At 38.8% G+C, this 90236-nt stretch carries 76 protein-coding genes and 10 tRNA genes; 35 read left to right on the top strand and 51 right to left on the bottom strand.

The genetic code is table 11. The annotated features are described in order from the left end of the window. Positions 1-328 precede the first annotated feature (328 nt). Positions 329-1345 carry a nucleoid-associated protein YejK gene (gene yejK, locus GQR47_RS14750; protein WP_002961473.1) on the bottom strand — a complete coding sequence of 339 codons (1017 nt, stop codon included), beginning with the start codon at positions 1343-1345 and terminating at the stop codon, positions 329-331. A 62-nt stretch (positions 1346-1407) separates the two neighbouring features. On the opposite strand from yejK, the gene GQR47_RS14745 reads away from it, so the two are divergent. From GQR47_RS14745 to GQR47_RS14715, 7 genes are all read left to right on the top strand, one after another. Then, positions 1408-1620 carry a DUF1414 domain-containing protein gene (locus GQR47_RS14745; RefSeq protein WP_002961475.1) on the top strand — a complete coding sequence of 71 codons (213 nt, stop codon included), beginning with the start codon at positions 1408-1410 and terminating at the stop codon, positions 1618-1620. A gap of 5 nt (positions 1621-1625) precedes the next feature. Continuing rightward, the gene (locus GQR47_RS14740) at positions 1626-3122 is read left to right on the top strand and encodes a DUF3413 domain-containing protein (RefSeq protein ID WP_024596962.1); all 1497 of its coding nucleotides are present in this window, start codon (positions 1626-1628) and stop codon (positions 3120-3122) included. Positions 3123-3208: 86 nt separating this feature from the next. Next, complete coding sequence (locus tag GQR47_RS14735) at positions 3209-3688, top strand: DUF4124 domain-containing protein (protein WP_024596961.1); 480 nt, start codon at positions 3209-3211, stop codon at positions 3686-3688. A gap of 103 nt (positions 3689-3791) precedes the next feature. Then, positions 3792-5510: a bifunctional isocitrate dehydrogenase kinase/phosphatase gene (gene aceK, locus GQR47_RS14730; RefSeq protein ID WP_024596960.1), complete on the top strand. Its 1719-nt coding sequence runs from the start codon at positions 3792-3794 to the stop codon at positions 5508-5510. Positions 5511-5527: 17 nt separating this feature from the next. Continuing rightward, complete coding sequence (locus tag GQR47_RS14725; RefSeq protein WP_002961484.1) at positions 5528-6466, top strand: LysR family transcriptional regulator; 939 nt, start codon at positions 5528-5530, stop codon at positions 6464-6466. Between the two features lie 177 nt (positions 6467-6643). Further along, on the top strand, positions 6644-7087 hold the full coding sequence (locus tag GQR47_RS14720) for a PA2169 family four-helix-bundle protein (RefSeq protein ID WP_002961486.1): 444 nt from the start codon (positions 6644-6646) through the stop codon (positions 7085-7087). 314 nt (positions 7088-7401) lie between these two features. Beyond that, positions 7402-7797: a biopolymer transporter ExbD gene (locus GQR47_RS14715; RefSeq protein WP_024596959.1), complete on the top strand. Its 396-nt coding sequence runs from the start codon at positions 7402-7404 to the stop codon at positions 7795-7797. Between the two features lie 73 nt (positions 7798-7870). Here the strand turns inward: GQR47_RS14715 and GQR47_RS14710 are convergent, their stop codons facing one another. From GQR47_RS14710 to GQR47_RS14700, 3 genes are read right to left on the bottom strand one after another with little or no spacing between them, the layout of a single operon-like run. Next, positions 7871-10906 (bottom strand): TonB-dependent receptor, encoded by a 3036-nt coding sequence (locus tag GQR47_RS14710; protein ID WP_024596958.1) that lies wholly within the window; start codon positions 10904-10906, stop codon positions 7871-7873. Positions 10907-10915: 9 nt separating this feature from the next. Further along, a complete protein-coding gene (locus GQR47_RS14705) occupies positions 10916-11995 on the bottom strand; it encodes a FecR domain-containing protein (RefSeq protein ID WP_165723946.1) in 1080 nt (359 codons plus the stop codon). Further along, positions 11992-12558 (bottom strand): RNA polymerase sigma factor, encoded by a 567-nt coding sequence (locus GQR47_RS14700; protein ID WP_024597233.1) that lies wholly within the window; start codon positions 12556-12558, stop codon positions 11992-11994. The genes GQR47_RS14705 and GQR47_RS14700 overlap by 4 nt, the downstream gene beginning before the upstream one ends. Positions 12559-12830: 272 nt before the next feature. Here GQR47_RS14700 and GQR47_RS14695 point away from each other — a divergent pair, with 272 nt between their 5' ends. Next, positions 12831-13346: a DUF2937 family protein gene (locus GQR47_RS14695; RefSeq protein WP_165723945.1), complete on the top strand. Its 516-nt coding sequence runs from the start codon at positions 12831-12833 to the stop codon at positions 13344-13346. Here GQR47_RS14695 and GQR47_RS14690 read toward each other — a convergent pair. Further along, complete coding sequence (locus GQR47_RS14690; protein WP_165723944.1) at positions 13326-14213, bottom strand: LysR family transcriptional regulator; 888 nt, start codon at positions 14211-14213, stop codon at positions 13326-13328. The genes GQR47_RS14695 and GQR47_RS14690 overlap by 21 nt on opposite strands. Before the next feature lie 122 nt (positions 14214-14335). Here GQR47_RS14690 and GQR47_RS14685 point away from each other — a divergent pair, with 122 nt between their 5' ends. From GQR47_RS14685 to GQR47_RS14650, 8 genes are all read left to right on the top strand, one after another. Next, positions 14336-14986, top strand: coding sequence for a peroxiredoxin-like family protein (locus GQR47_RS14685; RefSeq protein ID WP_024597236.1), 651 nt, complete (start codon positions 14336-14338; stop codon positions 14984-14986). Continuing rightward, positions 14986-15753, top strand: a complete 768-nt coding sequence (locus GQR47_RS14680; RefSeq protein ID WP_165723943.1) for a haloacid dehalogenase type II — start codon at positions 14986-14988, stop codon at positions 15751-15753. Before GQR47_RS14685 ends, GQR47_RS14680 begins: the two co-directional genes overlap by 1 nt. A 220-nt stretch (positions 15754-15973) precedes the next feature. After that, positions 15974-16582, top strand: a complete 609-nt coding sequence (locus GQR47_RS14675) for a PilZ domain-containing protein (protein ID WP_165723942.1) — start codon at positions 15974-15976, stop codon at positions 16580-16582. A 57-nt stretch (positions 16583-16639) separates the two neighbouring features. Then, positions 16640-17695: an agmatine deiminase family protein gene (locus GQR47_RS14670; RefSeq protein ID WP_165723941.1), complete on the top strand. Its 1056-nt coding sequence runs from the start codon at positions 16640-16642 to the stop codon at positions 17693-17695. Then, the gene (locus GQR47_RS14665; protein ID WP_024597239.1) at positions 17692-18585 is read left to right on the top strand and encodes a carbon-nitrogen hydrolase; all 894 of its coding nucleotides are present in this window, start codon (positions 17692-17694) and stop codon (positions 18583-18585) included. Before GQR47_RS14670 ends, GQR47_RS14665 begins: the two co-directional genes overlap by 4 nt. 59 nt (positions 18586-18644) lie before the next feature. Next, positions 18645-22118, top strand: a complete 3474-nt coding sequence (mfd, locus tag GQR47_RS14660) for a transcription-repair coupling factor (protein WP_165723940.1) — start codon at positions 18645-18647, stop codon at positions 22116-22118. Next, complete coding sequence (locus tag GQR47_RS14655) at positions 22118-22954, top strand: peptidoglycan binding protein CsiV (protein ID WP_165723939.1); 837 nt, start codon at positions 22118-22120, stop codon at positions 22952-22954. The genes mfd and GQR47_RS14655 overlap by 1 nt, the downstream gene beginning before the upstream one ends. Before the next feature lie 19 nt (positions 22955-22973). Next, entirely contained in the window at positions 22974-23228 is a 255-nt protein-coding gene (locus GQR47_RS14650) for a lipoprotein (RefSeq protein WP_024597375.1), read from the top strand. 54 nt (positions 23229-23282) lie between these two features. On the opposite strand, the gene GQR47_RS14645 is transcribed toward GQR47_RS14650, so the two are convergent. From GQR47_RS14645 to GQR47_RS14635, 3 genes are all read right to left on the bottom strand, one after another. Next, a complete protein-coding gene (locus tag GQR47_RS14645; RefSeq protein WP_002961512.1) occupies positions 23283-24635 on the bottom strand; it encodes a hypothetical protein in 1353 nt (450 codons plus the stop codon). A gap of 104 nt (positions 24636-24739) precedes the next feature. Next, the gene (locus GQR47_RS14640) at positions 24740-27190 is read right to left on the bottom strand and encodes a TonB-dependent receptor (RefSeq protein ID WP_165723938.1); all 2451 of its coding nucleotides are present in this window, start codon (positions 27188-27190) and stop codon (positions 24740-24742) included. 622 nt (positions 27191-27812) lie between these two features. Beyond that, positions 27813-28238 carry a hypothetical protein gene (locus GQR47_RS14635; RefSeq protein ID WP_039490088.1) on the bottom strand — a complete coding sequence of 142 codons (426 nt, stop codon included), beginning with the start codon at positions 28236-28238 and terminating at the stop codon, positions 27813-27815. Between the two features lie 339 nt (positions 28239-28577). Between GQR47_RS14635 and ccoN the strand changes: the two genes are divergently transcribed. From ccoN to ttcA, 11 genes are all read left to right on the top strand, one after another. Then, positions 28578-30011: a cytochrome-c oxidase, cbb3-type subunit I gene (ccoN, locus tag GQR47_RS14630; protein ID WP_002961515.1), complete on the top strand. Its 1434-nt coding sequence runs from the start codon at positions 28578-28580 to the stop codon at positions 30009-30011. Between the two features lie 12 nt (positions 30012-30023). Continuing rightward, on the top strand, positions 30024-30698 hold the full coding sequence (gene ccoO / locus GQR47_RS14625; protein WP_165723947.1) for a cytochrome-c oxidase, cbb3-type subunit II: 675 nt from the start codon (positions 30024-30026) through the stop codon (positions 30696-30698). Between the two features lie 6 nt (positions 30699-30704). Further along, positions 30705-30890, top strand: coding sequence for a CcoQ/FixQ family Cbb3-type cytochrome c oxidase assembly chaperone (locus tag GQR47_RS14620; protein WP_024597380.1), 186 nt, complete (start codon positions 30705-30707; stop codon positions 30888-30890). After that, positions 30887-31921, top strand: a complete 1035-nt coding sequence (gene ccoP, locus GQR47_RS14615; RefSeq protein WP_138488889.1) for a cytochrome-c oxidase, cbb3-type subunit III — start codon at positions 30887-30889, stop codon at positions 31919-31921. The genes GQR47_RS14620 and ccoP overlap by 4 nt, the downstream gene beginning before the upstream one ends. A 149-nt stretch (positions 31922-32070) precedes the next feature. Further along, the gene (locus GQR47_RS14610; protein WP_002963075.1) at positions 32071-32562 is read left to right on the top strand and encodes a FixH family protein; all 492 of its coding nucleotides are present in this window, start codon (positions 32071-32073) and stop codon (positions 32560-32562) included. An 8-nt stretch (positions 32563-32570) separates the two neighbouring features. Continuing rightward, entirely contained in the window at positions 32571-34946 is a 2376-nt protein-coding gene (locus GQR47_RS14605; protein WP_165723937.1) for a heavy metal translocating P-type ATPase, read from the top strand. After that, a complete protein-coding gene (gene ccoS, locus GQR47_RS14600) occupies positions 34943-35110 on the top strand; it encodes a cbb3-type cytochrome oxidase assembly protein CcoS (RefSeq protein WP_002963071.1) in 168 nt (55 codons plus the stop codon). The genes GQR47_RS14605 and ccoS overlap by 4 nt, the downstream gene beginning before the upstream one ends. Continuing rightward, entirely contained in the window at positions 35103-35774 is a 672-nt protein-coding gene (locus tag GQR47_RS14595) for a sulfite exporter TauE/SafE family protein (RefSeq protein WP_039490095.1), read from the top strand. Before ccoS ends, GQR47_RS14595 begins: the two co-directional genes overlap by 8 nt. Before the next feature lie 70 nt (positions 35775-35844). Next, positions 35845-36582: an FNR family transcription factor gene (locus tag GQR47_RS14590; protein WP_002963069.1), complete on the top strand. Its 738-nt coding sequence runs from the start codon at positions 35845-35847 to the stop codon at positions 36580-36582. Positions 36583-36685: 103 nt separating this feature from the next. Next, on the top strand, positions 36686-37618 hold the full coding sequence (uspE, locus tag GQR47_RS14585; RefSeq protein ID WP_165723936.1) for a universal stress protein UspE: 933 nt from the start codon (positions 36686-36688) through the stop codon (positions 37616-37618). A gap of 153 nt (positions 37619-37771) precedes the next feature. After that, positions 37772-38686 carry a tRNA 2-thiocytidine(32) synthetase TtcA gene (gene ttcA, locus GQR47_RS14580; RefSeq protein WP_002963067.1) on the top strand — a complete coding sequence of 305 codons (915 nt, stop codon included), beginning with the start codon at positions 37772-37774 and terminating at the stop codon, positions 38684-38686. Between the two features lie 82 nt (positions 38687-38768). Here the strand turns inward: ttcA and GQR47_RS14575 are convergent, their stop codons facing one another. From GQR47_RS14575 to GQR47_RS14530, 10 genes are all read right to left on the bottom strand, one after another. Then, a complete protein-coding gene (locus tag GQR47_RS14575) occupies positions 38769-39830 on the bottom strand; it encodes a hypothetical protein (protein ID WP_165723935.1) in 1062 nt (353 codons plus the stop codon). A gap of 264 nt (positions 39831-40094) precedes the next feature. Further along, the gene (locus GQR47_RS14570) at positions 40095-41165 is read right to left on the bottom strand and encodes a hypothetical protein (protein WP_165723934.1); all 1071 of its coding nucleotides are present in this window, start codon (positions 41163-41165) and stop codon (positions 40095-40097) included. A gap of 286 nt (positions 41166-41451) precedes the next feature. Further along, complete coding sequence (locus GQR47_RS14565; protein ID WP_149602861.1) at positions 41452-42777, bottom strand: PAS domain-containing methyl-accepting chemotaxis protein; 1326 nt, start codon at positions 42775-42777, stop codon at positions 41452-41454. Positions 42778-43256: 479 nt separating this feature from the next. Beyond that, a complete protein-coding gene (recD, locus tag GQR47_RS14560) occupies positions 43257-45305 on the bottom strand; it encodes an exodeoxyribonuclease V subunit alpha (RefSeq protein WP_165723933.1) in 2049 nt (682 codons plus the stop codon). Continuing rightward, complete coding sequence (gene recB / locus GQR47_RS14555) at positions 45302-48880, bottom strand: exodeoxyribonuclease V subunit beta (RefSeq protein ID WP_165723932.1); 3579 nt, start codon at positions 48878-48880, stop codon at positions 45302-45304. Before recB ends, recD begins: the two co-directional genes overlap by 4 nt. Then, a complete protein-coding gene (gene recC / locus GQR47_RS14550) occupies positions 48867-52166 on the bottom strand; it encodes an exodeoxyribonuclease V subunit gamma (protein WP_165723931.1) in 3300 nt (1099 codons plus the stop codon). The genes recB and recC overlap by 14 nt, the downstream gene beginning before the upstream one ends. 160 nt (positions 52167-52326) lie before the next feature. Then, positions 52327-53388 (bottom strand): alkaline phosphatase D family protein, encoded by a 1062-nt coding sequence (locus GQR47_RS14545; RefSeq protein ID WP_165723930.1) that lies wholly within the window; start codon positions 53386-53388, stop codon positions 52327-52329. Then, positions 53385-54512 (bottom strand): alkaline phosphatase family protein, encoded by a 1128-nt coding sequence (locus GQR47_RS14540; RefSeq protein ID WP_165723929.1) that lies wholly within the window; start codon positions 54510-54512, stop codon positions 53385-53387. Before GQR47_RS14540 ends, GQR47_RS14545 begins: the two co-directional genes overlap by 4 nt. A 74-nt stretch (positions 54513-54586) precedes the next feature. Beyond that, positions 54587-56956: a TonB-dependent receptor gene (locus tag GQR47_RS14535; RefSeq protein ID WP_165723928.1), complete on the bottom strand. Its 2370-nt coding sequence runs from the start codon at positions 56954-56956 to the stop codon at positions 54587-54589. Positions 56957-57158: 202 nt separating this feature from the next. After that, positions 57159-58202, bottom strand: a complete 1044-nt coding sequence (locus tag GQR47_RS14530; RefSeq protein WP_165723927.1) for an alkene reductase — start codon at positions 58200-58202, stop codon at positions 57159-57161. 224 nt (positions 58203-58426) lie between these two features. Between GQR47_RS14530 and GQR47_RS14525 the strand changes: the two genes are divergently transcribed. Further along, positions 58427-58816 carry a DUF2750 domain-containing protein gene (locus tag GQR47_RS14525; RefSeq protein ID WP_165723926.1) on the top strand — a complete coding sequence of 130 codons (390 nt, stop codon included), beginning with the start codon at positions 58427-58429 and terminating at the stop codon, positions 58814-58816. A 66-nt stretch (positions 58817-58882) separates the two neighbouring features. Here the strand turns inward: GQR47_RS14525 and GQR47_RS14520 are convergent, their stop codons facing one another. Continuing rightward, a complete protein-coding gene (locus GQR47_RS14520) occupies positions 58883-59752 on the bottom strand; it encodes an alpha/beta hydrolase (protein WP_165723925.1) in 870 nt (289 codons plus the stop codon). Positions 59753-59858: 106 nt separating this feature from the next. Next, positions 59859-61184 carry an OprD family outer membrane porin gene (locus GQR47_RS14515; RefSeq protein WP_024595955.1) on the bottom strand — a complete coding sequence of 442 codons (1326 nt, stop codon included), beginning with the start codon at positions 61182-61184 and terminating at the stop codon, positions 59859-59861. A 622-nt stretch (positions 61185-61806) separates the two neighbouring features. On the opposite strand from GQR47_RS14515, the gene GQR47_RS14510 reads away from it, so the two are divergent. Beyond that, the gene (locus tag GQR47_RS14510; protein ID WP_024595954.1) at positions 61807-64485 is read left to right on the top strand and encodes a CHASE domain-containing protein; all 2679 of its coding nucleotides are present in this window, start codon (positions 61807-61809) and stop codon (positions 64483-64485) included. A gap of 70 nt (positions 64486-64555) precedes the next feature. On the opposite strand, the gene GQR47_RS14505 is transcribed toward GQR47_RS14510, so the two are convergent. From GQR47_RS14505 to GQR47_RS14405, 21 genes are all read right to left on the bottom strand, one after another. Next, positions 64556-64645: transfer RNA gene (locus GQR47_RS14505), tRNA-Ser, on the bottom strand. Positions 64646-64821: 176 nt separating this feature from the next. Further along, positions 64822-65862 carry a quinolinate synthase NadA gene (nadA, locus tag GQR47_RS14500; protein ID WP_002962419.1) on the bottom strand — a complete coding sequence of 347 codons (1041 nt, stop codon included), beginning with the start codon at positions 65860-65862 and terminating at the stop codon, positions 64822-64824. Between the two features lie 141 nt (positions 65863-66003). Then, positions 66004-66079: transfer RNA gene (locus tag GQR47_RS14495), tRNA-Lys, on the bottom strand. A 63-nt stretch (positions 66080-66142) separates the two neighbouring features. After that, positions 66143-66218: transfer RNA gene (locus tag GQR47_RS14490), tRNA-Lys, on the bottom strand. Positions 66219-66302: 84 nt separating this feature from the next. Continuing rightward, positions 66303-66378, bottom strand: a tRNA-Lys gene (locus GQR47_RS14485). 24 nt (positions 66379-66402) lie between these two features. Next, positions 66403-66478: transfer RNA gene (locus tag GQR47_RS14480), tRNA-Lys, on the bottom strand. Between the two features lie 83 nt (positions 66479-66561). Further along, positions 66562-66637 (bottom strand) — tRNA-Lys (locus GQR47_RS14475). 85 nt (positions 66638-66722) lie between these two features. After that, positions 66723-66798: transfer RNA gene (locus tag GQR47_RS14470), tRNA-Lys, on the bottom strand. An 84-nt stretch (positions 66799-66882) separates the two neighbouring features. Next, a tRNA-Lys gene (locus GQR47_RS14465) sits at positions 66883-66958 on the bottom strand. Between the two features lie 70 nt (positions 66959-67028). After that, a tRNA-Lys gene (locus GQR47_RS14460) sits at positions 67029-67104 on the bottom strand. A gap of 226 nt (positions 67105-67330) precedes the next feature. Continuing rightward, positions 67331-68080: a tol-pal system protein YbgF gene (ybgF, locus tag GQR47_RS14455; protein WP_033021320.1), complete on the bottom strand. Its 750-nt coding sequence runs from the start codon at positions 68078-68080 to the stop codon at positions 67331-67333. Positions 68081-68093: 13 nt separating this feature from the next. Continuing rightward, positions 68094-68636 carry a peptidoglycan-associated lipoprotein Pal gene (pal, locus tag GQR47_RS14450; protein WP_002960636.1) on the bottom strand — a complete coding sequence of 181 codons (543 nt, stop codon included), beginning with the start codon at positions 68634-68636 and terminating at the stop codon, positions 68094-68096. Positions 68637-68670: 34 nt separating this feature from the next. Then, positions 68671-70029, bottom strand: coding sequence for a Tol-Pal system beta propeller repeat protein TolB (gene tolB / locus GQR47_RS14445; RefSeq protein ID WP_154903884.1), 1359 nt, complete (start codon positions 70027-70029; stop codon positions 68671-68673). Positions 70030-70038: 9 nt separating this feature from the next. Then, entirely contained in the window at positions 70039-70965 is a 927-nt protein-coding gene (gene tolA / locus GQR47_RS14440) for a cell envelope integrity protein TolA (RefSeq protein ID WP_002960639.1), read from the bottom strand. A 4-nt stretch (positions 70966-70969) separates the two neighbouring features. Next, on the bottom strand, positions 70970-71398 hold the full coding sequence (gene tolR, locus GQR47_RS14435; protein WP_002960641.1) for a protein TolR: 429 nt from the start codon (positions 71396-71398) through the stop codon (positions 70970-70972). Next, positions 71385-72089: a protein TolQ gene (tolQ, locus tag GQR47_RS14430; RefSeq protein ID WP_002960643.1), complete on the bottom strand. Its 705-nt coding sequence runs from the start codon at positions 72087-72089 to the stop codon at positions 71385-71387. The genes tolR and tolQ overlap by 14 nt, the downstream gene beginning before the upstream one ends. 963 nt (positions 72090-73052) lie before the next feature. Further along, positions 73053-74060, bottom strand: a complete 1008-nt coding sequence (gene ruvB / locus GQR47_RS14425) for a Holliday junction branch migration DNA helicase RuvB (RefSeq protein ID WP_007580382.1) — start codon at positions 74058-74060, stop codon at positions 73053-73055. Positions 74061-74067: 7 nt separating this feature from the next. Further along, complete coding sequence (gene ruvA / locus GQR47_RS14420) at positions 74068-74685, bottom strand: Holliday junction branch migration protein RuvA (RefSeq protein ID WP_002960647.1); 618 nt, start codon at positions 74683-74685, stop codon at positions 74068-74070. 2 nt (positions 74686-74687) lie between these two features. After that, positions 74688-75212, bottom strand: a complete 525-nt coding sequence (ruvC, locus tag GQR47_RS14415) for a crossover junction endodeoxyribonuclease RuvC (protein ID WP_165723924.1) — start codon at positions 75210-75212, stop codon at positions 74688-74690. A 130-nt stretch (positions 75213-75342) separates the two neighbouring features. Continuing rightward, positions 75343-77844, bottom strand: a complete 2502-nt coding sequence (locus tag GQR47_RS14410; RefSeq protein ID WP_165723923.1) for an FtsX-like permease family protein — start codon at positions 77842-77844, stop codon at positions 75343-75345. Then, positions 77834-78547: an ABC transporter ATP-binding protein gene (locus GQR47_RS14405; protein ID WP_154903889.1), complete on the bottom strand. Its 714-nt coding sequence runs from the start codon at positions 78545-78547 to the stop codon at positions 77834-77836. The genes GQR47_RS14410 and GQR47_RS14405 overlap by 11 nt, the downstream gene beginning before the upstream one ends. Here GQR47_RS14405 and GQR47_RS14400 point away from each other — a divergent pair, their 5' ends adjacent. After that, complete coding sequence (locus GQR47_RS14400; protein WP_165723922.1) at positions 78548-79171, top strand: arylesterase; 624 nt, start codon at positions 78548-78550, stop codon at positions 79169-79171. A gap of 111 nt (positions 79172-79282) precedes the next feature. Further along, a tRNA-Pro gene (locus tag GQR47_RS14395) sits at positions 79283-79359 on the top strand. 208 nt (positions 79360-79567) lie between these two features. On the opposite strand, the gene GQR47_RS14390 is transcribed toward GQR47_RS14395, so the two are convergent. From GQR47_RS14390 to GQR47_RS14370, 5 genes are all read right to left on the bottom strand, one after another. Further along, on the bottom strand, positions 79568-80632 hold the full coding sequence (locus GQR47_RS14390) for a replication initiation protein (protein ID WP_165723921.1): 1065 nt from the start codon (positions 80630-80632) through the stop codon (positions 79568-79570). Positions 80633-80709: 77 nt separating this feature from the next. Next, on the bottom strand, positions 80710-80928 hold the full coding sequence (locus GQR47_RS14385; RefSeq protein ID WP_008137059.1) for a helix-turn-helix domain-containing protein: 219 nt from the start codon (positions 80926-80928) through the stop codon (positions 80710-80712). A gap of 287 nt (positions 80929-81215) precedes the next feature. Then, positions 81216-81695, bottom strand: coding sequence for a dual specificity protein phosphatase family protein (locus tag GQR47_RS14380; protein ID WP_165723920.1), 480 nt, complete (start codon positions 81693-81695; stop codon positions 81216-81218). 31 nt (positions 81696-81726) lie between these two features. Then, positions 81727-82095, bottom strand: coding sequence for a hypothetical protein (locus tag GQR47_RS14375; protein ID WP_165723919.1), 369 nt, complete (start codon positions 82093-82095; stop codon positions 81727-81729). 88 nt (positions 82096-82183) lie between these two features. Then, positions 82184-82375 carry a hypothetical protein gene (locus GQR47_RS14370; protein WP_096793371.1) on the bottom strand — a complete coding sequence of 64 codons (192 nt, stop codon included), beginning with the start codon at positions 82373-82375 and terminating at the stop codon, positions 82184-82186. A gap of 92 nt (positions 82376-82467) precedes the next feature. On the opposite strand from GQR47_RS14370, the gene GQR47_RS14365 reads away from it, so the two are divergent. The 4 genes from GQR47_RS14365 to GQR47_RS14350 all read left to right on the top strand — a co-directional run bounded on the left by GQR47_RS14365 (position 82468) and on the right by GQR47_RS14350 (position 84865). Beyond that, on the top strand, positions 82468-82731 hold the full coding sequence (locus tag GQR47_RS14365; RefSeq protein WP_165723918.1) for a helix-turn-helix transcriptional regulator: 264 nt from the start codon (positions 82468-82470) through the stop codon (positions 82729-82731). Positions 82732-82750: 19 nt separating this feature from the next. Further along, positions 82751-83266 carry a hypothetical protein gene (locus tag GQR47_RS14360; protein WP_008136220.1) on the top strand — a complete coding sequence of 172 codons (516 nt, stop codon included), beginning with the start codon at positions 82751-82753 and terminating at the stop codon, positions 83264-83266. 503 nt (positions 83267-83769) lie between these two features. Next, positions 83770-83991 (top strand): hypothetical protein, encoded by a 222-nt coding sequence (locus GQR47_RS14355; protein WP_165723917.1) that lies wholly within the window; start codon positions 83770-83772, stop codon positions 83989-83991. Then, complete coding sequence (locus GQR47_RS14350; protein ID WP_165723916.1) at positions 83984-84865, top strand: site-specific integrase; 882 nt, start codon at positions 83984-83986, stop codon at positions 84863-84865. Before GQR47_RS14355 ends, GQR47_RS14350 begins: the two co-directional genes overlap by 8 nt. A gap of 39 nt (positions 84866-84904) precedes the next feature. On the opposite strand, the gene GQR47_RS14345 is transcribed toward GQR47_RS14350, so the two are convergent. The 5 genes from GQR47_RS14345 to GQR47_RS14325 all read right to left on the bottom strand — a co-directional run. Further along, entirely contained in the window at positions 84905-85426 is a 522-nt protein-coding gene (locus GQR47_RS14345) for a hypothetical protein (RefSeq protein WP_165723915.1), read from the bottom strand. A gap of 2 nt (positions 85427-85428) precedes the next feature. Then, the gene (locus tag GQR47_RS14340) at positions 85429-86100 is read right to left on the bottom strand and encodes a hypothetical protein (RefSeq protein WP_165723914.1); all 672 of its coding nucleotides are present in this window, start codon (positions 86098-86100) and stop codon (positions 85429-85431) included. Between the two features lie 4 nt (positions 86101-86104). Then, positions 86105-86833, bottom strand: coding sequence for a hypothetical protein (locus GQR47_RS14335; protein WP_165723913.1), 729 nt, complete (start codon positions 86831-86833; stop codon positions 86105-86107). Positions 86834-86982: 149 nt separating this feature from the next. Beyond that, positions 86983-88257, bottom strand: coding sequence for a tyrosine-type recombinase/integrase (locus GQR47_RS14330; RefSeq protein WP_165723912.1), 1275 nt, complete (start codon positions 88255-88257; stop codon positions 86983-86985). A 1172-nt stretch (positions 88258-89429) separates the two neighbouring features. Further along, a partial coding sequence (locus GQR47_RS14325; protein ID WP_165723911.1) for a heavy metal sensor histidine kinase occupies positions 89430-90236 on the bottom strand: 807 nt, incomplete at its 5' end.

Here is a 90236-nt window from a genome sequence, read left to right as displayed (position 1 = left end):
CTTGAACTTTAAATTCTTGTGTAAATCGACGTCTCATTTTATCTGCCTCTATTAAAAGTTAGAGGCGACAACTATCCTGACACAGGGGGGTTAGCAAAGAAATTAAATAAACAGAAGCGTTGCTTCTCGCATAAGCAAGCTTTACGCCTACAGCCGAAATTTAACACCGTGAATAAGATTAGCTTGTGTTTCTCATTTACTCCTCTTTCACTTCTCTTTGTGCAATAAATCTTTAAGGTTTTTTTTCCGATGCAACGAATTTATATACCGATACAAAAAAGCGCGATATAAATACCGCGCTCTTAAATCAGCTTTTTACTTGTGAAATTTACTCGCTTTCACTTTCCATAAAACGTTGTAACTGATCTTTTAAGTTTGGCGGAATACCTTTAATTACAAGCGTGTCCGTTGCCTCGTTGTAAGTTACGCGCTCACCTAAGTGTTTACGTTCAAAGCTTACACTCACACCACCACCAAGACCTGAGAACTTAACCATGCTGGTTACGGTTTTCTTATCAACAGGGAAAGTTTCTTCTAAGTCATAGCTTTGTTCTTTACAAAAACTATCAAACGGGCTGTCATCGCCTTTTGTAAGCGTTGCAGATAGCTCGCTTACGCTGGCATCTTCACCAGTTGTCACACAGTCATTACAGTAGTCAAAAACTTGTTTACGTAAATCGTCTTTTTCTGATTTATCAAATTGTTGCTCAGATAAATAATCCTCTACTGCGCTAAGCATTACTTGGCTTTGCTGTTTTGAATCAATACCCTCTTCACAACCTAAAAAGTCTAAGAAAAAGTCGGCAACTTTGCGTCCAGCTCGCCCTTTGATAAATGAAATATAACGGTTGTCGTCAGCTTGTGTATCCCACGCTGTTAAATCGATACGAGCAGCAAGTTGCATGCGTGATATGTCTAAATGACGAGAAGCGGCTAAATCAAGCTCTGAGGTCATAGAATAATGCTCTTTGATGTTAATCATCGCAATTAGCATGTAATCAGTTGCAACGTACTGGTAATGACAAAATACTAAATAGCCTGTTTCACTAAATGCATATTTATCAAGTTCTTCTTTTAAAACCGTTGAGGCTTGCTCGGTCATATGCCAAAAGCCTAACTCATCGTTACGGTAACTTTGCATTGCAGATGCTACAACACTGTTTTTGTCACCACTGAAAGCACAATAACCTTTACCAGGTTTACCATTGTATGCATGATGTAATTGTTCGATAAAAACAGCTACTTTATCGTTAATTACCATCTCATCATTTCGAAGGTGAATTTGCGTATCGTCGTCTTTTTTGTCTACATAGTGAACGACTAATTTTTTAACGTCTGTTGTCATCTTTGTTTTTCACGCCTCTAGTGTTAAAATACGAGAATATAACTATTTTATTGAACCAACTAATGCCAATCTTATCAAAATACTCTAATGAAGAAGTAGAACAAATCGTCGATCAGCTTATTGATGTGCTAACTAAACACAATGCGCCGGTTGATTTAAGTCTTATGTGTTTAGGAAATTCTATCACGCATATCTTAAAAGAGCATGTACCAACAGGGAAAAGACAAGCTGTAACCGAGAACTTTGCAAAAGCGCTCGCGCAGTCGGTTAAATAAAATTTATGAATTTATCGCAGCACAATCAATTTTCATCAAAAGCGAGTCAGCTGCTAAGTTGGGGGCATTGGTTTACCTTTGCCAATATCGGCTTAGCCCTGCTTATTAGCTTAAGCTATTTATTTGCAGACTCGCCACCTACAAGCTTTTTAGGCATTACCTATATGCTAGTTACTTGGCTAAGCCACACTAGTTTTATAGCCTTTTTAGCGTTTGTGCTGACGGTATTTCCGCTTAGTTTAATATTCCCCTACCCACGACACATTCGTGGCATGGCCGCTGTTATAGCCACTGTAGGCGCATCATTGCTTACTCTTGATGCTTATGTGTATGTTAATTTAGGTTATCACCTAAGTATATCTGCCTTACCTGAGATCATTTCATTGTTGTGGCATCGTTTAACAAGCTCTCCTGCTTTAACAACCATTTTAGCCAGTGGTATTGTTGTTGTTATTTTAGGCTTTCAGCTACTTGTTAGTAATTACACATGGCACCACCTTGAGCGTTTAAAGCAATATAAATTTGCACGTTACGCAATTTCTTTTTTAATCGTGTGTTTTTCGCTTAGCCACAGTATTCATATTTGGGCTGACGCCAATTTAAACTTTGATGTAACAAAACAAGATAATGTTTTGCCACTTTCATACCCTACTACTGCTAAAAGCTTGTTAGCTAAAAATGATCTGCTAGATATAGAAAGCTACGAGCAAGCACACAACGTAAAAATTAATAACCAAAATATTAGTTATCAAATGCCAAGCCCGCTTGAAAAATGCGAGGACTACACACAAGCCAATGTAGATATATTTGTATTTGAAACTCAACAACAACTCGAAAAGTTTGTTGCCGAGAATAAAAACATGCACAAAACAGAGCAGTTTTTACAGCCAACAAATCATGACGATACGTTATTTAGCTTAGTGTATGGTTTACCCGCTTTTTATAAAGCAGCAATTTTAACCGAGCAGACACTCCCAGTTTGGCAAAGCCAGCGCCGTAGCATTGAAGTAACTGGCATTGAAGAACTAAGCTTTATTAATGATCAAGCACATAGCTCTAGTGCTATTCGAGTAATTAAAGCGAGTGATACCCCTACTGTTCGAGATGATGAAACACAGGTTTTTGCTTTTAGTCTTGCCAATAACAAGCAAGAAGTAGTAACCACCTCAACTTTATACAGCTCTGACAAACGTATTTCTAAGGTAGATGGGCTAATTCAACCTAGCGATTTAATTGCAACAAGCGTTGGGCAATATTTAAATTGCAAAGCTATTGCCAAGCAAACAATGCTAGGCGTTAATCTATACAAGAAAAAAGACGATATGGGCGTGAACTACTCTCAGGGTGTTGTTATAGCCTATAAAAAAGATAGGATTACCTTAATAGATTCAGATGGTAACTTTAAAAACATTTCCGCCGCTGAAGGTTTTTCTATTGAACAAGGTTTAGATATACCATTTTTAGTACAGAGTATTAAAAAGCTCAAAACCTTTACCCAATAACAGTTATCCTAACCTAGCTTGATATACCACCAAGCTAGGTTATAGTTTTATATTGTTGTTAGATATAAAAACCAAGGATGACATGTATGTTTAAAACTTCTCGTTATATTCTCCATTCTAGCTTTTTACTTATCAGTTTTTTTAGCTTTAGCGATACCACTTACTACAAATGTGTAACAGAAAAAGGCACTGTCTTTTCTCAACTCCCCTGTGACGACGAAGCAACGACTTATAAAGTTAACACAACGGGTAATCAGTATTCTGGTCCTAAGGTTGACTACACTAAACAACTAAACGAACTTGAGCGTGAAAGGCTTCTATCTGGCTTACAGGCAGAGCTTCGCAGTAATAACCATAAACTAACAATACTTGATCGTAATAAAGAGCGTGCTGAATACAAACAACAAGAGCGGTTAAATCATATCTTAGCCATTGATGATAAAAAGCGTATTACTAAAGACATTACTAAAAAACTAAAAATAATTAATAAAACATATAAGAAAAACGTATCGGCTGTGACTAAACAAATTAAAATTCTCGAAAAAAAGATAGCTCAATTCCAATAAGTTACTCTTAGTTAGTAAGTAACATTTATCTTGGTTTTAAACTTAAAATAACATACCCTTAACACAATAGAGTATAAACTCTAGGGACTTTTAAGGAGTGCAAATGCAACCTCGCCATATTGCTGAATTAATTTTAACGGGTTTTAAAAGGCACTATCAGTTATTTCAAAAAACAACAGCCAAAGCCCCTCTTGCCTTTGCAAAAAAAGATTGGCAAGCAATTAATGATATCAGCCGTTTGCGTATCAGCTATTATGATGATCGTGTTAACGAAACCACGCAAGCGCTAAAAAAAGAAACCCCAACCGAACAACTCGATGAAAGCCTATGGCTTGAAGTTAAAAAGATATACCAGCATTTTTTATGTTTTCATCCCCAAGCAGAGCTCGCCGAAACTTTTTATAACTCTGTATTTTGCCGGCTGTACCATAGGCGCTATTTTCATAATGACTTTATATTTGTAGAAGCAACCTTAAAAGATGCTCCTTCAGTGCCTGTAGAAGCAGAATATAGAACATACTTTCCTGTAGTTGATGGCCTCAAACCAACAATAAAACGCATTATTAATCATTTTGATTTTAAAGCCCCATTTGTAAATTTAGAGCGTGATATCCGCCTCCTTGTTAAAGCTTTTTATAAACAAGCCCCCGATACACATCACCAACCTTGGCAAATGCGCTTTGATATTTTACACACACCTTTTTATCGTAATAAAGCAGCCTATATTGTTGGTCGTGTTGTTTCAAAAAGTGGGGTTCAGCCCTTTATAATCGCTGTATTACACGATGAAGATAACGGATTATATTTAGATGCACTTTTAACTAAGTCATCTCAAATGCGTGTTATTTTTGGCTTTGCCCGCGCCTACTTTATGGTAGAGACTCACGCACCTTCAGCACTTGTTCGGTTTTTAAATCAACTTATGCCAAACAAAACACTTGCTGAGCTCTATAACGCAGTGGGTTTTCATAAGCAGGGTAAAACTGAGTTTTACCGAGAGTTTTTAAATCATTTATCTCACTCTAGTGATGAGTTTACAATTGCACCGGGGACTCCCGGTATGGTGATGATGGTATTTACCCTCCCCTCATTTGGCTATGTTTTTAAAGTAATAAAAGACAAATTTGGTGAGAGTAAACCCTTTGGCCGTGATACCGTATTAAAGCGTTATCAACTGGTAAAAAATCATGATCGCGTTGGCAGAATGGCCGATACCATCGAGTATTCTAACGTCGTATTTCCTTTAGCGCGTTTTGATAGTAATTTACTTGCGCAATTACATAAAACAATTGGCTCATCAATGGTAATTGAGGGCGAGTGGTTGATCATCAAGCACTTGTATATTGAACGGCGAATGACACCTCTTAACTTGTTTTTAGAAAATGCTGATGAAGAAAGTGTCGCCGACGCGATTGAAGAATATGGGCAAGCCCTAAAAGAAATGATTGCTGTTAATATATTCCCTGGTGATATGCTCTTAAAAAACTTTGGTGTAAGCAAGCACAAACGTATTATTTTTTACGATTACGATGAAGTTCAATATCTAACCGATATGAACTTTAGAGCATTACCAAAAGCAAAGAGCTATGACGACTATTTAATGGATGAACAAAGTTACTCTGTTGCACCACAGGACGTATTTCCTGAGCAACTTTGTACATTTGTAATGCCAAACCCTATGTATAAAAAGTTTTTACTCAGTACTCATCCAGAGCTTATAGATGTTAGCTTTTGGAAGCAGGCACAACAAAATATAAAAAATGGTCAGGTAAGTCATATTTACCCATACCCGACAGCACAGCGCTTTATTCACCACTGGTAAGCGCTAAAGGACACACAATGAATATAAGTAAAATAGATTTAAATTTACTCGTTTACCTCGATACATTGCTTCGAGAATGCAACGTAACACGCGCTGCTAATCAATTGAGTATAACGCAACCTGCAATGAGTAATGGCCTTAAACGTCTTCGTAACTTATTTAACGACCCTATTTTAGTTCGTACCAGCGATGGTATGGTACCTACCGAGCGTGCTTTGGAGTTACAACCCGTTATTCGTGGCATTTTAATGACCCTTGAAGAAACTCTAGCACCTAATCGAGAATTTGAGGCAAGCCAAAGTAAGCGTGTGTTTAGAATAATGGCCAGTGATTACGCTGCAAGTACATTAGCACCAAAGCTTTTAAGTAAATTGCACGAAGAAGCCCCCGATACTACTTTAGATATACTCACACCAAGTGATGTCACCTTTCATGATGTAGAAAACGGTAAAGTAGATATGGCAATCAACCGTTTTGAAAACTTACCGCAGTCTTTTCATCATAAACGTATTTGGAAAGATAGTTTTTGCTGCTTAGTAAAAGCCGATAATCCTATAATTGAAAACTTTAGCCTCGACAGCTATTTAAAAGCGCGCCATATATGGGTGAGTAAAACAGGTTTTGGTGTAGGTGTAGGCATGGACCCTAAAGATGTTCAAAAACTTGGCTGGGTTGACGAAGCACTTGCTCACTTTGGTAAGCATCGTAATATTGCCACTTTTACGCGTAACTACCATGTAGCTATTCATTTAGCTAAAGAGAAAAATTTGATTGCGACCCTTCCTTCAAAAGCCGCAAATATATATTTGGATGATCCGGGGCTTAAAATTTTAGAGCCACCATTTCCAATTCCTCCTTTTGAGCTTGATATGATTTGGAGCCCACTGTTACATCGCGATGCGAGTCACATTTGGTTACGTCAAAAAGTAGCTGAAGTAGCTGAAGAGCTAAAATAACTTTATTACACAATATAATGTAAAAATTGCTAGGTTAACTTTTTGCCTGTTAACTTAGCATCTTACTAGATCAAAATTAAACCAATAAAATCAAATAACTACATAATAATTAAAACGTGGAACATACATTGCTTTTATTTAATTGAACTATACATTCATTTAATTAAAGAGGTCATTATGAACACCCATCAAGGATCAGAAGTAAATCATATTACTGACATCATTCAAGTTATGAACAGCGGCATCGATTTTTATCAAAAAGCACAGGAAAAAGTTGAAGACCCTGCTATTGGTGCACTTTTTCAGCGTATGATAGATGCCCGAAAAGTGAGTGTTGAGCGCTTGCAGCCATATGCAATTAATGAAAAAGGCGAACGCGAAGATGGCTCATCTTTCGCAGTTGAAGCACGACGTGCGTACACAGCCCTATTGACTACTTTCACCTCACACAACGACAGCACGTATGTAAAAGAGCTTGAAGAGGTAGAAGATAAAACCCTTGAAGAAATTAAAGCAGCAATGGATAAACCGCAACCAGCTGACTGCGAAGCTGCACTGGCTAAAACATTATTAACAATGCAAAGCTGCCATGCAGAAATGAGCCGTATGCAAAAGCATTAAGCTGACATAGCGCATAACTAGAACCCAGCCTCGAGCTGGGTTTTTTATTGCCTCTAATACCAATCTACATAGTTTTTTAAGCAATTTAACAAATTGCATTACATTATAACGATGCTAAATAGACCCCATATATAAGCAGAACGGTATAAACACCGCCTTATTTCACCACATTTTAAATACATAATTAGTACAAATATTTAATATTATTAGAATATTTATTTAACCACGCTTTATTTTTGCTGTGCTAATTTTGTTAATAGGTACCTAAAACCTTGCTGTGGCGCCGCAGCATTTAATTAAAAATAAGGTCCAATATGAAAAGTAAACTAACCAAACTACAAAATAATGCTGATGTAGATATGACCCCGATGTTAGACATAGTGTTCATATTACTAATTTTCTTTATTGTAACTACATCTTTTGTAAAACCTGTGGCTATTGAATTAAACCGACCACTCGACAGCCCTCAAATAGATAAGCCTGTTAAAAATGCTTTATTTAGAATTGATGAAAGTAACGGAGTATATTTTTCTGGGAGGTTAATTGATTTAGAGCAAGTTGCGACTAACTTAGCTATGTTCGCGGCTAAATATGAAATAAGTTCGGTACTTATAACCGCAGACGAAAACAGTACACATAATACTTTAATGAATGTAATGAATAATATTAAGCAATACGATGATTATCCAATAAGTTTGATTTCTAAATAAAATCAGCCCAAGCTAAAACCAAAAAAAGGGCCTTACGGCCCTTAGAGTTAAATAACAAAAGGGAGGTTATTAATTAAAAACGGTATTCTGCACCTACGTAGTAGTAAGCACCGTTAAATCCAAACGGAGCCGAACGACGTGAGTAGTCAAACACACCTGAGCTACTTATTACTGTGTTGCCACTAGCATCCACAATAGTACCTGAGCGAGAGTTACCTATTTCATTTTTATCTGGGTAAACATCGAACAAGTTATTTGCACCAATATTTACTGATAAATCTTCAGTAACGAAGTAGTTAACTTTAACGTCAGTTAAAATTTCTGCGCCATACGTTTGACGACCGCCATCTTCTACTGTGTATTCACCAAAACGATTAAGTGACAGGTTAACAGTCCAATCATCACGTTGATAAAGCGCACTTAAGTTAATACGGTCCTCTGGTTGCCACTCTTCTATAATAGAGATGTCTTCAGCTGAGAATATATCATCTACTTTTACTGTCTCAAGGCTTGAGCCAGCAGGAGAGAACAACGATACAACATCTGTTTTGGTAAAGTTAGCTGCAAGTGTAAAATCAAGCGTGCCGCCTAAACCTTCAGTGTTCCACGTTGCTACAAAATCAACACCACGAGTTTCTGTATCAGCACCATTTAAGAAAAACTGCCCTACGCCAGCACCTGCACTATTTAGTGCTGCATCAAGGCTTGTAGATAACCCTTTACCTAAGCGATCACTAATTACAATACGGTCGTCAATATCAATCGAGTAGTAATCAACGGTTACATTAATATTATCGGTAACGTTATACACAATACCTAAACTACGGTTTTGTGATTTTTCTTCTTTAAGTTTTGGAATACCTAAACTTTGCGCAAGTGTTGAATCATTTCTAAATGTACCAACTTCTTCTGCAACTAAATTCCCATTAGTATCAACAACAAATTGTGTGCTTACGTTATTAAAGTAAAGCTGCTGCATTGAAGGCGCTCTAAATCCTGAGCTTAATGCACCACGTAATGAAATATCGTCGGTAATAGACCAGTTACCAGCAAGTTTAAAGTTTACTGTATCGCCAAAACCTTTGTAGTTATCGTAGCGAAGTGCTCCAGATAAAATCACATCTTCAATTACATAAGATTCTGCATCTACGTAAAATGAAATTACATCACGTGACTCATCCACTGAAGACGCAGGTGATGAACCACCAAAACCTTGTGAACCACCCGATGCATCTTCAGAGCCAACACCGCCACTTAAACCGCTGTAAATACTTACACCATTTAATGTGTCGTAATCGCGGTACGCATATTCATTACCTTCTAAAATACGGTATTCGTCAGTACGTATTTCAGCACCCATCGCTAACGAATAATCATCAAAGTTTTGTGTAAAATCAATATTGATTGTTTGCAATGATAATTCCATGCCGTAAGCGTACGCTTCACGTGGAATAGTTGTACGAATATCAGCTGCACTTAAACCTTGGTCATAACGTAAAAAGTTAGCGTATGAGGCATTGATAGTGTCACTTGTAGTGTAATCAATACTGTTCTCGCCATAGGTGTAAGATAAATCAAGGCTTGCATCGTTATCAAATTCAGTTTTATAACCAAAGTTGTACGAGATATCATCGATAGTTGTGTTGATTTTTGGTAAGAAACCTAGCGGAATCGTCGCATCGTTATCTTGTAGTACTGGGTTACCACCTGCATTTGCATTATGACGGAAAAATGCAGCCGACTCATTTTCACGTGTTGAGTAAGTAATAAAGCCGTAAAGCTCGCCATCACCTAACTCGTAACCGGTATTAATTGTTAAACCAAACTGCTGAGAGTCAGCATCACCAATTCTAAAGGTATCACGATCGGCTGTCAGCTCACGCGGATCGCCAGCAAGTAAAGTGCCGTCACTTAGTTCTGTACAACCATAAAACTGACAAGAGCCATGTAAACCGGCACGGTTAGTCGGTGCACGGTCACGGTAATTGATAGTTGTATTTAAATAACCGTCATCACCTAGCGCAAAGCCTTTATTAAAATCAAGGTTAATGGTTTCGCCATCGCCTTCAGAATATTGACCGTAGTTAATAGCCGCTTTACCACCTTCGCTACCATCTTTGAGCACAATATTAATAACACCTGCAATTGCATCAGAACCATACTGAGCAGCAGCGCCATCACGTAATACTTCAATGCGTTTAATTGCAGAAGCTGGAATTGCATTCATGTCAGTACCTGCGGTACCACGCCCAACAGAGCCATTAATATGAATAATACTTGCTTGGTGACGACGTTTGCCGTTAATTAACACCAATGTTTGATCGGGGCCCAAACCGCGAAGTGTCGCAGGTCTTAAAGCATCTGTACCATCACTAATTGCAGAGCTTGAAAAGTTAAATGAAGGGGCGATAGACTGTAGCATACGACCAACTTCTGTTTGGCCCGTATTTTCAAGCGCTTCTGCACTTAGGATATCTACTGGAACGGGTAAATCTTCAACTGAACGCCCTGCTACTCGGCTACCGACAATAGCAATTTTTTCAATTTTTTCTTGAGCGACTTCTTCTGCTGCGTATACACCTTGCGAATTTACTGCAAGTAAAGCTGGTAATACTGCTGCACTGACCGCTGAAAGCTTCATCATGTTGTTATCATTCCTGTTGATTTGTTTGAGTTTTATACTCAGTAAACCATTTTGATCAACAACCGCATCGAGCTCAGTCCCACCTAATAATGCCTCTAGAGCATCTAGCTGAGTGTAAAATCCATAAACTGAATTTGCATCATACTGCTTTGCCAACTCATAAGAAAACACCACAGTTTGCTCTGTTTGTTTAGCATATTCAATTAAGGCTTTGTCTGCTCGCTGCGCTTTTATATCAAATTGCACCATTTGCCCAGTGGTTTGTGTTGCTGCTTGTACACTTAAACTAAAAATAGCCGGTGCAAGCACACTAAATCCACTCAATAAATGCGTTTGGTTACTGCGCAACTTATATAAACAGCTGACAAACAAAAATCCTCTATGGTTTTGTTTCTTTTTTTTAATGTTTTTTTTACGTTCAATCTTTATTGATGTAACTTTACCTAACATTAGTTTGATTTGCATAACGTCTACTTATGATTCTGTATGGTGTTTTAGCGTTACTACATGCTCACCTAAACGCTCATGATCAATCGAAAAGTTAGTTTGTAAACTTTCTAGTAAACCTTCAACGTCACCGGCTTTAAATACTCCAGCCACTTTAATACTGGCAAGCTCAGCTGATGAAAGCTCAAAACGTGTGGCTGTATAGCGGCTTACTTCATTTAAAGCATCGCTTAGCTCTTCTCCATTAAAAATAAGCATCCCGTTTTGCCATGCCAAATCGCGTTGTACGTCGTTCATTGAAAGCTGCGTAATTGGTTTTGTAACACTTTGCTCAATAACTGCTTTTTCGCCTGAGGTAACAATATTGGCATTAATTTGACGAATTTTTTTCGTGCTATTATCTGCAAGTTGATAATCTTTAAAGTCATTTGCATCAACCGCTACACTTGGATCAGTGATCATCACTTTGCCTTCAGTAACCACCAGTTCTAAATCTGATGAAGTATTGCGTTGTACATTAAATACCGTGCCTAACGCGGTAAAACTTTTATCACCAGCCATAACACTAAACGGACGCGTGGCATCTTTTGCTACATTAAAGCGCCCTTCTCCACGACTAAGTAATAACTGCCTGCGGCCTTTACTATAAGCAACTTCTAGTAAGCTATTAGTATTAAGCTGCACTATGGTGCCGTCTGGCAATACATACGTTGCTTGCTCGCCTACTTTTGTTTTGTAAATTTTAGTGTAATTAACTTTTGCAAGCTCTTGGTTGTAGCCATTTTCTAAGTTAATTAATAAGTAGCTGCATACCATTAACGCTGCAAACAAACTCGCTGCAATTGAATAAGAAAACATCCACTTGTTTTTTGATGTTTTAGTATTGTTGCGCTGAGGAAATAAATGACTTAATTCGTTTAATACTGAAAGCTCATCCCAAAGCTGAGCAAGCTCGTATATAGAGTCTTGATGTGCAGTGCTTTGCATCATCCATAATTTAAATTGCTCTTTTTCATCATAAGTTAAACCACGATCAATCGCGCTTATCCAATCACATGACTTTTCTAAGATTAAATCTTTTGAATTAAATTGATGAACATTACTCATTCTGCGACCCTCTTAACTGATATAGGATGTGCTTGAGCTTTAAGGTTCGTTTGAGGGCTTTGCTCATGTTCACGCATGTATAACATGGTTTGTAACAATCCTTTGGCAATGTGTTTTTCAACAGTGCTTTGGCTTAACTGCATTTGGTCTGCTATCTCTTTTTGGCTCATACCGTAAACTTTTTTTAATATAAAGCATTTACGAATCGATGAGCTTAGTTGCTCAGTAGCTCTACAAAAAAGTAAAAAACGCTCTTTAGATGTGTATTCGTCTTCGAGCTTCATTGATTTGAGTAATACGGGTAATTCGTTATCGTTTTCTAACGAATCATTAAATTTATTGTCCCACTTAGCTATATGGTTGAGTGCTAGATGTTTTGCTGTTTTTAGCATATAACTACGGGTAAACTGGATGTCTTGTTTTAAATCAGCTTCATAGCTTTTTACAAAAGTTTCTTGCACAATATCTTCTACATCGTCGGGTTGAACAATGCGCGATACAAAACGTTTGAGCTGTTTAGAAATATCAACAAATGTTGACGTGAACTTTACTTTTTTCGTCATCCTTAACATCCACCTGTTGTTATTTTTATTATTAGGGCGTGTTGGCCTTTCGTGGTTGAATTTGCAGCAGTACGTTTGGTATTTAGGCAAGGCAGAGCCTATGTAGTGTGGTTACTCCCCATAAATAGGTGATAACGCAGCATAAATACCATACATGCACTGCCCTTTGGGTTCAATCCACAAGGTTAACACGCCCCAATAGATTACGAGTTTTTGACATAAAAACAAGCTCAAATGTTAATTCTGGGTTATTTAAATGCATAGGAAGATAAATGAGTAAACTTTTAGATTATATACGACTTAGTTTCTTTGCATTCGGTTTACTACTTGGAGTGCAAATACCTGCATTTGTAAGTGACTTTGGCCAAGCATTATCAGCCCAGTTAATTGAAGCTAATAATGCCGTTGCGCCTTTTAAAAGCGATGCAGCTAAGTATTTCAATAATGATTTAACTAAGCTAATAAAACACTATCAAAATATTGATGATGAAATTGTGAACAAAGGGGCAAGTAATATCAGTACTCTTTACGAGCGACAGCAAGATTTACAGATAGCCGTAAATAGGTTTGAGAAATCTCCGTATATATTTACTATGATCAGTGGCATGAGCGATATAAAGCAACAAGTATGGCAACGCTTTGAAGGTCAAATCATTTTGAAAAAAGACTCTATTATAGCCGCCATTGTTGCAGCCATAATTGTTGCCTTGCTTGCAGAGCTTACTGGTTATTTGTTTTTAATTGGAGTAAAACGCTCATTTAAACGCTTATTCGCAGCTCAAAAATAGTGATTTCATAAAATCATAAAATACATCGGTTTTGCGGGTTGTTAAACTATTTTGCGGACGTAAAAACCAAACCGGTGCATCATCTTGTGCCATTACCCCTGGCATAACTTCAACCAAAATACCGTTTTTAAGATCTTCATTAATCGCTATTTTTGATTTAATAGCAATACCATGACCTGCAATAGCAGCTTGTGTCATATTATCGGAGTTTGAAATAGTAAAACGGGTTTTAGCATTAAAGGTATGTATTTTTTTGTGTTCGTCATAAAGCTTTAACTGGCGTTGCCACGGCAGGCAAACCCAATAATGCTCACTCAATTGCGTTAAATTTTCAGGCATGCCGTACTTTTCTATATAGCTAGGGGCTGCACAAAGTATGCGACTATTGTTTACGATTTTACGAGAAAGTAATCCTGAGTCATTTAACTTTCCCACCCTAATTGCAACATCTTGCGCGTCATCAACTACATTTACAAAATGATCCGTTATTAAAAAATCAAGCTTTAGTTCAGGGTAAGCTTGCTCAAACTCATTGAGTTTAGGCATTACGTATTTTGAAAAAACCCAAGGCGGCATGGTCACGCGTAGTAAACCACTCACCGATGAGCTACGCGCGCCAATACTATGTTCAGCATCGTGTAGAGCTTCTATTATAGCCCCCACACGCGTATAAAATATTTCACCTGCGGGAGATAACCGTACTCGCCTGCTATCTCTAAAAACAAGTACTGTAGCAAGCTCACGCTCTAGTTTACTTAAGCGATGGCTCACCGTTGCAGGCGATAAACGCTGCTCGCGGGCAGCAGCAAGCACGCCCTTATTTTCAACAACAGCTATAAATGTTTCTAGGTCGCTTAAATTATACATAAAGATGCCATTGTGCACTTTTCAATGTTTAATATTTTCGAATGAAGCTTTCAGTATTGCAATATTTATTTAAATATATAAAACACTATAATTGCAAATAGTCTAATTATTGAGGTTCAATCATGAGTTTAAAAGCGCAAATAGATGCCTATAACGTACAAAAAGATGCCAAATTGCCAGCTGACGTTTTGGCACTAATGAACACTACAAACGAAGAGCTAATTGCACAGCATATTAAAGACAATGCATTGCAAATTGGTCAAAAAGTAGAAAACTTTAGCTTAGCCAACCATAACGGCGAAAACATTGAGCTTGCAGATTTACTAAAAAAAGGCCCGGTAATTATTAGCTTTTATCGTGGTGGCTGGTGTCCATATTGTAATTTAGAACTAAAAGCACTTAACGACTACTTACCACAATTTAAAACTCAAAGTGCTCAGTTAATCGCAATATCACCACAACTACCTGATGAAACTCTCTCAACTGCACAAAAAAACGACCTTGAATTTGACGTGCTTTGCGATGTGAGCAATAAAGTAGCTGAGCAATTTGGTTTATTGTTTACACTTGATGAGCGTATTCAAGCGTTATATACACAATTTGGTATTGATTTTGAACACTACTACGGCGATAAAAGCTTTAAATTACCGCTACCGGCCACCTATGTGATAAACCAAGAAGGTGTTATTACATACGCATTTTTAAGCGAAGATTACACCCTACGCGCAGAACCTATTGATGTTATGACAGCACTTGAATCGGAGAATAATTAATGTCTATTTTAAAATCGTTAAAAACACTTACTCTTTCACTACTTGTGGGCACAAGCCTTGTATCTGGTTATGCAGTCGCTGATGAACCAAATGAACAAGCAAAACCTAAAGTGCTTATTTTTGATGTAAACGAAACCCTACTTGATTTAACGTCAATGCGTACCTCTATTGGTAAAGCGCTAGGCGGACGTGAAGATTTATTACCACTGTGGTTTTCAACCATGCTGCATCATTCATTAGTAGATACAGTAAGCGGTAGTTATCACGACTTTGGGCAAATCGGTGTGGCGTCACTTCTTATGGTTGCTCAAAACAACAACATTGATATTACAAGTGAACAAGCTAAAACAGCTATTGTTACGCCTCTTTTAACGCTTCCGCCACACAGCGATGTTAAAGAAGGACTGGCAAAACTCAAAGCACAGGGCTATAAGTTAGTAAGCCTTACAAACTCTTCAAACAAAGGTGTAAAGGCACAGTTTGAAAGCGCTGGTTTAATGTCTTACTTTGATGCGCGTTACAGCATTGAAGATATTAAAATTTACAAACCAGACTTACGTGCGTATGAGTGGGTACTTAAAAAGCTAAACGTAGCACCAAATGAAGCAATGATGGTTGCAGCCCATGGCTGGGATGTTGCTGGTGCAAAAGAAGCAGGCTTACAAACCACTTTTATAGCACGCCCAGGTAAAGCACTTTACCCATTAGCTAAAAAACCAGATCACGTTGTGAAAGATTTACATGAATTAGCCGATCTACTTAAATAAGTACACGCTGATGAATCAATACCCAAGCGGCCAATGTTAGGATGACATTGGCCGCTTTTTTGTAACTACCCCTAAATATCTCTTAGTGTATTTATTATCATAATTAGTATGTTAAAAATCGAATGTAAACAAAGCATTTAGACCGCTATGCGTTATTTTATCTGCTAGCAATTTAGTACTCACAACGCTACTATTAAATAAATACGTGGTGGAGAACATAATGAATAGTGAAAGATTAGGTGAGTTTGAGCAGTACTTTCAAATTAATGAAAGTATAAGAGTAAATTTATTCCCCGTATCAAACGGACAAGTTCCTAAATCGCAGCTTGAACTTGAAGACGACATTCCCCCACTATTTAGATTAGCAAATGAAGTAAGTGAGCTTGAACAAAGCTCGTTACGCCCACTGCGTAACTTAGGCGATATAGCACAAGAGCTAGCTACATTTTTACAAGCCCAGTCACGTAAAATAGATTTAATAATGAGCCATATTTTGGCCTCAGAACAAGCCCAAGATAACGCAATACAATGTGATAGCTACGGCGGTGGCGGTATTCGTTTTACATCACCTGAAGTACACTCAATTGGCCAAGCATTTAGAACCAAACTGTTTTTGCACCACGAGGCCTCTGCGGTTTATTGTTACACCGAAGTTGTAGCAGTAGAAAAACAAGATAGCGAACACTACCAATACACTATGCTCTTTACCGCAATTAGAACTACTGACCAAGAACTTATTGTTAGAGCGAGTTTACATGCTCAAACCCGCCAACTTAAAAAACGTCAAGAACTTGATCAAAACCGAGGCGACCTAAACAGTGATAATTAGCTGACATCTTTATGTAAAATGCTAAACTAGCGCCATCTTAATTAGTATATAAAATTCATGAACTTTAGACTTTTACCAGAATGGGCCGAGCAAGACGCTGTTATGCTTACATGGCCTCACAAAGACACCGATTGGGCCGACAACTTAGCGCGTGTAGAACCTGTATATATTGAACTTGCTAAACACATAACAACGCAGCAACAGCTTGTTATTGTGGCGCATAACAGTGCCTTAAAAGTGCATATTACAGCATTACTAAATAGTGCTAACGTCTCTCTTAATCGTGTTCATTTTGTAGTAACCCCTACTAACGATACCTGGGCGCGCGATCATGGTCCGCTTACTTGCGCCGCTATTGATTCAACAGAACAATTAAAAGTATATGATTTTACTTTTAATGGTTGGGGCAATAAGTTTGAAAGCGCATTAGACAATCAAATTAATCGCACTTTGGTAAAAGAGCTAAGTAGTACAAACAACCAATATCAAGCGCTCGATATGGTACTTGAAGGTGGCGGTATTGAAATAAACGAGCACGGTGTGTTGCTAACAACCAGCGAATGTTTGCTTAATAAAAACCGTAACCCTGATTTAAACCCAAATGATATTGAAGCACTTTTAAAAGAGCACTTAGGCGCGACGAGTTTTTTATGGGTTGAACATGGCTATTTAGCGGGCGATGACACCGACAGCCACATTGATACCTTAGTGCGTTTTGCACCAAATAATACCCTTGTATATGTGCAGTGTGACGATAAAACTGATGAGCATTTTAGCGCACTTGATGCGATGGAAAAACAACTAAAAACCTTTAAAACTGCCGATAACACCCCATATAACTTAATTGAGTTACCGTGGCCAAAAGCCGCTTATGACGATGAGCAAACACGCTTACCGGCTACCTACGCTAACTACTTAATTATTAATAATGCTGTGCTTGTGCCAACGTATAATGATGCCAATGATGAACGTGCTCTTGCGCAAGTTCAAAAAGCATACCCACAACACACTATTATTGGCGTAAATTGCCAACCAATTATTGAACAATTTGGCAGCCTGCACTGTATTACAATGCAATTACCTCGTGGATTTTTAGCTGGAGCAGCACAATGACAAGCCCTGCAAAATTAACCGTTGCGTTAGTGCAACAAAGCAATACCGATAACGCAAAGGACAATATGGCAAAATCAATAAGTGCCATTCGTGAAGCCGCTCAAAAAGGTGCAAAACTGGTTGTACTCCAAGAGCTGCACCGAAGCCTCTATTTTTGCCAAACCGAAAATGTTGACGTATTTGATTTAGCCGAAACCATTCCAGGCCCTAGCAGTAATGCCTTAGGTGAGCTTGCTAAAGAGCTAAGCATTGTTATTGTCGCGTCTTTATTTGAAAAACGCGCTACGGGCCTTTATCACAATACTGCAGTTGTATTAGAGCAAGACGGCAGTATTGCAGGTAAATACCGCAAAATGCATATTCCTGATGATCCAGGTTTTTACGAAAAATTTTACTTTACCCCAGGTGATATCGGTTTTGAGCCTATTCAAACCTCGGTGGGTAAATTAGGCGTGCTAGTATGTTGGGATCAATGGTTTCCTGAAGCTGCACGTTTGATGGCAATGGCTGGCGCTGAGGTATTAATTTACCCAACCGCTATCGGTTGGGATCCTAACGACGACATTGCTGAGCAAACTCGTCAAAAAGATGCGTGGGTTATTAGCCAGCGTGCCCATGCTGTTGCCAATGGCGTGCCGGTAATTAGCTGTAACCGCGTTGGCCATGAAAGTGACCCTAGTGCGCAAAGCGATGGTATTTCGTTTTGGGGCAATTCGTTTATTGCAGGCCCACAAGGTGAACTATTAGCAGAGGCTAATAATACTGATGAGCAAATTTTAGTAGTAGAAATTGATCAAAAACGCTCAGAAAACGTAAGACGTATTTGGCCTTTCTTACGTGATAGACGAATTGATCACTATAAAGACCTAACAAAAATATACCGAGACTAAGTAACCTTAACTCAAGATGGCTCTTACTTGCTAAGAGCCAACTATAAATGGAGTAATAAATGGCGTTTGAGCAATGGGCAGCCTTGCCTTGGGTAAAATCTCATAAAGATAAAATTCAATGGGGCCAGCTAAGCGGAAGTGGTTTAAGTATTGCTATTGCTGAAGGCGTTAAACAACAAGATAACTTAGTCTTAATTGTTACGCCTGATACACCAAGTGCACTGCGCCTTGAAACAGAATTAGAATATTTATTACCCGATAACCCAGTCATGGTATTTCCTGATTGGGAAACTCTGCCATACGATCATTTTTCTCCCCATCAAGATATTATTTCAGCCCGTTTGGCCACTTTAAACACCTTAAAAAAAGAACAACAAAGTGTGTTAATTGTGCCTGTATCTACTTTAATGTTGCGCACAGCCCCGGCCTCATTTATTTACGGTTCAACAATAAACTTTAAAGTAGGCGACAAACTAGACACTCATAACTTTCGTGACAATTTAGAGCAAGCCGGTTATTTAAATGTTCAACAAGTAATGGAGCACGGCGAATACGCTATACGCGGCTCTATCGTTGACTTATACCCAATGGGTAGCCCGCACCCATTTAGACTCGACTTTTTTGATAACGAACTCGATACCATTCGCTTATTTGATGTAGAAACACAGCGCTCTGATGAAAAAGTAGATAAAATTGAGCTACTTCCAGCGCATGAATTTCCTACTAACGACGCTGATATTGAACGCTTTAGAATAAGCTACCGTGAAAAATTTGGCGCAAGCTCGCAGCAAGATTCAGTATACATGCAAGTAAGCAAAGGTAACTGGCCTGCAGGTATTGAATACTACATGCCGTTGTTTTTTGAAAAGCTCGCGACTATTTTTGACTACCTGCCAGATACAACAACCGTTATGCAGCTGGGTGATTTAGAGCACGCGGCAGATAACTTTTGGCACGATGTAAATGTACGCTATGAAAACCGCAGAGTTGACCCACTTCGTCCATTACTAGAACCCAATGCGCTTTATCAGCCAATTGAAGAGCTGTTTTCTAATTTAGGCAATTTTGCACGTATTAGATTATCCCTTGCAAAGCTTGGCACTAAAGCAGGTAATAAAAACTTAAGCGTTAGCGAGCTGCCAGCCATTCGAATTGATCATAAACAGCATGAACCTTATGGCGCGTTTATAAATTATGTAGCAGAGCAAAAAAAGAAAAAAGGCCGCATATTACTCAGTGTTGAATCGGACGGTCGTCGCGAATCATTGCTGAGCATTTTAAAACCAAGCGGTTTAAAATTTAAAGAATTTGAAACACTCGAACAATTTATAAAAAGTGCAAGTGACGTAGGCTTAATAGTAAGTCCGCTCGAGCAAAGTGTAGTACTTGGCACTAAACCAAGCCTTTCTATTATTACCGAGCAAGAACTGCTTGGCATAAAAGTATCTCAGCGCAGACGCCGCAAGCACAAGTACGAAGCCAGCCAAGATGCGCTAATTCGTAATTTAGCCGAGCTTAAAGAAGGTCAACCTGTTGTGCATCTTGATCACGGTGTTGGCCGTTATCAGGGGTTGCAAACAATTGATGCTGCAGGTGTAGTTACTGAATTTGTAACAATTACTTACGCAAGTGAAGCTAAATTGTACGTGCCAGTATCTGCATTGCATATGCTTAGTCGTTACTCTGGCGGTGAAGAAGCCAGCGCCCCGCTGCATAAGCTTGGCTCAGATGCGTGGGAAAAAGCAAAAAAACGTGCGGCTGAAAAAGTTCGCGATGTAGCCGCAGAATTACTCGACATTTATGCTCAGCGCCAAGCAAAACCTGGTAATAAATTTACCCTAGACGCCCCTGCATATCGCCAATTTAGCGATAGCTTTCCGTTTGAAGAAACTGACGATCAGCGCAACGCCATAGAAGCCGTATTAGGTGATATGCAATCAAAACAAGCGATGGATCGTTTAGTGTGTGGTGACGTAGGCTTTGGTAAAACAGAAGTGGCCATGCGCGCTGCTTTTGTAGCAGTTAACGATGATAAGCAGGTAGCCATTTTAGTGCCCACCACCTTGCTCGCTCAACAACACTATGAAAACTTTAAAGACCGTTTTGCTGATTTTCCTATTGAAGTAGGTGTGCTTTCGCGCTTTAACTCCACTAAAGAGCAAAAAGACACACTTGAAAAAATGGCCAATGGTAAGCTCGATATAGTTATTGGCACGCATAAACTTATTCAACAAGACATTAAATTTAACGATTTAGGCTTGTTAATTGTTGATGAAGAGCATCGCTTTGGTGTTCGCCAAAAAGAGAAAATTAAAGCACTGCGCGCCGATGTAGACATACTCACACTGACTGCAACGCCAATACCTCGTACACTCAACATGGCCATGAGCGGCATGCGCGATTTATCGATAATCGCAACGCCACCGGCTAAACGTTTAGCGGTAAAAACCTTTGTACGCCAACGCGATGTAGAACTAATACGCGAAGCGGTACTGCGAGAAATTAAACGCGGTGGCCAAGTTTACTTTTTACATAACAACGTAGAAACTATCGAGCGTGTTGCACAAGAAATTAGTGAATGGGTACCTGAAGCCAGTGTGACTACAGCCCATGGCCAAATGCGCGAGCAAGAGCTTGAGCAAATAATGACTGACTTTTACCATCAAAAATACAACGTGCTGGTATGTACCACGATTATCGAAACCGGTATTGATGTGCCTACGGCTAATACCATTATCATGGACAGAGCAGATAAACTCGGCCTTGCCCAGTTACACCAATTACGTGGACGAGTTGGTCGAAGCCACCATCAAGCGTATGCCTACCTACTAACAGGTGACCCTAAAGCCCTTTCTAAAGATGCGAGTAAACGCTTACAAGCAATTGAATCATTAGAGGATTTAGGTGCAGGTTTTGCCCTCGCTACACACGATTTAGAAATTCGTGGTGCGGGTGAGCTACTTGGCGATGATCAATCAGGCCAAATGCAAACCATTGGCTTTAGTTTGTATATGGAAATGCTCGAACAAGCCGTAAATGCGCTGCGCGAAGGTAAAGAGCCAACGCTTGAAAACCTACTTCAAAAACAAACCGAAGTAGATTTAAAGCTGGCTGCATTATTACCTGATGACTACATACACGATGTTAATGCACGCTTGGGTATGTATAAGCGAATTGCAAGTTGTGCTAACCTTGATGATATGGATGAGCTACAGGTGGAACTAATAGACCGCTTTGGTTTACTACCTGATGCTGCTAAAAACCTATTTAGCCTACAATTATTAAAAATGAAAGCTAGTAGTTTAGGTATAACTAAAATTGAGGCAAACCCAAAAGGTGGTTACTTTGAGTTTAGCCAAGATACCAAGGTTAACCCTAGCTTCATCATTGGCTTGATACAAAGTGCACCTAAGGTGTACAAAATGGATGGCGCAAATAAACTGCGCTTTGCAATTAGTGAGGCAAATGCCCGCGAACGCTTAAAAATGGTCACTGCAATGATTGCAGATTTCGAAAAAAAGGTTAGCCATTAATGTTGCTAAAAAAATCGCTTATTGTTTTATGCTGCTTATTTAGCAGCACTGCATTTGCAGAACGCTGGTTTGAGGTTGAGGTGCTTGTATTTAAACAGCGCCCTGCCCCGTATTTACAAGAAGACTTTAGCCTTAAGCACAAAGCTATTGAAGATAAAAATACGCTAGACTTACTGACCCCTCTTTACACTGAACAAGCAATGCAGGCCTGCATAGATGGCGATGAGCGTTTTCAAAAACGCACTTTTACTGATTCATTAGTTAATTCAAACCCGCAATCAGGTGTATGTGACAACAGTATTGACTACCTACAAAGCTACGATGAGCTACCTGTAACGCCTTTAGCACCCGCTAAAGATGATATGCAGCAAACCTATTTATTAGCGCCGCAACAGCTGCAATTTAAAGCGCAATACAGGCAACTGGACCGCAAAGGCTTAACACCTATTCTACATACTGGCTGGCGCTTTGAAGGTGCAAGCAAGTCACGCGCCCCAAGCATGCATTTAATGGCGGGTAAGCATCTTAAAAATGAACCCAATGTAACACCTAGCTATTCAAACCCTGATTTTGTAAGTTTATTAAATTCACAACCGGCACTATTTAACGACCCAGATCAATCAAAAGCAGAGTGGGAACTAGACGGTTTATTTAAAATACATTTACGACATTATTTATACATTACAGCTAATTTTGATATTAGCCAAAAGCTAGAAAACGGCGATATAGAGTCAGCCCGTTTCTCTCAGTTTAGACGTGTAATTAGTGGTGAAGTACATTACTTTGACCATCCACGAATGGGCATGATTGTCCAGATCAGAAAATTCAAACATTAATATTAAGTAGGATATAACAATGAAAAAACTCCTTATCATCGCAGCTACATTAAGCCTTGCGGCTTGTTCTAAGGTAAGTCTTGAAAATTATGAAAAAATTAAAGTAGGCATGGATAAGACTGAAGTTGAAACTATTTTAGGCAGTGCTGATAACTGTGTTGAAAAAACACTACATACTAACTGTGTATGGGGCGATGAAGCAAAAAATATCGAGATCACGCTAGTATCAGACAAAGTAACTTTATATAGCAAACATGGCTTAGCTAATAAATAAAGTGATCAAATATTAGGGGCTGATTGTATCAGCCCCTTTTAAAATTAATTAAACTCATTTTTTGGAGTAGATAAGCTCAATATTAACGATTTTACTGCGATTTAACGTTATTTTATAGCGTTGATAAAGTATTTTATCTTCCTCAGTTAGCACAAGTACCATGTTTAATTGATAACGCCTTTCTACAGCCTGCTTAGAAATTTTATTACTGTCTAAATGATATAGCTTCCCTTCACCACGTTTTAAATAACGTGCAAATGGTGCAAGATTAAATTGTAGCGTGTGCTGTAGTGTATCGTAGCCGGGCAAAAATTCTTTCGCACTAACACGTGTCTCACTTGCAAAGTGTAACCACTGCGCAGCTTGTTTATTTTGTTGACGACGTTTTGAAAAAATAGATTTCACTTCTTTAGGTATTTTTTTAAAGCGCATGTATTCAAGCCAAATTAACTGACTCGCTACTTTGTCTTTGGTAATACTATTTTTAAAACTAAATCGCCACTTAGGTCGCCCTTGTACAATGGCTCGCCAAATCATACGTGTAATATCTTCTTTAAATATTTCACGTAGCCCGTATATAACACCTAAAATTAAAATAAGTGTCGCGGTGACTTCAGTAAACGTTGAGCGAGCATTGAGTATTACAACCATCACAAATGCCATGATAACGGCTGTAACAGTGCCTTTAACTAATCGCTTAAGGTAGCTGTTAAGAAACCGCGTTTGACGCTGTAATATTACGCCGTGCTCAATTAAGCGTTGTAACAAGCGCATTTTATTTGTTATTCGATTTGCGTCTTGCATGGTTGTTTCAGAGTTGTAGCTTTTCTCTGCTCGATACGTATTTTCGCTTTTACAAAACTGCAGTAAATCGTTACGCTCTTTTGCATAATCGCTACTACGTGGGCCTTCATCTAAAAGCTTTAAAAAAGATTGCTCAACATGCCAACTTAAATAGTTATCAGCATTGGTAAAAAATGGCAGTAGTTTTTCGTCATCTGGTGTGTAGCGACGCAGCTTTTTTAAAAGTCCTTCGCTTTGCTCATATACCTCGTTAGCACGTTTATAAAAATCTTCTGCCTCATCAATTTTTAACGCGTCTTTTATATCGGCATCAAGGGCTAAACGTACTTGGTAACAAAATAAATTAAGATTTTGCCGGTAATCTTGTTGCTCACCTTTGTTTTTACTAACAAAACGGCTTCGCACTAAAGGCAAGTGTATATTGTTAGCGTTATACGCTAAGTGCGATTTAAAGTGGTTATTAAAGTAAGATTCTTCGGTAAGTGTTTGCGGATTAATCCCCATTTCATTAGGGATAGAAAAATACAGATCTATGCGCTGTTCAGAACGAGGAGTTAGTTCTGGTTCAATGACAAAAGATAAGTTTTCATCTTGTTTTAACAATCAGTTCTCCTTCTAAAATATCGTTTTAGTGTACTTGTCTCCTTTATTTTGTTCAATAAAAAAGGCTCAGTAAATACTGAGCCTTAATAAGATTAATGTGCTAGTTAAAACTTGTAGTTTACACTTGCAAACACGCGAGAACCAACTACATCGTAAATTTCTGGAACAGTGCCCATATCATTGCCGCCTAGAACTTCTTCTGGCTCTTTATCAAAGATATTGTTCATACCACCGGTAACACGAAGTGCATCATTGATGTTATAGCTCATAGAAATATCATGGTAAATAACGTTATCTGTGCTAAACGACTCACCGTAGTAATCGCCGTCCATACCACGTAGAAAACGTGCATTATAAAGCACATTAAATGCATCAGTTATATCGTAGCTTACAGATAGATTAGATTTAATTTTAGAGTATCCACCGATGTTGCCATCAATAGTGCCAGTGTAATTAATGTCATCTTCTTCAAACTTGATTAAATAAGTTGTATCAAGGTTTATACGATAGTTATCTGCAGAGTAGCTAATATTCCAATCAACACCTGATGTTTCTTGAGAACCTACGTTAGTTAGTGCTGAACTTAGGTTAGATAAGTCACCAGATTGTGTGATGTTTACTGATGAACATGATTCTGAGTCACCTGCAAAACAGCTATTCATTTCGTTTTGAACATCTAAGCGAGTAATCGCATTAGTAATATCAAACTTCCAGTAATCTAGAGTTGTTGATAAGCCGTCAGCTACTTCCCAAACCATACCAAAAGTGAAAGAGCGACTTTCTTCGGCTTTAAGATCGTTATCACTTGTGTAGTTTACAAGTATTTGAGCATCTTGTTCGTTGCCCCATGGATCAGCTAGGTAATCGTACGAACCTGAGTTACCACCAAACAGTTCTGATACGTTTGGTGCTCTAAAGCCAGTAGCTAATACAGAACGAACCATAAACTCTTCAGTTACATTCCACGTTGCACCAAGTTTCCACGTTGTTTCGCCACCAAAGGTAGAGTAGTTATCGTAGCGAGCAGCACCTTCAAGGGTAACAGTCTCTAATACCGGCATAGATGTTTCAAAGTAGATAGACTGTACTGAGAAATCACCTTCAGTTGGATCTTGTTGTGCAGCTGTGCTCTCACCAAGCTGAGTAATTAGATCTGGTGTGTAGTAACCACTTTCAAAGCGGTTTTCTACACCGATTGCGTAACCAATATCACTTTCTGTTACTGCACTATAACCAGCTGAAAGAATAAATTGCTCGTTACCACCTTCGTTTGACTCAGTATAAATTGAATCGTTAGATGTTAATAAGCTACGATCTAAAGCATCACCGCTAAACCAAAGAGCTTGGTTTGCATAAATGCTTTCTTCAACTCGACTTGCATTAATTGAGTTTTGAACTTTATCTTTTGAGTCATTACGACCGTAAGTTGCACTTACATCCCAGCTTGCATCGTTATCTAATAAACCTTGTAAAGCAACAGATACACGGTAAGTGTCAGTTTCTTGCTCATAAATACGAGGACCAGCATCAACCATTCTTCTTCTGTACTCTAAAGAGTCAGCAAGATCGCCTGTATCTGCGTCACGGAAGCTATCTGTGTAAGTTGAATCCAAGCTAGAAGTACTTAAATCAATACTTGCTGGTTGTGGTGCAAGTTGTTGGTTAGATTCACGACGTGTATACATCAAATCAACATTAAATGTAGTGTCTGAGTCTAGCTCTTTGTCAAAACTAGTAAATAAGCTGTATAGCTCATTAGGTGTTTGAGCATAGCTTGATGTTGTGAAATCGTATGAAGTAGTTCTATCTGCAAAAACACCATTACCCTGGTAAGTTCTGCCGCCCAGTGTTCCTTCAGGGATAAATGAAGACTCGCCAGGCTCTACAAAACGACGATCCGACTGAATTACTTCACCACGGTTTGAGTATTGAGCACCAACAACTAAGTTGCCATCGGCAATATTCATTCCGTGTAATAAACTAACACCGTAATTATTGCCATCACCTTTTGTAGTGCGGCTGCCTTCAACGTTAAGCTCTGAACCTTCAAAATCTTTCTTTGTTATGATGTTAACAACACCAGCAATAGCATCAGAGCCATATACTGCAGACGCGCCGTCTTTTAAGATTTCTATAGATTTGATCATTGCTACAGGAATGGTATTTAAATCAACAGAAGAATCTGCGCCGGTTCCTGAAGAAACCATACGACGACCATTTAATAATACCAGTGTACGTTGCGAGCCCATACCACGTAGGTTGACTGTCGCAGAACCACCTGAACCATTATTACTTGAAGCGCCTAAGCTAATACCAGCAGCTGATGGCTGAGTAGAAAGTATGTCAGCAACCGATGTGAAACCACTTTTTGCAATGAAGTCATCACCGATAACTGTGATTGGGCTTGATGTTTCCATATCAGTACGATTAATGCGAGAGCCAGTTACCTGAATTTTTTCAATTGATGTAGCTGCTTCGTCAGCCGCTAAAACTTGCACACTTGAGAACATTGGTATTGCTGCGATTACAGCTAAACCAAGAGTTGATTTTTTCATGAAAGAACCCTACTTGTTGGAAATTTACCTTTATTGGTAATGCTCACTTTTTATTAGAATAGTGAGTCAGGTGGGCAACTTAGGCGCCTTTAACTGAACGAAAACTTAATGACAGCTCAATTTATATCAAGAAATAAAATGAAATAACCATAGTAGGTACATAGGTTACATTATGTTTCAGTGTTAATTAATAAATACACTTTAAAAACAATGCCTTGAAAAGACAAGGAAACATTAGAAACACACCTGAAACCAAAGTGATTCACTTTGTAATCAAATGTAATTAACTGAGCTACGTACCAAAAACAGACAAATTAACAACTTAATCACAGCACATTATTAAAACCGCAAAACTAAATGTTAATTAATAACCATATTTATGCATACTTGATGCTTAAATAGTCTTATTTAGCCTCTTTGGAAGGTTTTTTGATTAGATTTTTTTATTCAGTCGTAATTAAAGTTGAACTTTTTGAGAGCACTTATTCACTATTGAAGTTTTGTCAGTATTAAAACCTAAAAAGGCAATTTTATTGATCTTGTCACTCAAATAATCGTATGTATAAGAAAACGAACTCACATCAAAAATGTAAGCTGTATACAAGAGTTTGTAGTCGCAACTTTAATACGTTACGTAAAAAGAGTAATTGAGTGTTTGTATTACAGAGGTGGCATTATCTTTAACGGTTAGTTCTAAATTCCAAAGCATATTTTGCTCTGAACAAATACCAACCATAGTATTACTTTGCCAAAGATCATTATGTTTTTTAAATTTTTGGGGAATGTAACCCATGTACATAGTGATGCCTTTAAGCTTGGCATCTTCAATTGTAACGTTTGCAGGTAAGTCACTAAAGATAGTAAATGGGGTTTCGGGGGAAAGGGTTTTCTCGCTTAACCATACTTTAACATCATTTGAAAAAGTACAAGGCAAATTGGCTTCGCACTGGGCATTTTTAAGAAATTTTTCATCTGTATTTTTAGAAAAATCACACGCTGTTAATAAAAAAAACACCACAGTGAATAAACTTAACCTATATATAAGCATAACAATTTCGCACTAAAGAAAAGCAAATACTAATAATCGTGACTGTAAATAACAAGTGCGAGTGTTACTATTAGGCCAAATTAGGCACAAACTGTATCAAAAAATAAACAACAAGCTCACAAAGTTTGATTGATGTCATAATTTTATGTAATTGACCTATCTTTTTTAGGCCAAAAAATTTATCATTTCACCCGCAAAAAATAAGGGTTTCTCAAGTTTTTTTCTGAAGTTTTCATGTATTGAAAGTTTTAGGTAACACGCTTGAGAAAAATAGTAGGCCCCACTTTTAATAGTGGGTAATTCATTTCTAAACGCATTTATTGCAGCGGAAGCCAGAAAATGAGCCAAACAGTAGCATCACAAACTGAGTATAACTATAAGGTTGTACGCCAATTCGCTATTATGACAGTGATTTGGGGCATCGTTGGCATGAGTATTGGGGTTCTGATTGCTGCCCAATTAGCTTGGCCAGCACTTAACTTTGATACACCATGGTTAACTTACTCTCGACTACGTCCGTTACACACGAACGCAGTAATTTTCGCATTTGGTACTAGTGCACTGTTTGCGACGTCTTATTACGTCGTACAACGTACTTGCCAAACGCGTCTTTTCTCAGACAAACTCGCCGCCTTTTCATTTTGGGGCTGGCAGCTAGTTATTGTATTAGCAGTAATTACATTACCACTTGGTATTACTAGCTCAAAAGAATACGCAGAACTTGAATGGCCAATCGATATTTTAATCGCTGTGGTTTGGATTGTTTACGCTATTGTATTCTTTGGTACTTTAATCAAGCGTAAAGTGTCGCACATTTATGTTGCTAACTGGTTCTATGCTGGCTTTATTATTACTGTTGCAGTACTACACATTGTAAACAGCATGGCAGTGCCTGTGTCGTTAACTAAATCATACTCAATCTACGCAGGTGCGGTAGATGCTATGGTTCAGTGGTGGTACGGTCATAACGCTGTAGGTTTCCTATTAACTGCTGGTTTCTTGGGTATGATGTATTACTTTGTACCAAAACAAGCAGGTCGCCCAGTTTACTCATACCGTTTATCGGTAGTTCACTTTTGGGCATTAATTTCATTATACATCTGGGCAGGTCCTCACCACCTTCACTACACTGCGCTTCCTGATTGGACGCAAAGTTTAGGTATGGTTATGTCTATTATCCTATTCGTACCGTCTTGGGGTGGTATGATTAACGGTATTATGACCCTATCAGGCGCATGGCATAAACTGCGTACTGATCCAGTACTACGCTTCCTAGTTGTTTCATTGTCTTTCTACGGTATGTCTACGTTCGAAGGCCCTATGATGGCAATTAAATCTGTAAATGCGTTATCTCACTACACAGATTGGACAATCGGCCACGTACACTCAGGTGCACTAGGTTGGGTTGCTATGATTTCAATTGGTGCTATTTACCACTTAATTCCTGCGTTATTTGCGCAAGGTCGTATGTATAGCGTCAAATTAGTTAATACCCACTTCTGGTTACATACTGTAGGTGTTGTTTTATACATTGTTGCAATGTGGATCTCTGGTGTAATGCAAGGTCTTATGTGGCGTGCGGTAAATGCTGACGGTACATTAATGTACAGCTTTGTGCAGTCTTTAGAAGCGTCGCATCCTTTCTACATTATGCGTTTTGTAGGCGGTGTATTCATCGTAACAGGCATGTTAGTTATGGCTTATAACGTTTTCCGTACAATTTCAGCTGAGAAAGAATCTCTGAAGTTAGACGCGCAAGCACAATTAGCATAACGGAGTGAGATGATGAGCAATAAAAATTCACAAAACAAACATGAAATAGTAGAAAAGAACGTTGGCCTTATGGCTATTCTGACTGTTTTTGCTATCAGCTTTGGTGCATTAGTTGAAATTACTCCGCTAATGTTCCAAGACGACACAACTAAACCAGTAGAAGGCCTACGCCCTCTTAATGCTTTAGAAATGGAAGGCCGTGATATATATGTACGTGAAGGTTGTTATAACTGTCACTCACAAATGATCCGCCCTTTTCGTGATGAAGTTGAGCGTTACGGTCACTACTCTGTAGCAGGCGAATCAGTATGGGATCACCCTTTCCAATGGGGTTCAAAACGTACTGGTCCTGACCTTGCTCGCGTTGGTAAACGTTACTCGGACGATTGGCATTATGCTCACTTAGTTGACCCACGTGCTGTGGTTCCTGAGTCAAACATGCCAGGTTTTCCTTGGTTAGCAGAGGATAGGGTAGATACAAGCCTGACTCTGAAAAAACTACAAATTTTCCGTGATACTTTTGCTATTAACCCAGAAAACCCTAAACACCCGGGCCTAGGTTATGGCAGCGACGAAGAACTTAAAGCTGATGTTGAAAAAGTTAACGCTATGAATAACGGCGAAGGCGCAACAGAAATCCAAGCTCTAATCGCGTATTTACAGCAACTTGGTACCCACTTGAAGTAAATTATTATGGATTACGGAACATACAGAGGCATTTTGACTCTGGTAATTTTAGTATTGTTTATTGTGATTGTTGTATGGGCATACAGCAAGCGTAGCAAAAATCGTTTTGACAGCGCTGCTAATGCCATTTTTGAAGATGAAAAAAAACATAACAACACACTCTCTAACGAGGAAAAGGAGTCTGAAAAATGACTAGCTTTTGGAGTATTTGGGTTATTGTATTAACCCTTGCATGCTTATGCATCATCTTTGGCCTATTAGTTTGGAACTTAAAAAACTATGCTGGCGTAAAAGAAGGTGAAAGCTGTGGACATGAATTTGACGGCATTGAAGAGCTAAATAATCCACTACCAAAATGGTGGACTTACATGTTTTTCGCAACTTTTATTTGGTCAGTATATTACCTTGCAGCTTTCCCAGGTTTAGGTAACTGGGAAGGTTTTGGTAAATGGACTAGCTCTAACCAAGGTATTACGTCTTTAGCTGAATCTAAAAAAGCAGTTGCAGAGGCCAAAGCAGAAGGTCGTTTTGTTAAACTTGATAAAGAGTATGAAGCTGCAGAAGAACGCTTTGGTCCTATTTTTAATCGACTTGCACAAGTGCCGGTTTTAGATTTAGTTAATTCTAAGTTTGAAGGTGACGCAGCGCAGCAAGTTGCTCTTGAAAATGGTGACAAACATGAACAAACAGATGGTCAATTAGCCATCGAAATTGGTCAGCGTTTATTCTCACAAAACTGTGCGCAATGTCACGGCTCTGATGCACGTGGTGGAACAGGCTTCCCTAACCTAACTGATAAAGATTGGTTATATGGCGGTACACCAGACAAAATTAGAGAAACACTGCTTAATGGTCGTATAGCTGCAATGCCAGCTTGGGGCGATGCTCTTGGTGAGCAAGGCGTTAAAGAAATGACTGCACATGTGCTGAGCCTTTCTGGTCGTACTGTTAACCAAAAAGATGCTGCCGCAGGTAAAGCTAAGTTTGCAATGTGTGCAGCATGTCACGGTGCTGACGGTAAAGGGTCGGTTGCACATAACCTACCATTTGGCGCGCCTAACCTGACTGATAACATTTGGTTATACGGTGGTTCTCAACGTGCTGTTGAAGAAACACTTAATCACGGCCGTGCTGGTGTAATGCCTGCTTGGAAAGACATTTTAGGTGAAGATAAGATTCACTTATTAACAGCCTACGTTTACAGTTTATCGCAAGATAAATAAGCACGCGGTTAATAAAATGTTTATAAATTAATTTATTTAATTCAATAGATTAATCCAGATCAAAAAAGCCTCCAGTCGGAGGCTTTTTTTTAGTCTTTTACGTATAATTCCTATAAAATAACGCTTCCTAAACTAATTTTAGAGACACTATGCAACCTACTCCGTGGTATAAAAATTTTTGGCCTTGGTTTTTAATCTTTTTTCCGTTAGTTGCCATTATTGGCTGTATTAGCTTATTTATTACGGCAATAGGTAACGGCCCAGATATGGTTGTTGACGACTACTACAAAAAAGGCAAAGCAATAAACTTAGAACTGACTAAGTTTGAAAAAGCAAAAGCACTTTACTTACATGGCGAATTAAATGTAACCAACGAGCGTGTAAGCTTTAAGTTTACAAAAGGTGACAGTAGCAACGTGCATGTTTTAAAACTTTCGTTTTACCACCGTACTATTAAAGCGCATGACTTTGAGGCCACACTTACACCTAATGCCAATCAAGAATTTACTGCATTACTTGATAAGTATACACCAGGTGCATACTCTGTATTTATTGAGCCAATTGATGGCAGCTGGAAACTCAAAGAAAACATTGTTCTACCGACGGCTGAAACCGTTTTAGTTACTCCTAACTATAAGTAATCATCACTATGTCTCACTCTTGCTTTCATTGCCTTGAAAGTGTGCCAAACGGATTTAGCGCAAACGTTATAATTTACGATATAGCCCAGCCAATGTGTTGCATTGGCTGCCAAGCAGTTGCGCAAAATATTGTTGATCAAGGTATGACTGATTATTATAAATACCGAACTGTTCGCGCAGGCAAGGTTGAGCAACTGGTACCTGAGCAACTCGCATTTATAAAAAGTTATGACAACGAAGATATTCAAGACGAATTTATAGCTACTAACGACAATATCTCAGAGGTATTGTTGAGTGTTGAAGGTATAACCTGCGCAGCGTGTGCATGGCTTATCGAAAAACAACTCTTAAACTTAAATACTGTAAAACGGGTTGATGTAAATACATCCACCAACCGCGCGATGATCCAATGGGATAAAACCAGCACCCCATTGAGCGAAATTATTACTTCCTTAGCCAAAATTGGTTATAAAGCCTACCCATTTCAATCAGATATTGAAGCTCAACAAAAGCAACAAACTGCCAAAGCCTATATTCGCCGCTTAGGTGTTGCAGGCTTAATGACCATGCAAGTTATGATGTTTGCGTTTGCCATGTACTTTGGCATGTTCTCAGGGATGGACAGCAATTTTGAGCAGTATTTTAGATGGATCAGCTTAGTACTTGCCTCTCCGGTTATTTTATATAGCGCACTGCCCTTTTTAACCAACGCCATGAATGGCTTAAAAGCAAAACAGCTCAATATGGATTTACCCGTATCGCTGGCTATTTTTGGTGCGTTTGGCGCAAGTTGTTACGCCACATTTATGCAAGTCGGCGAAGTATATTTTGAATCTGTGTGCATGTTTACCTTTTTACTTTTATTAGGTAAGTACCTTGAATTTAGAGCGCGTTTAAAAGCGAGCGAATTTACTGCCAACTTACAAAAATTATTGCCATTAACAGCCCGCACCATTAACGACAGTGGTGAAGAACTTATAATTGCAGCCAAAAATCTAAAACTTAATGACGTAGTACTCATTAAAGCGGGTGAAACAATCCCTGCCGACGGCGAGCTTATAAAGGGTAAAACTACGGTTGATGAATCAATGATGACGGGCGAACACCAACCCGTTACAAAATTTATCGGCCACAATGTCTACGCCGGTTGCGTTAACCACGACGGCGTTATTGAAATAAAAATTAATAAAATTGGCCAAAATACCCTTTTAAATCAAATTATCCGCTTGCAACACAACGCATTAACTAAACGCCCTAAACTGGTTGAAATTACAGATAAAGTTGCGCAATGGTTTATAGCGTGCCTGCTTATATTTGCTTCACTTACAGCTATTGGCTGGTACCAAATTGACCCTGAACACGCATTTTGGATCACCATTTCGGTTTTAGTTGCTACCTGCCCATGTGCCCTGAGTTTAGCCATACCAACCGCACTTACATGCGCGGTTGCAACCTTGACCCGTAAAGGCGTATTAATAAAACAAGCGCATGTGCTCGAAACACTCTCACAAATTACGCTATTTGCCTTTGATAAAACAGGCACACTCACCCAAGGTAAATTTAGCCTAGATGAAGTAGATATACTCGATAAGCAATACACAAAAGCGCAAGTGCTAGATATAGCAGCTATGTTAGAGCGTTATTCTGAACACCCTATAGCCAGCGCATTTGATGAAATTACTCCTGCTCACCACAATCTTAATAACGTTGAAGTGCATCCAGGTCTGGGAATTAGCGCACAAGATGCAAACAATCATTATGCAATTGGTAAAAGTGGTTGGTTTGATAGCAAAAAATCAAATGCACAAGCAAGCTTGTATATAAATAAGCAGGTTGTTGCACGTTTTTACTTTATTGATAAAGTAAAAAACGATGCTCAAAAGCTTATAGGCTCACTTCAATCGCAAAATTTAACGTGTCATATGTTAACCGGTGACGCATCAGATGCTGGGCAAAAAGTAGCTAAGCAACTCAACCTTGAAAGTGTGCAATCTGGGTGTTCGCCACAAGATAAACAAACAGCCGTTGAAAAATGGGCGTCACAAAACGAAGTTGTAGCAATGGTCGGCGATGGCGTAAACGACAGCCCTGTATTTGCCAGCGCGCATTTATCCATTGCAATGGAAACCGGTGCTGACATATCAAAAAATAGCGCCGATGTAGTGCTCCTTAATAGCGATTTAGCTTCAATTGATCATTTACTCAATGTGGCAAAACAAACCAGACGAATTATTAAGCAAAACCTTGCGCTGTCTTTATTGTATAATGCGTCCATATTACCATTGGCAGCGCTGGGCTTAGTCGCTCCGTGGATGGCTGTTATTGGCATGTCTGCCAGCTCAATTATTGTGATTAGTAATTCACTAAGGCTATTAAAGTTATGAGCATAATTTACATTTTGATCCCCATTGCCATTTTGTTTGTCATTATTGCTATAGGCGTTTTCTTTTGGGCCGTAAAAAGTGAGCAGTTTTCTGATTTAAATAAGCAAGGTCATAGTATTTTGTTTGAAGACGACAAAGAGCAACATAACAAAAGTAATGATTGACCCTCTTTACACCAGCGCATTTTTAATGGGGCTAATAGGTAGCGGTCATTGCATTGCCATGTGCGGCGGTATTGCAAGCTCATTACAACTGGCAAGTGATAAACGCAAAACATTTACCTATTCATTTGCCTATAATACCGGGCGTGCACTGAGCTACATGGCAGCAGGTGCACTTGTTGCTGGTATTAGCAGCCAATTTGCTAGGCAAAACACATCTTTTTCTTTAGCACTTTCATTCATTGCAGCTATTTTTATGCTCCTAGTCGGCGTGTATATAATGCGCTTGGGTCCTACGTTGCAATGGTTAGAAAAAATTGGTAAAACCTTAGTGTGGCAACACATTGTTAAGCTAAATAAATACTTAATGCCTATTAACTCCCCTTTTAAAGCTCTAGGTTACGGTGCTTTGTGGGGATGGCTTCCATGTGGACTTGTTTACTCAGCACTTACATGGGCGATGACTAGCCCAAGTGCCCTAGACGGTGCTTTAGTGATGCTTTGTTTTGCTTTGGGTACTTTTCCCGCAATGATCACGTTAGGCGTTACCGCACAAAAACTAAATAGTATTATTAACCACCCTTGGACCCGAATTGTATTGGGCAGTGTTATAATCTGGTATGGTATCTACTTATTGATAATTGCAACTGACAAGCTGATACAATAACCTATTCGCAGTATTAACCTTTTATGGTTATTTTGCAGTCGTGTGTATAAAAATTTAAACGGATTAAATTATGGATTTCTCTCAAAGTCGCGCTAAAGGTAATTGTGCTATTAGCTGTAATAACTGCAGTATTAGTCAATTGTGCTTGCCATTTTCACTCAATGGCCAAGAAATGGATAAGCTAGACGAAATTATTGAGCGAAAAAAACCACTCCATAAAGGTGATTATCTATTTGAATCAGGCGCACCTTTACAGGCTATTTATGCTGTACGCTCTGGCTCATTTAAATCGTACACATTATCAGAGCAAGGTGATGAGCAAATAACCGGGTTTCATTTAGCGGGTGACTTAGTAGGCTTTGACGCGATAAGTAAAATGGCGCACCAGAGTTTTTCACAAGCACTTGAAACGTCAATGGTGTGCGAAATACCATTCGATACCCTTGACGAACTTGCTGGTAAATTACCAAAACTTCGTCAACAAATAATGCGCTTGATGAGCAGCGAAATTACATACGATCAAGAAATGCTGTTATTACTCAATAAAAAATCAGCAGAAGAACGCTTAGCTAGTTTTATTTATAACTTATCAGAGCGTTTTGGTGAACGTGGTTTTTCACGCAAAGAATTTAGATTTACCATGACTCGCGGTGAAATAGGTAACTACTTAGGCCTTACCGTAGAGACCATTAGCCGTTTATTAAGCCGTTTTCAAAAAGCCGACTTAATAAAAGTAGAAGGTAAATTTATTACAATTTTAGATAATGATGCCTTAGCTAAAACGGCAGCAATCGTTAAGCCTCGCTAAATTAAATAGTTTGATTTAGAACAACAATTTATATGCTACCCCTTTAACTGTTTTATATTTGCGTTACACTAATTGTACACCCGTTAGGCAAATGGAGTAGCATATGAACACTATTAAACGCATTATTGCGGTTATTGACCCTACCAAAGACGATCAACACGGTTTATCACGTTCAATAGACTTAGCCAAAAAATCTGGCGCAAGTATTACCGCCTTTATGACGGTTTACGACTTCTCTTATGAAATGACAACGATGCTATCTGGCGATGAACGCGAAGCAATGCGTGATGCCGTACTAAAAGATCGCCAGCTATGGCTTAAAGATTTGGTTTCACCTTACAAAGATATAGATATTGACACCCAAGTGGTTTGGCATAACCGTCCTTATGAAGCCATAATCGATACTGTAATTGATCAAAAGTACGATTTAGTAATTAAAGGCACACATCAACATGGTGCACTTAAATCCGTTATTTTCACCCCTACCGACTGGCATTTAGTACGAAAATGCCCTGCCCCGGTGTTGTTTGTTAAAGAAATGGCATGGCCAGAAAACGGTAATATTTTAGCTGCTGTGAATGCGGTTAGTGAAAACGAAGAACATGTAGCACTTAATAAACGGGTAATTAAAGACGCACAATTTTTATGTGAACTTGCCAACGCAAAACTTAATTTAGTTAATGCTTATCCTGCAACGCCCATAAATATAGCAATCGAAATTCCTGAGTTTAACCCTGGACTTTATAACGAATCAGTTAAAAAACACCACATTGAATCAACCAATGCACTTGCTGCTGAGTTTAATTTAAGCCAAGAGCAATGTTTTATTGAAGAAGGCCTACCTGAGGATGTAATCCCTGATGTAGCTAAGCGGTTAAATAGCGAATTAGTTGTTATTGGTACCGTTGGTCGTACAGGCTTAAGTGCCGCTTTAGTAGGTAATACAGCAGAGCATGTAATTGATAGCCTTGACTGCGATGTACTAGCACTTAAGCCCGATGGTTACGTAAGCCCGATGGCAAAGAAACTAGATTAATTAAAAATTTAGCAAGTAACATCCAGTTTGTTACTTGCTAAAAATACCGTGTTTAATTACATCCTAAACTCGCATATTCAGGTGGTTTGGGTATAATACGCCCCTTTATTTTTAGCAAATAACTTTGCTGTATTGTTTTACTAGGGGGCGTAATTGTCACACTCAGATCAAGCTAAAGCTCAATTTAACTTAAATAAGCTACAAAAGCGTTTACGTCGCCAAACTGGTCAAGCCGTTATGGACTTCAATATGATTGAAGAAGGTGACCGTATAATGGTGTGTTTATCAGGTGGTAAAGACAGCTACACAATGCTTGAAATGCTTCAACATTTAAAACGTGTAGCACCTATAAAGTTTGATCTCGTTGTTGTAAACCTAGATCAAAAACAACCAGGGTTTCCTGAGCACGTTTTACCCCAGTATCTTGATAAATTAAATGTAGAATACAAAATTGTAGAAGAAGATACCTACAGCATTGTTACTGACATTATTCCTGAAGGTAAAACAACCTGTTCACTTTGCTCACGACTGCGCCGTGGTATTTTATACCGCACAGCAAATGAGTTAGGCGCAACTAAAATAGCCCTTGGCCACCATCGTGACGACATGATTGAAACGTTGTTTTTAAATATGTTTTACGGTGGAAAACTAAAAAGTATGCCGGCTAAATTAATGAGTGATAACGGCGAGCATATGGTTATTCGCCCACTTGCATACTGCAAAGAAAGCGATATAAGCCAATACGCATTTGCACAAGGTTATCCAATTATTCCGTGTAACCTATGTGGTTCGCAAGAAAACCTACAGCGTAAACATACAAAAGCAATGCTCGCTAAATGGGATGCTGAGCACCCAGGTCGTATTGAGAGTATTTTTACAGCAATGCAAAACGTTGTGCCTTCACACTTAGCTGATGCTGATTTGTTTGATTTTAAAAACTTACAAACCGGTGAAGTCATCGATGGTGGCGATATAGCTCTTGATAAGCCAGACATTCCTAAAGTGCCTGTTACTAATGAGCTTGATGAACAAGAAGCGCCAAGTGTAGTTACTATAAATCTAAGCTAACATATCTAGGCTAACAAATTTAAGGGGGTTGTATTTATGTACAACCCCCTTAAATTTACCAATTCAGCCTTACGTTGTCTTTTTAACTCTCAGCTAGGCCTTGTAAAAACTCTAAACTTAACTTTTCTTGTGCATTAGTTTGATACGGCAACTGCTGTAAACTGTCGTACGAGAAATCGTTTATATCAAAATGGCTTATTTCACTATTCCCAAAGCTGTTACGCTCACCTGGGCTTGGCGACATTCTTTCTATTACAAAGTCACTTAAGCGCATATCGGTAACGCCCTTAGGTAATACTGACCAATGAGCTTTTAAGTCTACGGTTTGGCTCCCTTGTGTTAAGCGTTCCTTAGATACCAAGTGAGCAAGTGGTGTATCACCACTATATAAATTCGCCCTAACACGATACAAACCACTTTTTATCACCGTTAAATTAGCTGGCATAATCATGTTTTCATTTTGAGCATAAGCAATTTCAAAACCTGTCAAAGTAGCACTTGGCGGCATATATTGAATTTGCGCAACTACGGGTACTTTTTTGCCGTCAACATCGCCCTGCACATACACTTGCAAACTACGAGGGTAATCTTCATCTTCTTTAAATGTAATAATTGCCTCACCTTCACGCGCATTGCCCGTATGGGTATTTAATACTTCCTTTGTATCAGTATTTGCAAGTTCAACGACCACTTTACCAAGCCCTTGAGCGCTTACCTTTATTGTTATTTCTTCTGGATATACAAAACGATATTGTTTGAGGCTTACCGTTAAAGCATCGCCGCTTTCACCTATGGGGCTCGACACAGGATAAAACTGATTTGGCTTTAATCGATCTTCATCTAAAGGACTCAAAGGTTGGGAATAAGGAGGAAACTTAAGTGCACTTTCGTATTGCATCACCACTTGCTGCGCTGCTTTTGTTAGGTCTTCATTAAACGCAATTTGCTTTTTTGATTGTGGTTTTTTAGCTTTAGGCACATCTATAGGGATCACTTTTACAGGCGATAAGTCAGGTGCGTTCGCGCTGTGTTTAATCTGTGGTTTTATTGGCTCAGCAACTTTATGAGCATCATTTTTACCAGTAAACCATAGCGAGAATAAAATAGTGCTAATAATTAAAGCAACGACATAAAATTTTTTCATTTTTATATTTCAATCTTTTATAAGGCGTATAGTTTTTAATACCAATCTGCTTATATATGGGTCTATTTAACGTTAAGAAAATTACGCTAGAACTAGGCAAAAATTTTTGTATCTAGTTGTTCTCGGCAATTGCTCCCTGCATTGCTCTACCTCCTGCATCCATGCAGTCGTAAATAAAAAATTTTTAACGACGTTATAGTGGAATTTAATTCGTTAAATTGATCAAAGATTTATGCAGATTGGTATCACTACACGCCTTCTATGTTATGGAATCACATTATAAATAAGTGCTGATGCACTTAAATTATTTGAATCCCTAATATAACGATATTGTTTTTTCCAAAACCAACTACCTGTAGTTTTATCAAACGTATTAAACCCTACGTTATTACCTTCAACATTTACGTTATTCATGGCTATTGTGACATTACCTTTACGCTGCGCGTTATGTATTTCGTTATGGCTATAACTGTCACTCATCATCATTGGATAATGATTTGGCATAAAGCTACTAACAGCATCACCTTGCGATTTTAAATGGCCATCTGTATCAATACTGCTGCTACAACTTCCAAACGAGCCAGCCGAACTTGCACCACATGAAGAGTGCGATGCTACAACCGAATCATCATTACCTTTTAAAAATCCACCTGTTAAACCTAAATACGCATTACCATCTGCCACAAAGCGTAATCTAGGTGTACGTGCATCAGGAAATGGCGATATTTTACGGGCATTATTCACTTTTAAATCGTGTAATACACCAACAGCTTCGGTTACATCGCTCCCTAGCCACCATTTGAGTGCTGCATCGACCGCAAAGTTCCATGATGCGCCAGTTAAAGCACTAACGGCTACATCTGCAAGCTCACTTCCACCACCCGCGCCTGCTAAATCAAACGTCGCAACAATATTAAGCGGCTGTAAGCCTGCGTTTTCTAACCAGTTTTCTTGGTTATCAATAATATGGCGTGCAACTAAGTCGCCTGTTGAATGTGTTACAAATACACAGCCATCACTGCATAAATTAGAGCGTGAAATTTGCTTTAACTTTGGCCACACCCAAACGGTAGCAATTTTACCTTCAATTCGCTCATAAGCAGGCCAATCAATTCGCTCATCTGCACGATTATTCCAGTACGATTGCCAATATGTTTCACCGTCATTAATTACATCACTACCCGACTTATTGGTTATTTGCGAAGTTTGTAACCCGTGAATTAATATAATTTTGTAGTCTTTACTCGCAGCAGAAAAGCTCATTAGCATAGCAAGCCCAGCACCAATTAGGTGACTTGGTTTAATTAATGTGTGTGTGCGCTTAGTGTTGTTCATACAATTCCTTAATGTTGTGTACGTAATATTTTATTATCATTTAAGGTATTCATACTAGGGCTTGTCAGCCTTGGCGTTCATCAGTATTAGGAACAAAGAACAAAAATGCAACAATTTATTATCATTTATAGGGATGAAGAAACTTATTACTTGTTATTTAATGGGTTAATAAAGAATAGTTGTTAAATTTAAAATTATCAGGGATGTTTCGAGAGTAATATTGAGGGGGGTTAGGTTGAGCGGGTACCGGTAAAGGTGCCCGCTTTAGAATAAGGACGTAACTAATCTAGCCGTTAGCTTTGAGTTCACTGGTAAATTGCCCAATCGCATTTACAACTTCTTGTGCGCCTTGCTGAATTTCCTGCATCACATCACCCGACTCTTTAGATAGTGCTAAACCTTGCTCTGCTTTTTCTTTACCTTTTTCTATTACAGCCACCGTATTTTGGGTTTGTGATTGGTTACGCTGTACTACTTCTACAATTTCTTCTGTTGCTTTTGATGTACGCGATGCAAGCAATCGAACCTCGTCTGCAACCACAGCAAAACCTCGACCTTGCTCTCCAGCCCTAGCCGCTTCAATTGCGGCATTTAATGCTAACAAATTGGTTTGCTCTGCAATACTACTAATACTTTGTACAATACTCGATATTTGTTGCGACTGCTGATCAAGCGCTGAAATTTCACTTGCCGCTTGCTCCATGTTAATAGCCAGCTCGGTCATTACTGCAACCGTATCTTGTATAACGCTCGCGCCTTGCTCTGCTTTTTTATCCGTTTGGGTTGAGGTGCTATAAGCAATTTCGGCAGCCTGAGATATCGCAATTTCTTGATTTACTTGCTCTGTAATAACTGTTGCAAACTTCATTACTTTATAAAGCTCATTCGCGTCATTTGAGATTGGGTTATATGACGCTTCTAACCATACAACATTGCCATATTTATCAACACGCTTAAAGCGCTCCGCTATAAACTGTCCTTCTCTTAATTTAGCCCAAAACTGTTGATACTCTCGGGAATTATACTCTGAAGCTTCACAAAATGTGCGATGGTGTTTTCCTATTAATTCACTTTCTTGATAACCCATTGCTGATAAAAACTGCTCATTTGCTTTTAAAACATGGCCTTCTAAATCAAATTCAATTACTGCCATAGAGCGATATATCGCTTTAATAGTGTCGCTTTGTTCGCGAGAAGCTGTGATTGTTTTTGTAAGCACACTCCCGAATATAGAAAAATAGAGCAACTGATCTTGCTCCCCTTTTACAGGATGTACTATTAAACGTAACCATTCAGCTTTACCATCACCGCGCGCAATTTGTAATGCACCGCCCCAATGCCCTTCTTTTTTTATAGCTTGCTGTAGGCTTTTAAATTCTGAAGATTGACGAGATGACTCAGTAATAAAATCATCAAAAGAGTTATTAGTAAGATCGTCTTCGTTGTAGCCTAAATTTTCTAAAAACCTATCATTGGCGTGCGAAATTCTGCCATCATAGAGAATGTTCAGTACTAACATCTCTCGGTAAAGCCCTTCCCACACTTGTTGTAACGGATAGAGTTCTGCTTTTAAAGAGGCTATTTCATTTTGCTTATTTTTAGAAAAAAACATTAATATCCTTACTAGGGCGTGTTGACCTTTGTGGATTGAAATTTGTTCAATCTAGGGGCGATTAAATCACGGCGCGAGGTTTGTAACCTAGTGGGCTCGATAACTGCTCCTGCGTTATTCTAATGGCTTACATCCATGTAAGAATAAGTAAAAACCGAGCAAAGCTTCCGCGTCCTGCTCACGCCCCTTACCTACATCCATGTAGGCAACAAAGATTTAATCGTCCCTAGAAAGAACCCAAAGGGCAGCGTATGTTTGGTATTTATACTACGTTATCGCCTATTTATGGGGAATACCACACTACATAGGCTCTGCCTTGGCTAAAAACCAAACACACTACTGCAAATTCACCCACCAAAGATCAACACGCCCGAAAACATTCAATATAAAATTAACTTAAGTATAGAAGACATTTATAATAACGCGATAAATAACAAGCAGTTTGAAGCTAAATTATTAATAAAAAATTCAAATTAAGCTTAAAATTGTAACCTTTCATATAAACCAGATGCTCTTGATACGCTTTTATTCATTGCTAGTTGCAGTACTTTTTTGTCAGCCACCAGCTCAAACTTATTTTTAGCGCGGGTTATTCCCGTATACACTAATTGCCTGTTAATACCCATGCGCGCTTGTTTTAGCGGTGGAAGTACCATAGCGGTGTAACTAAACTCTGAACCTTGTGATTTATGAATAGTCATTACGTATACTTTATCGTGTGCAGGGAGTCGTGCTGGCGAAAATGCTCGTTGATTACCTTGCTCGTCAATAAATATAGCTTTGAGCTGATTGCTTTCATCGGGCATTAAAATACCAATATCGCCGTTAAATAACTTAAGCTGGTAATCGTTTTGGCTCACCATAATGGGCATGCCTGTATAATGATGAGTATTAGGGCTAACTGTTATTAAACCTTGCTGTTGCAATACGCGCTCTATTCGCTGATTTAAGCTATGCACGCCGTAATCGCCCTCTCGTACCGCAGCTAAAAGCTGGTAACTCGCAAAAGCAGCATGCACCTGTGCAACATCTGCACCTTGGGCAATTAAGTTAAGGTATTTTGCATAATGACTTGCTGCACTTTTAACAAGCTTTTCAATTGGTTTCGCTACAAAGTCGTAATCTAAAATTACATCGTTAAAACGCCCTTCGGTACTTTCTTGCTCAACGTAATTTAAAATACCGGTGTTATTTGTGTTTACCGCAAGTGCGAGTTGACCAATGCCGCTTTGTGCATCAAATCGATAACTGTGCTGTAAAAAGGCAACGCAATCTGCGAGTTTAAATTCACTCACGCTTTGCGCTACGAGCTTAGGCTCATTATTAAAACATAAGCTATTTAGCTCATCACAACGTGCTTGCGAGTAGCGTGGCGTTTGCCCAAGTGTTAAACCTTGGCATAAATCGCTCATTACGCTGCCAGTATCTACCGAGGCCAGCTGGTCTTTGTCACCTAGGAGTATTAATCTCGCATGCGCAGGCAGTGCTTCTATTAATTTAGCCATCAGCGATAAATCGACCATACTGGCTTCGTCAATAATCAGCACATCTAAATGCAGTGGATTGCTTTTGTTATGTCTGAATTTATTAGTAAACGGTTTTACGCCTAATAAGCGATGAATAGTTTGAGCGTTTTGCGGTATCAGCGTTTTTATATCATCAGGAATCGTTGTGAGCTTATTTTTAGCGCCTAAAATAGACTCACTCAAACGTGCAGCGGCTTTACCTGTAGGGGCCACCAGCTTAATGCTAAGCGGCGCGGTTTTATAAAGTGACTGCAAAATAGCCAACAACTTAGTCACTGTGGTAGTTTTACCGGTACCTGGACCACCCGTGATCACGCTAAAGCCTTTGGTGGCAGCAATCGCACACGCCACTTTTTGCCAATCAGTTTCAATTGCAGAATCAGCAGGAAAATAGGTATTTAAAAGTTCTGCCAATATTTCATTATTAATATTGAGCTTTCGCTCGCTCATGCTTAATAGTCTATCTGCGAGTGTTTGCTCATAACCGGCAAGGCGCGCAAAATAAAGTCGCTCTTTAAACAGTTGCAGTGGTTTATTTTCGCCCACGCTTTCATGGTTTTGTAAATAACTGAGCGCTGTATGTACATTAAAGTCATCACTAAACGGGCTTAGCGTACTGGGTACATTGCCATCTAGTTTATTAAAGTCGCTTTTGCGCAAGTTAAAAGGATTGCTCCAGTCAACCTCATTTAAAGTTAGGCAGCTATGCTGGCTTTGCTGCGATAAGCACAGTAATAAAATAATATAAAACAGCTCATTATGTGTTTGCTCAATGTCATTAGCACACAGTAATTCAGCGAGTTTAACATCAACCACACGTAGTCGATTTTGCGCTAATAAATATTCAAGTAACGGGACTTCGATAATCGTATTATTTAACACAATGTCCTCTAATGGGACATCTTGTGCTACATTTTTTGAAGTAAGAGGCTCTACGGCTTCATTATTAAGTGTCTCGTCTATATCGTCAAACAAGCCAGGTTGCTCATTTAAATCGCTCATAGCATGGCTCCTTGGCTAAATAAGCCATCTAAAATAATCACTTGTTCTTCAGTTAGCTTTTTAAAGTACACGCCTTGCCCTGCCGGCATCCCACGTAAAAACGTGTAATACACGCCGCCTAAATGGGTTTCTACCGAGTAATCAGCTATACGTTGTTTTAATAAACGATGCAGCGCTACCGTGTAGATTAAATACTGTAAATGATACTGATGACTGCTCATCGCTTGCTCAAGCATGTCGCTCTCGTAATCAGCTGGCGTGCTACCTAAATAATTAGACTTATAATCTAAAATATAATATTTGCCTTGGTAGCAAAATATTAAATCGACAAAGCCTTTTAACAAACCCTTTACGTGCGAAAATTCAAGCTTACTTTGTGTAAAACCAAAATGTTTAACCAGCATTTCGTTTAGCTTTGGTGCACTTAAGCTCTCAAGAGGTAAATTAAATTCCATTTCGACTAGGCAATCTTTGGGTGTAAGCACACCCAATGAAAGAAGGCTTTTTTCTAAAGAACTGTTATCTAGGGGGCACGCAAGAACATCAAGTACCCACTTTTCAGCCACTTCTCGCCATTGCTCACCTATGTGGTACTTTTCAAGGCTGCCCTTAACTACCTCAGATAAGTTTTGCTCAGTATTAATTGGGTGAACTATTGGGCTAGTAAAATCTATTTGTTCAAATATTTCGTGTAAACAGCTACCAGGCTTTGCCCCTTTAGGAAAACTATAAGGTGATGGTATTTCGTCCTCTTGCACTGCAAACTCGTCTTTTTCGTGATCTTCATCACTTCGCCCTGGGGCTAATTGGTCGCTGTGCTTTTTAAAGCTCAATGCACTAAAGCTAGTTGCTCGCCAGTTACGCTCAATATTTGCCGTTACTTTATTAACACTTAACGTTTGCTGCGCACTTTCACTGTTATTAAAACAAAGTGTTCCCTGCTCTAATAATGTTTGTGAGGTAAATTGCTGATAGCTCATCGCGCTGTTAGCGTCGCAAAACTCACTTAAATGCGTGCGCCATGTTTGGCTACTGGCAAGTTCAAGCCCTGCAAATAAAACATGCCCAAGTGCACTACTTTGCATAGCCAAGCGGCTACTTTGTCCTTGCCCAATGTTATAAACACCAAGCGCACAAAAATGTACGGCGCGAGTAAGTGCTACATAAAGCAGGCGTAAATCTTCAGCTAGGCGTTCTTGTTCTGCTTTTTGAAGGGCATCTTCGTCTTTACTTAAATCGTAAACTAGCTTGCCATTATTATGATAAAGCGCTTCTTTTGTTTCGCGATAGCCACTGGCAAACGGCATAAATACCAAAGGGTATTCAAGCCCCTTTGAGGCATGCATAGTGACAATTTTAACTAAGTTGGCGTCACTTTCAAGGCGTACTTGTACTGTTTCACCGTCTTGTTGGCTTACCTTTTGTGCAAACCATCGCAGTAAACGCAGCGTGCCTTCAAGCTCTATTTGTTTTTGCTGAAGTATTTCGCCCAAGTGCCTAAAGTCCGTCAGCCAACGCTCAACGTTATATCCTAACCCTTGCCATTTAGCGCTAAGCTGGTTATGGCTCATTAAGCGCTCAAGCATTGCCATAGCGCCTTGCTTGTTCCAAATGTGGCTAAGTTGTGCAAAAAAGTTTAAGTAGTCTTGCCATTGATTTTCATCATCAGCGAGTGCATGTATTTCGTTATAACTTAAACAAAATAGTGGACCAGCTAAAACACCGCGCAGCAATGACTCATCATATTGACCATGCAGCGCTGTTAAAAAGTTAAGTAGGTGATGGCTAAGCTCTTGGCTAAAAACGCTTTCTCGCGATAAATACACGCTGGCTATTTTGGCATCATCTAGCGTTTTTTTCATTATTTGCGCTTCAACACGGTCGCGCACTAATATACAAATATCGGCAGCGCTTAGAGGGGTACTGCCAATACACGCATCCCCTTGTTTTGCTTTTTCAAGCAGGGTGACTATTTTATTAGCAAAGTGAGTGGCTAAATGTGCTTGCCCTACACCTTTGTTGGTTGGTTTGTTTTTTTCGTCTGCGGCTTCATCCACAAATACATTAAATTCGAATGCGGTCGCGGGTTTGCCATCAATTAAAAAAGAGTCTTCCGCTTTTTTACCTTTAGCAGCTACTGCGTTAAACGGTATGGCGTCGTTATAAATAAAGCTGTTAGCGTGTTTGCCAAATAAACTATTAACGCTATTGACTATATCGGTGCTCGAGCGAAAGTTAGTCCCCAGCGTAAATTGCTGATCAGTCTGTACAGCTTCTTTTGCGCCAATGTACGTAAAAATATCTGCGCCCCTAAAGCCATAAATAGCTTGTTTAGGGTCGCCTATCATGGCAAGCGTGGTATTTTGTTGCCCATAAATTTTACTAAAAATACCGTACTGAATCGGATCGGTATCTTGGAATTCATCAATCATGGCAACCGGAAACAACTGTGCAATTTTTTGCGCTAGTACGTCGCCTTGCTCGTTATTAAGCGCACTATGTAAATTAGTCAATAAGTCATCTGGGGTGATAACGCTTTGCTCTTGTTTACGCTTAACTATTGCGGCTTTTACCCAGCGTGCTGCATGTTGTACAACCGCTATTTTGAGCCCTTGGTTTATGGTGTTGTTAAGGGCGGCAAGCTCGTCAAACTGACTCAGTAATGGATGCACAAATAATGGCTGATTTTTTTTATAATTGCTCACATCGCTTAAGTTTTCTGTACTCCACACTTCAAACGAATACTTGCTAGTGCCAAATTCAAAAAACAAATCGCCGCCTAAACAAAATGCTTCAAGCGCACCAAGGCTGCCTTTTCGTGCTGGCGTTTTAGACCCGCTTAAACCCGAGCTTTTAATAGCACCGATAAACTCTTGCTCTAACACCGCTTTTTTAAATGCAGGCACAAGGGTTATGTACTCGTCACGGGCTTTCCATACATCATCTAAATTTATTTGTGGCGTAATGTGCGCATTAGCTTTGTTTAAAATGCTCGCCACTTGAGCGAATAAAGACTCTGGTGCGGCAAATACATCTAAAATAGCATCGGTGCGTTCTTTATTAAGTGGGTATACAAACGCACGCCAAAAATCTTTAATGGTTTCAAGTAATATGTCGCGCTCATCTAAAATAAATTCGAGATTAAACGCCACACCCGACTCAAACGCATGTTGTTTTAGCATCCGCTGACAAAAGCCATGAATAGTAAAAATAGCGGCTTCGTCCATTGATTTAGCAGCCGCATCGAGTAAATCAAACGCACGGTGTTTATCGTCAATTTTGGCAATTACGCCTTCAATGAGTTCGTCGTTTGGGTTTTTCCCAAGCAGTGCGTCGCGCGCAGCAATAATTCGGCTGCGTACGCGGTCTTTAATTTCTTGAGTGGCGGCATCGGTAAAGGTTACAACCAAAATTTGCTCAACACTCAGCGGCGTATTTAACTCACCTTCTATTTGCATGCCTAGTAAGTAACGTAAATACAGCCCCGTAATTGTATAAGTTTTACCAGTACCCGCACTGGCTTCTATTAAACTTTGACCAATGAGCGGCATAGTAAGAGGATTAAGCGCTTGCATGGTCACTCTCCTTTGCGTGTTCAAATAAAGGCGTGAGCAATTTATCACTCCATTTTATAAATTCTTCTTGGCAGTCATTTAGCGATTGCACCGTTAAGCGAATATACGGGTTTTCGCCCTCACCTCGCCCTATGTATTGCGGGCTAAATTTGCTCATTGCTTTTGTTATATCGCCGCCGCTTTTAACGTATTCATAACCACTTACCGGAAAGAACGGCACAGGCTCCGCGCGCAGCGCTTTGTATAACTCAAACCAATCGGCTAATAGTGCATCAGCATCAGCTTTATTAATTGGCGCAAAGGTAATTTGCTTATCAAGCCCAAGTAACAATGTTTCTACTTGTTGATCCATACTTTGCGCTGCGAGGTGATAAATAAAGCCTTTAATTAAATCTTTCGCTTTAATACTCGCACTGCGGTAAAACACTTGTTTTTGCAAATACACATGATTGAGCCAGCCCTCTATTTTGGTGCCTTCAATGGTAAGCAAAACTTCTATCGGCTCACTTTTTCCGCCTTTAATGTGCTCTTTAACTTGCCCTGCAAGCGCATCAACTCGGTGCTCCATACTCTCAAATATGAGGCTGCCTACATTGGCTTGAGGTAACTCACCCCGCTGCAGTATTTGCTCGGTACTCAGTGGTTGCTCGTTTATATTGGCTTTAAGTATTTCATCAAGGTAAAAATAACGGCGCAGCGCATCTAGGCTAAAGGGTTCTTCGTCTTTTGCTACTTCATTAAATTGTGGCAGGCGTAAGCCCAATGTTTGTTGATAAAAGCTCTCTTGCGCGCTGCACACACTTCTAATAAACACATCGAGATCTAGCTGATCTGGCACAGTCACATCAAGCGCAATAACTGGCTCTGGTTTAATTGACTCACTTGGCAGCCAAATTGGATTGTAACTGTGGTTGCTCAGCACAGTATTTGCTTGCTCATCGGCTAAATAGTAATGGCTATTAAAGGGCTGTAAATGCTGCTGGTTAATTAGACATGCGGGCAGCGTTTTTTCACTCTTTTCGCTTAATACAAAACTACGCCCAATATATTCTAACAGCTCGCTTACAAGGGTTGATGGCATGCGCGGTTGGTTATCAAAACACGAGCGACCAATGTAACTCATGTATAAGTTGTCGCGGGCACTCAGTAGTGCTTCTAAAAATAAGTAGCGGTCATCTAATTTACGTGATCGGTCACCTTTTTGCTTTTTAGAATAAGGCACTAAGTCAAAACCAATAGGCTGTACGTTACGCGGGTAGTCAGCATCGTTTAAGCCCAGCATGCATACCACTTTAAATGGTACGGCGCGCATGGGCATAAGCGTACAAAAGTTTACTTGCCCAACCAAAAACCGCTGCCCTACGCCTTTTTCTTGAATGCCTTGTTTAACTAAGTAACTAACAATACGCTGCGAAACTGCTTTACTGTAATCGCCGTTGTCGTGGTGTTTTTGTAACTCTTCGAGCACGTTTTGAAGTACTAATAAATCCCAGCTGTCGTCGCTTTCACTTTCGTATATGGCGTTTAATAGCTCGCTTAAAATATGCGCTTTATTAGTGAGCGTATCATCGGGCGTTAGCTGCTCTTTAAAGCTTTGCAGTACATCAATAAAATGCACGAGCTTGTTGAGCGTATCAAGCGCCATGCCTTCTACTTCATCAGCGCTGTAAATACCGTTAAACGGGCATTGTTCGTCGCGCATGGCTATACCAAGCAGTAAACGGTTGAGCCCATGTTGCCAGGTATTTAAATCGATAGCGGGTAAATCAAAGCTGCTTTTATGCGCTGCGTTTATACCCCATTTTACCCCTACACGTTCAAGCCAATATTGAATTTGCTCGTATTCGTGTGCTTCAAGCCCAAACTTTTCGGCTATTTGCGTCACTTGTAATAAATCGAGAATATCCGACACACCAAAGCGCGAAAACGGTAAGTTAGCTAAACTCGCAAATGAACTAAGGACGGGCTTTTCTTGCTCTATGGCTAAATCGGCTAATGCGTACGGAATAAAACGGCTGCCTTGCGCCCCGCCAAATACGGCTTCAATGTAGGGGCTGTAAGTGCCTACATCGGGCATCATGACAATTATGTCTTTGGGGGTAAGCGTTGGGTTTTGATTAAACAAGTTAAGTAAGTAGTCGTGCAAGCGCTCAACTTCTCTGAGCGGTGTATGGCAATCGCTGAGCGTAATACTGGTGTCGGTTGCGCTGATTGGTAACTTACCTTCGTCGTTTATAAACCACTCTTTGTTATCGGTCAGCGATTCGCCTTTAAACGCAAGCTGATAAATCTCGCTTTGTACTTGCCCTAGTAAGGTGTCGTCAAACACATCAATAAAACCATCAATCCAACGGGCATCTAACTGTACAAGTTGTTCAAAATAGTCGCGGCCTAATTTACCCCACGACGATAACAACGGATTACCAATAAAGTAGTATTCTTCATCTGGATTGGTTTGTTTTTTTTGTTGCGCTTCCACCAGCGGCATTTTGGCGTATTTAGCGCTTATTTTAGCTGCTGTTTTTTCATCTATGATATCGCCCCAGTAGTGCTCACTTGGGTTAAAAAAGAATAATATAACCTCTGTTTTTTTACTCAGTGCTTCAAACACCTCAAGCTGGGAGCTGGCAATCGCCGATATACCAAATAAACTAATGCGTTGTGGCAGTATGCTATTATCCATAGTCTCAAGTGCTGCAAGTAATTGCCCTTGCATGTTAGCGCGATGAAATTGGCTTTGCCCAAGTTCTTGGCTTAGCTTTACAATGCGTCGCCATAAATCAGGTTGCCATGGGGCAATGGCTACATCTACGTCATCAAGCTCATCTTTGCCGCTATCCCATGTGGCTATCCAGTGCGGTCGGTACATTAAATATTGGTCGTACACATCGGCTATTTTTTCGCATAGCGCAAAGGTTTTTTGCCCGTCAATATCGCCCTCTAAATAGGTTTTTAGCGGCAAATAAAGCGGTTCATCAATGCAGGTTGGTAAAATTGCAAACAGTTTCCAAGCAAGGTTGGGCTTATTAAATGCCGACTCTTTAGGGACATTTGGCAGTAATTGCTGATACAACTGCCAAATAAAGCTCGACGGCAGCGGAAAATCTACCTGCGCTGCAACCCCTAAGTTTTCGCTCAAACCTATTTTTAACCACTGCGACATACCCGGCGATTGCACTAGCACCACTTCTTTGTCGAACGGGCTTTGCAATGGGTTTATTTTTAACAGCTGGTGGAACTGCGCTTGCAGGGCTTCCATGCGGTTTGATTGAATAATATTTAGCATATAACACTGACCTTGCTTGAGATAAAACCAGTGTAAGATATTTTCAATATTAGGGGTAGCGCAAACAGGTAATTGATATTAATAAATCAGAGAGTTAGCAAGTAATTTAAACGCACAGCATTAATTTTGATCACTGCGCGTTTTTGTTTATAGAGTAATGTTATTTATAAGGGCTAATACTTGATAAACTAAAGTCACTTTGCATTATTACTTCGCCATCAATGCCTTTTAATTTAAGTGAAATAGTGGGATCAATTTGCTGCCAGTCTATGCTTAAATCACCATAATTTACGTTATGGGTAAAATTCCCTACTCGGTGTTTGTTAGGGCTTACGTCTTTCCATTTTTCAGTTAAGCCAGAGCTGGTCATCTCAATTAATGGGTAATCAAGGTTTTGCTGATACTTTGATATTTCACCCCAGTGCGTATCGCCGCTGATGATCACGACCCCATTTACTTTATGCTTTTTAATTAATGCAAATAAACGGTTTCTATCTTCAGGAAAGTTTGCCCATGACTCCCAACCTGTAAAATCGGGTAAAAGCTGTAAGCTTGAGGCAATCAATTTTATTGCAGCGGGCTTTTTAAGCTCTTGTTCAAGCCATTGCCACTGGGCTTCACCTAACATGGATGCGCCCTTCACTTCACTAGGACTATATGGACCTTGGTTATTAAGTTTGCGCTTAGTGTAGTATTCAAGCTCGCTTACATGGTTTAGCGCATCACGATTCCAACGTAAATCAGGCATTATTACTTGTATGGTTTGCTCATTTTCACCATACATGTACGAGGTATAAATTCCATCAGGGCGAGTGCGACGCACTGAGTTTACAGGTTCATCCCAAAAATCAAGCATAATTTGGCGTGATTGCTCTTTATGCGGATACTCTTTGCCTGCATCGTTTTGGCCATAATCGTGGTCATCCCACATAGCAATGATAGGCGTTTGCGCTTTCAACGTTTTAAAACCAGGCTTTGCCCCTAAACGTTGGTATTTTTCGGCAAGTACATCCATATCGTTGGTATCGCCATAAATATTGTCACCCAAAAATATAAACAAATCCCCCTGCTCTTTGTTAACTGTATTAAATATGGGTATGTTTTTATCTTGATGCCCACACGAACCAAATAGGATTTTAGATGGCGCGGCAGTAACACTTGCGCTAATAACCAAACTCAGCGCCAAGGCAGATAGGGTTAATGGTTTTAATAGGTTCGTCATTTTAAAATCTCGCTAATAGCAGGCGCCATATTTGAATTTATTTCATTTGGGTTTTGCCCAAGCGCCTTTAAAACGGTCGCCGCTATTTGCGCTTGTTTAAGCTCATTTTTAGTTTTAATTAAGCCACTACCTTTTATTGCGGGGCCAATGGCTGCAAGCCAAATATGTTCAGAGCCGACAATTCCTTCTGGGTAGGTATTTTCACCTAACTCTAGCTCAGCAAGTGCACGTTTAGAGCTGTGATGTTGCCAATCGTTGGCATTATTGCCACGGCCGTGATCAGTAGTAATAATTAGTGTGGTGTTATTTTTATAACCCGCTGTAGTTTGAATGGTTGCCCATAAGTCTTTTATAAACGCGTCACTTTGCCTTGCCGATTTAAGGTATTGATCGTAATGACCATCATGCGCAAAGTCATCGGTTTCGCCTAAACTTATCACTAACAACTTAGGCTTTTTAGCCAACATATACGCTTTAGCAAAGCGATATGTAAAACTGTCTAGTCGTACGTTATACCAAGGACTGGGGATTTCGTTTTGTAGCGCATTTAACAGTGGCGCATCTGTGAATAAATTCTCTTCAATTGACATAAAACCTGCACTTACATACACGTTACTGCGCTTAGTATTTACAATGTATGGGAATACATCCCAACTACCAAATAAGGCTGTGCTATCTTTAAACTCAGGTAACTTATCTAAACGCTCTAAAATAGTTTTATTTGGGTTGAGCACTTTGTTATTACTATTTATATTTTCGTCAACTTCACCGGTGAGTATTTCGTTATAACCAGGGTATGAAAAATACCACGGGTTACTTACCGACATAGTAGAGCCGTTAGCTCTATCGCCAATTATAATCCCTTTTTTAGCCACTACTTGCGTTAAAAAAGGCATTAGTAATTGCTGGCGCTCATTTGCTGTTTTTGCCCAAAACTGGGTCTTTAATTGCTCTGGCTTTTTAACAAAATCAGTATTATTAATTAAGCTATTATCAGCCCCATAAAATACTTCTTGCCAGCGTACTCCATCAAGCGTTACCAGCACTACATTTTGCGCTGCTGTTGCAAAGTTACTCGCTAATACACTTAAGCTAAATAGTGTTACTTTTATAATTGTTTTCATCGCGTTTTGCGCCCTTTCATATAATAAAGCCCATCAATGATGGGCTTTATTTTAATTCAATTACTAAAACTTAATTAAAAGTCAGCGGTAAATGTAACTGCTGCGGTGCGTGGCGCGCCAATGTAATAAGTAGCGCCGTTACCAGTACCACCTGCTAAGTAGCTTTTGTCAGTAACGTTATAAACAACAAACGATACGTCAATGGCTTTAAACGGACCTGCATCTACGTCAGTTGAATAACCTGCATTAAAATCAAGTACAGTGTAGCCGTCTACTTTATTACGCGTGCGAGTGTCTTCGTCTTGCCATGCACCTAAGCGCTCACCGGTGTATTTAGCCGATAAACCAACACGAAAGCCATCGCTAAAGTAATCGGTAGATACCACAAATAAATCTTCTGATGAATCTATTATGCTGTCGCCTTTTCTAAAGCTCGGTGCTACCTCATTACCACTTTCATCTCTTAATATTACACCCTGTGAATCGTATGCATTTGGATCATCGGATGAATACTCAGAACTGCTATTTGTATACGACGAGTACACGCTCCAGCTTGGTGTTAACATATAGCTTGCTGCAAGCTCGAGCCCATTTGAGTCAATACCCCCTACATTTACGTACGAGCCATTTGTACCAATGGTGTAATCAATCCCATCTGTGCCACTACCAGGGGCAATAAAGGTAATGCGGTTATCAAACTTAACACTGTAAGCCGTTGCTGTAAGGGTTAATCTGTCGGCTTGGTAACGTACACCAAAGTCGATGTTGTCGGCAGTTTCTGGCTCTATGTTTATAAGTGTTGAGCTATCTCGCTCAAGTACACCGTCTTTTATTGCTGAAAAATTCTCGCTGTAACTAGCAAATAATTCTGTGCTGTTATTTAGCTGATACAATACACCACCACTAAATAACACGTCTGAGTCGCTATCTACTTTATCTGATCTTTCGTTAGCAAAGTGGTCGTATTTTTGTAATTCAACTAAATATTGTTTTGCACCAATATTTAATGTTAAGTCGCCAAAATTAATCGAGTCTTGTAGGTACCATTTGAATGTATCGGTATCAAAAGTGTTTTTGTATTGTGTCCAGTAAGGCGTGCTATCAAAGTGATGATAAATACGCGCATCAATTACTTTGTGCCAATCACGCGATTCATCACGTTCGCTTTGCTCATACCAAAAGCCCGCTTCGATATCGTGATCACCAAATGTAGCTTGGTAATTTGCCGTTACACCTAAACGATCTTTGTTGTAATGCGTGTGGCGGTAAGACATAACAGGCGTTGCTGTTGCATCGTAACACGCAGGATTTAAACCAGGACCCGACTCCCATGGCCAGCTCAAACTTTGCGTACAATCGGCATCTGGTGCAAGCGGGTTGCCTTCACTATCAGCAAAACCATAAGAGCCTGCATTAGTGCCACCCTCGGTTGTTGGGTCACCATTTTCATCAACAGGCGTTGTTAAATAAGGTGGGATCCAATCGCCGCGACCTGAATTTTTATGATAATAAGGGCTAACAGTTAATAATGAAGTTGGTGAAATAGCGTATTCAAATTTTAAATAGCCTAAGGTATTTTCACGAAGCGTTCCCCAACCTTCTGCAAACATTTGGTCAAAATGCGGAACTCCTGTCCAATTCCATGTTAGCTGATCCCAATCGGGTGTTTGTTCAAACTGCTCAAGGCTTACGCTGTTATAGTTTGTCTCGCTTACATCATCGTAAGATAAACGACCAGTGAGTGTTAAATCGTCAAAATTAGATACAAACTTAAGCTCTGCGTGTTGGTTGTCTTTGCCCCCATTACTGCCTGAACCAATCCAGCGGCTTGTATCGGTTTGCGAGTAACTTACGTACGCTTGGGTGTTATTAAAAACAGTGCCTGTTTCGTGTTTAATATAATAACGCGTGGCATCGTGGCTGCCTGATGTATAAGCAAAGGTAGTGCCTTTTTCAAGGCTTGGGTCTTTACTTACAAAGTTAAATGTCCCGCCTAGTGCTTCAAGTGAAGCCGACTTAATATCAGAGGTACCTTGACCTACTTCTACCGTTGCTAAATTTTCACTCTCCAAGTAACGGTTAGCTTTAGCACCACCGCCGTAATTAGAGCCACCATTGGGAATGCCATCAACGGTCATACCTAATTGTTGTTGGTTTCCATCAATACTAAAACCACGCATAGTGATTGTAGTAGACCAATCGTCGCCACCAAATGCATCACCTTCGTTTATGCTAATACCTGGTAAGTTATCAATAACCGATAATATGCTCGATACCGAACTTTGCTGCTCAAGCATTGCAGGCTCAATAACATTGTTAGCGTAGCTCGTTGGTTTAGCTACAACGGTTACTTCTTCTATGGTGTTGTCGTTAGCATAAGTAGATATTGATACCGCCATGGCAATAGCCATGCTCAATAGCGATTTGTTTTTTAAAGCGTACATTGTTGTCCCGTTTAGTTTTAATTATGAAATATGAAAACGAGCACAGTATGAATTTTAAATATGACAACGAGGATGAACTTTATTTACATAAAGGTTAAACAAATATGGAAGATTTATGGCGAGAATATGTACAAAAAAAGACACTCAAAGGTTTAACTTTGTGTGCCTTAATTATTTTCTAGAACTTATTACAAATAGTAATTTATTTTAATTCAGCTAGCATTTCATCGCTGTATGGTACTAGTTCTTCACCGTTTGCAATTTTGCTAATGTAATCTGGGTTTGCGATAAGTGGGCGACCAATAGCGATTAAATCAAACTTAGCATCGTTAATTGCCTCTTTTGCTGACTCAAAAGTATAGCTGCCTACGCCTACTAATGTACCTTTGTAGCCTGCACGTAAAAATTCAGACGTCGTTTTACCTTCAAGCGATTCAAACGTTGTACTGTCGTCAAAAATACCGCCGTGTAAGTATGCTAAATCTCTCTTCTCAAGCTCTGGTAATAAGTAATCGAATACCGCTTTATCACGGCTATCTTCGCTCATATTAAAATAAGCACCCGGTGTAACACGTAAAGCAGTACGCTCGTTACCTACAGCGGCGATAACTGCATCGGTTACTTCTAGTGCAAAACGCGACATATTTTCAGGCGTTTGACCGTATTCGTCGCTGCGTGTATTTGCAGCGTAATGTAAAAACTGGTCAATCAAATACCCGTTAGCACCGTGAATTTCTACCCCGTCAAAACCCGCTTCAATCGCATTTTCTGCCGCTTTTGCGTAATCAGCTACTAGGCCCTTAATGTCATCTATAGTCGCTGCTTTTGGTGTGATGTATGTAAGCTCACGCATACGAGGTACAGAGCCTTCAACGCCAATTGCCGATGGTGCCAGTACATCGCCATCAAAAAAGTGAGGATGTGCAACACGGCCAACATGCCAAAGCTGTGCAAACATTTTGCCGCCATTAGCGTGCACTGCGTCTGTTACTTTTTTCCAACCTTGAATTTGCTCACTGGTAAATAAACCCGGTGTATTTGGGTAACCTTGCGCATCTGGACGAATAATAGTTGCTTCGCTAATAATTAAACCGGTTTCGGCACGGCGAGCATAATATTCAACCATATCTTGTGTTGGCACTAAGTTATCGTCAGCCATACAACGCGTTAATGGTGCCATAAGTACGCGGTTTTTAAGCTCAATCGTATTATTTAGTTTAAACGGAGCAAGTAGATCAGTAGTCATTTTTCAATCCTTCATTAAGTATATGCTTATTACAATGTGGCCTTTTTACAAACATTCAAGCTTATTTTGAATGATCGCTCAAATTAGTTGTGACTTATACTGTTCAATATACAAATTAGATCTGCATTGCTGAAATTAAATAGCAACTTTTCAACACTCTGTCATATAACTCGATATACTTGTGTGCATATAATTTAGATATAGTAATTAAGAGTGAGCTAATTATGACAACGCCAAATTTAAGCGAAGAACAAGCTGTAATTTTAGGGCTTGGGGCAAAAAAACGCCTAGCCTATATGTTCGAAACCGTACAACAATTTAAACAAGTATGGATTTTAAACGACAATGATGGCTGCGTTATGCTTGCCAACGAAGATGACGACTGTGTGCCAGTTTGGCCAACTCGCGAATTTGCAGAAGCATGGGCAACTGGCGAATGGGCTGGCTGCAGCGCTAAAGCAATTCCACTTGCTGACTGGTTTAGTCGCTGGACACCAGGCCTTGAAGAAGATGACCTACTTATTGCAGCCTTCCCTACAGAGGAAGACGACGGCACGATATTGTTTTCAGACGAGTTTGAAAAACAATTAAAAGCACCGAAGAAAAAATATTAAGGTTCAAAGCCTAAATACTCAGAGTTATTAATTTATAAACGCGGCACTTAATTTAGTGCCGCGTTTTTATTGGCAATTTCTAAAATCCAAATAAGCCTGCGTAATAGCATCTGGATTTTCTACTTGCGGATAATGCCCAAGCTCTACAAACTCTTGTACGCGCGCATTCGGAATAAGCTTTTTATAATGTTCAATCATGTGCTTACCAGAGATAGGATCTTCTGCGCCTGCTATAAACGTAAGTGGTATATTGCTATTTATGATGGCACCAACCCAGCGTTCTCGGTTTTGCTGCCTCTGCTTTATATAGCTAATGAGTTTAGGCATAACGGCTAAACCATCTTTATGAATTAGCAGCTCCCAAAGTGTGTCTACCACTTGTTTTGAGGGCGGTGTACTTTTACTAAAAATAGTAACTAAATTATTGGCAAATTTTTGTTTATTCATTAATTTTGGCACTATCCAACCTAGCTTTGAAAGTAAAAGCTTTTGTATAAATAATGGTTTATGCACCTCAGGAAATAACCCACCATTTAAAAAACACACGCTGTTTATTTTAAAGTCACTTTGGCTAACCACTTGCCTTGCTAATAACTCTTGAGCCACTGTATCGCCATAGTCATGAGCTAAAATATGTACGTCATTAATATTTAACGTTTTTAAAAATTGGGTATATAAGTCGGCTTGTTCGGTAATTTTATAAGTAGCGTTTATTGGTTTATCTGACAAACCAAAACCTAGCATATCGAGCGTAATTACAAAATAATGTTCACTAAGTGTTTGCCACATACCTTCCCAATCCCAGCTAGCACTTGGAAAGCCATGTATTAAAAGCAGCGCAGGCTTAGTTATATCACCAGCTATTTTTGTAAATATTTGATGGCCAGAAATATGAGTGAATTGGCCCTGCGATTGCCACTGTTGAAGAGAAAACATATATTAGCTTTATTTTTATTATCTATTTGTTAGTTTTATCATAGTGGTAATTAATAAAGGAAATAAAACCAATGTATAAATTTGCATTGGCTTATTAAACGTTATTTTAAAATTTAATAGTGTAATCTACATAAACTCGGTGGTCGGCTCTGTCGCCTTTAACACCATCAACGCTGCCTGATTTTTCGGTTGTATAATCTACAAATAACCAGCGCAAACTTAAGCCTTTTATTTTCTCAACTTTATAGCGCGTATCTACAGCCCAATATTTTTCATCAGCTGTGCCAGCTAACTTACCCAGCGCAGAGTTTTCCGCATCGCTACCGCTTGTGTAGTAAAACTTTGTTGTTAAACCTGGCGATACTGCTTTTAAATCAATGCCAAAACGTGCCTGCCACGTTGCCTCGTTTTGATTTGTTAAATCGGCACCAATCAATGAGCGAGTTGGAAATGGGTTTGTACCATGATCGCCACTAAAGTTATCTTCAATCCAAGCATCACTTACTTTAGTAAATGCCGCACCTACACTCCAAATATCTTTTTTCCAATCAGCATCTAAGTAATAGGCAAATCCATCGTTTTCACTTTTAGTTAAACCTGTTAATGCGCCAGTTGCATCTTCATCATCTAAATCGCCGCCCTCTGCGCCTGTTACAAATAAATCACCATCATCTTGTGAGGTAAATATGCCAGTTGAAAGGGTTAACTTACTTTGCTCAAGTTTAATGTCGTAACTGATTTTTAATCCCATTTTACTTAGATAATTGTGCGAATTTAAATATTCAGCCTCTAATGTTATGTCGTCTTTTTTATGCGTAGCACCTACGCCCCAAATTACGCTAATGGCGCCAGGTGCCGATTGGTCGGTAGAAAAGTCTTCCCATCTATCATCATGTCGACGGCTCCATTTGTCGTATACGTAACCATATAATTTAGTGTTGCCGATTTTATAGTCGCCAAAAACACCTCGAAAAGTATTAGGAATAGCACGGCTGCCTGAGCTTTTTAAAAGCATGCTTTTGGTTTTTTGCCCACCTACTTTAACGTGACCGTTTTTGCCCAATTTAAAATCTAAAAAATATTGACCAAATTTAGAAAAGCTATCGTCTACTCCACCACTCTCATTACCTGCTGGTAAAATATTACCTGCGGCTGAACCTGTAGAGTTAATATTCATTACGGTGTAAGTCGATACACCCACATTCAATAAATCATTTATATAACCTGATGTGTAATTGAGCTCTATACCTTGAGCAAAAGTTGAATCGTCACTTGCGTCGTTATCGTAGTCACGGTCGAAATAAATTGATCTAAGTTTTATATTAAATTCATCTTGTTCTGTCAGCCCATTAACAGCAGCATACGAAGGAATAGAAATGCATGTTAATACTGCGCCTGTTGCCGCAAGTAATTTAGATACTCGGTGAGCCATAGTTATCTCCGTTACCTTGTTTTTTAAGTTTTTACTGTGCAGCACATAGGGATGTGTATGCTTTTTGACCTACACGGCAAACATGTCATAAGGTAATTACATTTCAAGTAATTACCTTTCTTTCATGCTAATAAATATAGAACAATATAAATTTATAATGTTTTAATTTTTATATTATAAAATAGTAAGAGTTTGTTTTATTACGGATGAATTGTAAAAACTGGTAAAGATTACCTCTTACTCACTCGTATCTAAGTCGCTAATTTTATTTAAAAAAATCATAATATTAATTTAATTTTACTTGATTTAAACTTACCTAAGTAAAGTTATGAGCTGCTGATTTCTTCTAAAAATCAATAAGCACAAAAACCAGCACCTTTTGCTACTACTTTTGTTGGTATCTATAAAGTGATGCAGAATTTATAAATTATTATATTTATATGCACTTTAGTTTTATCTTGAGGCTTAAAATCAACTTTTTAGACTCCCCCTACTCTAAACCTCTATAAAATATATACATTCCAATTAATAACAAAGTTGTGTCTTGAATAATAGGTGCTATATTTATCACGTTATTAAAATAGAAACACACTTACTGCGACTCATGAAAAAGGATTAATTAATGATTCAAGCACGACCGGTTAATAAAGGGTTATTAATCTCACTGCTTCCTCACGTCATTTTATTAGTTGTGGGCATTATACTTACCTACTTTGCTCATATTAAACACCAAGAAGCCATAAAAAATAAAATAAACAATGCGCTTGATAACCGCCTATCATCGCTTTCTACAGGTATTAACAGTAGGCTCGATTTGTATCAATATGGGCTATTTGGTTTAAAGGGCTTTGTACATGGGATAGGTGCAAATAACTTAAACTATCAAGCCATAACTAACTACTCTGGGAGCCGTAACTACGCTAAAGAATTCCCTGGAGCTAATGGTATTGGCTATATAAAAAAAGTTGGCGTTGAGCAATTAAATAAATTTTTGAATGATGCAAAAAACGATAGACCCGATCAGACATTTAATTTGAATACACTCGTAGCGACTAGTGATGAGCATTTTATAATTCAATATATTTTTCCTGAGCAAAAAAACTTACAAGCAATTGGATTAGATATTGGATCTGAGAGCATGCGCAAACAGGCAGCACTAAATGCTGCCATAAATAATACAACCCAATTAACGGCGCCACTGACTTTAGTACAAGCGAATAAACTCTCACAACAAGGCTTTTTAATATTAGTGCCAATATATAAAACCATTACTATTTCTGATAATAAAAAACAGCGCCTTAATGAGCTTTTAGGTTGGGCATATTCGCCGTTGTTAATTGATAAAATTTTAGACTCACTTTCACACCTTGATGAAAATCAACTAACGATAAGTGATATCAATAACAATACTGAGACTGATTTTTTTAGTTATGGCATAAAAAGCAAAACTAACGATTATCAATTAACTAAAATTATAAAATTAATGGGTAGAACGTGGAAAATTACCATTGATGCCTCAGACGCCTTTATTTATAACCTTCATCTCCCTAGTCGGTATCAAGCCATTGTTAATGGCTCTTTCGCCACTATTGGCTGTATGTTTGTAGTTTTTTTAATGCAATTGTTTATTTTTAGAAGAAACCAAAGAATTAAGAGAAAAACACTTCAGGCTAAAAAAAATAAACTCGCATTGCAGCAAGCAAATTTAAAACTAGAAAGCGAAGTTAAACAACGTACGCAAGAAATAGCCGATATGAGCATGCTCCAACAAAGTATTTTAAACAGTGCTAGTTATTCAATTATTGCGACCGACACAAACGGCTTAATCACTCTATTTAATCCCGCCTCAGAAAAGTTATTAGGCTACAAAGCGCAAGATGTTATTGGCATTAAAAACCCTGGCATATTTCATTTAAAAGAAGAAATTATAAAAAAGGCTAAACTACTTAGTGCTGAATTAAATAAACCTGTCAACCCTGGTTTTGAAGTATTTATCTTAAAAGCAACAGCAACAGAGCCAGATATTAATCAATGGACATACATTTCTTCTACAGGCGAGCAAATACAAGTTAATTTAAGTGTCACTTCGTTGTTAAATAACGAAGGAGACACCGTTGGCTACTTAGGTATTGCTTACGATTTAACAGAACAAATTGACCACGAGCAAGCCCTTGGTCACTCAAAAGAACTTGCTGAGCAAGCATCGCAAGCAAAGTCTGAATTTTTAGCAAATATGAGCCACGAAATACGAACCCCAATGAACGGTATACTTGGCACATTACAACTATTACAAGAACAACCGCTTAATGAAAAATCAAAAGAGTATTTAAAAAAATCACTGTATTCAACTCGAGCTCTCACCACCATTATTAACGATATTCTTGATTTTTCTAAAATAGAGGCCGGCAAGCTCTCATTAGAGCATAAGCCTTTTGATTTTTTTGAACTTATTCATCACTTAGAGTCAGACTTAGGTGTGCAAGCAACAGATAAAAACATTTACCTTAAATTTGTGATTGATATTGAGCACAAGCATTGGGTGGGCGACCCAGTTAGACTCAGGCAGGTATTTTTAAACTTAATATCTAACGCGATTAAGTTTACATCTCAAGGTGGCGTTACAGTAACGTTTAGGCTAACCGACGAAAACAAAATATGTTGTTGTATATCAGACACCGGAATTGGAATTTCTGAGCAGGCAATTGATCGATTGTTTGAGCGCTTTGAACAAGCGGAGCAATCAACCACGCGTGAATATGGTGGTACGGGCCTTGGCTTACCCATCACTAAATCATTAATAGGCCTTATGAATGGCGAAATTAAAGTAACAAGCCAGTTAGGTTCAGGGAGTCAGTTTTATGTGTACTTACCATTAAAACAAGCGCAGGTGGATGACAGCACATTAACAACTAAAAATATTGAGCTTCCTGACCTATCTGGAAAAATTATTTTATTAGCTGAAGATAATAAAATAAATCAGCTTGTTGCAGCTGCGATGCTTGAACCAACTAAAGCCACCATTATTATTGCCAACAATGGTTTAGAAGCGATTTCATTATACGAGTTACACAAACCAGACATTATTTTTATGGACATTCAAATGCCAAAAATGGATGGTCTTCAGGCATGTAAAATAATTAAGACGCTTAATAGCGAACAAATTGTTATTGCATTAACTGCTAATGTTTTTACAGAACAAAAAGAAATATACAGGCAGCTATTTGATGGTTACGTTTCAAAACCAATCGAAAAACATGAACTTGTCGGCATGTTATCGACACTTTGCTTAGTAAATAATTAGTCATTCTGAGGGCATTAAAAAACCCAGTTATTGTTACCTTTCGATATTAATAACTGGGCTCTAAGAATAATGGTGGAGGGAGAGGGATTCGAACCCTCGTTAGGGATAAACCTAAACACACTTTCCAGGCGTGCGCCTTCAGCCACTCAGCCATCCCTCCACGGTGCTGCAATTGTGTAATGCAACAGCGCGCTATAGTATGAAATAGACCCTTAAGGTGCAAGGCATTTTTAAATTTGGGCCTTTAAATGCTTACTAATCAAGCAACACTTACCTATAGGCACAAAAAAACGGCTAAATCTAAGACTTAACCGTTTTTAATTTATACTTTAAAAGTTACTTAGCCATGCTCGCAGTAAACTCAAGCATGCGATTTAAGGATTTAAGAGCGCCTTCGCGTAAATCCATATCAACGAATACTTCTTTGCCTTTAGGACTTATGAGGGCTTCTTCAATCGCTTTTAAGCCATTCATTGCCATCCAAGGGCAATGTGCGCAACTTTTACATGAAGCGCCCTCACCTGCCGTAGGAGCCGCAAAAAACTCTTTATCTGGACATAGTTGCTGCATTTTATAAAAGATGCCGCGATCGGTTGCTACAATAAACTTTTTGTTGTCCATTGTTTGCGCTGCTTTGATTAATTGGCTCGTAGATCCAACCGAATCGGCAAGAGCAACTATTTCTGCTGGTGACTCAGGATGAACTAATACGCCTGCATCTGGGTGTAGCGCTTTCATGTCTTTAAGTGCTTTTGTTTTAAACTCGTCATGTACAATACATGCGCCATTCCACATAAGCATATCAGCACCGGTATTTTTTTGAATATAACTACCAAGGTGCTTATCTGGGCCCCAAATGATTTTTTCGCCTTGCTCATCGAGGTGCTCTACTATTTCAAGTGCACAGGATGAAGTTACAATCCAATCTGCACGTGCTTTAACAGCCGTAGAGGTGTTTGCATATACAACTACTTTACGATCAGGGTGCTGATCGCAAAACGCAGAGAACTCGTCTATCGGGCAACCAATATCTAACGAACATGTTGCTTCAAGCGTTGGCATAACAACCGTTTTATTTGGCGTTAAAATTTTGGCTGTTTCGCCCATAAATTTTACGCCCGCAACAATAATCATATCTGCATCGTGACGTGCGCCAAAACGCGCCATTTCTAGCGAGTCGGCAACGCAGCCGCCGGTTTCTTCAGCAAGTGCTTGAATTTCAGGATCGGTATAATAATGGGCAACAAGTACTGCATTTTTATCTTTTAGTAATTGTTTTATACGCGCTTTATATTCGCCTTGCTCGTCTTGTGTTAACGGTGCTGGCTTAGGGGGAAAAATATAACCTTCAGGCATAATAGTTTGAGCTAGACTCATGTTCTCGACCACTTATCTACAGTGCATTAATTAGGGCGAATTATACGAGAATATGAAAGCAAATAACAGCAAACTAGTAAGGCTGTTTATAAAAAATAAAGTGGGAAATTAAAAAAGAATATAAAAGAAAGTATTAGAGAGTGGTGGGTCATGATGGATTTGAACCATCGACCAATTGATTAAAAGTCAACTGCTCTACCAACTGAGCTAATGACCCGCTCTAATATAAATCTGCTTTGTAAAAAGCTTGCGTAAATCCGCCGATTAAACTGTCATAGAATGGTGGGTTATGATGGATTTGAACCATCGACCAATTGATTAAAAGTCAACTGCTCTACCAACTGAGCTAATAACCCAATCTATGCGCTTATTCAATTATGAATGAAGCTTACGTATATCCGCCGATTGATACCAAACACTATTCACAAGGAATAAAAGAATGGTGGGTCATGATGGATTTGAACCATCGACCAATTGATTAAAAGTCAACTGCTCTACCAACTGAGCTAATGACCCGCTCTTATATAACTTTTCATAGAATGGTGGGTTATGATGGATTTGAACCATCGACCAATTGATTAAAAGTCAACTGCTCTACCAACTGAGCTAATAACCCGCTCTATGCACTTATTCAATTATGAATGAAGCTTACGTAAATCCGCCGATTGATTCCAAACCGTATTCACAAGGAACAAAGAATGGTGGGTCATGATGGATTTGAACCATCGACCAATTGATTAAAAGTCAACTGCTCTACCAACTGAGCTAATGACCCGCTCTATTGTTGCATTTAAATGCAACTTACTACTTTGCGTAAATCCGCCGATTGGAACCAATCATTATTCACAAGGAACAAAGAATGGTGGGTTATGATGGATTTGAACCATCGACCAATTGATTAAAAGTCAACTGCTCTACCAACTGAGCTAATAACCCATTCCAGTTGCTAACTTATTACTAAGTTAAAGCTTACGTAAATCCGCCGATTGATGCCAAACCGTATTCACAAGGAATAAAGAATGGTGGGTCATGATGGATTTGAACCATCGACCAATTGATTAAAAGTCAACTGCTCTACCAACTGAGCTAATGACCCGCTCTGACGTTGCGTTTTATAACAACTTAGTATTGTACGTAAATCCGCCGATAAAAGACCATTCAAATAATGGTGGGTTATGATGGATTTGAACCATCGACCAATTGATTAAAAGTCAACTGCTCTACCAACTGAGCTAATAACCCGCTCTTTTTGTCGCATTTCGAGTGGGGTAACCATTCGTTTGCTGCGGGCGCTTATAATACTTATTTATAAAATGAGTGCAACCGAAATTGTCTCTTTTTTTAAGTTTTTATGTCTAGATGCACAAAATTAAACCGTTTGTGCTCAAACTACATGCAAATCCAAGATTCTTCGAGAGTTTCCATGTAGTTTGCTCGCCTTAACTAGAAATTTAATCGCTAGTGAACTTTAGTTTCCTAAACGATCAGTTGCTAGTTTTGCAGCGGTAGTACTTGGGTATTGATTGATAAGATCGCTCAATATTTTTTGTGCTTGCGCCGCTGAACCTTGATCTTGTAAAAGTGTGCCTAACTTTAGCATTGCATCTGGGCGTTTATTAGAATTTGGAAATTCGTTAACAACCACTTTAAAATGCTCCACCGCTTTTACGCCATCATTTTTAATAGTAAGCAACTGCCCTAACCAATAATGCGCGTTAGACGCATATACAGAGTTTGGATAGGTAGTTAAAAACGTTTGAAATTCAGGAATCGCTTGATCATAACGTTTATCTTTCATTATTAACGCAACAGCACGCTCGTACGCTTCATTTTCAGATAAGTCACTGCTGTAGCTCTGTGCATCGTTTGGCTGCGCCTGATCGACTACTGGAGCTGCTGTTGGCTGTGTATAAGCTTGGCTCACGCGGTTTTCAATCTCTTGATACAACTCACGCTGACGCTGCAGTACTTTTTCAAGTTTGTAGCTTTGCTCTTCAGTTACACCGCGAATTTGACTTACTTCGTCTTGTAACAAGTTAAGTTGTTGCTGTAACTCTACTTGTAAAAAGTTACGCGACTGCATCATATTCTCAAGCGACGCTAATCGCTTCTCAATACTTGATTGTGAACTTGCAGCTTCTGAAACAGGAGCGGGAGCAGCCATTAACTGGGTGCTCCCGCTCAATATCATGGCTGCCAAAATAATTTTCGGCTTCATAATATCTCTTATCTTAGTAAACTAGTACCGCACGGCGGTTTTTAGCGAAAGCTGATTCAGTGCGAGATTTAACCATTGGCTTCTCTTCACCGTAGCTTACCACTGACATTTGGCTAGCTGAAACACCTAAGCTTAATAGGTATTTTTCAACTGCTTGGCCACGGTGCTCACCTAGTGCAATGTTGTACTCTGGAGTACCGCGCTCATCTGCGTGGCCTTCAATTAGTACTTTAACTGATGGGTTTTGAACTAAAAACTCAGCATGTGCACGAAGTAAATCAGCGTACTTACCTTCAACAGTTGCTTTATCAAAGTCAAAGTAAATTACTTGCTCTTGACGAAGTGCTTCGTACTTTTGACGAAGTTGCTCTTCTGCTTGTTGCTCAGGAGAGATTGTAGCTACTTCAACTGTATCAGTGTTAGTTGATTGCTCAACAACGCCTTGATTTGATTGGTTTGCAGCACCTTCATCAATATCAGAAGATGAGCTACAAGCTGCTAATGTCATTACTGGCACAGCAATTAGCAGGCCTTTAAGTATTTTGTTAAGTTGCATTGAGTAGATTCCTATTTTGAGTAAACCAGTAATATTACTGTAAGTATGGCGACCAAGCTGGTGCCTTTACTTGTCCGTCTAGCACAGGTAACCGTGCTTTAAAGCGGCCGTCCATCGATACTAGCGCAAGTACCTGTTTATTATTATGGAGCGTGCTGTATATAATCATCGAACCATTTGGCGCTATGCTCGGTGATTCATCTAGGCGTGTTCTCGTTAATACTTGAAACGCACCTGTAGCCAGCTCTTTCTTAGCAAGATGGTACTGCCCGTTGGTACGGTTAACCATCACTAATTCTTTTCCATCTGGTGTTATAGAACCAGCAAGGTTCATATCACCATCAAAGGTGAGTCGTTGTGACCTACCTGTTTTTAAATTTAACTTATAAATCTGAGCATTACCACCCCTTTCAGATGTAAACACAATATCTTGGCCATTAGGGTACCAAGATGGCTCAGTATCTATGCTACGATGATTTGTTAAGCGTGTTTCTTTACGTGTAGCAAGGTCAAGCATGTAAACTTCTGTCGCACCCGTCTTATCCTTAGAAAGCACTAATAATAGCTTTTTACCATCTGGCGAAAACTGCGGTGCACCATTAATACCACGGTAGCTTGCTATTATTTCACGCTTACCTGTGTATATATCTTGAATGTAAATTTGGCTTTGACGGTTTTCAAACGTTACATACGCTAGTTTAGTACCATTTGGTGACCATGCTGGCGACATTAATGGTTCTTTTGAACGAAGTAATACCTGTTCGTTAAAACCATCGTAATCAGCAACGACTAGTTGATAAGGTTTAGGCTCGTTATCACGTACTATTACATATGCAATTTTAGTTAAAAACGCGCCCTTTTCATCCGTTAGCTTTTCATAAATAACATCACTAATGCGGTGTGAATAACGACGAAAACCACTCTCGCCAATAACACTTTCACGCGCTTCTAAAATATGATCTTGGCTTTTAACTAACTTACCGTTACTCATCATTTGCGTATTGCCACCGGTAATTTGGCCGCGAATCACATCAACTAATTCATAACGAACTAAATAACGCCCATCAGTTTGTTGTTCAACCTCACCAACAAGAACAGCTTCAACACCTTTATTAACCCAAGACGCATAATCAATTTCGCCATCTTTACTTGGCTGTTGCGGCATTTGCGCCACATCAACAGGTTTAAACTTACCACTGCGCATTAAATCGGCAGCAATAACACCACTTAGCTTTTCAGGAATTGGACCAACACCTTGGTATTTAAAAGGTACAATGGCAATAGGCCTTGCACCGTCTACACCTTCTGTTATTACAATTTCAAGCGCTGCATTAGCAACACCCGTAAACCCAAACAGTAAAACTAAACAGGCTATTTTTATTTTGTTGAACATATCATTCCTTTAAAATTCTGGCTTGATTGTTAAATTAATATTCTTAAGTTTTTCGAATACGTCTTTATCTTTAGATACCGGTAATGTGTCAGCCATGCGCACAGCTCTTAATGCAGCTTCACATACTAACTTGTCGCCACCTAATGATTTAACTTGCGTTACTAAACCATTAAAGCCCAAACGAATATTAACTCGGCACTGTTGGTTTTTCATTTTTTCATCAATCAGTAAGTTTTGCTGAATACGCGCCATAATTAATGCACGGTACTTATCAACTTCGCTCACCACTTGTTGCTGACGTATTTTACTACGGGCAGCCTGCTCTTTGGCAAGTTGCTCTTGTAACATTTGCTCTTGCATTGCTTGCTGGCGTTTACGTTCGGCCTCAGCAGCACGCTCTTTTGCTTCCTCTTCACGCTTTTTGCGCTCAGCTTCTGCTTTTTTAAGCGCTTCTTCTTCAGCTTTGCGTTTGTCAGCTGCTGCTTTTGCTGCGTTTTCAGCTTCTTGCTTTTGCTTTTCGGCTTGCTTAGCTTTAGCACGCTCTTTTTGCTCAATGGCACGTGCTTTTTTAGCTTCTGCCTCGGCTTGCGCTTTTTCTTTCTCTTTAGCTTTACGCTCTTGTTCTAGCTTTTTAATATTACGTGCTTCTGATTCGCGTTGCTTGCGTGCATTGGCCGCTCTGCGTTCTAAATCACGGATACGTTTATCTTCAGCACTTTTTTTATCTTTTTCTTTCTTTTGAAGTTCAGCAATTTTTTGCTCAACTTGTTTTTGATCAACTGTAACGGCTGATACCGCTTTATCTGGCGTAGGTATAGCCGAATTAAGCGTTACTTCCATTACTTTAGGTGTTGGCGGATGAATATTTGCAGAAGCATACAAAAATCCACCAATCCCTAAATGAAGTACTATTGATTTTACTACTGAACTATTCATACAGCTACTTCCCCTCAAAGGATTCAGTCATTAATCCTACTGATGGTACGCCTGCATTTTTCAAAAAATCCATTAGTAATAATACTTCTTGATACGACACCTTACCCGAGCCTTTAATCATTACCGGCACGTCAGGGTTTTTCATTAGCTGTAATTTTATAACCGCAGCCACATCAAGTGCTTCCATAGGCTCTTCTGGATCAGTACCTACACTCACGTAATATTTACCTTGTGCATCTATTGAGGCAATAATAGGCGGAGTATCTTTAGTATCAACTAAATCAGACTCTTCCATTTTAGGTAAATCAACTTTTACACCATGCGTAATAAGCGGTGCTGTAGCCATAAATATTATAAGTAGTACCAACATTACATCAATGTAAGGTACTACATTAATCTCTGCGACCGGACGGCGCTTTTTACGCTGATACATTCGCTTGTGCCTCTATTTGTGTAGCTGCTTGACGGTGTAAAATATTAGCAAACTCTTCCATAAAGTTAATATAGTGAGACTCAAGCTTTTCAACACTGTTTGAAAAACGGTTATAAGCAATAACAGCAGGTATCGCCGCAAATAAACCCATAGCAGTCGCAATAAGTGCCTCTGCAATACCTGGTGCTACCATTTGTAATGTAGCTTGCTTAACTTCACCTAGTGCTATAAAGGCATTCATTATACCCCACACTGTACCAAACAAACCGATGTACGGACTTATAGAACCTACTGTTGCTAAAAACGATAGACTAGATTCCATTTTTTCAATTTCACGAGAAAGCGCAACACGCATAGAGCGGTGCGTTCCTTCCATAACAATACTCGCACTTTGAAATGTATTCTTTTTATGACGAGCAAACTCTTTAAAGCCCGAAGTAAACAAAGCTTCAATGCCTTGAGACTGACCGCTGCGTGACGATATCTCGTTATATAATTTGCTTAAATCAATACCCGACCAAAACTTTTGCTCAAATTTCTTAGCATTTATTAGCGCATCCGATATTGCTTTTTTACGTTGAAATATAATTGTCCACGACATTACAGACATGGCAACTAGCCCTAACATTACTAATTGAACAAGCAAACTTGCTTCTAAAATTAGATCTAAAAAATTAAGCCCTGATCCCACGTTAAACTCCTAAATAATTTCAAAATACGGCAAATTGGTTAATTTGTGTAAATATGACCGCTTACACGGCCAAAAGTTGCATCTAGTGTATCTAGTCCATTTCAAGCTGACAACGGTATTGCTATGAATAGGCAACAAAAAACGTTAAAAAACAGCTTTAGTTGGCATTTCCCTTTGCCTCAGTATTTTATTTAAACTTTTAAACAAACTCGCTAACTGTAAATATGCGTAAATATATACATGAAACGTCATAAAATACGCCGTTTATTCAAAATAAGAGCATAAACACTCAAAACCTATAAGCCTCACCTGCACGTAATAGTAAAACTAATACCGAGCTATAACGAAATAAATTACTTAAGTTATAAATTTCATAAACTTATAAATTTAACGATTAATTAACGCACAAGATTCAAACAACAATAAAATTCACTAAATTAGTTTTTCTAATCTGAAAATACAAATTTTCTAGTTTGAACAAAAAAGTAAACTTACGTATTATTCTTCCATACCGAGCTAGTGCACTGAATGAGATAGTTTCATTAAGCCAAGTTCTTAGTAATAAGATATTTTATCGTATTACATTGTTTTACTCTCTCTGGATAAAACCAAATTTAGTAAAACGTAGTTCCCCTGGATTACTTCCTTCAACTTGTTGTTTGCCCGCATTTTTTGCGGGCTTTTTTTTGCCTGCAATTTAGTGCGCTACATATTTTATTTATAAACTAATAATTGCCCTACCTAATTTACAATAAGTAATTCGCTTACTAGTTTGAATGGTACGCAGGATAGCTTCGCGAGTCTTAACGCCCTGTGAATTAACAGTTAACTATAAAGCGTATTAGTATTTTGAAATAACATTTGCAACAGAGTGTTGAGGTTTTGGGTATAATAATTTGAAACAAAGGGATACTGAGACAATTACCTGCTGCGCAATAAAACACAGCAAGTAAAGTATATAGGCTAGTCTTTTTTAGGAAGTAAACCAAAGTGATGGTATGCACTGTCAGACACTATGCGCCCGCGTGGTGTACGCTGAATAAATCCTTGCTGGATTAAAAATGGCTCTATTACATCTTCTATTGTTTCGCGCTCTTCACCAATAGCAGCCGCTACATTGTCGAGCCCTACTGGGCCGCCCATAAATTTTTCGATTATGGCGAGTAAATATTTGCGGTCCATATAATCAAAACCACTTTTATCTACGTCAATCATATCAAGGGCTTGCTTAGCTACTTCGGCATTTACTGTACCGTCAGATTTTACCTGTGTGTAATCGCGTACACGCCGTAATAAACGGTTTGCAATACGTGGTGTACCACGTGAACGTTGTGCAATTTCGGTTGCGCCGTCGTCACACATTTCTAAACCAAGATAATGTGCAGAGCGCCCTACTATGTGCGACAAATCTTCTACAGAATAAAACTCTAATCGCTGCACAATACCAAAACGGTCACGCAGTGGCGATGTTAGCGAGCCTGCTCGCGTAGTGGCACCAATAAGTGTAAATGCAGGTAAGTCTAATTTAATAGAACGCGCAGCTGGGCCTTCACCAATCATTATATCAAGCTGGTAGTCTTCCATTGCTGGATACAGTATTTCTTCAACTTGCGGGCTTAGCCTGTGTATTTCATCGATAAACAGTACATCACCCTCTTCTAAATTAGTAAGTAGAGCAGCTAAATCGCCTGCTTTTTCAAGTACAGGGCCTGATGTTGTTTTAATACTTACGTGTAACTCATTGGCTACAATATTTGCAAGCGTGGTTTTACCAAGCCCAGGTGGGCCAAATATTAATAAATGATCAAGCGCTTCACCACGGGTTCGGGCAGCTTCAATAAAAATTTCCATTTGCTGCTTAACATGAGGCTGGCCTCTATAGTCGGCTAAAAGTTTTGGTCTTATTGCACGATCTATAGAGTCTTCATTTGTTTTTTCAGTCGCATCAATTAAGCGATCCGCTTCAATCATGGGTTACTCACAACATAGATTTTAAAGATTCTCTAATAAGAACCTCAGTAGACATATCGGGTTTACTTATCGATTTTACTGCTTTTTGAGCTTGTGGCAATTTATAACCTAATGCAAGCAGTGCCGATACGGCATCATCCGCTGCATTATTAGCAATTGTCGCATCGCTCATTGGCTCTATTACTGCGCTGTCGCTAAATGGCGTAAATAAATCATTACCCCAATCTTTTAGCCTGTCTTTCATTTCGAGTACTAAACGCTCGGCTGTTTTTTTACCTACACCGGGTAATTTAACAAGCGATGTTGAGTCTTCGTTATTTACACAACTTACAAATTGTTTTGCCGACATGCCCGATAAAATAGCTAAGCCAAGTTTTGGCCCTACGCCATTTGCTTTTAATAGCTCTCTAAACAAGGCACGTTCAACTTTATTGTTAAAACCAAACAATAGTTGAGCATCTTCACGCACTACAAAGTGAGTGTAAACAATCGCATTTTCACCAATTTTTGGTAAATCGTAAAAACAGGTCATTGGCATTTGTACTTCGTAACCTACACCACTTACTTCGAGTAATATTTCTGGTGGTTGTTTTTCGACTAAAATACCATTTAAGCGGCCTATCATAGTTATTTCCTTAAACGTCCTCTAACGGTTTTGCTTGCGCTGCCCGCTAGTTTAATTAAATTTTGTTCTGAGTGGGCGTGGCAAATCGCAATAGCGAGTGCATCCGCTGCATCGGCCTGTGGCATACCGGGTAGTTTTAAAATATTTTTTACCATGTGCTGCACTTGTGTTTTATCTGCGCCACCGTTACCCACTACTGCTTGCTTAATTTGCCTAGCTGAGTATTCAAATACGGGTAAGTCGGCCATCGCAGCGCCAACAATCGCAGCGCCTCTAGCTTGACCTAGTTTTAAAGCTGAATCGGGGTTGTGCGCCATAAATACTTTTTCAATGGCAAAAGTTTCTGGCGAAAACTGCTCAATAAGCTGTGTAATGCCTTGGTAGATCATTTTAAGCCTAATCGGAAAAGGATGATCGGCTAACTTAATACAGCCACTGCCTAAGTATGTAAATTTAGAACCTTGATGGGCAACAACACCATATCCGGTCAAACGTGAACCAGGATCGATCCCTAAAATGATGGCCAAACAGCGCTCCATTGTTATTATTTTTAAATTACGCCAATAATGCCAGAGCACTGTATAAATTACCAGTACAAAGAAAAACAAAAATGCCCACGTACTAGGTGGGCATTTACAGGAGCATGTTAGTTTAAGCTTACCCTAGGGCACGCACTAATCCTTGGGTGTTTTGTTTAAGTTTTCGGGCAATCATTAAATAACCTAAACCTGCCACAAATACGCCGCCAGCTACCGGCCCAATAATCCATATATGTGGGTGTAACTTACCTGCTAAATCAAACATTTGTTGCTGCACAATTAAAAGCGCTATATCACTAAAAAATGCGGCAACTAAGCCAGCTAAACCGCCTAGTAATAAAAACTCATACAGGGTCGCGTTTTTAATTAATCGGCTTTTAGCGCCAAGCGTTCTAAGTATTACAATTTCTTGCATACGCTCACCTAAACTAGCTTGCACTTGCGATATAAGTACAAGCGCGCCACACAGCACAACAATTGCAAGTACAAAGCCAATGGCGAGCGATACTTGCGAAATAGTTGTTTGTATTTGCTTAACAAAGTTATCAATATCAATCGCTGTAATAGTAGGGTAAGTACGTAATAACTGGCTAAAGTCACGTTTTTGATCTGGGTTTATACGTACCGACGAAATATACGTCGCCGGAAAATCTGCAAGTACATCAGGACTTAAAATAATAAAAAAGTTAGGTTTAAGCGTGGCCCAATTTACTTTGCGCACACTGGTGATTTTAGCGTCGAACGACTGCGAACCAATTAAAAATGTAAGTGTATCGCCTATCTCAACATCTAAACGCTCAAGCATCGACTCCTCTACTGAGGCTTCAGCCATCGCATTTTCACCAAACCACGTGCCTTGTGTTACTTCATTTTGATCAGGCACATTTTTAAGCCATGTTAGATTTAGCTCACGACCAATACCTGCACGTGCTTCTTCGTCTTTTTTCTCGTTGTCTTGCAGCGATACAGAACGTGCTACCAACTCGCCGTTCACCGCATTTACGCGCCCACGAATAGTGGGATAAAACTCTGATACCTGAATATCTTTTTGAACTAAATATTCATTAATTGGCTCAAGTTCGTTTTGCGTAATATTCACTAAAAACGCATTAGGTGCATCGCTTGGTAACTGCGATTGCCAATCAGATATCATGTCGTTTTTAAGTACCACTAAAAACAGCAGTAATTTAATCGCTAACGAAAAACTAATTAACTGTACCGCGTTCACATTGGCACGCTTTTGAATAGATGCAATTGCAAGCGACCAACTATTACCTGGCTTTAATCCTAGTTTTCGACCACCACCAAATATTAATTTAGATACTAAAAACAGCACACCAATTAGCGCAAGTGTTGATATAAACAAAATAAGCGTTATTTTTATGTTGTTACTAAATAACCACATTAATAAAAACACGGTTAGCGCACTCATACCTAAATGCACACGACTTACTGCCAACTTGTCGCCTAAGTTACGGCGCAGAACTCTAAGCGGTGGAATATCAAATAAATCAAATAATGGTTTAATAGAAAACATAACGGCACAAATTACGCCAGTGCTTATAGCCACCAGCCAAGGTTTAAAGCCACCTAAAGGCAGCTCTGTGCCCATACTTTTTGATAAGTAACTTGTTGCTATTTCTTGCAAGCCATAACCAATTAACAGCCCTATACTTACCGCCATTGCACATACAAGCAATAAATGAAGCATGTATATTTTGCGGATCATTGAGCGGCTACCGCCGAGCGTTTTCATCATCGCTACTGGGTCGTATTGGCGTTCACAATAACGTTTTGCTGAAACAGCTATAGCCACTGCAGCCAAAATAATGCCTAGTAAACCAGCAAGTAATAAAAAGCTCTCAGCGCGGTTTAAGCTGTTTGAAATGGGTGATTGGCGGTCTTTAACGCCATACCATTGTTGGTTTTCTTTCATTTGTGGTTTAAGCCACTCATAAAAACTATTTATGTCAGCCTCACTACCTGCATAAAGTTGGCGGTAATAAACACGACTACCCGGCTGCACAACTTCAGTTTTTGCCACATCGTCAATATTAATAAGCACACGACGGCTACTCGAAAATACATTAAATGGCGCGTCTGGCTCTTCTACAATAACTTTTGAAACATTAAATAATGCCGCGCCAAGCTCTACTTGCGCGCCTATATCAATATTTAAACTGTAAAATACCGATTCACTTAGCCACACATTACCCGGCGTTGGCCCGCTATTAGCAACCTTAGTTTCACCGGTTAGTGTATCTTTAACTTTTAACTGCCCTTTTAGCGGGTACGCATTAGATGCCGCTTTTACTGAGCTAAACTGCATCTCATTATCGGCAAACAACATAGTGTCGAAATACACCATTTGCGCCGTTTTTAAATTTTGGCTCTGTGCTTGAGTAATAAAAGCGGTGTCCAGAACATGGTCGCTTGCAAGTACACGGTCTGCTGCAATAAAAGCACTGCTTTTTTGCGCAATACTTTGCCCTATTCGCTCAGTAACCATAGACAATGTAAGCACGGTTAACACAGCAAGAGCGATAGCTGCGCTTATAACCGTGAGCTCACCACGGCGAAATTCTCGCGAAAATAATTTAAGCGCTAACTTAACCCACATTAGCAACGTCCTCTACTTGGCTTTTTACCAGTAAACCCGCTTCTATTTGAATAATGTGCTCACATTTTTGTGCAAGCCCTTCATCGTGAGTTACCAAAATAAGCGTAGTACCGTGCTGAGTATTTAAATCAAATAATAAGGATTCAATCATTTTACCGTTTTTGCTGTCTAAATTAGCCGAAGGCTCATCAGCAAATAGTATTTTAGGTGTACCAATAAATGCTCGCGCAATAGCAACACGCTGCTGTTCACCGCCAGAGAGTTGCGACGGGTAATGATCAATTCGATGGCTCAAGCCTACTTTTTCAAGCAAAGCAATTGCTTGCTCTTTTGCATCACTTTCACCAGCGAGCTCTGCTGGTAGCATAACGTTTTCTAGTGCCGTTAAGCTTTGTACTAACATAAACGATTGAAACACAAATCCAATTTTAGCCGCGCGCAGTGCAGCACGCTCTTCTTCATCTAAATTGTGTAATGGTTCACCATCTAAAAATATTTCGCCGCTGCTTGCGGTATCCAGCCCCGCTAATAAACTGAGTAACGTTGATTTACCAGAGCCCGACGTGCCAACAATAGCAACAGACTCGCCATGCTTGACATTAAAGCTGATGTCGCTGAGGATGGGCAGCTCACCTTCAAAGGTAGAAACTATTTTAGACAAACCATTAACCTGAATTATATTTAATTGAGAAAGCGCTGACATATGACTCATTCAATCCTTCGTTTAGTATTCATTTTATTTTTAGTTATCAAACCGCTGAGCGCAGCAGCCGAAAACACGATTTTAATACTCGGTGACAGTTTAAGCGCAGCCTACGGACTTCAACAAGAAGAAGGCTGGGTAAAATTGTTACAAGATAAATACGATGACGAACAAGCCGACATTGAACTTATCAACGCCAGTATTAGTGGCGAAACATCTGGTGGAGCCCTACGCCGTTTAGATGCATTGCTTGAGCAATACGAACCCACTCATGTACTTATTGAGCTAGGTGCTAATGACGGTTTACGTGGTTTCCCAGTTAAAAAAATGCAAACTAACTTAACGTCTCTTATTCAAAAAAGCCAAGCAGCTAATGCGATGACCGCCTTAATGGAGATTTACATTCCCCCTAATTACGGCCCGCGTTACAGTAAAATGTTTACTGACACTTTTTCGCGCGTTAGCGAAGAGACAAATGCGCATTTAATGAACTTTTTTATGCTCGATATTGCCAGCCAACCTGAGCTAATGCAAAACGATAGTTTACACCCTAACAAAAAAGCTCAGCCATTAATACGAGATGAGATGTATGACTCGATCAAAAAGTGGCTAAATAAAGACTAGCTAATTAATACACCGCAAGGGCGCCTTTTTAGGCCTCTTGCGTAATAAACACCCAAACAAACAATCGCTTATTGATTTTTAAAAAAATACACGTACTATTGCAAACAACGTCGGTATGTAGCGCAGCTTGGTAGCGCACTGTCATGGGGTGGCAGGGGTCGAGAGTTCGAATCTCTCCATACCGACCATTTAATTTATTTAAATATTAAGTACTTATAATTTAAATAAAATACATATTGATACACGCACACTAAATATTATTAATACATGTAGCATATATGTAGCTTCACTACTTACAGCTAATTCAGCTCGTTCATATGTAGTTATTAAATAAATAACTTTAATATGTAACATCATGCCCTATCTTATTTCCTAATACCCTGATGTGCAGCATAATTAACATATTTCTAGTAGATGTTTATATTTAGCAACAGCTTGTCGAGTCATTCCTATTTCGTTGGCTATAAGCACCTGTGAAGGCTTTTTCCCTTCACTTTGCATCTTCGCTATTGCTTTAGTAATTTTTTCCTCTGTGTTTGTTCTACGTGCTTTGTGTGTAAACTTAGCCCCCTGCTGTTGAGCAAGTTTTTTAGTTACGATCTTAATTTGCAGTAAAAATAGTCCGGCTCTCCCACGGTTATTTGACGAGCTATATTTAAACCAAGTGAAATTAGCCACACTCTTAACAATCCCTTTCAATTCGGAGTGGTTTAATGGGTGGATTTTAGGAAGGTCTGACGAACTGAACTCATTACACGACTGAGCAATATTAAATAAATGACTTTCCCATTGCTCATATGTCCAATTTTCTTTCGCATAATTAATGCGTTCATATGCTATGAATCTGAGTTCATGAAATACCATACAGTTTCGCGACTCAGCGACCAAAGACCAATCAAAGTCATATCGGCGTTTTTTTGTCACCTTTGTTAAATAATTATTTAATTCATTTAGACTGTATTCATGTGCATGAAGGAAAGATGTATTCCAACTTGAATTTAAAGGATTTTTACTCAAAGGGCCGTAATAGTCTGCATCAGCGCCTAATTGCAATGTCATCCCTTTTTTTACATCATCTAAAAACCTGACAGGTTTTTCACGCGATGCATTTGATGAAGGTACAAATTGCACTGCATAAAATAGATGCGCACCACCAACTACTTTAGAGCTATCAGCTCGGTCTAAACCACTTACAATTATATTCGGTGGCGGTAATAACTTATCTTCCCAGCTGAAAGTGTTTTCATCATCAATGTCAAAAACCAACCAAAACACGATGTTTTTAGGGTTTATCTGAATATATTTATGAGTTTTTAACGCTAAATCACCATACCTATAACGTGCTTCATGTTTTATATCTGCACTAAGTGTTCTAGGTGGTGTGGTTTGAAATAATCTTTGTGTTAAAAGCAACTGAGCACACTTATTCTCAACCACTAATGGCTGTAATGCTGAATTCATAATAAAAATACCTATGTCAAAAGTAATCAACATGGCAGGCAAGAAGTATAATTTTTTATGCCTGCCATATTAGCAAGCTATGTGCGGTCACCATACTTTCGAAGCCAAGTATCTAAAGTCGACTTTTCAAATAGTAGTTTGTTACCTAACTTAATACTTTCAGGCGAAAGTTTTTTAGCCAACTGCTGATCCCCCGCTTTTAAAGCGGCTTTACTTTTATTACGAATATTATAAATATGTTGAGTAGAACAGCTTAAATAAGCAGCTGCTTGTTGAGCGGTAATATATCCAGGCATAACAATCTCCAATACGTTAAAGAAGCGAAGAAATGCGCCACATAGATATGGCTTAATTACATACACATACGTGTATGTACCTCGTTACGTATTGAAGGCAGCCCGTAGGCGCCTGTTTTTTCACTGTGAAAGTGATAGGTAGAATGTACTGAACTTAATTAAATAGGGAAATTTCTTCGCGTTATAAATAAGCATATAACATATGCTTATTTATAAATTTAAATTACTTAGGAGTATAAATCAAGGAGTTTAGCCTCTAACGGGTATTGAACTTTATAACACTCTGTTTATAACCACCGTTTTTGAATGTAGCCCAAGTTTCCAAATTTAGGCTTATATTCACTGTAGTAGTTTTCACGAAATACTTTATCCGCGCCTTCCCTATCTATTAAACCGTTTTCAAGTAAATACATTAAAGCAATAGATGGGCTTCGAGATTCACCTAAGCTGCAATAGATAAATACTTTTTCTTCATTGTCTAAAGCTCTTTTTATAAAGCCTAACGCAGGATCGATCATTTCATTACTTACATATGCAGGGTTATCACCATCAATCATGTTTAAATAAATCGCTTCCTCCGTTTCTTTAAATAAGTAGTAAGGGTTATCTTTGTTGCATCCCCTGCCACTCCAACCAACAACAGATTGGTGAGTTACATGACCATTTGCTCTGTTTAAAGCACAAACAATTTTCATGCCCTTTGATTTGGCAAGCTCATATTCTTCTTTAGTACCTACGTAAATATCAAAATCGCCAATTTTTTTCATAATAAATCCCTTTAAATTTTGTTTGTGCCGTTTAATGAATTACTGAACGATGGCTTTTCAAAGTATCACTACAATCATCACAAAGCATAAGCATCCACTTAAACACTGATTGAACATGTGCCTCAGGGTAGTAATTATCAAACTTCTTCACTTTTTCTGAACGATTATAAAACGATGAAAAAGACTCTAGTTGTATATCCCAAACCTCTGATTGCTCGTTACTATAATCGTAAAACATGAAATCTAAGGTAAGTAACTCACTAAGCACTTGTGCTTCATTAAGCTTACTTAGGTTATTTCTAATCGATAATAATTTATCACGGCTATTATCTTGGCCTTGCAGCCTGATAAACAAAAAATCAATCGCGGGTAAAAATGCATAAACATTAAAATTAATCATAAAAAACTACGCAGCTTTTCAACTGCGTAGCCTGTATTTTGTGTAAAAACCCACCTAACAATTGCACTTAAAAAAGCAACTGTCAAAACTATTTGTAGAACTCACCACGGCTATGCGCGTCACGCGCTTCTTGCTCTGTGTAGCTATCACCGCAATGATCGACATTTCCAGTTCCATCATTGTATTCATCAATGAACTTATCTTGCTCAGACTTATCATCAACATCCAGTAAAATATCAACCGTAACGGCTCCTATAAACTTAACTGCTTTCCACAACATATGCTTCACTCGCCTCTATCTAAGTATTCCTTAGTATCGTGAGCACATTAAAGCTAAGAAACTCTTAGTTTTCAAGTTAAGAATTAAATATAATGAAAACGAATGATGGTTCACCGTTTCCAAAACGGCTAAAAGAGGCAAGACTAGCAAAAGGACTTTCGCAAAAAAAACTAGGAATACTGGCAGGGATGGATCAATTCGCGGCGTCGCCTAGAATGAATCAGTACGAAAAAGGCGTGCATTCACCCGACTTTCAAACAGTACGGGCACTAGCTAAAGTATTAGAAGTACCAACAGCCTTTTTTTACTGTGAAGAGGATGCACTAGTAGATTTAATTCTGCACTTTAAAAAATAAACTAATCGAATGGATATTTATGAAAAAAGCAGTAAGAGTTAAATTGATTTTGTATATTTCACTATTTATCGGCTTAATTATCTTCCCATTTAGCTTGTTCAAAGGATGGATATTTATTGCATACCCATCCCTTTTAATAGGCTTTACAATACCTTTCATATTACTTTTAGAGCATGATATTGAGAAGTTTCTAAAAGGGATATTTTTAATTTTATATGGGATTTTTTGGGGTGCAGTAATCCCAGAGGTATTCAGCGAGTATATGAATGGATACTTTGCCCAACAATTTGAAATTTTCAAAAATTTAGCTCTTTTTTCTTGTACCGGCGCTGGCGGTAGCATTATAGCTTCTCATTCAGAAACAGAAAGTAAGAATAAAAAGATCGAAAAAGTTGTTATTGATAAAACAGAAAAAATAGAAGAGCTAATATGTAGCATAGATAAACTGAGAAAAATAACATATCGAATCCACGCCATATATGGAGTAATTATTATATTGGTTATTCTCATCATAGTTTCAAATAGCATGCTTTAAAATACCTCTAAGAATACCAAAGCTTTATTTTCTAACAACATATAGCAAATTCATTTTTAAAGAGAGGCATCATGAGCAATAGCCTCTCTTTAAACATTGGGGCTTCGCCCCTGTCCCCCGCTATGTCGAAGCCGAAAATCGGCTTACACATAGCGGGGGACAACACATTCATACTCTTATACGCAGGTTTTATTTGCAGATTGAAAAATATTTCTAAAGTGGTAATCTTATTGTTACTGAAGCTCTAACGAGCCAGAAAAAAACAGGCGCTATTCAGCTGCCTTCAACACGTAGTAACGAGGTAAATACTATCTTTTCAAAGGTAGTAACCAACCAAAAACGGCGCACTCCAGCTGCTGACAACACGTAGAAATGAGGTTAATAATCAGGCGAGATCAGTCCGAGCCTTTTGCATATGCAAAAAACAGGGGCGAATAGGCTTAAGTGCCGCTGAGCTTTATTGCCAGTCAATCTTACAACCTTAATACGACTGGAGTCATACCATGAAATTCGATGCACACGTCGAAGTCCAAAAACTAAAATTTGAAAGTAAGTTAATCGCTGGAAGCCGTAAAAAAGCATCTAAGCTTGATAAACATAAATTCGAGCTAATAGAAATTTACAAGCAAGGTTCTAACATTGTCGAGCTTCAGCGCTGGCTAAAGCGTAAAGGTATCAATGCTCATTGGTCAACAATTCAAAGATGGATTAAAAAACATGGCTAAATTTGCGAAACCTAAAACTCAAGCACACAATGTCATAAAGGGGCTTACAAAAAGTAAGCTTATAAAGTCTCTTGGAACTGCCAGAAACTACGAGCAATCACTTAACACCGTTGCCTCTTGGGCTAAAGATATTGGTATAAACGGTATTCAGGCGATGACCATCGAGCAAGCACTCAATTATTTAGATTACCGTAAAGAAATAGTGGGTCAAAAGTCACTTGATATGGAACGCCAAGCTATACAGGCAATGATGAGGCTAAATGGCAAACTTAAAGATAATCAAACACTCCCTGTTATTAAATCAATTAACCAGCAAATTCTTAAATCACGCGCCTACACCACAAAGCAAGCACAAATAATAAGTAAGCACCAAACGCCTAAATATTCATTATCAACACAAATAGCACTCTCTGCGGGGCTTCGTGCACATGAATTATTAACCATAGCCAAAGTTGAAGAACGCAAAGCAGATAAACGACCAGCTTTTGATTCAAAATGGTCTGGTAGAAACGGCGTGCTATATACCGTAACAGGCAAAGGAGGTTTAACACGCGAAGTGCTAATACCCCACGATTTATCAGCTAAATTAGAACTTCGTAAATTTAAACAAGCTGTCACTGTTGTTGATAGAAAAATAAACTACTTACAGCGCTACGATATTGGAGGTGGTAAAAAATGGTCTGATTCATTTAATAAAGCATCAAACCGTACTCTTTCATTTTCCAACGGTGCTCACGGCCTTAGGCATAGCTACGCACAAGAAAGGCTATTAGAGCTGATACTTAATCAATATCCATATCAAATAGCATTAGAGACCGTTTCCCAAGAGATGGGGCATTTTAGACCTGAGATTACTGAGGTATACTTGAGGTAACTAAGATTAAACTAGAAAATTAATATATAGATTGTGTATTTATAGCTTACCTTTCCATCGTGAACATAAAGTATCAATATTTATTTTTTTAAGTTCAACTCTCCTTTTCACTATAGCTAAGACCTGTTTTTCATTATATCTTTTTATAAAAGATTTCGAAGAGTCTTCACTTAAAATCTTTAGTATTACACTTGCAACATCTTTCATGGTACTAAAGTTTAAACCTGCTAAATTTAAGTGTCGATCGTTTATTTCATCTATAGCAGACGATGCCCCTTTACTTTCTAGTATATTTATCCCACTTTCAGAAATAGTATCTTTTTTAATAAACACAACATCTGTTCTACTCGGACCATCCGCAGTTGAAAAAAGAGCAGCTAATATATCTAAAACACTTTCACTTTCCCAATCCGTATTTTCAGTTAACCACACTGATAGTGTGTTACCTTGCGTTTTTAAACAAGCGGAAAAAACGTCTGCTTGTAACTCATCAACTGACCCTATAAGCAGTCCACTAGGTTGCCATTTAGCTCTAGCTATCTTCCTTAATAAGTACTCCATATTTATTCTCCGAGAGCTTCCAAAACGCTATTTTTATATTCATCTAGCCAAACTACCCCTGTACTGTCCACTTTAGATAAAAGTCCTTTATGTTCAGAGTTATCCCACCTCTCAAACATTGCCACACCAGCCTCTTTTATCCTAATGTCTTTGTGTGATAGTGCAGAAACTGCAAATGGTAAAAACAAGTCAATATCACTTTGATCTAATTCTTCAGAAATATTTACAATTGCATTCAAATAATGGGCATGGATGCTTTGGTTTTCAGACTTATAACACTCTTGCCAAACTCTGTTACAAACCGTATTAAACAGCTCATATTTTTTGGTGTAAAACTCGAGAAATTGATATTCGGTTATGCCACAAATACCTTCTTCATAAGTGTTATTTTTAAGTAAGTTAAGGAAAATACTGACATATGAATCTTCTTCAAGGCTTCCTTTATTATTTTTTAACTCAGATGTAGTGCCTGTAGAAAAAAAATAAGTAAAGCCAGTATTAAAATCTTTAACATCACTGTTGAAGGCAGTTAGAAGATCCTCATCAATAGCCTTAAAACTATATTCATCTTGCCCAGTAAGAGCTTCAGTTAGGTCGTATTCTGTATGGTAAGTATGATAAGATATAAAGCTATCGTTTCTGCCATTTTGAGTAAACTCAATCGGTTGAGTCATCTACCTACTCCTGAAAAATTTCTTTTAAGTGAGCTGTTCGGTCCATAATGATAGACCCCATCTCCTTGATCAAACCAGTATGTGATTCTTTTGTGATTCGGCCGTGTTTATTGTCAGAATCAGTACTAATATCAAATTGTGTAATAAAGCACTCATCTCTAGAAGACATTTGGCCATTTGTATTTTTTTCAACTACACCATCATCAATAGACATAATTACATTAACTTTCTTTTCCATTGTTAAGTCTACAACATCACCGACTCTAAACTTCAACTCAACGAAATTTTTAGATTCCCAAGGAAAAACTTTTACAATTTTCTTTGAAAATTTTTCTTTAGTTTCTGGAGTGATTTGAGTTATAAAATTAAGAACTAGTGATGCTCTATGTGCTGACATAGCTATTTCAAAGTGCTTTTCATAGATATCTAAACATCTATTGGTAAACTCTCTAAAGTCATTTAATGAAATTTCTAAATCTAAATCACTGCCAAAAGGGTTAACCTCTTTAGATATTAACAACCTATTAGACATGTAGCGAACACTCTTAGCTTCCATTGGATTTAAGAACATTAACCGCTTTACTCTTTTTGATGTGCTTAATATTTGCTCTTCGAAATACTGAGGTAAAAGCTCATCGCCCGAATAAGCATTTATTAATTCTGACATATCTGCCGTACTTGGCTCTTTTAAATTATTAATGAATATATGTGACTCTAACTTGAGTAAATTCATTTTTTTCCCTTGCATTGATTACAGAAGACTTAACATTTCTATTTTACTACACATTAAAGGATTTTAAAACACATTCGGAGCACTACTTATTTAGTTCTTGTAATATCTAATTAGTTTTAAAGCCCATCAAACATTTGGCATTATCGCAATTAATACTGTCCGTTATTACTGATATTGATTTTATCATGCCATTCTTCCAATGCTTTCCTTCTAGCATCCATATACTCCTGCATATTATAAACGCCCTGCACACCTTGTAATTGGTGATTTAATATTTTTTCAATCACTATTGGATCAGTTCCAATATCAGTATCACCTAACCGAGTCGCAACCGTTCGGCGTAAATCGTGAGGTACAAACTTTGGGACTCCCAATTGCTCTAACTTTCGACTTATGGATCGTGACAGTGAGTGCCTATCAATAGGTTGTTCACCTGGGCCTGATTTATTAGTTGTTGTACTAGGAAATACATATTTAGAATCGAGATAGCCAAATGCTGCACGTAACTCATCAAGCAAAATAACCATATTTTGAGTAATTGGTACTTTATGGGTTCTTTCGCCATCTTTGTTTTGCTTTACGCGCTCGGCTGGGATTGTCCATATCATTTTGTCAAAATCAAACTCTTGCCACTGTGCACCTGTAACCTCTATTGGCCGACAGCCAGTTAGAGTAATACACTTCAATGCGTAAATAACTTGCTGGCTTATACCTAGCTTTGGTAGGCGGTCAAATACTTGAATAACCTCTTCAAACTCAAGCGCTCTGGTTCTAGACTTTTCAAGACCACCTACGCTTTTCTTTTTCACTGTGCTAACAGGATTGCCCTGCATAAGATCTCGCTCAACACCGAAGTCGAACATTTGTTTTAAAATAGAGAGTGTTTTATTAGCTTGGGTATTTGAACCCCGATCTTTTATTGGATCAAGCACCTTATTAAGAATGTCACGTCGAGTTATCTCTTTGAGCTTATAGTTGCCTATAAAGGGCAAAATGTCTTTTTTGAACATTCTAATTACAGGATCTACGTCTTTTCGGTTAACTTGAATATCTCTTTCAATAAACTCCTTAGCAAGCTCTTCTACGGTTGGTGATGTATCTTCGATAAATTGCTGCTTTAGTGATATCTGCTTTGTTTCGTATACGTCTTCACCCAAAGCAACTCGCCCTTTTAGACTTTCAACTTCCTTGCGTACGTCTTTTAAATCACACTCGCCAAAGTACCCCAAATGGTAATTACGCTGTTTGCCTTTGATGCCACCAAAACGATAATTTAAGTAAAGTGCAATTTTACGCTTTTTATCATTTTGTGTTTTACCTACACGTGCATGAAAACCACTTAACTTTGTGTCATTTATCCGTTTAATAGGTTCAGGAACTGAGCTTAATAACGAATCAGTCAATAACATTTTCACGACAGGCATATGTAGCACCAAATATTAAAAAGAAAGTACATGCAGCATATATGTAGCATCCTCCGTATTCAACTACTTAATTCTACTTAGAGCTAACCTATACTAATAAATTAAATTTAAACCATTTATAACAGAAGGTTAAATTAAAAACACGTTCTACTTGCAGCTACTTACTTCTACTTAAATCTAATCTTTATTTTTATGGGGTGGCAGGGGTCGAGAGTTCGAATCTCTCCATACCGACCAATTAATTCCTCTTCATTTCAAACTGTTATAAATTAAACTCTCTTCTTTATCGCACAATTAGATTAGTATTTTTAGATATATGTCGCACATTTATCGCACGATACTCGCCTTAAATTATTTTATACTTTTAAGGTATAAAAGGGGGGGATATATAGGAAGACAGCTAATGGCACTCTACTGAACAAGTTTTTACTCTTCTTTTACTTTTAACTTGTCTCTATGTTTTTCAAATTGTATTTTAAAGCTCAAAGTACAATAGAAAACAATTATGCAAACCATCCAAAGAAGAAAACCACTACAAACCTACTCTTTGACAAAATTATTTGTGCAATTGTATTTGGCTCAATTTCCAGCCTTTTAGTATTACTCTTTTCAGGCGTAGAAGGCCTGGTTAGCTTTTTAGAAGGGATTACGCCACCAGACCGTCTAATATACTATTTTAGTTTACTAACTCTTTTGCATTGTGTTGTTTGGGCTATTTCTAAATACAGTTTGTCTTATCCGATTTTAGTAGAACATTTAAATACAGATTACATACACTTTCATACCAAATTGGTTTTAATCTAGTAGGTCTGTATCGAGCTATAGCAGGTTCACTCCCTTTCATTGCAATACCTATATTAATTTATGATTCGACAAGAGATAGCACCCTTAAAGCTATATTTATGCTTTTATTTTCAATTGCTAGTTTACTAGTCGCCTACTGGCTAACATATTGGCAGCAAAAGACCGCACCAAGAATTAAAGAGTTTTGATTTATGCTTAAGCGAACAAAAAGTTTGAAACTTAAGGCAACAACTAACTTGAAAAATGCCGGACACCTGTGAATTGGAAATTAAAAGAAGATAGGCAGCTTTGAGTGGTTGAACTCACAGCACTTAGCTGAACTTCGCCAAAGAGCTACAAGCAAACATTGAGTTAATCGATTTTAATAATTAGCTTTTAACTAAATTTAAATAAACTTTAAAGCTGGTAGTTTGATTATTTGAACTGACCTCTATATCTCCACCGTTTGCTTGCGCTAGAGCTTTAACTATTGCAAGCCCTAAACCTGCTCCGTCGCTGTGTCGTTGCCGCGACTTATCAGGTCGATAAAAGCGGTCAAATAAATAAGATAAATGCTCAGAAGGTATTCTCTCCCCTGTATTAATCACTGAAATGCATATTTTTTCAGCGGTGGTCATTTCACTGTTTACAGTGATTGATGAGCCTTTTGGGGCGTATCTAATTGCATTGGATAGTAAGTTTGATAATAATTGGCGAAAGTGTAATTTGTCACAATAAAAACAAAGGTTTTGACCTTTTTTATTAAATGCAATCAATGAGTCTTCAGCCAAAGCGTCAAAATACTCAAATAACACTTCAATTTCATCATGGCTTTTTAGAGTGTTTTGAACGGGTTTAATTAGCCCATTTTGAGTTTTTGCGAGCCAAAGCATATCACTAACCATTTTAGTTAATCGCTCAAGTTCTTCTAAGTTAGAAAACAATAATTCTTGATACTCTTCCAACTGCCTTTTTTTAGATAATCCAACCTGTGTTTGAGTAATTATATTTGTTAGTGGAGTTCGTAGTTCATGAGCAATATCACTAGAAAAATTTGATAAGCGAATAAATTCACCCTGGAGCCTGTCGAGCATTGAGTTAAACGACTGCACCATATTAACAAGCTCAATAGGCACTTTATTTTCATCGAGCCTTACATCCATTTTATTAGTTTGGATATCGTGTATTTTCTGACT

Source organism: Pseudoalteromonas sp. Z1A2, from assembly GCF_011378755.1.
In the GTDB taxonomy this organism is placed as follows: domain Bacteria; phylum Pseudomonadota; class Gammaproteobacteria; order Enterobacterales; family Alteromonadaceae; genus Pseudoalteromonas; species Pseudoalteromonas distincta.
The sequence above is the reverse complement of the archived record's forward strand: the minus strand, read 5'-3'. Positions and strand labels throughout refer to the sequence as shown.

Excerpts from the sequence above, each read along its gene's own strand:
- GQR47_RS14735 (WP_024596961.1), top strand. The coding sequence starts at position 3,209 with ATGTTTAAAACTTCTCGTTATATTCTCCATTCTAGCTTTTTACTTATC.
- GQR47_RS14680 (WP_165723943.1), top strand. The coding sequence starts at position 14,986 with ATGTCTATTTTAAAATCGTTAAAAACACTTACTCTTTCACTACTTGTG.
- GQR47_RS14385 (WP_008137059.1), bottom strand. The coding sequence starts at position 80,928 with ATGCCTGGATATATTACCGCTCAACAAGCAGCTGCTTATTTAAGCTGT.
- GQR47_RS14410 (WP_165723923.1), bottom strand. The coding sequence starts at position 77,844 with ATGTGGGTTAAGTTAGCGCTTAAATTATTTTCGCGAGAATTTCGCCGT.
- ccoP (WP_138488889.1), top strand. The coding sequence starts at position 30,887 with ATGACTAGCTTTTGGAGTATTTGGGTTATTGTATTAACCCTTGCATGC.
- GQR47_RS14620 (WP_024597380.1), top strand. The coding sequence starts at position 30,705 with ATGGATTACGGAACATACAGAGGCATTTTGACTCTGGTAATTTTAGTA.
- GQR47_RS14565 (WP_149602861.1), bottom strand. The coding sequence starts at position 42,777 with ATGTTTTTTTCTAAAAATAAGCAAAATGAAATAGCCTCTTTAAAAGCA.
- ruvA (WP_002960647.1), bottom strand. The coding sequence starts at position 74,685 with ATGATAGGCCGCTTAAATGGTATTTTAGTCGAAAAACAACCACCAGAA.
- GQR47_RS14390 (WP_165723921.1), bottom strand. The coding sequence starts at position 80,632 with ATGAATTCAGCATTACAGCCATTAGTGGTTGAGAATAAGTGTGCTCAG.
- GQR47_RS14545 (WP_165723930.1), bottom strand. The coding sequence starts at position 53,388 with ATGACGAACCTATTAAAACCATTAACCCTATCTGCCTTGGCGCTGAGT.
- GQR47_RS14570 (WP_165723934.1), bottom strand. The coding sequence starts at position 41,165 with ATGAACAACACTAAGCGCACACACACATTAATTAAACCAAGTCACCTA.
- GQR47_RS14345 (WP_165723915.1), bottom strand. The coding sequence starts at position 85,426 with ATGGAGTACTTATTAAGGAAGATAGCTAGAGCTAAATGGCAACCTAGT.
- ybgF (WP_033021320.1), bottom strand. The coding sequence starts at position 68,080 with ATGAAGCCGAAAATTATTTTGGCAGCCATGATATTGAGCGGGAGCACC.
- GQR47_RS14515 (WP_024595955.1), bottom strand. The coding sequence starts at position 61,184 with ATGGCTCACCGAGTATCTAAATTACTTGCGGCAACAGGCGCAGTATTA.
- ccoS (WP_002963071.1), top strand. The coding sequence starts at position 34,943 with ATGAGCATAATTTACATTTTGATCCCCATTGCCATTTTGTTTGTCATT.
- tolA (WP_002960639.1), bottom strand. The coding sequence starts at position 70,965 with ATGAATAGTTCAGTAGTAAAATCAATAGTACTTCATTTAGGGATTGGT.
- GQR47_RS14540 (WP_165723929.1), bottom strand. The coding sequence starts at position 54,512 with ATGAAAACAATTATAAAAGTAACACTATTTAGCTTAAGTGTATTAGCG.
- GQR47_RS14715 (WP_024596959.1), top strand. The coding sequence starts at position 7,402 with ATGAAAAGTAAACTAACCAAACTACAAAATAATGCTGATGTAGATATG.
- GQR47_RS14375 (WP_165723919.1), bottom strand. The coding sequence starts at position 82,095 with ATGATTAATTTTAATGTTTATGCATTTTTACCCGCGATTGATTTTTTG.
- ruvB (WP_007580382.1), bottom strand. The coding sequence starts at position 74,060 with ATGATTGAAGCGGATCGCTTAATTGATGCGACTGAAAAAACAAATGAA.
- GQR47_RS14590 (WP_002963069.1), top strand. The coding sequence starts at position 35,845 with ATGGATTTCTCTCAAAGTCGCGCTAAAGGTAATTGTGCTATTAGCTGT.
- GQR47_RS14690 (WP_165723944.1), bottom strand. The coding sequence starts at position 14,213 with ATGTATAATTTAAGCGACCTAGAAACATTTATAGCTGTTGTTGAAAAT.
- GQR47_RS14350 (WP_165723916.1), top strand. The coding sequence starts at position 83,984 with ATGGCTAAATTTGCGAAACCTAAAACTCAAGCACACAATGTCATAAAG.
- GQR47_RS14380 (WP_165723920.1), bottom strand. The coding sequence starts at position 81,695 with ATGAAAAAAATTGGCGATTTTGATATTTACGTAGGTACTAAAGAAGAA.
- GQR47_RS14595 (WP_039490095.1), top strand. The coding sequence starts at position 35,103 with ATGATTGACCCTCTTTACACCAGCGCATTTTTAATGGGGCTAATAGGT.
- GQR47_RS14340 (WP_165723914.1), bottom strand. The coding sequence starts at position 86,100 with ATGACTCAACCGATTGAGTTTACTCAAAATGGCAGAAACGATAGCTTT.
- GQR47_RS14720 (WP_002961486.1), top strand. The coding sequence starts at position 6,644 with ATGAACACCCATCAAGGATCAGAAGTAAATCATATTACTGACATCATT.
- GQR47_RS14360 (WP_008136220.1), top strand. The coding sequence starts at position 82,751 with ATGAAAAAAGCAGTAAGAGTTAAATTGATTTTGTATATTTCACTATTT.
- GQR47_RS14635 (WP_039490088.1), bottom strand. The coding sequence starts at position 28,238 with ATGCTTATATATAGGTTAAGTTTATTCACTGTGGTGTTTTTTTTATTA.
- pal (WP_002960636.1), bottom strand. The coding sequence starts at position 68,636 with ATGCAACTTAACAAAATACTTAAAGGCCTGCTAATTGCTGTGCCAGTA.
- GQR47_RS14670 (WP_165723941.1), top strand. The coding sequence starts at position 16,640 with ATGAACTTTAGACTTTTACCAGAATGGGCCGAGCAAGACGCTGTTATG.
- GQR47_RS14700 (WP_024597233.1), bottom strand. The coding sequence starts at position 12,558 with ATGACGAAAAAAGTAAAGTTCACGTCAACATTTGTTGATATTTCTAAA.
- GQR47_RS14655 (WP_165723939.1), top strand. The coding sequence starts at position 22,118 with ATGTTGCTAAAAAAATCGCTTATTGTTTTATGCTGCTTATTTAGCAGC.
- GQR47_RS14665 (WP_024597239.1), top strand. The coding sequence starts at position 17,692 with ATGACAAGCCCTGCAAAATTAACCGTTGCGTTAGTGCAACAAAGCAAT.
- yejK (WP_002961473.1), bottom strand. The coding sequence starts at position 1,345 with ATGACAACAGACGTTAAAAAATTAGTCGTTCACTATGTAGACAAAAAA.
- GQR47_RS14335 (WP_165723913.1), bottom strand. The coding sequence starts at position 86,833 with ATGAATTTACTCAAGTTAGAGTCACATATATTCATTAATAATTTAAAA.
- tolB (WP_154903884.1), bottom strand. The coding sequence starts at position 70,029 with ATGTTCAACAAAATAAAAATAGCCTGTTTAGTTTTACTGTTTGGGTTT.
- GQR47_RS14610 (WP_002963075.1), top strand. The coding sequence starts at position 32,071 with ATGCAACCTACTCCGTGGTATAAAAATTTTTGGCCTTGGTTTTTAATC.
- recC (WP_165723931.1), bottom strand. The coding sequence starts at position 52,166 with ATGCTAAATATTATTCAATCAAACCGCATGGAAGCCCTGCAAGCGCAG.
- uspE (WP_165723936.1), top strand. The coding sequence starts at position 36,686 with ATGAACACTATTAAACGCATTATTGCGGTTATTGACCCTACCAAAGAC.
- GQR47_RS14605 (WP_165723937.1), top strand. The coding sequence starts at position 32,571 with ATGTCTCACTCTTGCTTTCATTGCCTTGAAAGTGTGCCAAACGGATTT.
- GQR47_RS14695 (WP_165723945.1), top strand. The coding sequence starts at position 12,831 with ATGAGTAAACTTTTAGATTATATACGACTTAGTTTCTTTGCATTCGGT.
- GQR47_RS14510 (WP_024595954.1), top strand. The coding sequence starts at position 61,807 with ATGATTCAAGCACGACCGGTTAATAAAGGGTTATTAATCTCACTGCTT.
- GQR47_RS14530 (WP_165723927.1), bottom strand. The coding sequence starts at position 58,202 with ATGACTACTGATCTACTTGCTCCGTTTAAACTAAATAATACGATTGAG.
- GQR47_RS14535 (WP_165723928.1), bottom strand. The coding sequence starts at position 56,956 with ATGTACGCTTTAAAAAACAAATCGCTATTGAGCATGGCTATTGCCATG.
- nadA (WP_002962419.1), bottom strand. The coding sequence starts at position 65,862 with ATGAGTCTAGCTCAAACTATTATGCCTGAAGGTTATATTTTTCCCCCT.
- GQR47_RS14405 (WP_154903889.1), bottom strand. The coding sequence starts at position 78,547 with ATGTCAGCGCTTTCTCAATTAAATATAATTCAGGTTAATGGTTTGTCT.
- GQR47_RS14365 (WP_165723918.1), top strand. The coding sequence starts at position 82,468 with ATGAAAACGAATGATGGTTCACCGTTTCCAAAACGGCTAAAAGAGGCA.
- GQR47_RS14520 (WP_165723925.1), bottom strand. The coding sequence starts at position 59,752 with ATGTTTTCTCTTCAACAGTGGCAATCGCAGGGCCAATTCACTCATATT.
- recD (WP_165723933.1), bottom strand. The coding sequence starts at position 45,305 with ATGAGCGATTTAAATGAGCAACCTGGCTTGTTTGACGATATAGACGAG.
- GQR47_RS14575 (WP_165723935.1), bottom strand. The coding sequence starts at position 39,830 with ATGAAAAAATTTTATGTCGTTGCTTTAATTATTAGCACTATTTTATTC.
- GQR47_RS14525 (WP_165723926.1), top strand. The coding sequence starts at position 58,427 with ATGACAACGCCAAATTTAAGCGAAGAACAAGCTGTAATTTTAGGGCTT.
- GQR47_RS14710 (WP_024596958.1), bottom strand. The coding sequence starts at position 10,906 with ATGCAAATCAAACTAATGTTAGGTAAAGTTACATCAATAAAGATTGAA.
- ccoN (WP_002961515.1), top strand. The coding sequence starts at position 28,578 with ATGAGCCAAACAGTAGCATCACAAACTGAGTATAACTATAAGGTTGTA.
- tolR (WP_002960641.1), bottom strand. The coding sequence starts at position 71,398 with ATGTATCAGCGTAAAAAGCGCCGTCCGGTCGCAGAGATTAATGTAGTA.
- GQR47_RS14400 (WP_165723922.1), top strand. The coding sequence starts at position 78,548 with ATGACTCATTCAATCCTTCGTTTAGTATTCATTTTATTTTTAGTTATC.
- ccoO (WP_165723947.1), top strand. The coding sequence starts at position 30,024 with ATGAGCAATAAAAATTCACAAAACAAACATGAAATAGTAGAAAAGAAC.
- GQR47_RS14725 (WP_002961484.1), top strand. The coding sequence starts at position 5,528 with ATGAATATAAGTAAAATAGATTTAAATTTACTCGTTTACCTCGATACA.
- GQR47_RS14685 (WP_024597236.1), top strand. The coding sequence starts at position 14,336 with ATGAGTTTAAAAGCGCAAATAGATGCCTATAACGTACAAAAAGATGCC.
- GQR47_RS14370 (WP_096793371.1), bottom strand. The coding sequence starts at position 82,375 with ATGTTGTGGAAAGCAGTTAAGTTTATAGGAGCCGTTACGGTTGATATT.
- GQR47_RS14330 (WP_165723912.1), bottom strand. The coding sequence starts at position 88,257 with ATGCCTGTCGTGAAAATGTTATTGACTGATTCGTTATTAAGCTCAGTT.
- mfd (WP_165723940.1), top strand. The coding sequence starts at position 18,645 with ATGGCGTTTGAGCAATGGGCAGCCTTGCCTTGGGTAAAATCTCATAAA.
- GQR47_RS14675 (WP_165723942.1), top strand. The coding sequence starts at position 15,974 with ATGAATAGTGAAAGATTAGGTGAGTTTGAGCAGTACTTTCAAATTAAT.
- recB (WP_165723932.1), bottom strand. The coding sequence starts at position 48,880 with ATGCAAGCGCTTAATCCTCTTACTATGCCGCTCATTGGTCAAAGTTTA.
- GQR47_RS14355 (WP_165723917.1), top strand. The coding sequence starts at position 83,770 with ATGAAATTCGATGCACACGTCGAAGTCCAAAAACTAAAATTTGAAAGT.
- GQR47_RS14650 (WP_024597375.1), top strand. The coding sequence starts at position 22,974 with ATGAAAAAACTCCTTATCATCGCAGCTACATTAAGCCTTGCGGCTTGT.
- GQR47_RS14740 (WP_024596962.1), top strand. The coding sequence starts at position 1,626 with ATGAATTTATCGCAGCACAATCAATTTTCATCAAAAGCGAGTCAGCTG.
- GQR47_RS14705 (WP_165723946.1), bottom strand. The coding sequence starts at position 11,995 with ATGAGTAATGTTCATCAATTTAATTCAAAAGATTTAATCTTAGAAAAG.
- GQR47_RS14640 (WP_165723938.1), bottom strand. The coding sequence starts at position 27,190 with ATGAAAAAATCAACTCTTGGTTTAGCTGTAATCGCAGCAATACCAATG.
- aceK (WP_024596960.1), top strand. The coding sequence starts at position 3,792 with ATGCAACCTCGCCATATTGCTGAATTAATTTTAACGGGTTTTAAAAGG.
- GQR47_RS14745 (WP_002961475.1), top strand. The coding sequence starts at position 1,408 with ATGCCAATCTTATCAAAATACTCTAATGAAGAAGTAGAACAAATCGTC.